The 115,343-nt window shown below is 38.5% G+C and carries 106 protein-coding genes, 1 tRNA gene and 1 pseudogene (1 of these 108 running past the window's edge); 49 read left to right on the forward strand and 59 right to left on the reverse strand.

Annotation, left to right across the window (positions count from 1 at the left end):
• From ABN212_RS10245 to ABN212_RS10280, 8 genes and pseudogenes are all read right to left on the reverse strand, one after another.
• Positions 1-78 (reverse strand): annotated as a pseudogene (locus tag ABN212_RS10245) (GTP-binding protein); the annotation flags it as partial.
• Between the two features lie 68 nt (positions 79-146).
• On the reverse strand, positions 147-2,261 hold the full coding sequence (gene fusA / locus ABN212_RS10250; protein WP_198620034.1) for an elongation factor G: 2,115 nt from the start codon (positions 2,259-2,261) through the stop codon (positions 147-149).
• Positions 2,262-2,339: 78 nt separating this feature from the next.
• Complete coding sequence (rpsG, locus tag ABN212_RS10255) at positions 2,340-2,810, reverse strand: 30S ribosomal protein S7 (RefSeq protein ID WP_004246897.1); 471 nt, start codon at positions 2,808-2,810, stop codon at positions 2,340-2,342.
• A gap of 99 nt (positions 2,811-2,909) precedes the next feature.
• Positions 2,910-3,284 (reverse strand): 30S ribosomal protein S12, encoded by a 375-nt coding sequence (gene rpsL / locus ABN212_RS10260; protein ID WP_004236497.1) that lies wholly within the window; start codon positions 3,282-3,284, stop codon positions 2,910-2,912.
• A 127-nt stretch (positions 3,285-3,411) separates the two neighbouring features.
• Positions 3,412-3,705: a sulfurtransferase complex subunit TusB gene (gene tusB / locus ABN212_RS10265; protein WP_198620035.1), complete on the reverse strand. Its 294-nt coding sequence runs from the start codon at positions 3,703-3,705 to the stop codon at positions 3,412-3,414.
• Between the two features lie 31 nt (positions 3,706-3,736).
• Entirely contained in the window at positions 3,737-4,105 is a 369-nt protein-coding gene (gene tusC / locus ABN212_RS10270; RefSeq protein WP_198620036.1) for a sulfurtransferase complex subunit TusC, read from the reverse strand.
• Positions 4,105-4,500: a sulfurtransferase complex subunit TusD gene (tusD, locus tag ABN212_RS10275; RefSeq protein ID WP_109374252.1), complete on the reverse strand. Its 396-nt coding sequence runs from the start codon at positions 4,498-4,500 to the stop codon at positions 4,105-4,107. Before tusD ends, tusC begins: the two co-directional genes overlap by 1 nt.
• Positions 4,501-4,509: 9 nt before the next feature.
• Positions 4,510-5,214, reverse strand: a complete 705-nt coding sequence (locus tag ABN212_RS10280; protein ID WP_069369616.1) for a helix-turn-helix transcriptional regulator — start codon at positions 5,212-5,214, stop codon at positions 4,510-4,512.
• A gap of 347 nt (positions 5,215-5,561) precedes the next feature.
• On the opposite strand from ABN212_RS10280, the gene ABN212_RS10285 reads away from it, so the two are divergent.
• Together ABN212_RS10285 and ABN212_RS10290 are read left to right on the forward strand one after the other, a co-directional pair.
• A complete protein-coding gene (locus tag ABN212_RS10285; protein WP_198620037.1) occupies positions 5,562-5,720 on the forward strand; it encodes a hypothetical protein in 159 nt (52 codons plus the stop codon).
• Positions 5,721-5,866: 146 nt separating this feature from the next.
• Positions 5,867-6,748 (forward strand): DMT family transporter, encoded by an 882-nt coding sequence (locus tag ABN212_RS10290; protein WP_198626322.1) that lies wholly within the window; start codon positions 5,867-5,869, stop codon positions 6,746-6,748.
• A gap of 112 nt (positions 6,749-6,860) precedes the next feature.
• Here the strand turns inward: ABN212_RS10290 and fkpA are convergent, their stop codons facing one another.
• The gene (gene fkpA / locus ABN212_RS10295; RefSeq protein WP_198626321.1) at positions 6,861-7,613 is read right to left on the reverse strand and encodes an FKBP-type peptidyl-prolyl cis-trans isomerase; all 753 of its coding nucleotides are present in this window, start codon (positions 7,611-7,613) and stop codon (positions 6,861-6,863) included.
• A gap of 333 nt (positions 7,614-7,946) precedes the next feature.
• Between fkpA and ABN212_RS10300 the strand changes: the two genes are divergently transcribed.
• Positions 7,947-8,165, forward strand: coding sequence for a SlyX family protein (locus ABN212_RS10300; protein ID WP_023583298.1), 219 nt, complete (start codon positions 7,947-7,949; stop codon positions 8,163-8,165).
• Positions 8,166-8,245: 80 nt separating this feature from the next.
• On the opposite strand, the gene slyD is transcribed toward ABN212_RS10300, so the two are convergent.
• From slyD to kefG, 4 genes are all read right to left on the reverse strand, one after another.
• The gene (gene slyD, locus ABN212_RS10305) at positions 8,246-8,884 is read right to left on the reverse strand and encodes a peptidylprolyl isomerase (RefSeq protein ID WP_069369613.1); all 639 of its coding nucleotides are present in this window, start codon (positions 8,882-8,884) and stop codon (positions 8,246-8,248) included.
• Between the two features lie 88 nt (positions 8,885-8,972).
• Positions 8,973-9,176, reverse strand: a complete 204-nt coding sequence (locus tag ABN212_RS10310) for a YheV family putative zinc ribbon protein (RefSeq protein ID WP_349443192.1) — start codon at positions 9,174-9,176, stop codon at positions 8,973-8,975.
• A 13-nt stretch (positions 9,177-9,189) separates the two neighbouring features.
• Positions 9,190-11,043: a glutathione-regulated potassium-efflux system protein KefB gene (gene kefB, locus ABN212_RS10315; RefSeq protein ID WP_198620040.1), complete on the reverse strand. Its 1,854-nt coding sequence runs from the start codon at positions 11,041-11,043 to the stop codon at positions 9,190-9,192.
• Positions 11,043-11,594: a glutathione-regulated potassium-efflux system ancillary protein KefG gene (gene kefG / locus ABN212_RS10320; RefSeq protein ID WP_109374247.1), complete on the reverse strand. Its 552-nt coding sequence runs from the start codon at positions 11,592-11,594 to the stop codon at positions 11,043-11,045. Before kefG ends, kefB begins: the two co-directional genes overlap by 1 nt.
• A 121-nt stretch (positions 11,595-11,715) precedes the next feature.
• Between kefG and ABN212_RS10325 the strand changes: the two genes are divergently transcribed.
• The 3 genes from ABN212_RS10325 to ABN212_RS10335 all read left to right on the forward strand — a co-directional run bounded on the left by ABN212_RS10325 (position 11,716) and on the right by ABN212_RS10335 (position 17,956).
• Positions 11,716-13,650: an ABC transporter ATP-binding protein gene (locus ABN212_RS10325; RefSeq protein ID WP_196534030.1), complete on the forward strand. Its 1,935-nt coding sequence runs from the start codon at positions 11,716-11,718 to the stop codon at positions 13,648-13,650.
• 331 nt (positions 13,651-13,981) lie between these two features.
• Positions 13,982-15,670: a methyl-accepting chemotaxis protein gene (locus tag ABN212_RS10330; RefSeq protein WP_198620041.1), complete on the forward strand. Its 1,689-nt coding sequence runs from the start codon at positions 13,982-13,984 to the stop codon at positions 15,668-15,670.
• A 540-nt stretch (positions 15,671-16,210) separates the two neighbouring features.
• The gene (locus ABN212_RS10335; RefSeq protein WP_349443193.1) at positions 16,211-17,956 is read left to right on the forward strand and encodes a methyl-accepting chemotaxis protein; all 1,746 of its coding nucleotides are present in this window, start codon (positions 16,211-16,213) and stop codon (positions 17,954-17,956) included.
• A gap of 99 nt (positions 17,957-18,055) precedes the next feature.
• On the opposite strand, the gene ABN212_RS10340 is transcribed toward ABN212_RS10335, so the two are convergent.
• The 3 genes from ABN212_RS10340 to ABN212_RS10350 form a co-directional block, all read right to left on the reverse strand.
• Positions 18,056-19,600: a methyl-accepting chemotaxis protein gene (locus ABN212_RS10340; protein WP_198620043.1), complete on the reverse strand. Its 1,545-nt coding sequence runs from the start codon at positions 19,598-19,600 to the stop codon at positions 18,056-18,058.
• 149 nt (positions 19,601-19,749) lie between these two features.
• Positions 19,750-20,610, reverse strand: a complete 861-nt coding sequence (locus ABN212_RS10345; RefSeq protein WP_349443194.1) for an SIS domain-containing protein — start codon at positions 20,608-20,610, stop codon at positions 19,750-19,752.
• 725 nt (positions 20,611-21,335) lie between these two features.
• The gene (locus tag ABN212_RS10350; protein ID WP_349443195.1) at positions 21,336-21,941 is read right to left on the reverse strand and encodes a LysE family translocator; all 606 of its coding nucleotides are present in this window, start codon (positions 21,939-21,941) and stop codon (positions 21,336-21,338) included.
• A 99-nt stretch (positions 21,942-22,040) separates the two neighbouring features.
• Between ABN212_RS10350 and ABN212_RS10355 the strand changes: the two genes are divergently transcribed.
• From ABN212_RS10355 to ABN212_RS10365, 3 genes are all read left to right on the forward strand, one after another.
• A complete protein-coding gene (locus ABN212_RS10355) occupies positions 22,041-23,021 on the forward strand; it encodes a hydrolase (protein ID WP_109374240.1) in 981 nt (326 codons plus the stop codon).
• Entirely contained in the window at positions 23,018-23,239 is a 222-nt protein-coding gene (locus tag ABN212_RS10360; RefSeq protein ID WP_023583288.1) for a YheU family protein, read from the forward strand. The genes ABN212_RS10355 and ABN212_RS10360 overlap by 4 nt, the downstream gene beginning before the upstream one ends.
• A gap of 65 nt (positions 23,240-23,304) precedes the next feature.
• The gene (locus ABN212_RS10365; protein ID WP_198620045.1) at positions 23,305-24,174 is read left to right on the forward strand and encodes a phosphoribulokinase; all 870 of its coding nucleotides are present in this window, start codon (positions 23,305-23,307) and stop codon (positions 24,172-24,174) included.
• An 89-nt stretch (positions 24,175-24,263) separates the two neighbouring features.
• Here ABN212_RS10365 and ABN212_RS10370 read toward each other — a convergent pair whose 3' ends face one another.
• Positions 24,264-24,671, reverse strand: a complete 408-nt coding sequence (locus ABN212_RS10370) for an OsmC family protein (RefSeq protein ID WP_023583286.1) — start codon at positions 24,669-24,671, stop codon at positions 24,264-24,266.
• Positions 24,672-24,983: 312 nt separating this feature from the next.
• Here ABN212_RS10370 and crp point away from each other — a divergent pair, with 312 nt between their 5' ends.
• On the forward strand, positions 24,984-25,616 hold the full coding sequence (gene crp, locus ABN212_RS10375; RefSeq protein ID WP_004246872.1) for a cAMP-activated global transcriptional regulator CRP: 633 nt from the start codon (positions 24,984-24,986) through the stop codon (positions 25,614-25,616).
• A gap of 97 nt (positions 25,617-25,713) precedes the next feature.
• Here crp and argD read toward each other — a convergent pair whose 3' ends face one another.
• The 3 genes from argD to ppiA all read right to left on the reverse strand — a co-directional run bounded on the left by argD (position 25,714) and on the right by ppiA (position 28,565).
• Entirely contained in the window at positions 25,714-26,928 is a 1,215-nt protein-coding gene (argD, locus tag ABN212_RS10380) for a bifunctional acetylornithine/succinyldiaminopimelate transaminase (protein ID WP_198620046.1), read from the reverse strand.
• A gap of 117 nt (positions 26,929-27,045) precedes the next feature.
• Positions 27,046-27,621 carry an aminodeoxychorismate synthase component II gene (locus tag ABN212_RS10385; RefSeq protein WP_100159719.1) on the reverse strand — a complete coding sequence of 192 codons (576 nt, stop codon included), beginning with the start codon at positions 27,619-27,621 and terminating at the stop codon, positions 27,046-27,048.
• A gap of 374 nt (positions 27,622-27,995) precedes the next feature.
• Positions 27,996-28,565: a peptidylprolyl isomerase A gene (gene ppiA / locus ABN212_RS10390; protein ID WP_069369599.1), complete on the reverse strand. Its 570-nt coding sequence runs from the start codon at positions 28,563-28,565 to the stop codon at positions 27,996-27,998.
• 270 nt (positions 28,566-28,835) lie between these two features.
• Between ppiA and yihA the strand changes: the two genes are divergently transcribed.
• Both yihA and def read left to right on the forward strand, forming a co-directional pair.
• A complete protein-coding gene (yihA, locus tag ABN212_RS10395) occupies positions 28,836-29,468 on the forward strand; it encodes a ribosome biogenesis GTP-binding protein YihA/YsxC (RefSeq protein WP_099075959.1) in 633 nt (210 codons plus the stop codon).
• Between the two features lie 485 nt (positions 29,469-29,953).
• Positions 29,954-30,472, forward strand: a complete 519-nt coding sequence (gene def / locus ABN212_RS10400) for a peptide deformylase (RefSeq protein ID WP_151436305.1) — start codon at positions 29,954-29,956, stop codon at positions 30,470-30,472.
• 107 nt (positions 30,473-30,579) lie between these two features.
• Here the strand turns inward: def and polA are convergent, their stop codons facing one another.
• From polA to ABN212_RS10420, 4 genes are all read right to left on the reverse strand, one after another.
• Positions 30,580-33,378 carry a DNA polymerase I gene (gene polA, locus ABN212_RS10405; RefSeq protein WP_198632399.1) on the reverse strand — a complete coding sequence of 933 codons (2,799 nt, stop codon included), beginning with the start codon at positions 33,376-33,378 and terminating at the stop codon, positions 30,580-30,582.
• 638 nt (positions 33,379-34,016) lie between these two features.
• Entirely contained in the window at positions 34,017-34,640 is a 624-nt protein-coding gene (gene dsbA / locus ABN212_RS10410; RefSeq protein WP_349443196.1) for a thiol:disulfide interchange protein DsbA, read from the reverse strand.
• Between the two features lie 20 nt (positions 34,641-34,660).
• The gene (locus ABN212_RS10415) at positions 34,661-35,656 is read right to left on the reverse strand and encodes a serine/threonine protein kinase (protein ID WP_198626317.1); all 996 of its coding nucleotides are present in this window, start codon (positions 35,654-35,656) and stop codon (positions 34,661-34,663) included.
• A gap of 14 nt (positions 35,657-35,670) precedes the next feature.
• Entirely contained in the window at positions 35,671-35,940 is a 270-nt protein-coding gene (locus ABN212_RS10420) for a YihD family protein (protein WP_023583277.1), read from the reverse strand.
• A gap of 220 nt (positions 35,941-36,160) precedes the next feature.
• Between ABN212_RS10420 and mobA the strand changes: the two genes are divergently transcribed.
• On the forward strand, positions 36,161-36,745 hold the full coding sequence (mobA, locus tag ABN212_RS10425; protein ID WP_198620050.1) for a molybdenum cofactor guanylyltransferase MobA: 585 nt from the start codon (positions 36,161-36,163) through the stop codon (positions 36,743-36,745).
• Between the two features lie 11 nt (positions 36,746-36,756).
• Complete coding sequence (mobB, locus tag ABN212_RS10430) at positions 36,757-37,275, forward strand: molybdopterin-guanine dinucleotide biosynthesis protein MobB (RefSeq protein ID WP_198620051.1); 519 nt, start codon at positions 36,757-36,759, stop codon at positions 37,273-37,275.
• 49 nt (positions 37,276-37,324) lie between these two features.
• Here the strand turns inward: mobB and ABN212_RS10435 are convergent, their stop codons facing one another.
• Positions 37,325-38,566, reverse strand: a complete 1,242-nt coding sequence (locus ABN212_RS10435; protein ID WP_198620052.1) for a PD-(D/E)XK nuclease family protein — start codon at positions 38,564-38,566, stop codon at positions 37,325-37,327.
• Positions 38,567-38,718: 152 nt separating this feature from the next.
• Positions 38,719-40,377 (reverse strand): alpha-glucosidase, encoded by a 1,659-nt coding sequence (locus tag ABN212_RS10440; protein WP_349443197.1) that lies wholly within the window; start codon positions 40,375-40,377, stop codon positions 38,719-38,721.
• Positions 40,378-40,593: 216 nt separating this feature from the next.
• Between ABN212_RS10440 and ABN212_RS10445 the strand changes: the two genes are divergently transcribed.
• On the forward strand, positions 40,594-41,574 hold the full coding sequence (locus tag ABN212_RS10445; protein ID WP_349443198.1) for a LacI family DNA-binding transcriptional regulator: 981 nt from the start codon (positions 40,594-40,596) through the stop codon (positions 41,572-41,574).
• A 285-nt stretch (positions 41,575-41,859) separates the two neighbouring features.
• Here ABN212_RS10445 and ABN212_RS10450 read toward each other — a convergent pair whose 3' ends face one another.
• The 4 genes from ABN212_RS10450 to ABN212_RS10465 form a co-directional block, all read right to left on the reverse strand.
• A complete protein-coding gene (locus ABN212_RS10450) occupies positions 41,860-42,354 on the reverse strand; it encodes a RidA family protein (protein ID WP_198620055.1) in 495 nt (164 codons plus the stop codon).
• A 45-nt stretch (positions 42,355-42,399) separates the two neighbouring features.
• The gene (locus ABN212_RS10455; protein WP_100159709.1) at positions 42,400-43,821 is read right to left on the reverse strand and encodes an NAD(P)/FAD-dependent oxidoreductase; all 1,422 of its coding nucleotides are present in this window, start codon (positions 43,819-43,821) and stop codon (positions 42,400-42,402) included.
• A gap of 619 nt (positions 43,822-44,440) precedes the next feature.
• Positions 44,441-45,796, reverse strand: a complete 1,356-nt coding sequence (gorA, locus tag ABN212_RS10460; protein WP_099075969.1) for a glutathione-disulfide reductase — start codon at positions 45,794-45,796, stop codon at positions 44,441-44,443.
• Between the two features lie 144 nt (positions 45,797-45,940).
• Positions 45,941-46,783 (reverse strand): 23S rRNA (adenine(2030)-N(6))-methyltransferase RlmJ, encoded by an 843-nt coding sequence (locus tag ABN212_RS10465; RefSeq protein WP_109374314.1) that lies wholly within the window; start codon positions 46,781-46,783, stop codon positions 45,941-45,943.
• Positions 46,784-46,963: 180 nt separating this feature from the next.
• Between ABN212_RS10465 and ABN212_RS10470 the strand changes: the two genes are divergently transcribed.
• The 4 genes from ABN212_RS10470 to ABN212_RS10485 all read left to right on the forward strand — a co-directional run bounded on the left by ABN212_RS10470 (position 46,964) and on the right by ABN212_RS10485 (position 50,072).
• Positions 46,964-47,353, forward strand: a complete 390-nt coding sequence (locus ABN212_RS10470; RefSeq protein ID WP_198620057.1) for a DUF1090 domain-containing protein — start codon at positions 46,964-46,966, stop codon at positions 47,351-47,353.
• 330 nt (positions 47,354-47,683) lie between these two features.
• The gene (gene yhjD / locus ABN212_RS10475; protein WP_196534050.1) at positions 47,684-48,703 is read left to right on the forward strand and encodes an inner membrane protein YhjD; all 1,020 of its coding nucleotides are present in this window, start codon (positions 47,684-47,686) and stop codon (positions 48,701-48,703) included.
• 69 nt (positions 48,704-48,772) lie between these two features.
• Positions 48,773-48,982: a 2-hydroxymuconate tautomerase family protein gene (locus ABN212_RS10480; protein WP_006534633.1), complete on the forward strand. Its 210-nt coding sequence runs from the start codon at positions 48,773-48,775 to the stop codon at positions 48,980-48,982.
• 79 nt (positions 48,983-49,061) lie between these two features.
• Positions 49,062-50,072, forward strand: a complete 1,011-nt coding sequence (locus tag ABN212_RS10485) for a serine hydrolase domain-containing protein (protein WP_198620058.1) — start codon at positions 49,062-49,064, stop codon at positions 50,070-50,072.
• A 113-nt stretch (positions 50,073-50,185) separates the two neighbouring features.
• Here ABN212_RS10485 and ABN212_RS10490 read toward each other — a convergent pair whose 3' ends face one another.
• From ABN212_RS10490 to ABN212_RS10525, 8 genes are all read right to left on the reverse strand, one after another.
• Positions 50,186-51,721 carry an insulinase family protein gene (locus ABN212_RS10490; protein ID WP_232799436.1) on the reverse strand — a complete coding sequence of 512 codons (1,536 nt, stop codon included), beginning with the start codon at positions 51,719-51,721 and terminating at the stop codon, positions 50,186-50,188.
• Between the two features lie 173 nt (positions 51,722-51,894).
• A complete protein-coding gene (locus ABN212_RS10495; protein WP_198620059.1) occupies positions 51,895-52,605 on the reverse strand; it encodes a HAMP domain-containing protein in 711 nt (236 codons plus the stop codon).
• A gap of 518 nt (positions 52,606-53,123) precedes the next feature.
• Positions 53,124-54,125, reverse strand: a complete 1,002-nt coding sequence (gene dppF, locus ABN212_RS10500; RefSeq protein ID WP_196534053.1) for a dipeptide ABC transporter ATP-binding subunit DppF — start codon at positions 54,123-54,125, stop codon at positions 53,124-53,126.
• Positions 54,118-55,101: a dipeptide ABC transporter ATP-binding protein gene (dppD, locus tag ABN212_RS10505; protein WP_196534054.1), complete on the reverse strand. Its 984-nt coding sequence runs from the start codon at positions 55,099-55,101 to the stop codon at positions 54,118-54,120. Before dppD ends, dppF begins: the two co-directional genes overlap by 8 nt.
• 12 nt (positions 55,102-55,113) lie before the next feature.
• Positions 55,114-56,016: a dipeptide ABC transporter permease DppC gene (gene dppC, locus ABN212_RS10510; protein WP_160230778.1), complete on the reverse strand. Its 903-nt coding sequence runs from the start codon at positions 56,014-56,016 to the stop codon at positions 55,114-55,116.
• A 10-nt stretch (positions 56,017-56,026) separates the two neighbouring features.
• Positions 56,027-57,046, reverse strand: a complete 1,020-nt coding sequence (gene dppB / locus ABN212_RS10515; protein WP_349443200.1) for a dipeptide ABC transporter permease DppB — start codon at positions 57,044-57,046, stop codon at positions 56,027-56,029.
• Positions 57,047-57,211: 165 nt separating this feature from the next.
• On the reverse strand, positions 57,212-58,819 hold the full coding sequence (dppA, locus tag ABN212_RS10520; protein ID WP_100159698.1) for a dipeptide ABC transporter periplasmic-binding protein DppA: 1,608 nt from the start codon (positions 58,817-58,819) through the stop codon (positions 57,212-57,214).
• An 862-nt stretch (positions 58,820-59,681) separates the two neighbouring features.
• A tRNA-Pro gene (locus ABN212_RS10525) sits at positions 59,682-59,758 on the reverse strand.
• A gap of 299 nt (positions 59,759-60,057) precedes the next feature.
• Between ABN212_RS10525 and ABN212_RS10530 the strand changes: the two genes are divergently transcribed.
• Positions 60,058-60,363, forward strand: a complete 306-nt coding sequence (locus tag ABN212_RS10530) for a DUF5339 family protein (protein ID WP_198620060.1) — start codon at positions 60,058-60,060, stop codon at positions 60,361-60,363.
• A 62-nt stretch (positions 60,364-60,425) separates the two neighbouring features.
• On the opposite strand, the gene ABN212_RS10535 is transcribed toward ABN212_RS10530, so the two are convergent.
• Positions 60,426-60,749 carry a YceK/YidQ family lipoprotein gene (locus ABN212_RS10535; RefSeq protein ID WP_198630380.1) on the reverse strand — a complete coding sequence of 108 codons (324 nt, stop codon included), beginning with the start codon at positions 60,747-60,749 and terminating at the stop codon, positions 60,426-60,428.
• 402 nt (positions 60,750-61,151) lie between these two features.
• Between ABN212_RS10535 and ABN212_RS10540 the strand changes: the two genes are divergently transcribed.
• Positions 61,152-62,810, forward strand: coding sequence for a putative transporter (locus tag ABN212_RS10540; protein WP_198620062.1), 1,659 nt, complete (start codon positions 61,152-61,154; stop codon positions 62,808-62,810).
• A gap of 265 nt (positions 62,811-63,075) precedes the next feature.
• Here ABN212_RS10540 and ABN212_RS10545 read toward each other — a convergent pair whose 3' ends face one another.
• Both ABN212_RS10545 and ABN212_RS10550 read right to left on the reverse strand, forming a co-directional pair.
• The gene (locus ABN212_RS10545) at positions 63,076-64,335 is read right to left on the reverse strand and encodes a valine--pyruvate transaminase (protein WP_109374327.1); all 1,260 of its coding nucleotides are present in this window, start codon (positions 64,333-64,335) and stop codon (positions 63,076-63,078) included.
• 170 nt (positions 64,336-64,505) lie between these two features.
• A complete protein-coding gene (locus ABN212_RS10550) occupies positions 64,506-65,090 on the reverse strand; it encodes a DNA-3-methyladenine glycosylase I (RefSeq protein WP_198620064.1) in 585 nt (194 codons plus the stop codon).
• A 238-nt stretch (positions 65,091-65,328) separates the two neighbouring features.
• Here ABN212_RS10550 and glyQ point away from each other — a divergent pair, with 238 nt between their 5' ends.
• Positions 65,329-66,234 carry a glycine--tRNA ligase subunit alpha gene (gene glyQ, locus ABN212_RS10555; protein WP_004246832.1) on the forward strand — a complete coding sequence of 302 codons (906 nt, stop codon included), beginning with the start codon at positions 65,329-65,331 and terminating at the stop codon, positions 66,232-66,234.
• 9 nt (positions 66,235-66,243) lie between these two features.
• Positions 66,244-68,316 carry a glycine--tRNA ligase subunit beta gene (gene glyS / locus ABN212_RS10560; RefSeq protein ID WP_349443201.1) on the forward strand — a complete coding sequence of 691 codons (2,073 nt, stop codon included), beginning with the start codon at positions 66,244-66,246 and terminating at the stop codon, positions 68,314-68,316.
• 56 nt (positions 68,317-68,372) lie between these two features.
• On the opposite strand, the gene ABN212_RS10565 is transcribed toward glyS, so the two are convergent.
• The 3 genes from ABN212_RS10565 to ABN212_RS10575 form a co-directional block, all read right to left on the reverse strand.
• The gene (locus ABN212_RS10565; protein WP_349443202.1) at positions 68,373-68,813 is read right to left on the reverse strand and encodes a hypothetical protein; all 441 of its coding nucleotides are present in this window, start codon (positions 68,811-68,813) and stop codon (positions 68,373-68,375) included.
• Positions 68,803-69,690, reverse strand: coding sequence for an endonuclease/exonuclease/phosphatase family protein (locus tag ABN212_RS10570; RefSeq protein WP_198620069.1), 888 nt, complete (start codon positions 69,688-69,690; stop codon positions 68,803-68,805). Before ABN212_RS10570 ends, ABN212_RS10565 begins: the two co-directional genes overlap by 11 nt.
• A 216-nt stretch (positions 69,691-69,906) precedes the next feature.
• Positions 69,907-71,193 (reverse strand): DUF3748 domain-containing protein, encoded by a 1,287-nt coding sequence (locus ABN212_RS10575; RefSeq protein WP_349443203.1) that lies wholly within the window; start codon positions 71,191-71,193, stop codon positions 69,907-69,909.
• Between the two features lie 136 nt (positions 71,194-71,329).
• On the opposite strand from ABN212_RS10575, the gene ABN212_RS10580 reads away from it, so the two are divergent.
• The 6 genes from ABN212_RS10580 (at position 71,330) to recG (ending at position 78,179) form a co-directional block, all read left to right on the forward strand.
• A complete protein-coding gene (locus ABN212_RS10580; protein WP_088494339.1) occupies positions 71,330-71,947 on the forward strand; it encodes a trimeric intracellular cation channel family protein in 618 nt (205 codons plus the stop codon).
• A 305-nt stretch (positions 71,948-72,252) separates the two neighbouring features.
• Complete coding sequence (gene gmk, locus ABN212_RS10585) at positions 72,253-72,876, forward strand: guanylate kinase (RefSeq protein WP_006534608.1); 624 nt, start codon at positions 72,253-72,255, stop codon at positions 72,874-72,876.
• A gap of 54 nt (positions 72,877-72,930) precedes the next feature.
• Positions 72,931-73,206 carry a DNA-directed RNA polymerase subunit omega gene (gene rpoZ, locus ABN212_RS10590; protein ID WP_006534607.1) on the forward strand — a complete coding sequence of 92 codons (276 nt, stop codon included), beginning with the start codon at positions 72,931-72,933 and terminating at the stop codon, positions 73,204-73,206.
• Positions 73,207-73,235: 29 nt separating this feature from the next.
• Positions 73,236-75,362, forward strand: a complete 2,127-nt coding sequence (spoT, locus tag ABN212_RS10595; protein ID WP_196534064.1) for a bifunctional GTP diphosphokinase/guanosine-3',5'-bis pyrophosphate 3'-pyrophosphohydrolase — start codon at positions 73,236-73,238, stop codon at positions 75,360-75,362.
• Between the two features lie 2 nt (positions 75,363-75,364).
• The gene (gene trmH / locus ABN212_RS10600) at positions 75,365-76,087 is read left to right on the forward strand and encodes a tRNA (guanosine(18)-2'-O)-methyltransferase TrmH (RefSeq protein ID WP_198626304.1); all 723 of its coding nucleotides are present in this window, start codon (positions 75,365-75,367) and stop codon (positions 76,085-76,087) included.
• 4 nt (positions 76,088-76,091) lie between these two features.
• Positions 76,092-78,179 (forward strand): ATP-dependent DNA helicase RecG, encoded by a 2,088-nt coding sequence (gene recG / locus ABN212_RS10605; protein WP_349443204.1) that lies wholly within the window; start codon positions 76,092-76,094, stop codon positions 78,177-78,179.
• A 161-nt stretch (positions 78,180-78,340) separates the two neighbouring features.
• Here the strand turns inward: recG and gltS are convergent, their stop codons facing one another.
• The gene (gene gltS / locus ABN212_RS10610; RefSeq protein ID WP_109374336.1) at positions 78,341-79,558 is read right to left on the reverse strand and encodes a sodium/glutamate symporter; all 1,218 of its coding nucleotides are present in this window, start codon (positions 79,556-79,558) and stop codon (positions 78,341-78,343) included.
• A 241-nt stretch (positions 79,559-79,799) separates the two neighbouring features.
• On the opposite strand from gltS, the gene ABN212_RS10615 reads away from it, so the two are divergent.
• The 4 genes from ABN212_RS10615 (at position 79,800) to ABN212_RS10630 (ending at position 84,007) form a co-directional block, all read left to right on the forward strand.
• Positions 79,800-81,191: a uracil-xanthine permease family protein gene (locus ABN212_RS10615; protein WP_349443205.1), complete on the forward strand. Its 1,392-nt coding sequence runs from the start codon at positions 79,800-79,802 to the stop codon at positions 81,189-81,191.
• A gap of 157 nt (positions 81,192-81,348) precedes the next feature.
• Positions 81,349-81,903: a hypothetical protein gene (locus ABN212_RS10620; protein WP_198620074.1), complete on the forward strand. Its 555-nt coding sequence runs from the start codon at positions 81,349-81,351 to the stop codon at positions 81,901-81,903.
• Between the two features lie 100 nt (positions 81,904-82,003).
• Positions 82,004-83,680, forward strand: a complete 1,677-nt coding sequence (locus ABN212_RS10625; RefSeq protein WP_349443206.1) for an AsmA family protein — start codon at positions 82,004-82,006, stop codon at positions 83,678-83,680.
• Between the two features lie 87 nt (positions 83,681-83,767).
• Positions 83,768-84,007, forward strand: coding sequence for a hypothetical protein (locus ABN212_RS10630; protein ID WP_198620076.1), 240 nt, complete (start codon positions 83,768-83,770; stop codon positions 84,005-84,007).
• 88 nt (positions 84,008-84,095) lie between these two features.
• On the opposite strand, the gene rluF is transcribed toward ABN212_RS10630, so the two are convergent.
• From rluF to typA, 7 genes are all read right to left on the reverse strand, one after another.
• Positions 84,096-84,977, reverse strand: coding sequence for a 23S rRNA pseudouridine(2604) synthase RluF (gene rluF / locus ABN212_RS10635; RefSeq protein ID WP_098941675.1), 882 nt, complete (start codon positions 84,975-84,977; stop codon positions 84,096-84,098).
• Positions 84,978-85,160: 183 nt separating this feature from the next.
• Positions 85,161-86,075: a fatty acid biosynthesis protein FabY gene (gene fabY / locus ABN212_RS10640; protein ID WP_100159682.1), complete on the reverse strand. Its 915-nt coding sequence runs from the start codon at positions 86,073-86,075 to the stop codon at positions 85,161-85,163.
• Positions 86,076-86,111: 36 nt separating this feature from the next.
• Positions 86,112-86,549: a D-aminoacyl-tRNA deacylase gene (dtd, locus tag ABN212_RS10645; protein ID WP_072064855.1), complete on the reverse strand. Its 438-nt coding sequence runs from the start codon at positions 86,547-86,549 to the stop codon at positions 86,112-86,114.
• A 67-nt stretch (positions 86,550-86,616) separates the two neighbouring features.
• A complete protein-coding gene (yihX, locus tag ABN212_RS10650; protein ID WP_109373676.1) occupies positions 86,617-87,234 on the reverse strand; it encodes a glucose-1-phosphatase in 618 nt (205 codons plus the stop codon).
• Between the two features lie 210 nt (positions 87,235-87,444).
• The gene (locus tag ABN212_RS10655; RefSeq protein WP_311747435.1) at positions 87,445-88,578 is read right to left on the reverse strand and encodes a type II toxin-antitoxin system HipA family toxin; all 1,134 of its coding nucleotides are present in this window, start codon (positions 88,576-88,578) and stop codon (positions 87,445-87,447) included.
• A 119-nt stretch (positions 88,579-88,697) separates the two neighbouring features.
• Positions 88,698-89,006 carry a helix-turn-helix domain-containing protein gene (locus ABN212_RS10660; RefSeq protein WP_196534072.1) on the reverse strand — a complete coding sequence of 103 codons (309 nt, stop codon included), beginning with the start codon at positions 89,004-89,006 and terminating at the stop codon, positions 88,698-88,700.
• A gap of 384 nt (positions 89,007-89,390) precedes the next feature.
• On the reverse strand, positions 89,391-91,226 hold the full coding sequence (gene typA, locus ABN212_RS10665; protein ID WP_198620077.1) for a ribosome-dependent GTPase TypA: 1,836 nt from the start codon (positions 91,224-91,226) through the stop codon (positions 89,391-89,393).
• Positions 91,227-91,586: 360 nt separating this feature from the next.
• Between typA and glnA the strand changes: the two genes are divergently transcribed.
• The 3 genes from glnA (at position 91,587) to glnG (ending at position 95,660) form a co-directional block, all read left to right on the forward strand.
• On the forward strand, positions 91,587-92,996 hold the full coding sequence (gene glnA, locus ABN212_RS10670; RefSeq protein ID WP_088494326.1) for a glutamate--ammonia ligase: 1,410 nt from the start codon (positions 91,587-91,589) through the stop codon (positions 92,994-92,996).
• A 182-nt stretch (positions 92,997-93,178) separates the two neighbouring features.
• Complete coding sequence (gene glnL / locus ABN212_RS10675; protein ID WP_109373678.1) at positions 93,179-94,225, forward strand: nitrogen regulation protein NR(II); 1,047 nt, start codon at positions 93,179-93,181, stop codon at positions 94,223-94,225.
• Positions 94,226-94,235: 10 nt separating this feature from the next.
• Positions 94,236-95,660: a nitrogen regulation protein NR(I) gene (gene glnG, locus ABN212_RS10680; protein WP_196534075.1), complete on the forward strand. Its 1,425-nt coding sequence runs from the start codon at positions 94,236-94,238 to the stop codon at positions 95,658-95,660.
• Positions 95,661-95,679: 19 nt separating this feature from the next.
• Here the strand turns inward: glnG and hemN are convergent, their stop codons facing one another.
• The 5 genes from hemN to ABN212_RS10705 form a co-directional block, all read right to left on the reverse strand.
• A complete protein-coding gene (hemN, locus tag ABN212_RS10685; protein WP_198626298.1) occupies positions 95,680-97,053 on the reverse strand; it encodes an oxygen-independent coproporphyrinogen III oxidase in 1,374 nt (457 codons plus the stop codon).
• Positions 97,054-97,906: 853 nt separating this feature from the next.
• Positions 97,907-98,563 carry a DUF799 domain-containing protein gene (locus tag ABN212_RS10690; protein ID WP_198620081.1) on the reverse strand — a complete coding sequence of 219 codons (657 nt, stop codon included), beginning with the start codon at positions 98,561-98,563 and terminating at the stop codon, positions 97,907-97,909.
• Positions 98,560-98,913, reverse strand: coding sequence for a DUF4810 domain-containing protein (locus tag ABN212_RS10695; protein ID WP_198620082.1), 354 nt, complete (start codon positions 98,911-98,913; stop codon positions 98,560-98,562). The genes ABN212_RS10690 and ABN212_RS10695 overlap by 4 nt, the downstream gene beginning before the upstream one ends.
• 23 nt (positions 98,914-98,936) lie before the next feature.
• Positions 98,937-99,611, reverse strand: a complete 675-nt coding sequence (locus ABN212_RS10700; protein WP_349443207.1) for a CsgG/HfaB family protein — start codon at positions 99,609-99,611, stop codon at positions 98,937-98,939.
• A gap of 487 nt (positions 99,612-100,098) precedes the next feature.
• Positions 100,099-102,438: a Tex family protein gene (locus ABN212_RS10705; protein WP_198632409.1), complete on the reverse strand. Its 2,340-nt coding sequence runs from the start codon at positions 102,436-102,438 to the stop codon at positions 100,099-100,101.
• Positions 102,439-102,619: 181 nt separating this feature from the next.
• Between ABN212_RS10705 and greB the strand changes: the two genes are divergently transcribed.
• The 13 genes from greB (at position 102,620) to ABN212_RS10770 (ending at position 114,589) form a co-directional block, all read left to right on the forward strand.
• Positions 102,620-103,099 carry a transcription elongation factor GreB gene (greB, locus tag ABN212_RS10710; RefSeq protein ID WP_109373684.1) on the forward strand — a complete coding sequence of 160 codons (480 nt, stop codon included), beginning with the start codon at positions 102,620-102,622 and terminating at the stop codon, positions 103,097-103,099.
• Positions 103,100-103,248: 149 nt separating this feature from the next.
• The gene (gene ompR / locus ABN212_RS10715; protein ID WP_198620084.1) at positions 103,249-103,971 is read left to right on the forward strand and encodes an osmolarity response regulator transcription factor OmpR; all 723 of its coding nucleotides are present in this window, start codon (positions 103,249-103,251) and stop codon (positions 103,969-103,971) included.
• On the forward strand, positions 103,968-105,308 hold the full coding sequence (gene envZ, locus ABN212_RS10720; protein WP_198626295.1) for a two-component system sensor histidine kinase EnvZ: 1,341 nt from the start codon (positions 103,968-103,970) through the stop codon (positions 105,306-105,308). Before ompR ends, envZ begins: the two co-directional genes overlap by 4 nt.
• A gap of 213 nt (positions 105,309-105,521) precedes the next feature.
• Positions 105,522-106,562 carry a phosphate ABC transporter substrate-binding protein PstS gene (gene pstS / locus ABN212_RS10725; protein WP_109373686.1) on the forward strand — a complete coding sequence of 347 codons (1,041 nt, stop codon included), beginning with the start codon at positions 105,522-105,524 and terminating at the stop codon, positions 106,560-106,562.
• A gap of 76 nt (positions 106,563-106,638) precedes the next feature.
• Complete coding sequence (gene pstC, locus ABN212_RS10730; RefSeq protein ID WP_109373687.1) at positions 106,639-107,598, forward strand: phosphate ABC transporter permease PstC; 960 nt, start codon at positions 106,639-106,641, stop codon at positions 107,596-107,598.
• Position 107,599: 1 nt separating this feature from the next.
• On the forward strand, positions 107,600-108,502 hold the full coding sequence (pstA, locus tag ABN212_RS10735; protein WP_109373688.1) for a phosphate ABC transporter permease PstA: 903 nt from the start codon (positions 107,600-107,602) through the stop codon (positions 108,500-108,502).
• A 29-nt stretch (positions 108,503-108,531) separates the two neighbouring features.
• A complete protein-coding gene (pstB, locus tag ABN212_RS10740) occupies positions 108,532-109,308 on the forward strand; it encodes a phosphate ABC transporter ATP-binding protein PstB (RefSeq protein WP_006534565.1) in 777 nt (258 codons plus the stop codon).
• Between the two features lie 14 nt (positions 109,309-109,322).
• Positions 109,323-110,057: a phosphate signaling complex protein PhoU gene (phoU, locus tag ABN212_RS10745; RefSeq protein WP_198620087.1), complete on the forward strand. Its 735-nt coding sequence runs from the start codon at positions 109,323-109,325 to the stop codon at positions 110,055-110,057.
• Positions 110,058-110,271: 214 nt separating this feature from the next.
• On the forward strand, positions 110,272-111,111 hold the full coding sequence (locus tag ABN212_RS10750) for an ABC transporter substrate-binding protein (protein ID WP_198626294.1): 840 nt from the start codon (positions 110,272-110,274) through the stop codon (positions 111,109-111,111).
• A 107-nt stretch (positions 111,112-111,218) separates the two neighbouring features.
• Positions 111,219-111,956: an amino acid ABC transporter permease gene (locus ABN212_RS10755; RefSeq protein ID WP_198620089.1), complete on the forward strand. Its 738-nt coding sequence runs from the start codon at positions 111,219-111,221 to the stop codon at positions 111,954-111,956.
• Positions 111,957-111,958: 2 nt separating this feature from the next.
• A complete protein-coding gene (locus ABN212_RS10760) occupies positions 111,959-112,711 on the forward strand; it encodes an amino acid ABC transporter permease (protein ID WP_349443208.1) in 753 nt (250 codons plus the stop codon).
• 127 nt (positions 112,712-112,838) lie between these two features.
• Entirely contained in the window at positions 112,839-114,197 is a 1,359-nt protein-coding gene (locus ABN212_RS10765) for an NCS2 family permease (RefSeq protein ID WP_196534089.1), read from the forward strand.
• A gap of 80 nt (positions 114,198-114,277) precedes the next feature.
• Positions 114,278-114,589 carry a monooxygenase gene (locus ABN212_RS10770; protein WP_198620091.1) on the forward strand — a complete coding sequence of 104 codons (312 nt, stop codon included), beginning with the start codon at positions 114,278-114,280 and terminating at the stop codon, positions 114,587-114,589.
• Between the two features lie 49 nt (positions 114,590-114,638).
• Here the strand turns inward: ABN212_RS10770 and ABN212_RS10775 are convergent, their stop codons facing one another.
• Both ABN212_RS10775 and ABN212_RS10780 read right to left on the reverse strand, forming a co-directional pair.
• Entirely contained in the window at positions 114,639-115,187 is a 549-nt protein-coding gene (locus ABN212_RS10775; RefSeq protein WP_198620092.1) for a GNAT family N-acetyltransferase, read from the reverse strand.
• 2 nt (positions 115,188-115,189) lie between these two features.
• Positions 115,190-115,343: the end of a glycosyltransferase family 39 protein gene (locus ABN212_RS10780; RefSeq protein WP_198620093.1), read on the reverse strand. 1,319 nt of this gene lie beyond the right edge of the window; the window shows 154 of its 1,473 coding nt (coding positions 1,320-1,473); the start codon falls outside the window, past its right edge — the gene reads right to left on this strand; the stop codon is at positions 115,190-115,192.

Genomic DNA, 115,343 nt, shown 5'->3' on the forward strand with positions numbered 1-115,343 from the left:
TGTTTTACCGTGGTCAACGTGGCCGATAGTACCAACGTTAACGTGCGGTTTTGAACGTTCAAATTTTTCTTTAGACACGACTATATTCCTTAATATCGCTCCCTCAATATAGAGGGAGCGTAAACTAAATTGAACTCGAAAGGATCTTATTTCGCTTTACGAGCTTCGATAATAGCCTGAGCGACGTTGCTAGGCGCTTCGTTGTACTTCAAGAACTCCATAGAGTAAGAAGCACGACCCTGAGTTTGTGAACGCAGGTCAGTTGCATAACCGAACATCTCAGCCAGTGGTACTTGAGCACGGATGATCTTACCGGTAGGCAGATCGTCCATACCTTCAACCATACCACGACGACGGTTTAAGTCACCGATAACGTCGCCCATGTAATCTTCTGGCGTTTCAATCTCAACTTTCATGACTGGCTCAAGCAGAATTGGCTTAGCTTTCATGAAGCCGTCTTTAAATGCCATTGATGCGGCAATTTTAAACGCGATTTCTGAGGAGTCAACATCATGGTAAGAACCATAATGTAAACGAGCCTGAATATCCACAACAGGGTAACCTGCTAATGGACCAGATTTCAGCTGTTCTTGAATACCTTTATCAACAGCTGGGATGAATTCTTTAGGAATTACACCACCAACGATATCGTTGATAAATACGTAGTTCTCTTCACCACCTGCTGGTAATGGAGACAGGTCGATAACAACATGACCATACTGACCACGACCACCAGATTGTTTCGCGTGCTTACCTTCGATATCAGTTACTGTATCACGAATAGTTTCACGGTAAGCAACCTGTGGTTTACCTACGTTCGCTTCAACTTTAAATTCACGACGCATACGGTCAACTAACACGTCTAAGTGCAGTTCACCCATACCAGCAATGATAGTTTGACCAGTTTCTTCGTCGCTTGATACGCGGAAAGATGGATCTTCTTGAGCCAGACGGTTCAGAGCGATACCCATTTTTTCTTGGTCAACTTTAGTCTTAGGTTCGATAGCAACAGAGATCACTGGCTCTGGGAATTCCATACGTTCTAAGATGATTGGTGCATCAATCGCACACAGAGTATCACCAGTAGTTACGTCTTTCAGACCGATAGCAGCAGCGATGTCGCCCGCACGAACTTCTTTAATTTCTTCACGCTTATTAGCATGCATCTGAACAATACGGCCAAAACGTTCTTTTTTGTCTTTAACCGGGTTCAGAACTGTGTCACCTGAGTTAATCACACCAGAGTACACACGGAAGAATGTTAAGTTACCAACAAATGGGTCAGTTGCGATTTTGAATGCCAGAGATGAGAATGGCTCTTCGTCGCTTGAATGACGTTCTGCTGGAGTATCTTTACCGTCTGGTAAGATACCCTTGATTGCAGGTACATCTGTTGGTGCTGGCAGGTATTCAATTACCGCATCCAGCATTGCCTGAACACCTTTGTTCTTAAATGCAGAACCACAGGTAACCAGGATAATTTCGTTATCTAGAACGCGTTTACGCAGAGCAGCTTTAATTTCTGCTTCTGTCAGTTCTTCACCGCCCAGATATTTGTCCATCAGTTCTTCTGATGCTTCAGCAGCAGATTCAACCAGGTTGTTGTGCCATTCTTCAGCTAAATCTTGCAGATTTGCAGGAATGTCTTCGTATTCGAAAGTAACACCTTGGTCTTCTTCATTCCAACGGATTGCTTTCATTTTAATTAAGTCAACAACACCGGTGAAATCTTCTTCAGCGCCTACTGGGATTTGCAGTGGAACTGGGTTTGCTGCCAGACGTGTTTTGATTTGTTCAACAACACGCAGGAAGTTTGCACCCATACGGTCCATTTTGTTAACGAACGCGATACGTGGTACATGATATTTGTTAGCCTGGCGCCATACTGTTTCTGACTGAGGCTGAACACCACCAACTGCACAGTAAACCATAACCGCGCCATCAAGAACACGCATAGAACGTTCTACTTCGATTGTGAAGTCAACGTGACCTGGGGTGTCGATGATGTTTACACGGTGAGGCTCGAACTGTTTAGCCATACCAGACCAGAATGCAGTAGTTGCTGCGGATGTGATAGTAATACCACGTTCCTGCTCCTGCTCCATCCAGTCCATTGTTGCTGAACCTTCGTGAGTTTCACCAATTTTATGGTTTACACCGGTATAAAACAGAATACGTTCACTTGTAGTGGTTTTACCGGCATCGATGTGCGCACTGATACCGATATTACGGTAGCGTGCTATGGGGGTTTGACGAGCCATTTTTTCCTCTCTCGTGGGCGTTCAATTCAGGTAAAGGACAGCAGAGCTGTCCTGAAAAGAGTTGCAATACTCCGTGGATTACCAACGGTAGTGTGCGAACGCCTTGTTTGCATCTGCCATACGGTGAACGTCTTCACGTTTCTTAACAGCAGCGCCTTTGTTTTCAGCCGCATCAGATAATTCATTTGCCAGGCGAAGAGCCATGGATTTATCACCGCGTTTACGAGCAGCTTCAACAATCCAACGCATTGCTAATGCATTACGACGAACTGGGCGTACTTCAACTGGAACTTGGTAAGTTGAACCACCAACACGGCGGGATTTAACTTCCACAGTAGGACGTACGTTATCTAATGCGATTTCGAACGCTTCCAGTTCAGTTTTGCCTGAACGCTGAGCCAGGGTCTCAAGCGCATTATATACGATAGATTCTGCAGTAGATTTTTTACCGTCTACCATCAGAATGTTTACAAATTTAGCCAGCAGTTCTGATCCGAACTTAGGATCTGGCAGAATTTTACGTTGACCAATTACACGACGACGTGGCATGGAAATACTCCGTTTAAAATTCAGGGTTGTCCAAAACTCAATGAGTTTATTTTGACATTATTTGTGAAAAAATGTTTGGCCTTACTTAACGGAGAACCATTAAGCCTTTGGCTTCTTCACACCGTACTTAGAACGAGCTTGTTTACGGTCTTTAACACCAGAACAGTCCAGCGCGCCGCGAACAGTGTGGTAACGCACACCTGGTAAGTCTTTAACACGACCACCACGGATTAAGATTACGGAGTGCTCCTGCAAGTTGTGGCCTTCACCACCGATGTAGGAAGAAACTTCGAAACCGTTAGTCAAACGCACACGGCATACTTTACGCAGTGCTGAGTTTGGTTTTTTTGGAGTGGTAGTATATACACGAGTACATACGCCACGTTTTTGCGGGCAAGCTTCCAGAGCTGGAACGTTGCTTTTAACAACTTTCGAGCTACGAGATTTGCGTACCAGCTGATTAATAGTTGCCATTTAAAAAAAGCTCCTGGTTTTTGCTTCGTAAACACGGATTTGAACTCTGTCTTGTCAACAAGACAAAACATGAGGACGCAGAATTTTATTGCTGACGGGCTCATGTGTCAAGAATTATACAGCAATTCTACGCTCCCCAATGAATTTGTTGGGGGTGTTTTACCGTTAAATCGACAAAATCACTATAATTGATGAGTTTAATATGATGAGATACTTGATCTTTTAAGCCTCTTGCCAAAACATCATCAATTAATGCGTAAACTGAAATTTGCTGTTGAAGACAATGTTTTAATAAGGGATTGTCTTCAAGGACTGCCAGTACACCATCTTGTATTAACAAAACATCATCTTCTTTTGTCAATAAAGATAAAAAAGCCTCTAAATCACTTTGATAAATAGAGACAGAATAAGTATACAACATAACCGTTCAACCTTCCTGACTAACTTCTGTATTAAAAGCGCAATACCACATCATATTCACTCAATTTTTGAGTAATATCTTGTTGGGATATCACCTGTGCATCCAACACAAAAGAAGTTTGAGAGGATAATCCACGATGAGCCATGTCTTTCTGTGATATATAGACGTTTGTCACATCATACAAGGGTAGCACTTTAAATGTTGCAGCATGATGACGTGACAAAATCCCTTCAGGCTGTTGATTTTCAACGAGTTGAAACACACCATCAGAGATAAAAAAAACACCAATATCTTCTGTTAATGCAGAGGTTGCGAGTAATGCATCTAAACCTTCTCGCCCTGCACTATTACCATGAGGTGCTTGAGTAAAAAGGAATGCGATCGAATTCATTTTCTTCATTAAAATTGCACCACTCGGGAACAGGTCAACATCGCTTGAGCCAGTGAACCCAAACCACTTAACTCAAATTCGGGCGCCATGTTATAGCTATCCATTTCCTGCTCTTTGGCCTGCTGCTCATCGATAATTCCTCTACGTAATGCGGCAGCAACACAAACATGCAAGGGGATTTGATGTTTTTTCGCCAAGGTAACCCACGCTTTAGGAAGATCAAATTCATCATTTGCAGGCGATACCAATTTATTGGCGTTCACAACACCTTCCCGATAGAAGAAGATTTGTGCAATCTGATGCCCTTTTTCAATAAGGGCATTGGCGAATAAATAGGCACTTGAAGCTTGTTCAGTTCCGTAATGAGGCCCTGTAACCACTAAACAATATGTCAAGGAACTCATAATGTTGCCTTATTCTCCATTTTTAAACTGGCGAATATAGAGATACACAGTATGTTTTGAGATATTTAAGCGGTCTGCAACCTGATTAATGGCATCTTTAATATCAAAAATACCTTTCTCATAAAGGCTTAACACGACTTGTTTATTCTTGGCATTATTCGCGACTTCACGATCATTATTTACTTCTTCAATCGTGAACTCTAATGTTTGAGCCACTAAATCATCAACAGATGAGGCAAAGTTAACATCCGATGCAACTTCATGTGTTTCTTCAGGAATAAAGGTTTTGATTATTTCAGAGAATGGAACATCAAGGTTCATATTAATACACAATAAACCAATGACACGACGTTCACGATTACGAATGGCAATCGTGATTGACTTCATCAATGCACCACTTTTTGCCCTAGTAAAATAAGCCTTTGAAAAACTTGAATCTTCATCTGTGATGTCATGTAACATTTGTAATGCCAAATCGGTAATTGGAGAACCAATCTTACGACCAGTATGTTCTCCATTCGCGATTTTAACCGCTGAACATTTCAAATCTTCCAGAGAGTGCAATACGATTTCGCAATGATTGCCGATGAGCATTGCCAAACCATCCACGGCAGCTTCATAGGACTTTAGTACTTCGTGATCAGTTTGAGTAAAAGGTCGGCTATCTAGTTTTTCAAACTCGCTGCTGTCACCATTAAATAACGGGCTAGACATTTGATTATATAATCCTTAAAGGCTTTAATTATGATAATGACTTGAGGTTCTATTTTTTATAACGATTCGTCATTGCGGATCAATTCAATATTAAAAAAATTTAAATATAAAAACAGAATTAAGAACAATTCTGACGTTAGATCGCCAGAAGATCTACGTCAAGTGACTTAGAATAAGAGCTTTGTGATAGGTCACAGCTTTTTTCATTTTTCTTTATATTTTGTACTCATTCCCACCTTTTATTTTTGCAAACTTCCCTTCTTAGGTGTGGTTAGGATAAAAATTGACACTATTGAATAGATTACCTATATTCCAAATCATTGTTATTTTAACGAGTGATTAATCCCATGAATATACTGATGATATGCCAATCTCAGCAAACTTCATCAATAATAGGATTAATTTCTGTTGCTTCTATACCTATTGAGATCCTCGCTTCACCACCTCCGCCTGTGAAAGTGGTTGTAGTCAATACAACGGTTGTTGTTGCAACTCACATCGCTTGATTAACTTGCTTAGCTTAAGAACCTACTTAACCAACATCTATATAATGATATGTTATTTACGTTTATTCATTGATACTTTATCAATTCGCTAATAATCATTAAAAATAATCAAGCTCTCTTATTGCTTGTTTTACAGGTATATCATCATGTACTTAGGTCAATATTGGGCAAAATTCGGCCCGACGACATTATTCGTTTTATTATGGAGCAGTGGTGCTATTTTTTCTCGCTGGGGATTAGATAATGGTAGCTCATTTGCTATTTTAACTTGGCGCTTTATTATCGCTTTAGCATTTCTCTCTTTTTTGTGTATTCAACGCCATCGCTTTTTGCCACCAAAAGGAAGTCGTTTAAAAACGGCATGGGTCGGCTTATTGATTATTGGTGGTTATTCCATCTGTTATCTTTTAGCACTCGCTAATAGCATTACACCAGGAATGTTAGCCACAATTATGGGCGTTCAGCCGATTATTACACTATGGATAATAGAACGTAATTTTACCGCGACACGGCTATTAGGGCTTTTAATCGCCCTGGCAGGATTAGTGTTAGTGGTTGCCCAAAGTCTATTTAATACAGCCCTTTCATTAACGGGAATGATTTACGCGTTAGTTGCACTACTTTGTATGAGCTTCGGTGCAATCTCACAGAAAAAACTGCAATTAGCACCAATGGATGCCCTACCGCTACAATATGTTGTTAGCCTTGTATTGTGCTTGTTATTTGTGCCATTCCAGCCTTTTCACGCCTCATTCGACATTGGCTTTGTCATTCCTGTGCTTTGGCTTGCCGTGATTATTTCTGTTGTTGCTCAACTACTACTATACCGCTTACTCACAACAGGTAATTTAGTTAACGTCACGAGCTTATTTTATTTAGTCCCTGGCGTGACAGCATTGATGGATTACATCTTCTTAGGTAATAAAATGTCTTGGCTGAGTTTAGCGGGAATGGGTGCAATCATTGTGGGCTTACTGTTTGTTTTTAAAAAGCCCAAAACCATTATTATAGAAGAGACAGTAGACTAACTCTATGTTCACTATGCGCACTATGCATTAATAAGTGGTGAGCTATACATTAGAAATAAAAATGCTGACATCAATGTCAGCATTTTTTTAGTGATATTTAGAGATAAGTAAATTACTTATCGCTTTCAACACTCAGTAATTCAACTTCAAAGACTAATGTTGAGTTAGCTGGAATACCACTTGTTGCACGTTGTCCGTAGCCTAATTCTGGTGGAATAACTAACTTGATTTTACCGCCTTCTTTGATGTACTTCATACCTTCAGTCCAGCCAGGAATAACGCTTTTCAGGCTAATTGTCAGAGGTTCGTTACGATCATAAGAGCTATCAAATTGTTTACCATCAATCAGCATGCCTTTGTAGTTTACAGTAACGCGATCAGCATCTGTTGGTGTCTTACCTTTACCAGGATTTTCAACTAAATACAGTAAACCTGATTTGGTTTTTACCACACCTTTTTCCGCAGCAAACTCTGTACGGAATTTATCACCCGCAGTTTTATTCTCAGTCGCTTCTTTTTCCATTTTTGCTGTTGCAGCAGTACGGACTTGATCTTCAAAAGCAGCTAACGTTAATTCAATTTCAGAGTCTGATAATTTTGATTTACTATTAAATGCATCCTGAACACCTGCTAACAGTTGTTTAGAATCTAAAGTAATACCAATATTTTTTTGTTCTTGTAATGCAGCTTCCATATAGCGACCCATCGACGCGCCTAACGCATAGGCATTTTGCTCATTTTGAGTTTTAAATGCGCTATTTAGTGTTGGCACTTTAGCAGCTGCTTCTTCAGCGAATGCATGAGGTGCACTGAATGCGAAAGCTAAACTGGTTGCCAGCAACGTCGTTTTTAATAAAGATTTCATCCCATTCTCCAGTATATGTTAGTGAGTCGCTACGTTTTGCAAACGATCATCATAGATCTTCGCCAAAACATTTTGCATCACTTCTTGCTGTCGTTGCGGTATATACTCATCCGCGGGTAGCAATTTTATATGAATTTAAAAAATTTGCCGACACTCTTAACAGTTAATGTTAGGATTTTTGTCAGCACAGAGTGCTATCACATTAGCAAAATAGTCTTTTATCTCAAACCAGATTTATGTCTTCCTGTGTATATATCAGTAAATAAGATTAAATTTTACGAGTTTGTTAATCATATTCGTCGTAATAAGACATTTTAAAGGAGGAAAAACACAATGGATATTAAGGAAGTAGAGCGATTGCTCATTCAATTAGAAAGCAAAGTTGCTTTCCAAGACGCGACTATTGAAGAATTAAATCAGGTGGTCACACAGCAGCAAATTGAAATCAGCCGCTTTAAAGAAGCCTTAAAAATTGTTTCTGAGCGCCTAAAAAATTCTCAAACCTCAATACTTGCTAGACCCGAGGATGAAACGCCCCCACCTCACTATTAAGTCGCCATTCGCTGTTAATATCAAAAATGAAAACAAAAAAGGAGCGCTTAAACGCTCCTTTTGATCTTTTCAAAAAAAGATTAGTGCTGGCAACCACAACCGCCATTGCCGTGACCGTGACCACCGTGACCATGACCGCCACCACCGCAGCATCCACCTTCTTCACCGTGTGAATGACCATGACCGTGACCACCGCCACAGCATCCGCCTTCTTCACCGTGACCGTGGCCACCACAACATTCGTGCTCTTCTTCTTCACCGTGTACGTGACCGTGAGCTAATTCTTCTTCAGTCGCTTCACGAATTGCAACGATTTCAACATGAAACTTCAGGTTTTGACCTGCTAACATGTGGTTACCATCAACGATAACTTCGTCACCTTCAATACCTGTGATTTCTACTGGTACTGGACCTTGATCGGTATCAGCAAGAAAACGCATGCCAACTTCTAACTCATCAACACCCACAAAAACATCTTTCGGTACGCGTTGAACTAAGTTTTCGTCGTATTGACCATATGCATCATCAGAAGCAACTTCTACGTCGAATTTTTCACCGACTTCGCGACCTGTTAATGCATTTTCTAAACCACTGATTAAAGAACCACGGCCATGCAGATAGTCTAACGGTGCGCTCACCGTGGACTCATCAACTAAAACACCGTCTTCTGATCTTACTTGATAAGCCAGACTAACTACCAAGTCGTTTGCTACTTTCATGACATCTCCTACATACCCGTGGGCAAAATTTTCCCGATTGTAACGAAAAATAAATCTTCTGTATCGGGTTATATCAAAAAACCTACAATTATTGTGGTGTAAAGATCCCAATGACTTGTTCATTTTCACGAACAAGTGAGTTAACTTCACCCCCTGTTTGCCGTTGCTGGTGGCCACATTTTGCACATTCCACAATATCCACTTTATCTTCACGCCACATTTTGAGTGTATCTTGAGCTTTACAGTGTGGACACACGGCTCCTGCGATAAAGCGTTTACGGGTTGCAGACATGGGGTCAATTCTCCTATTTATCAATAGATTTTTTTTCTTTATGCATTTGAGGAATATCTTCTGTTAAAGATTCATCCCAAATATCAGGCTGATGGTGCTCTTGACGAATTTCTTCACTAAAGAGCTCCTCAAGTTCTCGTCTCGCTTCTTTCACTCGTGAAACGTTAGAGACTTCTTCAGGAGATTCATCCACCAGCTTTCTCAATAAGTTAATATCCAGACGACGGAAATGCTGTTGTGCCCGATAAGCTTGATGAGGATGCATGCCTAATTCAATTAACGTTTTACGTCCTAATTCTAAGGCGCTAGAAAATGTTTCACGACTAAAATCTGTCACACCCGCTTTGAGCAACTCATGAGCTTCAACACGCCCTCTTGCCCTTGCAATAATATGCAAATTAGGAAAATGGTGTTGGCAAAGATGAACGATTTCCATCGTAGCTTCGGGCTCATTGCAGGTGATAACAATAGTTTTAGCATGCTCAGCACCAGCAGCGCGCAATAGATTGAGATCAGTTGCATCACCGTAATAAACTTTATAGCCATATTTACGCATGGTGCTTATGCTTCCGACATCATGCTCTAATACCGTGACATTAATCTTATTCGCCATTAATAAGCGCCCTACAACCTGCCCCATTCGACCAAATCCAACAAGAATGACCTCTGGGTGGTTATTTTCAACAAAGGGCTGTTCGTCCGTTTTAGCTTCATTATAACGACGAGCAAACACAGCGTCTGTCATTTGCATCACAAGAGGTGTTGTCATCATAGAAAGTGTGACAACAACCAACAATAACGCCATTTGCTGACTATCTAATACGCCCATTGCCATAGATGTTGAGAAAACAACAAACGCAAATTCCCCACCTTGGCTTAACACCGCTGAGAATTGTAAACGCGTGGAAAAGCGCAATCTAGCTAACCAAGCAATACTATAAAGTATCAACGCTTTCACAATAACCAGAACTAAGACGCCCAATAATACTTGTGGAAGATAACGCCATAAGATGCCGATATCTAAAGACATACCAACAGAGATAAAAAATAGTCCTAAAAGTAGACCTTTAAAAGGTTCAATGGAGATCTCTAATTCATGTCGATATTCTGAATCTGCCAATAACACTCCCGCAATAAAGGTTCCCATAGCCATTGAAAAGCCTAGGGTTTCCATAAAAATAGCAGCACCCAATACCACAAGTAACGCAGCAGCTGTAAAAACTTCTCTTACGCCTGATTTCACAACTAAGCGTAAGAATGGGCGTAATAAATAACGACCACAAATCAGTAACCCAGCAAAAGCAGCCACCTTCACGCCAATACGATACCAATCACTGCTTGCCGTTTCTCCGGCTAACAAAGGAATAACGGCAAGGATAGGAATAACCGCCATATCTTGGAAAAGTAAAACAGCAAAACCTAATTGCCCACCTTCATTATGGTTCATTCCTTTCTCGTTCATAAGTTGCAATGCCATCGCAGTAGAAGACATCGCAATACCTAATCCACCAATAACGGCTGCCTGCCACGAGAAAGAAGTGAAAACGAGAATGAGTCCTGAAAAAATAGAGGCGGTTAATACCACCTGCATTGAACCAACACCAAAAATGGCACGCCTCAATTCCCATAATTTGGCTGGATTTAATTCCAAACCAATAAGGAACATTAAAAAGACCACACCTAATTCAGCAAAATGTAAGATGTTATCGACATCTTTAAACAGCCCTAAACCCCAAGGACCAATGGCAATACCAGCAATTAAATAACCGAGTACCGCACCAATTTTAAGGCGCTGTGCAATAGGCACCATAACCACGGCCGCACACAGGAAAAAGAGCACAGCTTTAATCATCCAATTATCTTCCATTAAGCTTGCTCCCCTTCAAGTGGCGCACTTAACCAATGGCGATAAGCTTCACTGATATGAGTCAGTGTTGTTTTAGATTGTTGTCTTGCTGAATACACAATCATTGGTGATAACCAGCGCATACCACACATTTCTGCCATTAATTCAAAGGGGCGTAATAATTCTGTGAGTGTGTAGTGATTTTTCCCATCATGTTGATAAGCCTGCTCAGGCTCTCCCGTTGTAATAACACAACGAAATGACTTACCCTTTAATTGTGCTCTACCTGCTTTGTTAGCAAATGGGCGAGTTAACACTCTATCTTGCCACTCTTTTAATAACGCAGGGCAACTATATGTTTGCAATGGAAATTGAAAAACGATCACTTGATGTTTACACAGCAAAGATTGTTCATGGTGTATATCAATAAAAAAATCAGGATAAATAGCATATAAATCATGGATAGTTATATTCTCTAAATCCCTCACCGCATTTAATAACGCTTTATTGGCGATTGATTGGCGCGGTTCGGGATGAACATACACCAGTAATACATTTGATGCGTTTGACATCATTCCTCCTTACAAAACGTGTCAGAAACCATTTTTTCCGTTACCATGCACGCATTGTGACCAACAGTTACGAACAACTTACTCTATATATTAATTTACATACTCTTAATAGACGATATTTATGATTGTTTTTTCTTCTTTGCAAATTCGCCGTGGTGTCAGAGTGTTACTGGACAATGCCAGTGCAACCATTAATCCAGGGCAAAAAATTGGTCTAGTTGGTAAAAATGGCTGTGGCAAAACCACATTACTTTCTTTATTAAAAGGTGAACTTCAAGCTGAAGCAGGCAATGTCACCTATCCTAGTACATGGTCAATGGCATGGGTTAACCAAGAAACACCTGCACTTGATGTACCAGCTATTGATTATGTTATTGATGGTGATAGAGAATACCGTCAGTTAGAACAACGATTACAAAAAGCTAACGAAATAAACGATGGTCACGCTATTGCACTGATACACGGGCAATTAGATGCAATTAATGCATGGACAATACAATCTCGTGCAGCGACCTTACTGAATGGTTTAGGTTTTAGCCAACAGCAACTTAATGAACCTGTAAAATCATTTTCAGGTGGCTGGAGGATGCGTTTAAACTTAGCACAAGCGCTGATTTGTCGATCTGATTTACTGCTACTCGATGAACCTACCAACCACTTAGATTTAGATGCTGTAATTTGGCTAGAAAAATGGCTAAAAAGCTACACAGGCACACTTATTTTAATTTCCCATGACCGTGATTTTCTTGATCCGATCGTGGATAAAATCTTGCATATTGAGCAAGAAAGAATCTTTGAATATTCAGGTAACTACTCTTCATTTGAAATGCAGCGTGCAACCAAACTCGCGCAACAACAAGCTTTGTTTGAGAATCAACAAGCCAAAATTGCACACTTACAGAGTTTTATAGATAGATTTAAAGCGAAAGCGACAAAAGCAAAACAAGCTCAAAGCCGTGTAAAAATGCTTGAACGAATGGAACGCGTTGCTCCTGCACATTCAGATAACCCATTCCAATTTAGTTTCCGCCAACCTGAAAGCTTACCTAATCCTCTTTTATCAATGGAGAAAGTCAGCGCGGGTTATGGTGAAAAAGTTATTCTTAATGACATCAAACTCAATTTAGTTCCCGGCTCACGCATTGGATTATTAGGGCGCAATGGTGCAGGTAAATCGACACTGATAAAATTACTTGCAGGCGAAATTCAACCGTTACAGGGGAAATTGGCTCTTTCTAAAGGCATTAAACTTGGTTATTTTGCCCAGCATCAATTGGAGTTTTTACGCTCTGATGAATCGGCACTACAGCATTTAGCTCGTTTGGCGCCCAAAGAAACTGAACAAAAACTACGTGATTACTTGGGCGGTTTCGGTTTTCATGGCGATAAAGTCACGGATGCTTGTGGTCAATTTTCTGGCGGTGAAAAGGCACGTTTAGTCTTATCACTCTTAGTTTGGCAACGTCCTAACTTGCTATTAATGGATGAACCAACAAACCACCTTGATTTAGATATGCGCCAAGCACTAACCCAAGCTCTAATTAGCTTTGAAGGGGCAATTGTTGTTGTATCGCATGATAGGCATTTATTACGCTCTACCACTGACGATCTCTATCTTGTACACGATGGTCAAGTTGAACCATTTGATGGCGATCTTGATGATTACCAACAATGGTTAGTTGATCAAAATCGTCAAGAGACACAGGCAAATAAAAGCCAACAAGATAACGACAATACTACGACAACCACCAATTTAAGTGCTCAAGATAAAAAAGAGCAAAAACGTAAAGAAGCTGAGTTTAGACAACAAACCCAGCCTTTACGCAAGAAACTCACAACATTAGAAAGCAAGATGGATAAATTAAGCCAAGAACTTAGTGATATCGAAACTGCTCTTTCTGATAGTGGTATTTATGATACTAGCCGTAAAAATGAGCTTTCTGATTGCTTAAGCCGACAAGGTGTTGCGAAATCTGCACTAGAAGAAGTGGAAATGGAGTGGATGGAGTTACAAGAAACACTGGAAGAAATGACAAACACATTTGAAGCCCAGTAATACAACCCGATTCATTAAAAAAGGAACTATTTTAAGCGAAATAGTTCCTTTCTTTTTGCTCTTCAATTCATTCTGAAAATTTATACAATTCATTTCACTTACAGTATTTATATCATTTTACAATAGCACGATTTACACAAAACATAATCTCACTCTATCTAAAAATAACCCAATCAAAATAATCATCTAACGTTTATTTTCTACCTATTTATATTAAGTAAGGGAAATAAATTCTTTCACGCTAAAGTTTTTAACATTCCAGCCGAATTAATCATTCTGCTAAGTGGACCTCCCACTTACCAACGAAAAGGCAAAGCTAATAGGTAGGGTTATGTTAAAACGAATTAAAATCTCTCAAGGTTTAATGTGTGTCCTGACTCTGTTTTGTATTATTCAGATCATTTCTGGAGTACAAAGCATTCACGATGCCTACCAGACTCAAAATACTCTTAAAAGAATTTCATACAGTTTCGATCAACTACGTACCATGGATAATACCTATGCGGAGTTGAATACATTACGTACTGATATTATTGCACAAGCATTTAGTTATATTTCAAACCCTCAAGCCGAGGATGCGAATATCACTGCATTTATGCAAACTATGCCTGCACGTAAAGCGCAAGTTGATGCATTGATGAATGAATATGTTGAGCTATCTGCGCAAACAGGTTTCGATCAGCAACGTATGGCGCAAATCAAACAGCTCTATCAAAAAAGCCGAGCTGATCTTGATTTACTGGCGCAGTATTTAAGTGAACGTAACACTAACGCGGTTCGTTTAATTTTAAAAAGCCCAGCAAACACTAACTTCACGAATTCCCTGTATGAAGCCACAGACTTTATTACCGATGAAGTTGTTAACCCTTCAGTCATTGAAGCAGAAGATAATTACCACAGCATGTTGTGGGTAGCATCACTCTTTATGGGTATCTTCCTCATCTTTACCACCTTAGTTCTTATTTGGATCCGCAAATACATTATTGTGCGCATTAACCAAATGATCACCTATCAAGAAACGATTGCTAAAGGTGATTTAGTCAGTCGCATTGATAGCGATATTTCAGGTAAGACTGAAATCGATCAGCTCATGCTTGGCTTACAGCAAATGCGTGCTCAATTAAAAGAGATGGTAAGCTCTATTCGCAATACTAGTGCAACTATTTACACTGGCGTACAAGAGATTGCTGCGGGTAATAATGACTTATCAAGCCGAACTGAAGAGCAAGCCAGCGCATTAGAAGAAACGGCATCCAGCATGGAGCAAATGACCGCAACTATTCGTAATAACACGGAAAGCGCTCGTGAAGTAACAGAGCTCGTTATGAGCACTGCTGATATTGCCGTACAAGGCGGTGAGCATAGTAATAAGATGGTTATGACAATGACCGACATTGCCGATCGCTCACAAAAAATTGGTGAAATCACTGCGGTTATTGATGATATTGCTTTCCAAACCAATATATTAGCCCTTAACGCTGCTGTTGAAGCGGCAAGAGCGGGCGAACAAGGTCGTGGTTTCTCTGTTGTTGCCAGTGAAGTTCGTAACTTAGCACAGCGCAGTGCAGAAGCGGCGAAAGAGATCAAAGAGCTTATTGAATCGACAATATTACGTGTTAGACAAGGTAATGATCTCGTCGAACAAGTTAGTTTATCAATGGGGGAGATTGTTACATCTGTTAATCATGTTTCAGGTTCGATGAAGGAAATTTTATCTGCATCAGAAGAGCAAACGCGTGGTATTGCACAAATCAGCCTTGCTGTTAATGAGATGGATAAAGCAACCCAGCAAAATGCGGCGATGGTTGAACAATCAACGGCTGCTTCCGCCACATTAAGTGAACAAGCAAGTATGTTGGATACGATTGTGAATACATTTAAAGTGGAACACGAAAAAGTCGCACCCGCTAAAGCTAAATTGCCCGCATTTTCAGCTAAATCGCAAGACACTGAAACACTTAAAACCCCCACAATCAAAACCAATAATCACGAAACAGACGATAATTGGGAAAGCTTTTAATTATCTTTCTCACCCAACATCGAGAGAGATAGCGGTGTAAAAAATAGTCCAGAACATATAACAAAACCTCACCCCCCCCTACTCCCAGTCATTTTTCTGGGAGTATTTCTGATCTCACCGCACATAAACACAAAAAAACAGATCGTTTTTCATACGAAATAAAAGCATTTTTTAAGAAATATTAAGAGTATTTATGAAAGCGATAATTTTATTGTGCTTATCATAAGACAAAAAGATAAATAAAAATAAAATACTGCTTATTATCATTTTAATGCTTAATAAATCATTATTAATATTTATATTTTAACAATTAACACAAAAAATAAGTAAGTTAATATACTTATAGTCTTTTCTATTAATCATTAGAAAATTTTAGCCATTAGCTGACAATTAAAGCTAAAAAAAGAAATATAAGTCGTTTTTACTATCAAACAGAGTAGAAAAGGTAAAGTTTTTAAACATTGAGCCGAATAAGTTTAATTGATAAATAGTTATCGCTCCTTGCTGTGTGTCCTACAAACCAATTAAATAGGTAAGGCTATGCTGAAACGAATAAAAATATCTAATGGTTTAATGTTTATCTTAATACTGTTTTGCGCCATTCAACTTTTTTCTGGTGCAATGAGTATCCGTGACGCGAGTTTAACAAATAAGCGGATCTCACAATTAACAAATGGCTTTGAACAGATAAAAACGATGGATTATGGTTATGCTGAGTTAAATAAATTACGTGAAGATATGCTAAATGTTATGTTTGACGCTCATCTCACACCCGATATTGCAGAAAATAAGATCTCTGACTTTCTTTCCTCTTATCCAAAAAGAAAACAAGAAGTTATACGTATTATTACCGAGTACTTCACTGCTACTGAAGAAGCTAATTTTGATCCCGAAAAAATAGAGAGTATGAAAAAGCTCTTTAATCGTGTGCTTTACGATCTTGACCAACTTGCATCATGTCTAGAAATACGCGATTACTACGGTTTTCAATCTCTTTATGCACATAATACCAATGAACGCTTCACTCAATCCCTTTATGAAGCAACAGATTACCTCAGTGATAACGTTGTTACTCACGCAATAAAAGCAGCTCAAGGTAATTATGAACGTACCTTGGTGTTAGCTTTTGTCTTTATGTTTGTTTTTATTCTTTTCACTGTCCTTGTTGTACTTTGGATACGTCGAAATATTGTTTTACGTATCAATCAAATTGTCGATTATATGTCGGAAATTTCACAAGGAAATTTATTAGAAAATAAAGATGTCACAGCAAAAGGAAATAATGAAATCGACCAATTAATTACAGGTATTCAATATATGCGTACCGAACTGTCATTAATTGTGAATGCGATCCGAGGAACAAGTCATCATATTTATACTGGTGTTCAAGAGTTATCCGCAGGGAATACCGATCTTTCTTGTCGTACCGAAGAGCAAGCGAGCGCATTAGAAGAAACAGCATCAAGTATGGAACAACTCACAGCAACAGTGAGAAATAATACAGAAAGTGCTCGTGAAGTTTCACACCTTATCAGCCAAACTTCCAATATTGCCAGTAAAGGGGGCGATGTCACCAATAGAATGGTGAAAACGATGACTGACATTGCTGATAGCTCACAAAAAATTGGTGAGATCACTGCTGTTATCAATAGCATCGCTTTTCAAACCAATATCTTATCATTAAATGCTGCGGTTGAAGCCGCCAGAGCAGGTGAACAAGGTCGGGGTTTCTCGGTAGTGGCAACAGAAGTAAGAGAATTAGCACAACGCAGTGCCGAAGCTGCAAAGGAAATTAAAGAGTTAATTGATGCCTCTATTAGCCGTGTTCGTCATGGTAATGATCTTGTTGAGCAAGTCAGTATTTCTATGTGCGAAATACTGACATCCGTAAAACATGTTGAAGATTCAATGACTGAAATTTTATCTGCATCAGAAGAACAAACTCGAGGCATTACTCAAGTCTCTCTTGCAGTCACTGAAATGGATAAGGCAACACAGCAAAATGCGGCGATGGTTGAGCAATCTTCCTCTGTTGCCAGCTTATTGACTGAAGAAGCAGGTAATCTTGAACAAATCGTTGAACAGTTTAAAACGGCTGAAAGTGAACAGTTCAATAAAAAGGCACAACACAAAGTCATAGAAAAACCGTTCTCATCTGAAACATCACTACATACAAAAAATGAGAAGATAAAAAATACAGTCAAAGATGAAGTGAAAGAGAAAAAATCGGCAAAAGGAACCGCAACTGTAAATAACGATGAAGATGATGATTGGACAAGCTTTTAATCCATTGATTTGATCATGATAAAAACGTGATTTAGATAAACACAAAGACACCTATTTTTAGTAGGTGTCTTTTTCTTTTACTTCTTAAATAATGACAAATTAATGGAATACATTGATTGCACTAACTAAGTAGTTAGTTTGTACTTTCATTTCACCTGAAATCATTGAAGCTTTCGAAACATAATTCGCATTTTCATGCGTAATCGATTCCAATTTTTCAACAGCGCGACCAAGCTCTTTTAAACCTGCACTTTGCTCTGTGGATGCGAGACTGATTTCACCAATTAAATCGGTCACATTTTTAACATGTACCACAATATCTTCCATTGTTCCGACAGTTTCATTGACCTGCTTTGAACCAACTTTGATATTGCTACTTGAGGCATTGATCAATGCTTTGATCTCTTTCGCTGCTTCGGCACTACGCTGTGCCAATTCTCTTACTTCTGTTGCAACTACCGAGAAACCTCGACCTTGCTCACCCGCTCTTGCCGCTTCTACAGATGCATTAAGTGCAAGGATATTCGTTTGGAAGGCAATGCTATCAATAACACCAATGATATTACTAATACGATCAGAGCTTTTCGCAATATCATTCATTGTAGTAACGATATTATCCATTGCACTACCTCCTTTTATCGCTGCCTCACAAGTGATATTAGAAAGATTGTTTGCCTGCCCTGCCGTTTCACTATTACTACTTACCGCCGTGGTTAATTCATTCATTGTTGAAGCGGTTGCTTCAACATTGCTGGCGGTTTGCTCTGTTCTCACATACAGATCGCGATTACCTGCGGCTAATTGATCACAAGAGATATCGACTTGATGAATTTGATGACTCACATCACTAACCAGCCAACGGAACATACGTCCTAATTGATTAACTGAACGCTGTGTCATGCCCACTTCATCGATGCGATTTATATATGTAACATTATGTTCATCGCCAGTTGCAACTCGATTCGCTTGCTCATTAAGTAGTCTAATTGGCTTAACAATTTGAAAATAGAGAACGCGTTCATTAACCATCAGTAATATCAGCAAAATCGCGATATGAATAAAAAGCGCATTACCTGATAAGCCTGCAAACCATGCACTTAACAACATAAAAGGTAAGGGTAAGAGGATAAAAAGACGGAGTCGTTTTTTTAATGAAATTGTTTGATTCCATGAGCGCCAACGTTGCCATCCTTTATAAACAAAAGCGCCTTTTAAAAACGTGTGTGAAGGATATTTACCTTGATTAAATGCGGCATAAAGTGCTGAGGCTTGTGCTATTTCCTCTTTTTTTGCCGCCGTCCTTACTGACATAAAACTTTGAATTTTACCCTGACGTATAATAGGAGTGACGTTTGCCCTTACCCAATAGTGATCCCCATTTTTACGCCGATTTTTAACGATCCCAGTCCAAACCTCGCCTTGCTTTAAAGTTCTCCACATATCCTTAAAGACTTCTGGAGGTATATCTGGATGCCGGACAATATTATGGGGTTTCCCCACCAACTCTTCGACTGAAAACCCACTGGCTTCGACGAAATCCTCGTTGGCATAAATAATATTGCCATCAAGATCTGTCGTCGACATCAGTGTTGCGTTTTCAGATACCGGGTATTCTCGCTGTGTCACCGGTTGATTGTTACGCATTAGTTACTCTCCTCGACATTGAAATTAAAATATCTCAACAAAAAAAGACTGCCTAAATAACTATCGTTTCGGCCGTTAGGAGAATAACTTTAGTAATAAGTGTAAATACCTACATTTAAATATTAGTTTTTTGAATCAGTTCAAAATTTTTAATTATCAAGGCTATTAATTAATGCCTGTGAACTCAGCACTAATATCTTCGCGCACTCATCACGTTTCTTTAATAACGCCATAAAAATAAGGTCAGTGATCGTATTTTGTGCTGTACGTGAAGAGATTGAAGCGCTTCGCCACTCACCTTCATCCGCAATTGTTTCTAATATATAATCAGAAATTCTTCCTAATGGAGAGTGTTTTTCTCCTGTAATAGCAATGATTTTTGCTCCCTGTTTTTTAGCCACAGAGGCCGCAACTAACATATCTTTTCTTTTGCCACTATAAGAAATAACTATCTGTAAATCCTTTGAACTTAACATTTGAGCAACAGATATCTGAACATGATGATCTGTTTCAATCAGAGTGGTTATTCCTATTTTCTGTAATTTATAACTTAAGTCTCTTGCGACTAACCCTGAACCACCAATACCAATAATCTGAACGCGCTGAGCTTCATCAATAAGCTGGATCACCTTTTCAAAATGAAGGTAATTAATTTGGCGAGTGGTATCACTGATAGAATTATTCTTCTCTTGAGCAAGTTTTTGAGCTATTACAACTAAGCTATCTTCAGAGCCAATCTGATTATGTAATATGCTAGGATCCTGCCCAGTATTTGCATTTTTTCGCCCAAGATCTTCGCTAATTGCAAGCTTCAAAGAAGGAAAACCTTTGAATCCAATTTTTTGGCTAAATTTAACAATAGCTGATTGACTCACACCCATTGTTTCAGCAAGTTGCTGTGATGAAAGAGTGACCGTTTTTTCTGGGTTCTCTAAAATATAATCCGCTATTTTACGTTGATTTGTCGCTATACCAGGCTTGATCCACGCAATTTTCGTTAATGTTGGCATAATGACAATATCCACTTCGAGTACAATATAGTTATATATGGAATAATTTTGATAAAACGTTTAATACCTAAAGTAATTAAGTTTTTAGAATAAAATCAATTAGAAACAAAATATGAGATACAATAAATCATAAAAAAAGTAATATTATTATCGAAATACTTGTTCTTATAATAACGTTATATTGACTCTTTTTATTCAATCTCTCACACATTAACCTCTATATTTTATAATACTTAATTTAATTTTTTCCAATTTTAAATAATAATTTATTCTTCTTAGTCAACAACACGATATAAACTGAATATACTTATATTCAGCAAAATTGCGTTTTTAAACATAATAATTAACTAAATGACAATATAAAACACATTTTAAAAACATTAACACAATAAAAAACCTTTAATTACAAACAGTAATAAGGAATAAATAATTCCTTCATAGCGGAATTATTTTTATTTTTAATGATATAAAAATAGGTTAAACAACATATTTAAATAAAAAGACGGATATTAAAAAGAGTAAAACCCCAAAACCAATAAGCCTTTTATATGATTGACACTGTAACATACATAATAAAGATGGCAGATGATCGCAGATCTCTCTTTTGATAGATTAATGCTCTTTTTTTGATACACATTCAAAAAGATCATTTCAACCAAACTTAAAAAAACATCACTTTAATCAAGAAAGTTAATTTATCTATTGATTTATAAATGTTTTTTAATTTACCCTATCCAAATCGAAGGTACACAAAGTGCCGTTAATAATCCCATCGAGATATTAAAAATAAACCAAGACTGTCTGCTTTGTAAAAATAGACTAATTAATGTTCCGCCTAATATCCAAACAATACCGGCAACGAAATTAACAATAACCATAACAATACTAATAGCAATAACAGAGCTAAAATAAGCATCGCCCGATAAACTGAAGCTTCCTACTGCACCTAATCCCATCATCCACGCTTTTGGATTTAGAAATTGCAATAATCCGCCTTGAAACCAGCTTACTGCTTGGGGCGTTTTTGCTGGAATATCTAAACGCTGATAAGATGATGTTGCTGTTTTCCAAGCAAGCCAAAGCAGATACGCACTCCCGACTACCTTCAATCCAATATGCAGTGCAGGATAAATTATTAATAATGCGGCAACACCAAATGCAGAACTCAGCAAAACACATTGCATACCTAGCATAATGCCAGCCATCAGCTTTAATGAGCTTTTAAAACCTACATTAGCACCTGATGAAGTAAGCAATAAGTTGTTGGGTCCAGGCGTGATAGCAGCAATAAATAGGAAAATAGCTAACGATGAAATCAGACTAATTGTCATTATAAGTGCTCAAAGATGTGACAGATGTTTTATTTTCACCGAAAATAGCAGTATGTTATTTAGCAAACAAGTGTTAATTCATTTTGATAGACGGAAAATATGTCTCAATACTTTAATCCAATGCGTTGGGCTAAAAATCCACATTTACAAACGCTCTTACCAAGAATTGTACGTAGGACGCCACAACTTACACCACATTGGCAACGACTCAATCTCCCAGACAACGATTTTGTCGATTTAGCCTGGAGTGAAGATCCGACAACGGCACTCAATAAACCGCGCTTAGTCATTTTTCATGGCTTAGAAGGTGGATTTAGTAGCCCTTATGCTCACGGCATGTTGGCCGCAGCAAAAGAGAGAGGCTGGCTAAGCGTTGTGATGCACTTTAGAGGATGTAGTGGTGAACCCAATAGACAAAAGCGCATTTATCACTCAGGTGAAACGGAAGATGCTCGCTACTTCTTAAATTGGTTGAAAAAGGAATTTGGTGAGCAACCAACAGCCGCCGTTGGCTACTCTCTTGGTGGAAATATGCTTGCCTATTATCTCGCAGAAAGCGGTGAAAATGCGGTTGTAGATGCTGCCGTTATTGTCTCTGCACCATTGATGCTAGAACCATGCTCAACAAAAATTGAACATGGCTTTTCTCGTTTTTATCAATGGTATCTGTTAAAAGAGCTGAAAAATAACGCGACACGCAAGCTTATTCGCTATCCTGAATCATTACCAATCAGCTTATTGACGATAAAATCCATTAAAAAACTACGTCAATTTGACGATCTTATCACATCTAAAATTCACGGGTTTAAAGATGCGTTGGATTATTATCGCCAATGCAGTGCATTACCTTTATTAAATAAAATAAAGAAAACAACACTGATTATTCACGCGAAAGATGATCCTTTTATGTCTGCGGATGTTATTCCTGATATCACGACCTTACCAAATAACATTGAATATCAACTCACCGAGTTTGGTGGGCATGTCGGTTTTGTAAGTGGAAAACTGTCTAAACCCGTGATGTGGCTTGAAAGCCGAATACCTGACTGGTTATCCGCTTATTTGGAGAAAACCAAATGATAATTCCTTGGAATGAGCTTTCCACAGAGACACTTGATAATCTTATTGAAAGTTTTGTTTTACGAGAAGGCACTGATTATGGTATCCAAGAGAAAACGCTTGAACAAAAAGTCGCCGACGTAAAAAAACAACTTAAATCCGGTGAAGCCGTATTGGTTTGGTCAGAACTTCATGAGAGCGTCAATATTATGCCGGCATCGCAGTTTCGCTCTGGTTAGTTATTCAAAGCAAGCGATGTATCGCCGTCAATAAGGGCCAACCTTATTTAGCAAAAGGATAACCTATGTCAATCAAGCATCCTATCATCGCAGTGACTGGCTCAAGTGGTGCAGGAACTACCACAACAAGCCAAGCTTTTCGTAAGATATTCCAACAACTCAATGCAAATGCTGCATTGATTGATGGAGATAGTTTCCATCGCTATACCCGTCCTGAAATGGATATGGCGATAAGAAAAGCCAGAGAACAAGGTAGACATATCAGTTATTTTGGCCCTGAAGCAAATGATTTTAGCTTACTGAGTAAGACCTTAAGTCAGTATAGTGATACAGGACAAGGCCAATCTCGCAAGTATCTACACTCTTATGATGAAGCCACTCCCTACAACCAATTACCGGGTACATTTACACCTTGGGAGCCTTTGCCAAATAATACCGATGTTCTCTTTTATGAAGGGTTACACGGGGGCGTTGTCACCAATGAGCACAATGTCGCACAACATGTTGATTTACTAGTGGGTGTTGTCCCTATCGTAAACCTAGAGTGGATACAAAAGCTTATTCGAGACACCACAGAAAGAGGACACTCACAAGAGGCGGTAAGAGATTCGGTTGTACGTTCAATGGATGATTATATTAGCTATATTATTCCTCAATTCTCACGCACTCACATTAACTTCCAACGAGTTCCAACGGTTGATACTTCAAACCCTTTTTCTGCCAAAGCAATCCCCACTCTCGATGAAAGCTTTATTGTTATTCGTTTTCGAGGCTTAACCGATATTGATTTTCCCTATTTGCTTGCGATGTTGCATGGCTCATTTATGTCAACAATAAATACTATTGTTGTACCGGGCGGGAAATTAGGATTAGCGATGGAATTAATTATGGCGCCATTAGTCAAAAAATTATTAAATGGCGAAAAGATAAGTTAACCAAAATAAAATTTATCTCTATAAAAATAATATCCCATTAATTAAGGGATATTATTTTTCGAATTAAACTTTATTTTAAAATATCAAAATTAGTCAGCATCTTTTATTTCAAATGAATGCGTAATATTGGCTGCTTTTCCTAGCATTAAAGAAACAGAACAATATTTTTCTGCGGATAATTGAACAGCTCGTTCTACGATTTTATCCGTTAATTCTTTACCTGAAACAATAAAATGTAAATTAATATCAGTAAATAGACGAGGGGCTTCTTCGCGTCTTTCTGATGTTAATTTCACTTCACAATCAGTCACTTGGTGACGACCTTTACGTAAAATGCTCACAACATCAATAGCGCTACACCCACCCGCAGCAATTAATACCATTTCCATTGGGCTTGGTGCTTTATCACCTGAATTTCCATCCATCATGATTTGATGGCCAGAAGAAGACTCACCGACAAAAGATAAATCTTCTACCCACTTAACTCTCGCTTCCATTTATTTTCCCCTAAAGATGACAGAAACTAAAAGAGTACATTCTCATAATTCAACTAGCAATTAGCAAATAGGTTTATTATGCTGACTGCGTAAAACGAGACTTAATGCACTAATTGTGTTAAAAACAATATCTGCTTGATGATAGTGGTTAAGATCAATGCATTATTTTCTCATTTATTATAATCTACTCCATATTAACTTACCGTGTTCTCAGGAAGTTAATAGGTAAAGATAGGATTTTTAAGCACGCTGTATCAAAAGGGAACCTATCCGTTTTGAAAGGCTGCATTTAACGTACAGAGGATAACGCGAATGGTTCTCGGCAAGCCGCAAACAGACCCGACTCTTGAATGGTTTTTGTCACACTGCCATATTCACAAATATCCATCCAAGAGCACGCTGATCCACCAAGGTGAGAAAGCGGAAACACTTTATTATATTGTTAAAGGTTCCGTGGCTGTTCTTATTAAAGATGAAGAAGGAAAAGAAATGATCCTCTCCTACCTAAATCAGGGGGATTTCATCGGTGAACTTGGATTATTTGAAGAAGATCAAGAACGTAGTGCATGGGTTAGAGCAAAAACAGCCTGTGAAGTAGCAGAAATTTCCTATAAAAAATTCCGTCAATTAATTCAGGTTAACCCTGATATTCTGATGCGCCTTTCTGCTCAAATGGCGAACAGATTACAAACAACATCAGAAAAAGTAGGTAACCTTGCTTTCCTTGATGTTACAGGCCGTATTGCACAAACCTTACTAAACTTAGCAAAACAACCCGATGCCATGACGCATCCTGATGGCATGCAAATTAAAATTACACGTCAGGAAATTGGTCAAATCGTTGGTTGTTCACGCGAAACTGTAGGCCGTATTCTCAAAATGCTAGAAGATCAAAACCTGATCTCAGCACACGGTAAAACTATCGTCGTTTACGGGACTCGCTAAGTTTCCCTATCCCGAACAAACAATAGCCCAATAAAAGGGCTATTGATGATACAATCTGTATAAACCCCATCCTTATAGATGGGGTTTATAGTCCGCACTACCCTTTTACAAATTCCGCAATAGCCGCTTTTAATGCCACCATTCCTTCTTGTAATTCTTCTTGGGTAATAATTAACGATGGTGTAAAACGCATCACATCTGCTCCTGCGTTTAACATCATTAAGCCATGTTTGGCAGCAAGACCGAGTAACTCTTTGGCTTTACCTTTATATTGTGGTGCCAATTGCGCACCGATCAATAAACCTTGTCCACGGATTTGCGAAAAGACATCGTACGTTTGATTAATTGCCACCAGTTCATCCACAATCCATTGATAGCGCTTTTCTACACCCTCAAGTACCTCAGGTGTATTAATTAAATCAAATGCGACATTACCCACTGCACAAGCTAATGGATTGCCACCATAAGTTGTACCATGAGTCCCTACGCCCATTACAGAAGCTATTTCATGTGTTGTTAACATCGCACTGAGTGGAAAACCACCTCCTAGCGCTTTTGCAGTGGTAATAATGTCTGGTGTCACATCATAGTTCATATAGGCGAAAAGCTTGCCTGTACGTCCCATACCTGTTTGTACTTCATCAAAGACAAGCAGAGCTTGATGCTTATCGCACAATTCACGTAACCCTCTCATAAACTCAGGTGTTGCTGCCGTGACACCACCTTCACCTTGCACAGGTTCCAATACGACAGCACAAGTATGGTCGTCAATAACCGCTTTAACCGCCTCTAAATCATTGAAAGGAATATGCACGATATCTGCTGGCTTAGGGCCAAAACCATCTGCATATTTAGGTTGCCCACCAACAGATACTGTAAACAGTGTTCTGCCGTGGAATGCATGGTGAAAAGCAATAATTTTAGTTTTATAAGGACTATGGCGAGTGATGGCATAATGGCGAGCCAACTTAAATGCTGCCTCATTCGCTTCTGCGCCTGAATTGGCAAAAAAGACACGTTCTGCAAATGTGTTATCTATTAATTTTTGTGCTAAACGCAATGCTGGTTCATTAGTAAAAATATTACTAACATGCCAAAGTTGTTCGCTTTGTTCTTTCAAGGCTTGATTAAGAGCAGGATGAGCATGCCCCAGTGCTAAAACAGCAATACCACCAGCAAAATCAATATACGATTTTCCCTGCTGATCCCAAACACGGCTACCCATCCCTTTGACAGGAATAAATTCTGCGGGTGAATAAATTGGCAACATTACTTGATCGTAAGTTGCCCGGTTGATGCTTTGCTTTGTCATTACCCCACCTGATCGTTATTCATATTCAATATGAAAATATAATCACTAAATATGAATAAAAAATCAAATGTGGTTTTGTATAAAAAGGCTTTATTTCGCTATTTAAATGCTATCCATTTAATATTTAAGGAAATTATTTAATAGCTCATGTCCTTGTTCACTTAAAATACTTTCTGGGTGAAATTGAACCCCTTCAATTGGCAGAGTACGATGGCGAATTCCCATAATTTCATCAACATTTCCATCATGTTGGCTCCATGCCGTCACTTCAAAGGGAACCGGTAATGTCGTCGCATCAATCACTAAAGAGTGGTAACGCGTCACATTTAAAGGCCGATTAAGTCCCTTAAAAACACCTTGTTGATTATGATGTATTAATGAATTTTTACCATGCATCACTTCTCGTGCTCTGATAACTGATGCACCAAAAGCTTGTCCTATCGCTTGATGTCCAAGACAAACGCCAAGAATAGGAATTTCACCGGCAAACCGCTGTATAGCCTCAAGAGAGATCCCAGCTTCATCAGGAGTACAAGGTCCTGGCGAGATAACAAGATGTGCTGGCATCATCTTTTCTATCTCTTTAAGTCCGATCTCATCGTTACGCTTAACAACAACCTCAGCACCCAATTCACAGAAATACTGATAGAGGTTGTAGGTAAACGAGTCGTAATTATCAATAAGTAACAGCATATTAGCCTATCCGACTGATTTTCTTATCATTATCTATTTTATTACTATTTTAAAGCGAGTGTAGATTTGCCAAAATAGCTCGTTGTTTAACCGACTTGGGTACAACAAAGCCGATTATCATAGCACAGGTGTAAAATATGAATAGTAAGCAAGAAAACCTGCTGATTTATTGCGCAATAACAAGAATGACGGTAATTGATGATGAATAGAGTGATTAATAGCGTAGTGAATACTTATTGCAGGAGATCACACGAAAAAAGGAAGGATAAAAAAGATTTTTTTGTACTAAAAATCCCCGGAATGAAAATATTCATTCCGGTTTATATGCATTTTATCTTATTAGAATAAGTAAATATCCTATCCTAATAATGCGTTTATTGTTTTACGACTTCCGCAGATAAAATAGTGACCGTTTTTACTGGCACATTTTGGTAAGGTCCAATATTACGAGTTGGAGCTTGTGAAATTTTATCAACTACATCCATTCCTTTCACAACTTTACCAAATACGGCATAGCCAAAATCACGTTGACCGTGATCTAAAAATGCATTGTCAGCCACATTAATAAAGAATTGGCTGGTTGCGCTGTCTTTATCTGATGTGCGAGCCATGGCAATAGAACCTTTTACATTGCGTAATCCATTGTCGGCTTCATTTTTAATTGGCGCTCTGGTTTGTTTTTGCTGTAAATCAGCAGTAAAACCACCGCCTTGAACCATAAAGCCAGGAATAACACGATGAAAAGTGGTGCCGTTATAGTACCCATCTTCGACATACTGAATAAAATTTTTCGTTGTAATTGGGGCTTTTTTATTATCCAGTGATATTTCAATATTGCCTTCAGAGGTGACTAATTTAACGAAGGTTTCTCCCGTTGCCATTGCAAAAGTCGCTGTTGTTAAAGTGCAAGCGGTAACGAAGGTGACAAGAAAACGTTTTAACATGCAGGGATCCTTTACTTTAATAGTCTACAACTTACTTAATATGCAGCGATTCTAATTCGCTGAGGTAAATAGTGCCAATCATTTACCTTTATTTACGCTCAATAAGTCTAATTACGTTATAACAGGGTAAATTTTAATTTTTAAGCACTGTTATAAGTCATTAAATTGCGCCAAAATAGAGCAAATAAATATTTTAGATATTCATTTTCATGCAAAATTGAAATGAGTATGCATGAAAAGCCGCATTATTTCAGAGAGGTTTATACCATAATGACCCAATTTAATTACCAAAAAGCACATTTCATCATCAGTGCACCTGATATCCGTCATTTACCACCAGATACAGGAATTGAAATTGCCTTTGCGGGTCGCTCTAATGCCGGTAAATCCAGTGCTTTAAATGCGTTAACCCAACAAAATGGATTAGCCAGAACCAGTAAAACCCCAGGCCGTACGCAATTAATCAACCTTTTTCAAATTGAAGAAGGCTTACGCTTAGTCGATTTACCAGGCTACGGCTATGCCCAAGTTCCTGAAGAAATGAAGCGTAAATGGCAACGCTCTTTAGGTGAATACCTACAAAAAAGAGAGTGCTTAAAAGGTGTGGTTATTTTAATGGATATTCGTCATCCATTAAAAGATCTCGATATGCAAATGATTGACTGGGCTGTGGGCTCAGAGCTTCCTACTCTCGTTTTACTGACTAAAGCGGATAAACTCGCATCAGGCGCGCGTAAAAAGCAGTTAATGAGCGTACGTGAAGAGCTGGCAAATAAAGTAGGCGATATCCGCGTAGAATACTTTTCATCATTGAAAAAAATTGGCATTGATAAGCTACGTAACACACTTAATGAATGGTTTTCAGGCTCAGAAGAACAGCCTACAAATGATGACAACGCTTAATTATCTTCTTTTTTCTCAACGATAGCGTTCTGATCTTCTATTGATAAAAGGGAAATCACTTTTCCCTTTCACTTCTCGCACAAACCACTTCAGTGAATTTTAGATAAAAAAATGCCCCAGTCGAAATAAAGTCGACTGGGGCAGCTAATATTCAGCTAAATCCGATTACGTGAAGTAAAAGGTCTGAAAGATAGAACATCTTACCTCTGTACCCTACGAGAGATAATGTACTCTATTTTATTGGTTAATAAAAGCCCTTTTGTAATTTTTTTTCACATGCAGACACGATTCAGCTATGTGTTTATGTATTCAAACCATAAATAAATGTAGTTTAATTACATAATTATGAGACTTTAATCACTTACGTGAATATGATTAAAAATAGAACAAATCACACAAAAGGTGCGGTTTATCCTTAATGATTTTGTGATACGCTTATTGCGAGACCGTAGTAAATATGTAATTAGCGATAAAATGAGGTATCCATGGCTGTATTAACGCTCCTGCGTTTTCCAGATGAGCGTCTGCGCAGAGTCGCAGTACCAGTGGAAAAAGTAGATGACGAAATACGCACATTAATCGATGACATGATTGAAACCATGTACGCAGAACGAGGTATTGGCTTAGCAGCACCTCAGGTTAATGTATCTAAACGCATTGTTGTAATTGATGTTTCTGAAAACCGAGATCAACCGATTGCACTTATCAATCCTGAAATTATCAGCACTGAAGATGAAGTGATGGATATGATGGATGGGTGTCTATCTATTCCAGATTCTTTTGCCCCAACAGAGCGTTACCGCTTCTTAAAGGTTAAGGCATTGGATAGAAATGGTGATGAAATTGAATTTGAAGCCGCTGATTTGTTTGCAGGCTGCATTCAGCATGAGTTAGACCATCTTGATGGCAAACTTTTTATTGACCATTTATCTCCGTTAAAACGCCAACGGATTGAGAAAAAACAGAAGAAATTAAGCAAGCTGATAGACTCGCAAGTTGCTTAATTATTCACTTATCTCTTTTTCACATATTGATAAGTTTTGACATAAAAAATAAAGGGCACAATGTATTTCATTGTGCCCTTTTAATATTTAAAAACGATACTTAAAAACTAGTGTGCTTCATCCCAGTTATTACCAATACCTACTTCCACTTTCAACGGAATAGCTAATTCCATACTGCTTTCCATCAATTTATGGATCATGATATTTGCGTTCTCTAGGTAAGACTCTCGCACTTCAAACACTAATTCATCGTGTACTTGCATAATCATATGCACATCAGCAGGACATTCATTGCAAATCCAATTATCCACAGCAATCATAGCTTTTTTGATAATATCCGCAGCGGTACCCTGCATTGGCGCATTAATCGCCTCACGCTCTGAAGCTTTACGACGAATTGCATTCTTTGAATTAATTTCTGGTAAATAGAGGCGACGACCATCTAACGTTTCAACATAGCCTTGTTCAGAAGCTTGTTTACGTGTGCGCTCCATATAGTCCAAGACACCTGGATAACGTTCAAAATATAGATCCATATAACGCTGAGCTTCTCTTCTCTCAACACCAATCTGTTGCGATAAGCCAAATGCGCTCATGCCATAAATAAGACCAAAGTTGATCGCTTTCGCACTACGACGTTGCTCAGAGGTGACGTCTTCTAAAGGTATACCAAACACTTCAGATGCAGTTGCACGGTGAATATCTTTACCTTGAGCAAAGGCATCTAACAAACCTTTATCTTGCGATAAATGTGCCATGATCCGTAATTCAATTTGTGAATAGTCGGCAGCAACAATTTTAAAACCTTCACGCGCAATAAATGCTTGGCGAATTCGACGCCCTTCTTCATTTCTCACTGGAATATTTTGAAGATTCGGATCACGAGAAGATAAACGCCCCGTTGCCGTCACTGCTTGATGATATGAAGTATGTACACGCTTCGTCTTACTATTTACCATCAATGGTAATTTATCAGTATAGGTAGATTTCAGTTTCGCAAGACCACGATGCTCTAAGATTAAGCGAGGCAATTCATGGCTATGTGCTAATTCTTCTAATACTTCTTCATTGGTAGATGGCGCCCCTTTCGGGGTTTTCTTGATAACTGGCAATTGCAATTTATCAAATAAAATTTCTTGTAACTGCTTAGGTGAAGAGAGATTAAACTCTTGTCCAGCTAACGCAAACGTCTCTTTTTCAATTTCAGCCAAACGTTGTGTAATTTCTTGAGATTGAACAGCTAACACTTGAGCATCAATTAATACTCCCTTGCGTTCCATTCTAGAAAGCACAGGAACTAATGGCATTTCGATATCGCGGTAAACATGCTTAAGAGGCTCAATAGCGTCTATTTGAGGATATAGCGCTTGATGGAGTAATAAAGTGATATCGGCATCTTCAGCCGCATATAACGTCGCTTGCTCAACCTCAATTTGGTTAAAGGTGAGTTGACCTTTACCTTTACCCGCGATCTCTTCAAATGTCGTGGTTTTATGGTTTAAATGTTTTTCAGCCAAAGTATCCATATCATGTCGATTACTCACGCTATTTAATACGTAAGACTCCAACATCGTATCAAAATGAATACCGTTTAATTCGATACCTTCATTTTCCATAATGCCACGATCAAACTTCAAGTTTTGCCCAATTTTTAAAATATTTTTATCTTCTAAAATAGGTTTTAATGCCACTAGCACTTCATTAACAGGAAGTTGGTCTGGCGCATCTAAATACTCATGACGTAGTGGAATATAAGCGGCTTTACCCGGCTCAATAGCAAATGATAATCCCACTAAACGAGCATCAATATTATTTAAGCTATCCGTTTCTGTATCGAATGCAAATGCAGGTGCTTTTTTGAGAAGCTCAACCCATCGCGCCAGACTTTCATGCGTTAAGACAGCTTCATAATTCTCTTGTGTAATAACAGGAAAATTAGCTGATACAGGTGCTTCTTTGGGTTTAACAGCTTCTGAGGTGTAAGGCACTGCAACTTTGTGTGTACTGCGTTGTGCTAACCAGCCACCATTTTGAAGATCACTTATCCAGCGTTTAAATTCATAACGCGTGAACATCTCTAATAATTGATCTAAATTTGGCTCATTAACCACTAAATCATCAAACGTTTTATCGAGTTCAACATCAGTTTTAATCGTTGCCAGCTTATAAGAAAGTTTTGCCACTTTCTCATGCTCGGCCATTTTAGCGCCAAGTGTTTTAGCGCCACGGAAACTCAATGTTGCAATATTATCAAGCTGTTGATAGATATCATCTAAACTACCAAGCCCTTGTAGAAGACCTAGTGCGGTTTTTTCACCAACACCGGGGACACCAGGGATGTTATCCGATGAATCGCCCATCAATGCGAGGAAATCAATAATCAGTTCAGGAGGAACGCCATATTTTTCTTTAACTTCATCAGGACCCAAAATAACGTTGGTCATGGTGTTAATCAGCGTGATCTTTGGCGTCACTAATTGCGCCATATCTTTATCGCCGGTGCTTATTAGGACATCACGCCCATCAGCCGCCGCTTTTAGTGCCAATGTTCCAATAACATCATCCGCTTCCACACCTGAAATAGATAACAAGGGTAAACCCATTGCTTGCACCATCTCATGTAAAGGCGCTATTTGTTCACGCAGATCATCTGGCATTGGAGGACGATTAGATTTGTATTCCTCATACAACTCATCACGGAATGTTTTACCTTTAGCGTCAAACACAACCGCAACATGGCTTGGCTTATACTGTATTATCAAGCTACGCAGCATATTCAACACACCATACATCGCACCCGTTGGCTCACCTTGGCTATTGGTTAGCGGTGGAAAGGCATGATAGGCACGATAAAGGTATGAAGAGCCATCTACAAGGATAAAGGGGTTTTCTGCTATCTGGACCATAATCTGTTCATCATTGTTCTGAGGTTCGTTGATATGACTAGAATGCCACATCACAGCCCAATAGACGAATTTTACCTGTTCTTAAATGCAGAAATTCGGCTTAAATACTCAATTATTTATTATTAACCGAACTTAACAGAAAGAATAAGTATGAATGATAACTTAATATTAATTAAAGTACTTTTTTATCAGAAGCCATATCCATTAATCTGATTTCAATTAAAAACAAAGACTAAAAAGTAAACTTACTGTGTAAATTAGAAAGTATTTAAGATAGAGCTATTTATTCATCATAAATATTAACGTTCATATTAGTATCATCTTTTTTTATTAAGGATTTATTTTTTAGACAACACCAGAACAACCTGTGGATAACTCTGTGAGTAGTTTTGTAACTCTCTCTATATTAATAAGTTAGCTTCCTTTTAAATTTATTAACACAATTAAAAAATCAATCACTTAGCGAAATCATTAAGATATTATAAATTAATCTCAATATTTTTTATTAATGTGGATAGTTATATTATGACAAAAATATGAAAGTAAAAAAAATAGCACTCCTATGTCTTGAGTGCTATTTTTCATATAAGAATCTATATACTTTTACTTAGTCTATATAGGAAAAAATTAAGCCTATATTATTTTTTCAGCAATAATTGATTCACAATATCAGAATATGTTTTTGCATACTCTTCTGGTGATTTTGCGCTGATACCATCATTTTTCATTTTATATTTACCACCAATGATCATGGCAGGAACACCATTGATTTGGAAATCAGCGACAGCATTTTGTTGTTGGCTAACTAAAGAATTCACCACAAAGCTATTCATTGCAGCATCATAATCTTCGCCTTTAACGCCAGCCTTAATAAAGGCATTACGGATATCGTCAACAGAGCGAATAGATTGCGTTTCTTGAATACCTTTAAATAAAACTGGAGAAACTTGATCTTCAACACCTAAGGCCATTGCTACAGCCCAAGAACGTGTTAAGTCTTTACCTAAAGGTCCTAAGAAATCAACGTGGTAGCGGACAATATTAGTATTTTCTGGTACATTCTTTTCAACAGTACTATTGACTTTATACACTTCAGAAAATTGATAACAATGTGGGCAATAAAAAGAGAAAAACTCAACAACATCAGGCGCTGATGCAACAGGTTTAGAAAGGCTCGTATACTGTTTTCCTTCAGAAAAATCAGCAGCAGAAACACTGAATGCTAACACCATACTTGCTAACGCCAGCCAAATCTTTTTCATTTCTCATCGTCTCCTAAGAATTAATACATTGGACTAAGTTGTAAAGGAGGCTCATTTAACTGCTCCACTTGTCCCTTGAATAAGGCTAATTGCTTAAACCAAAAATCTTGCTCTTGAAACCAAATAAAAGCACGAGGGAAAGCAGGATCATTCCAGCGTTTTAATACCCACGCGAGATAATGCACCATTCTCATTGCTCTTAGTGGTTCAATTAATGACAATTCACGTAAATCAAAATCTTGGTATTCATAATAAGACTCAAGGATCGTATCTAACTGTATAACCTGCTCTTGCCGTGAGCCATTTAATAACATCCAAAAGTCTTGTACCGCAGGTCCCATTCGGGAATCATCAAAGTCAACCATTACAACTTCATCACGCCACAATATATTACCGGGATGGCAATCACCATGTAGCCGTAATATTTGCCATGCAGAGTCCTCTATTCTAGGACGCACATCATGAATAAGTTTATCTATAACCTCTATAAATTGAGGTTTGAGGTTATTAGGAATTAACGCACTACTTTCAAATTCTAATTTTGGCGCTATCAGATATTCTGCAATAGAAACTGTCGGTCGGTACTCATAACTCTTTTTTCTGCCTATTTGATGAATGCGCCCTAATGTGCGTCCTACTTCTTCTAGCTGAAATAAATTATCAGTTTCATATGCTCTTCCCCCTATGCTAGGGAATATTGCAAAATAAAAGCCATTATCAGAAAAATGAACTGTCTCACTATTAATCATTAAAGGGGCAGCAACGGATACCTCTGCCTCCTTTAATGCTAAAACGAATTCATGTTCTTCTTTTATTTGTTCATACGACCAGCGTTGAGGGCGATAAAATTTCACCACATAACGTTGTCGATGCTCATCCATAAATTGAAAAACACGATTTTCATAGCTATTTAATTCCGTTAACCCTGACTCAGGATAAAAACCGATTTTAACTAACGCGTCCCAAATGTTATCAGGTGAAAGTCCCTGAAAATTAAATGAGGCAGACATTTCCATTTTCTATCCTGAATTTAATCTTTAATCACGCCACGAGCACGTAAAATGGCGGTTTTAAAATCTTCTTCGTAATCTTTTTTCAGTCCTGGTATCACATCTGTTGGCGCTGAACCGCGCATTTTCAGATGGTAAATCAAAATATCATCAGTCAGATCAGATAATTGACCTTTAAAACCCGCTTCATCAGCAAGTTTCTGCAATAATTGAATTAAGTTTAAATCAGAATTTTCTTCCCAAACTGGGTGCAATAATTCCATAACTTCATTAAGACGGTGACATTTCATACAAAAAATCCTTATTATTAATTACAACAACAAAGTACCAATTATTATCCGATAGAAAAAGGAAACCTCTGTCAATATGCGTAAAGATTACGCTTTTTTGATAAAAATTGCTGTCGCTTTACATGAAATCTCACTAAGTCGATATTTTTTATTAGTATATCGTCTTTCCTTGATAAAAATCGTTCGGAAAATTTAGCCAATTTATTCACAAATATTGAATATGAAAATGAAGAATATTACAGGCGGTATACTTGCGGGTGGCCAAGCAACACGAATGGGAGGGGCTGATAAAGGGCTTCAAATTCTACATGGACAGCCTTTATACCGCCATATTGCCCAAAAACTAGCACCGCAAGTTGATAGCATACTGATTAGTGCTAACCGAAATTTAGAACAATATCGCCAAAGCCAATATCCTGTTATTACAGATGAAATAGAAGGATTTTCAGGGCCTTTAGCTGGCATGCTCACGTTATTAAAGCAAGCATCAACACCTTGGGTTGCTTTTGTACCTTGCGATGTCCCCTATTTCCCTCTTAATTTAGTTGAAAAACTCTATGAGCAAAGAGGCGATGCATTAGCCGTTTATGTTGATGATGGTGAAAGAGAACATCCTACCTTAGCACTGCTAAATCGTCGTATTATTCCAATGCTAGAAACTTATTTAGCACAAGGTGATCGAAAATTAATGTTGTTTATGAAACAGATAAATGCGCATTCTGTTTTATTTGCGGATCAAGCAAGTGCTTTTATTAATTTAAATACCCCTGACGATATTGAAAAAGCCAACAAATTAAAAAAATAGGAATGAAAAATATGGCACAAGTAGATTTACCCCTCTTAGGGATCACGGCGTGGAGTGGAACAGGTAAAACGACACTACTAAAACAACTTATTCCAGAATTACGCAAAAGAGAAATTCGTGTAGGCATGATCAAGCACACTCATCATGATATGGATGTGGATAAGCCCGGAAAAGACAGTTACGAACTCAGAAAAGCAGGAGCAGATCAGACATTAGTCGCAAGCCAACAACGTTGGGCATTAATGACAGAGACGCCAGAACTACCAGAATTAGATTTGTATTACCTCGCATCTCGTTTTGATACGAGTAAGCTAGATTTAATCTTAGTCGAAGGCTTTAAAGGCGAAGCTATTCCTAAAATTGCGCTCTATCGCCATATCAACGAACGTAATTTTAATGACTTACTTGATGAGCACGTTATTGCCGTCGCCAGTGATTGTGATTTAAACGTAGATTTCCCACTACTAGATATCAATGCACCCGAGGCTATTGCAGAATTTATTGCAGATTGGCTTAAAAACAATAAATGATCGTTGTGGGCTATTTTTATAGCCCACATAAATGACAGTCTCTTAAATACTATTCTAATAATTCTAAATCAAATTCGTCACTGATTGTTTTAATAATAGTCACCACAGTTTCTGCAAAACTGTCTTCGCCAAAATCTCTCAACATTAGCCAAATATTATCATCAGCATTCCAATTCTGTGGCATATTGAGGCTTTCTTCTGAATATGCATACCAAGGATAATTTTCAGCATTTAGTTGACACTCAACATAATAGTCAGGAAATATTCGTTCAATTTCACTTTGAATTTCAGTGTAGTTCTTTAATTTATTTCTTTTGGGTGCTTCATTTTTTCTTTCAAAGCCCCAATAAAAATCTCTTAAATTTGAACTCTCAAATTTAAACACCAAATAATAAAGGCTATCATCGTTAAAATCGACATAAAATCCAGACTCTTTTTTCCCTTTTCTAAAGTCTTCTTCATCAAAATAAAAATCTATAGAGAGCTCATCTGTTTTATTTATAATATGAGTTATAAACTCATTCATTATTGACAACTTAATATTTTCTATGCTTTTAGAAATTAAAAGAGCAGAGCTAATTGCATCATTATCTTCTAATATTTTTTCTACTATTTCGTCTTGCAATTCCATATTTAACTCGTAATTAATTTCTGAATTAATAAATTTTATAATAGATTCAATAAACATTTTTACCTGAATTGACTCTATTTTATAGGAGCATTCTTCTAACCATTTAATAATTTCATAATAAGTAATATGGTGAATATTATCTTTTATCTCTTTATCTGTATCTTTAGATAAAGAATACTCGCTATATTCGGAATTACTTAAATAAAATAAGATCCATTTTTTTCGACTTCTTCCTGCTCTTTTTTTCAACCAGCAGCCATAATCATATAACTGATTTTCTTCATCTTCAGCCCATGGTTTATTCTCAATACCTATCAATAAATCAGATGTTTCAACAAAAATATCTAAACGGCGATAACTATCGTCTCGCTCAACTGCCTGTTCAAGGCAGACTGATTTTACAGACTGATATTTATTATTTTTAATAAAATGTTTATAGAAATTTTGAGTAAATAATTTACCCTGAGCATGCGTTTCTGTTGGATCAAGTAGAAATGCTAAGCATTTTGAAATTGTGTTTTCATTTATCTTGAATAGAGATAAAGGTGAAAAATCTGGACTTAGCTTTTTATAGTAGCGCTTTTTCGCTTTGTCATAAGATTTTCGTTCTGTCGTAATACGTTGGATTACTTTATGAACAATAGCTGGGGAAATATCCATGTTTTTTCTAGTAATAAAAATAAGGTAATTTAGTTTATGTCTAATGTTGATTTCTAATTTAAACAATATCACCAATAAAATATAGCTAACAGATAGATTAATAAAAATAGGTTCCAATGAAGATCAGAACCTATCCATTAAAGTAATTATTTTCATTCCAAAATAATTGCTTGATAAGGTTGAAGAATAAGACCACCTTGTGCATCTTCCACTATTGGGCTGTTATGCAAATAAATATCTTTAGCTTTAATGGTAAGTGCTTTTTCTTCACCACTAAAATTACAGTAAATATTGACTGAGTTACCATCATAAGTACGCTTAAAAGCAATCACGTTTTCTGGTGAAACCAATGGCGAGAATTCACCATAGACCAAAATATCACTGATCTTTGAATGTCGTCTTAATGCAATTAATTGTTGATAATAAGCGAAAAGAGAATGTTTATCTTGTGTCTCTTGCTCTGCATTAATATCCACATAATTAGGGTTAACTTTTAGCCATGGCTTTCCAGTACTAAAACCACCATTTATTTCACGATCCCATTGAAAAGGTGTTCTTGAATTATCACGGCTACGGTCATTAAAGTATTCAATTATTTGCTCGTCGCTATAACCTAATTTTTTACCCCATTCATATAATTTAAAAACATGCAAATCATCATGTTCTTCTAATGTCATTGGGCAATTAGTCATGCCAATTTCTTGCCCTTGATAAATAAAAGGAGTTCCTCGTTGAGTTAATAAAAATGTCGCTAACATTTTGGCACTAGTTACATTAATCGCCCCTTTAGGAAGAAATTTATTTAATGAACGAGGCTGATCATGATTTTCTAAATAAGGTGCTCCCCAACCTACGCGTTGAGTATCTAGCTGACTTTTAATAAATACAGGTTTTAATCTTTCACCTGTGATTGGATTAATGGTAAATGGTTTCTCATTACGAATATCTAAATCAGCGATACTAAAATCAAATACCATGGAAAAATAACCATTCTCGCCAACATAAGCGCGTAAATCTTTTTCAGGTACATCAATTTCTGCAACCGTCATACTATTTGCAGGCTTAAAAGTATTCTCGACTAATTCAGTTAAAAACTTATCAATACCAGGTTGATTTAATACCCAAGGCACTAAAGACGCTGAACCATCATCTTTATCAGGTTCAAATTGATATTCAGATAAGGCTTCAGGTGATTTTTTTAAATTACCAATCGCATCAATACGAAATCCTGCAACACCTTTTTTGATCCAGACATTTATCATGTTGATAATATCTTTACGTAATTGTGGGTTTTCCCAGTTTAAATCCGGTTGTTCAGGGCCAAAGGAATTGAAATACCAACGATTAGTTTCTCCAACGCGACTCCAAACAGAGCAATCAAAATAAGTGCGTAAATTATTAGGAGGAGTCGGTTTATCCCATTGTTTAAAAATATAATAATCCCTATATGGGCTATTAGGATCTTCAATTGCCGCTTTAAACCAAGGATGCTCATCAGAAGAGTGATTTAATACTAAATCTAATAGAATTTTAATATCACGTTTTTTAGCTTCGCTAATAAGTTTATCTAACGCGTTATTATCGCCAAAGATAGGATCGACAACAGAATAATCAGCAATATCATAACCATTGTCTTTCATTGGTGATTTAAAAATCGGACATAACCAAATAACGTTTGTACCAAGTGACTGAATATAATCTAATTTCTCCGTGATCCCAGCTAAATCGCCGACACCATCCCCGTTACTATCATAATAACTCTTGGGATAAATTTGATAGACCACGGCATCTTTCCACCAAGTATTAGACATATTCACCTCACTAAGGTAATTAGCACATATGGAACTGTTCCATAATTAATATAAGATACTATAGGCACTAAAAGAGAGGGTAAGGTAATTAACATACTAAAATGTGAAATAGCTCATACTAAAAAAACACAATTACCTCAATAAAGATGGGTTTGTCATAATCATATTAAGATATATTAGGTCATCAACTAATTGAAAGGAGCAACAGCATATTCAATGGCCGGGATCCGTGATGTCGCAAAAAAAGCCAATGTCGCAGCAAGCACTGTTTCCAGAGCATTAAATAACAGTGGCTATGTGTCTCAAGCTGCACGAGAAAAAATAAAAAAAGCGGTTGAGGAATTAGATTATATTCCAGATACTTGGCTAAGAAATTTATATCAACAAAAGAGTGCTGTTGTTGGTGTCATTATTAATAGCCTTGAATACCCTTATTTTGCGACAGTGACACGTTTTATTGAAAATAAGCTCGCTGAAAATGGCTATAGCATGATGTTATGTGCAACACAAAATAGCAAAGTACGTGAACGTATATTTTTTGATATGCTTAAACGCGGTCAGATCGACGGTATTATTGCAGAATATCTGTTATTGGATGATAGTGAATATCAGCATATTCAAAGACCGGTGGTAACGCTAGACCGTCATCTCCGTGATATTCCATTAGTGTGTTCCGATCACCATACTGGTGGTCGATTAGCAGCAGAACACCTTATTCAGAAAGGTTGCCAAAAAATCCTCTATATTGAAGATAATTCAAGTTATTTATCATCAACCCCTTCATATCAAAGCTGTTTAGCTTTTAAGGAAACGCTTATTCAGGCAGGTATTAAACCTATTCCTTGTAAAGTAAATTGGAAAGAAGAAGAGAAAGACTATTTTCACTCTTTTGCAACAAAAATACTTTCTTTGCATTCAGAGATCGATGCTATTTTTGCTGCTGATATTCCCGCCATGGCATTATTTAATGAAGCAACAAGACGAAATATTGCCATTCCAGAACAATTAAAAATAGTTGCTTACGATGGCAGTCCTTGGTTAAACCAAACACTGCGCCAATTAACCTGTATTGAACAACCCTTTGAAAAACTGGCTGAAAAAAGCGTAAAAGTGATTAGCGCATTAATTGAAAATAAAGAAACAACAGATAACATCTCTGTTATTCCAGTGAAGTTTATTCAAGGTGAAAGTAGCTAATTATTGATTCAATTCTTATGACAGTTTTGTGTTGAGATATCGCCATAACATGTCGATACCATAAACATGTCACGCTGTTATGTTTATAAAAGCTAGTTTTATCGACATATCGCCATAACATGTCGATACCATAAACATGTCTCGCTATTATGTTTATAAAAACGCATTTTATCGACATATCGCCATAATATGTCGATACTATAAAAAAACGCCAAAGAAAGTTACCTTTCTCTAGCGTTTTATTTGATTATGTTTTACTTCAAAATTGAGTAAAAGCTATCGTTCTTATTTTGCAGGACGAACTGCGATAACTTCAATTTCTACACGCCATGCTGGATTAGCCAGTTTTGCGATTTGGAAAGTTGAACGAGCTGGCAGTTGGTCAGTTTTAGAAGCATCAAAGTACTTAGAATAACCGTTCATAAAGCCTTTAAAGTCCATCTCACCTTTAGTTTCTTCGCCACCAACTAGGAAGACTTGCATTTTCACAACGTCTTTCATATCTAGGCCAAGTTCATTTAAGTGAGTTTTGATTTGTTCTAATACACTGATAGTTTGTTCTTCAGTATTACCATAAGACGCTAATACGCCTTCTGGTGCATCTGCTGATTTCTTAGCTGGTACTTTACCGCTTAAGAAAACAAGGTTGTTACCTGCACTTACTTCAACAGACTCAGAAATAGGCATACCGTTTAATTTATGGTGTACAACACCTTCCGCATTCGCGCTTGCTACACCAAAAATAAAAGGCAGAGCAACAAGTAAACTTTTATAACGCATGAAAACTCCTTAACATGTTTAATTTACAGTAAAACAAGGGGTTATTTACTTCTTAAAGCGATCCATACTAAATGGTGTTGGATCAATAACAGGTTTCTTACCTGTAACGATATCAGCAGTCACTTCACCAGCAGCAGGGCCTTCGGTCATACCCCATACGGTTGCAGTATTGATAACTAGGCCTGGGTATTCTTTGACTTCAGAAATAATAGGTAATTCATCAAATGTTGGACTAACTACTGCGCCCCAACGTTCAACAACTTGTGATTTTTCAAATACTGGGAATTCAGCTTTCATTCTTTGGAATACAGCATCCAAGTGCTCAGTATTTTGCGTTGCTGTTGCAACACGATATTGTTCAAACGGTGTTTTTTCATCTAATTTCCAAGATGTTGCCATCTTGAATGAGTTGAATAAATCTTCACCGATAGAGAATTCTAATGGCAGCTCACCACCACCTAATAGGTGCATGAACTTAGGCCCTAACAAGAAGCTATCTTTCACGATAGAGCTTGTGAAAATACGAGGTGCGACAGCATAAGTACCATCGGCTTGCTCACGGAAATGGATACCGTTTGGTAAATGCACGTTACCACGAGGTGCACCCGGAACACCTGATACACGTTGCTGTGATAAGTAAACATTCAGCGTTGGAATATCAATGCCCATGTTACCCATAAATAAACGTGACCAAATACCACCAGCAAGAACAACGTGAGATGTTCTAATTGCACCTTTTTCTGTTACAACATCAGAAATTTTACCACCAGCAGTTTCGATGCCTCTTACCGCGCAGTTGGTATAGATTTTTACGCCAATTTGTTTAGCGTAGCGTGCTAATGCAGGTGTGCCTGTTTCTGGATCAACAGAACCTGAGTCTTCTTCAAAAGCGGCCACAGTCCATGGTGTTTGAGCACCAACAAGACGGTTTGATAACTCTTCACCTTTAATAATGCGCGTATTTAATGGTGTATCAAATCCAGCCGTTTCTTTTGCTGTTTTGATCCACGCTTGCGCTTTATCAAATGCTTTTTCATCTGCAAGGGCTTCTACTCGACCTTGTGTACGATAACTAGTATCAGCACCAATCTTTTCGTTCATTCCACGCCATAAGATTTTCCCGTAATGGTGTAATGGGAAAATTTCTGGTGATGTTTGATAACTAATAATTTGGCTGTATGCTCGGCCTGATTGTTCACCGCCAATCTCGCCTTTTTCTAAAATAGTGACACTCATGCCACGTTCTGCAAGGTTGATAGCAGTCATGATACCTTGGATACCACCACCAATAATCACTGCATCAGACTCTTTAGGCAGCGCACCCTCTGTACCTTCAACAAATGATGCTCTAGATTTAGCTTCAACGAATTTGCCATCACGGCGAACCATTGGAACTAACGCAGCACCACCGGCTAAAACACCCGCAGCACCAACACCTAAAAGCAGCTTTCTCCTTGAAATTTTCATCTTCTACCTCAGTAATGGATTTACTATTTATATTTATAATGTTGTTCATTTATTTCTTTAAAACTGAATAATACCATAGTTCATTATATTGTTAATAATTATAATTATTTGTTAACCATTTCTTAGAACAACAATATCCATAGATACAATATGGTTACTTTAACCATTTTTTTTCATAGAAATTCATCATTTAATGAGCTAGAGATGAAAACCTTGCGTTTATTATCAATTGATAAATAAGAAGATATTTAGAATTGGATAAATTTTTAATAGAAAAAGCAATTGTTTAAATAATTAACATTTTGATACAAATGACGAGGATGGCTGTAAAATATTGTTTACAAAACAAGCAAAATCTATCGCACAATTGCATAAAATAAAAAGATGATCTGACTATCTAATAGCCTTATTTTTACAAAATAAGTAATTTTACTTAGTAACTGGTTTATGGGTCAGTTAGTAGACGAATATACTTTTTGGAAAATACGTAGAAAAGAGGATATTCGAGTTCGAAATAAAACTGGGGTAAGTACAAATTCTCAATAAAAAAAGCCAGAGGGTTAACTCTAGCTTTTTACATAATAATAAAAATAAGCTTAAGCGATAAAATGAAAATAGCTTATCTCATCGTAACAAATTCTTCTGCTGCAGTTGGGTGGATTGCCACAGTATCATCAAAGTCTTTTTTCGTTGCGCCCATTTTCAGAGCCACAGCAAAACCTTGTAGCATTTCATCCATACCAAACCCAATACCATGAATACCAACAATTTTTTCGTCTGCGCCAACACAAACTAACTTCATACGACACGGTTGGCGATGACGAGTCACAGCACTATACATTGCTGTGAAAGACGATTTGTACACTTTAACTTGATCAGCACCGTACTGCTCAACCGCTTGAGGCTCTGTTAAACCAACAGTACCAATAGCTGGATGACTAAATACCACTGTTGGGATATTTGAATAGTCTAAATGTTCGTTAGGTTTGTTGTTAAATAAACGCTCTGACAAACGACGCCCTGCGGCAACAGCAACAGGCGTTAATTCAACTGCACCTGTATTATCGCCAACAGCATAAATTCCTTTTACATTGGTATTTTGGAATTTATCGACTTTGATATAGCCTTTTTCATTTAACTCGACCCCCGTTACCGCCAGATTCAGGTTATCCGTTGCTGGCTCACGACCAATTGCCCAGATTAATGTATCAACTGTCTGCTCTGTACCGTTTTCCAGTTGTAACGTTAAACTTCCATCCGCATTCTTAATTACAGCTTTAGGAATAGCGTGTGTATGTAATTTAGGCCCTTCGGTTTCCATCACTTCTAACAGTGTTTCAACGATTAATGGGTCAAAATTACGCAGTGGCGCATGTTTACGCACAAATAGGTGCGTTTCACTACCCAAAGCATTTAACACACCGGCAAGTTCAACAGCGATATAACCAGCACCAACAACAGCAACACGTTTTGGTAAGGCTTTTAATTCAAAAAAGCCATCAGAATTAATACCATACTCAGCACCTGGAATATTAGGTTGAACAGGGCGACCGCCTGTTGCAATCAGAATATTATCAGCCGTGATCTTTTCGCCATTAACTTCAATCGTATTGGCATCAACAAAACGAGCAAACCCTTGGATAACATCAACTTTGTTATTACCTAAGACACGGTCATAAGATTGATGAATACGGTCAATATAAGCAGAACGGCTACTAATTAGCGTATCCCAATCAAAACGGTTCACTGTGGTATCAAAACCATAATCAGGACCGTATTGATGAATAGCTTCAGCAATTTGCGCTGCATGCCACATCACTTTTTTAGGTACACAACCCACGTTAACACAAGTGCCACCTAACGCTTTCGCTTCAATTAATGCACATTTTTGGCCATACATTGCCGCTCTATTAATTGATGCAATACCGCCACTACCGCCACCGATGGCGATGTAATCGTAATGTTTGCTCGTCATTTCTCTGATCCATTTATCTGTAGAAAAATAGGTAACTCACAGGCTAAGTCTTTCATATCATGATGTCTATTATGACAAAATTTAAAACATAGCACGTCAGATTTTAGCTTTTACAGTAATAGGCAAAAACAATAATAAAGATGCTTATTCTGGTACAACCCACTCAACTAATGTATGTCCAATACCCTCAGGAACTAAGGTTTTATGTAACCAAGGGAGTATTGATTTCATTTGTGATTCTAATTTCCAAGGTGGATTAATCACAATCATGCCTGATGCAGTCATCCCTAGTTGATCACTATCGGGTTTTACTGCTAATTCAATTTGTAAAATCTTACGGATCCCTGTTGCTTCAAGCTCTTTTAACATGCGTTTGATTTGCTGACGGTGAACAACGGGATACCAAATCGCATAAGTTCCTGTCGCAAAGCGCTTATGGCCTTCAACAACACCTTTAACAACAGCAGAATAGTCTTGTTTGAGTTCATAAGGTGGATCAATTAATGCGAATCCACGACGACTTGGCGGAGGTAACTTAGATTTTAATTGGCCAAAACCATCTTCACGAGAAACTCTAACTCGCTCGTCACGAGAGAATTCGGTACGTAATAAAGGAAAATCCGTTGGATGTAATTCTGTTAGCGCTAAGGAATCTTGTTCTCTTAGTAATTTGCTCGCTAATAGAGGTGATCCCGGATAATAACGCAGTTCCCCACTTGCGTTTAATTCTCCAACCGCTTCAAGGTAAGGCAAAATAAGCTCAGGCACTTCTTCTTGCTGCCATAAGCGTGCGATCCCTTCTAAATATTCGCCAGTGCGAGTCGCATGAGCATTGGTTAATTGATAACGTCCAGCGCCAGCATGAGTATCAAGATAAAGAAAAGGTTTCTCTTTCTCTTTTAAAGACTCAATGATGAGTGTTTGAACAATATGTTTTAAAACATCGGCGTGGTTGCCAGCATGGAAACTATGGCGATAGCTCAGCATTCTTTATCTTCCGTTAGAAATAAGTATAGCTTAGTAATTAATTTACTCAGAAATAGTGATTAAACTCAGTGTATCAGAAAAAGCCGAACTTCTTCATTGAAAGCGAAAGAAACGTTGTGTCTTAGTATTCAGCCGTTATGATAAGCCCATATTTCACTTAAGTTTAAATAGGATAGAAAGATGAAAAAATTACTTTTTACTGCCATAACCTTAAGCTTACTCGCAAGTAATGCTTATGCCGATAGATCAACCAATGGTTGTGAAATAAAAAAACAGAATATCCAAAAGCAGATGGAATATGCAAAAGCACATGGTAATCAATATCGTATCCAAGGCTTGGAGCGAGCATTACAAAATGTTGAACGCTATTGCACACCTGAAAAAGTGGTTGAAAACACACGCCTTGAATTACGTGAAAAACAACTTGACGTTAAAGAGCGTGAGCTCGAATTAAAAGAAGCACAACTTAAAGGTGATGCAGATAAAATTGCTAAACAAGAAAGAAAGCTAGCTGAAGAAAAAGCTGATTTAAAAGCAATTGAAGAAGAATTAAATCTACTGACAAAGTAGTTATCATCAATAATTAATGCCTACTCCTTATTTGACTGTGAAATACAGACTAAAACAATAAGTGAGTAGCCATTCTCTTATTAAACTAAACTTAATTTCAGAATTGCTGTATTGGTTTTTTATCCTTTATTAAGTACAAGATTATCTACACCTTTTAATAGAGCATCATCTACACTTAAGCCAGAACAAACAAATACATCTCCTAAATCAGTGGCTAATTACAATAAGCATAAGGTGTGTAATAGAAATTAAGCTATGATATTTTTGAGTGAAAACTATAGTAGTAACATTAATTTATTGAAAATGGACTGATCTAATTAAAGAGGATATATGTCAGAAGAGCAGCAACAAAAAACAGTAAGTGAAAAAACTCAACTGACTCAGCCACTAAAAAAAGGGCTGGAAAAAGGGCTTCATGGTGGGAAAAAAGCCATTGGAATTGGGATAAAAATCAGTAACTTCATCACCAATATCCCTTTTATTGCACACCTTATTCGTGCAGCAGAACGTTTCACTGACAGAATGGGAAATCAGTTCGGCGCAGCTATTACTTACTTTTCATTTTTATCATTAATCCCAGTATTAATGCTTTCTTTTGCCTGTGCGGGTTTTGTTTTGGCCTCAAATCCAGATTTACTCGCTAAATTAATTACAGGTGTCGCAAATAGCATTGACGATCCAACGCTTGCATCCACAGTTCAACAAAGTATTGATACCGCAGTTCGCCAGCGTACAACCGTTGGTTTAACTGGTTTAGCAATTGCACTTTATTCTGGTGTTAATTGGGTGGGTAATTTACGCCAAGCCATTTTGGCTCAATCACGCCCCGTTTGGGAAAGAAATAAAGAAGAGCAAGAGAAAATCTATTTCCGCTACTTTCGCGACTTTTTAGCGCTAATTGGCTTACTTTTTGCGTTAATTGTCACTATTACGCTAACTTCTGTGGCAGGTTCAGCCCAAAGAATGATTGTTCACACATTGGGATTAGACGGTATTGAATGGCTAACGCCAGCATGGACAACCATCGGCTTAACTATTTCCATTACTGCAAACTATTTACTATTTTTATGGATATTGTGGATCTTACCTCGCCATCAACCAAAACGAATTTCGCTTATTAAAGGCACACTTATCGCTGCCATTGGTTTTGAAATATTGAAATCCGTTATGACATGGATGCTACCCAAAATCGCAAGCTCACCTTCAGGTGCCGCATTTGGTTCAGTGATAGGTTTAATGGCTTTCTTCTACTTTTTTGCCCGATTAACACTCTTTTGTGCCGCGTGGATCGCCACTGATGGCCCAAATATGCGCAAAGAACAGTTGTCTGAAACGCAATCAACATCTTAACTTTATGATAAAACTATATGGTTAATTCCCTGCATTAACCGCCTATAAATAACGTAATAAGGAAAAACAATGCCATACGTTAATATTAAAATTACACGCGAAGGTGCAACCGCAGAGCAAAAAGAGCAGCTCATTGCGGGAGCAACACAACTTTTGGTTGATGTATTAGGCAAAAATCCAGCAACCACGGTTGTGGTAATTGATGAAGTTGAAACAGATAACTGGGGAATAGGTGGTAAAACAGTAACAGAATTACGAGCAGCAACAAAAAGTAAATAAAAAATTTCTGCAATATAATAAAGGGTGCAAAGTACACCCTTTTTGCTGATTTATTTTCCTGACAGATAAGGAAGTAACTATGGTTCAATCAATGACTGATGCTTTTCATGCCTTACCTTCAGCAAGTGCTATCTATATTACAGGTGCAGGCATTCAGTACCCTTTTGGTATGGCGCACGGATTTGCCGATGAAAGTACCCAGAAAAAATTAACTGTAGATACACCTTTTCGAATCGCTAGTAATACAAAAACCTTTCTCGCAGCCGCTTTTTTACGTTTATGGGAACAAGATGCTCTATCCCTTGATGATGATATAACTAAATATTTAAGTGCTCATTATCAACAGACATTATTAGAGCTAGGGTATGATCTTAAAGCCATTACACTACGCCATTTATTAAGCCATAGCAGTGGTTTATTCGATCATGCAAATGAAGCTTATCTTGAAGATGTGATTAAAGATCCCTCTCATAAATGGACACGAGAAGAACAAATAGCGCGCTATGCTCAACAAGGCTTTCCCATTATTCCAGCTGGAAAACGCTTCATTTATTCAGATACAGGATACATCTTGTTAGGTGATATCCTCTCTCAGTTTATGAGAAAAAATATGGCCACCAGCGTTCGTGAATTATTGCATTTCCAAGACTTAGATTTACCACAAACGTGGTGGGAAGATTTAGAACTACAACCTAAGCATCCTAAAGCGCGTGCTAGACAGTTTACAGGTGAGCACGAAGGTACTCATATTGATGCTTCAATGGATGCTTTTGGCGGTGGCGGGCTTGTGATGACAACCCTTGAGTTAGCTAAATTTACAGCTGACCTCTTCGAAGATAGAGTTTACTTGCATCCATCAACCTTAAAAGAGATGAAATGGCAAGGATCACATACAGGTGCTGCAAATTATCGTTTAGGTTTAATGGCCGAAGAAACTGACCTAGGCACACTTTACTATCATCTTGGTTATTGGGGGTCAGTAGCTTATTACTTACCTGAAAAACAAATTGCTATTGCCGGTTTTACAACCCAAAAAAATAACCGTGAAGATCTGATAACCATTGTTAAAGAAGCATTTAAACGCCTTTAAAATCAAAAATCAAAAATCAAAAATCAAAAAGCCAAAAATGTATCAATAACACTTTTGGCTTTTTGTTTATTTTACGGCTGATAAATTTCTAATATCAGCCTATCTCTGTTTTATTACGGTTTCTTCGTCGGTGTTGTGGCTACCGCTGGAGTTGTTACAGCCGGAGTTTCAACTGCTTTATTTGGTGTAGTATTAGTTGCAACAGGCGCAGGTGTATTTGCCGTTTCTGGATGAACTTGCTTTTCAAATTGAATACGCAATTCACCTAAATTTACCGTTGGTGTTTCACCACTTTGCGTTAATACAAAAGTAATATCTTCAGATAAAACTCTTGAAAGCTCCTGATTTAATGTCTCTTTTGTTAAACCAGCTAAAAATGCTTGGCGTAAACGCTGATATTGTTCAGGTGGAATATCAATAATATTGCTTTGTTGTGATAACAGACGCTGATTAATTAAAATTGCCGTACTGGTTTTTGCATAACGGGCAAACAACTGAGTTAATTGAAGTTGTTTTTCTTGTTGAAGCTCTTGGTATAGTTCATCACTAATACCTTGATTACGTAAACGACCTAACTCTTCTCCCACCCATGATGCTAATGCAGGAATATGAGCCGTTGCGGTATCAATATTTAAAGAACAACTTGCACGCTGATATTGTACCCGGCAATCAATGTTAATTTGAGTACTGTCGTTTTCCTTACGTTGTTCAAGGCTACGACCCAAATGCACAAAAATGACTTCACGAGCTAAATCACTTAACCAATATTTATTTAATGTGTCAGAGTCTTTTACTGGCGACCAGTCTAAATCCCAAATTAAAGCAATTTGGTCTTTTGCACGCATAGGCTCTTGCACATATAACGTTTCAGGTTTCATATCGGCAAGAACAGGCACTGGAACAGGTGTTACACGCTTTCCTGATAGAGTTGAAAATGCCTGATTAATACTTTCAGTCAATACTCGATTATCAACATTACCTGCAACATAAAGTGTCATCATATCTGGGGTATACCAACGTTGTTGGTAATCTGACAGCTCTTTAGTATTTACAGATTGATTAACCGGTTTTCCTGGATTGTGGCCTTTTAGATTTGAGCCTTCAAGGCGTGTGCGCCAAATAGGATCTTCAATATTGAGAGGAAATGTTGCAATAGGAAGCGGTGATTGAACCGCATTACGAACCGCATCTTCGGTATATTCAGCAGGTTTAGCAATACCTGCTAATAATGCAAAAGCATCCTTTAATAGCTCAGGCTGGTTGTTCGGTAAACTTAGATTATAAACAGTAAAATCGTATGAAACGATCATTGGAGGTAACGGATAGTCAGGATCTAACGCATTTTTCCATAGATTATCGCGTTTCTCTGGCGTTAAGCCTGTATTTTCCAAAACGTTGAGTTTGGACACTAAGGATGAAAAACCCGTTTCACTGCTTTTTTCTGATAAAGAACCTGTATTGACTAATAAACGGATCTGTATTCTATCATTTGGGCGTTGCGGTGTTTGTAAGATTTGCCACTGAAAACCATTTGCTAGTCGCCCTTCTTGCCAAGCCGGATCAGGCTGCAAAGCTTCCGCTTGAACTTGGCAAATAACAGCGCCGAACATAACGCTTCCCAATAAAATTCGTGTCATTACACCCTGCATGTGAACCTCTGTTGTATTAATCCTTGGTATTAAACCACTTATGAGGTTTAACAATAAGTGCCAAAAGACATGTTAGATGTTGGATGTCTATTTTTTGTATTATCATCTTTATCACCACAGAAACATGAAATGAAATCACTATAGTGATTAGACTCATTATGGCGTAAGAAGGTTCAGACCTTCGGCAATTTTTGATCAGATTTTTGATGATTATATCCTTTAACCAGCAAACCAATCTCATCATCACAATGTGATTTTGGACAAGATAACGCTGAAACTTGGCTATCTTTATTGAGGGTGACGGCGATTTGGCGTAAAGGTTTTACAACAATACGATTAATACACCAGCTAATAGCAACCGTCAGAATAAGCCCCATCAACAGATATGTTGTTAGCATCAAGGCAACAGTATTACTGGCAAAACGATAAAAACGATTTGTGTCAGCCTGTAAAATGAGATGACCACTATAGGACTTATCATCTGTTGAAGTAATACCTAATGGCTGTAAAGGAATAACAGCTTCAACGGGAATACCAAAAAGCCAACTTGAGAATTCAGAGACTTCTTTCTTAGGTGCGAAATCTAAACTCATCACTTGTACATTTTCGGGTTGCATGACAATCGCTTTACCTAAAATACCCGTCGCTTTTAGTGTAACAATCTGTTGTTTAGCATCGTTCAAATCTGATCGTAACAATGCATCAGCGAGTGGTTGCTGGATACTTACACCAGCATTAAAAAGCTGATTTTGATAATCTTCACGGCGTTGTTCTATCAAATAAACAAGTTGAATACTGATAAAAATAGCAATAGTCACCAACGTAACGCCCGCAACAGCGGCCATCTGTTTTATTGTTAATGAATGTTTAAGATGAGGTTTCATCGTTGCTATTTCCAATATACATGTCTGATCAGAGCGATTATACTGTATTTTTGTGATTATGTATCACTCTCAATAAAGAAAATAGCGTTATAAAAAGCGCTTATCCATTAAAATGAAAGTAGATAAATATATAACTATTATTATTTGAGTATAGTTATAAGATAAAAATAGTAAAATAAAAATTAAATATTATTTTTTCTTGGTTATCTACAATAAATCTACTTTATTTTAATAAAAAGATACAATTCACTAAAAAATATAAAATTAAATGCCATTAAAACCTTAACTTCAAGTTAAAGTGCAATGCTAACCGCAGTATATTTCTTAGTAAAAAATATTATTTTCCTTTAATATCATTGAAGTTTATATTTTAAAAAACTCATATAAATATAATATTTGATATCTATAAAATCATTATTAGATTATTTAGTTAAGATTAATTAAATATTATTAATAAAAAAATAAGAACAATATAAATCAGTATATTGTTCTTATTTTATGAGATAAATTTATTTTATTTAAACTATCGCGTTATCTTGCTCCACCGCAAAACAAGCAATAAGCTGACCATTATACTCTTTTAATGTTGGCTGTAATTGACTACATGGCCCAAATGCACGACGGCAACGAGCAGCGAAAGCACAACCCGGTGGCGGATTTAATGGGCTCGGTAATTCTCCCGTTAATTTAATACGCTCTCGTCTTAATTCAGGCGTCAATCTTGGTGTGGCTGATAATAATGCCTGTGTATAAGGATGTTGTGGATTTTCAAAAATTTGAGCTTTTGTTCCTTTTTCTACACAACGCCCTAAATACATTACAATAACTTCATCTGCAATATGCTCAACAACCGAGAGATCATGAGAAATAAAAACATAAGAGAGCCCCATATCTTGTTGTAGATCCATCATCAAATTCAGTACTTGGGCACGAACGGATACATCCAGCGCAGAAACAGGCTCATCGGCTACCACAATGTCTGGATCAAGCATCAAGCCTCGTGCAATAGCAATACGCTGACGTTGACCACCAGAAAACATATGAGGATATCGGCTATAGTGCTCTGTTTTTAACCCCACTTTTGCCATCATTGATAATACTTTTTCTTTACGCTCAGAGGCATTCAGTGTTGTATTAATCAATAAAGGCTCTTCTAAAATTTGCCCTACTTTTTTACGCGGATTCAATGATCCATAAGGATTTTGAAACACAATTTGGATCTTTTGGCGACGTAGCTTCTCAGCCGATTTATCTTTAATTAACAGATTTTGCCCACGATAAGCAAGCTCGCCTGAAGTAGGAACCTCAATCATCGTGAGTAATCGACCTAATGTGGATTTACCGCATCCTGACTCACCAACAACAGCCAAAGTTTTACCACGTTCTAACTCAAAAGAGACACCATCAAGGGCTTTAACTGTTCTCTCTTTTGAAAAAAGCCCGCCTTTTACGCTGTAATACTTCGCTAAATTAACCGCTTTTAATAAAGGAGTTGATACATTTGGATTAACTTCAGCCATGGGTAGGTTCCCCTGCATTATCTAACGGTGTATGACACTTCACACGATGCGTTCCTAATTCTTTTAATTCAGGCTCAACCTTATAACATTCATCATGAGCATATGGGCAACGAGGATTGAGTAAGCAACCTGTTGGTCGATCATAGCGCCCTGGTACAACGCCCGGTAGCGATGCTAATCGCGCTTTATTACTCGCGAACTCAGGGAGTGCTCTTAATAATGCTTGAGTATAAGGATGACGAGGCGCTTTAAAAATTTCTGATGATTTTCCAGATTCCACCACTTGCCCCGCATACATCACAATAATGGTATCTGCGGCTTCTGCCACTAATGCAAGATCATGGGTAATCAACACTAGCGCCATATTTTCTTGTTTTTGTAAATCGAGCAAAAGCTCTATGATTTGAGCCTGAATAGTCACATCCAGTGCTGTGGTAGGTTCATCTGCAATCAATAATTTAGGGCGACAAGCGATCGCCATTGCGATCATCACACGCTGGCTCATTCCCCCTGAAAGCTGGTGTGGATAGACATCTAAACGAGAAGCAGGATCAGGAATACCCACCAGCGTTAAGAGATCGATAGCACGTTGTTTACGTGTTTTACGACTTCCTCCCTGATGGACTTTTAATGCTTCCATGATTTGATAGCCAACCGTAAAACAAGGATTCAAACTTGTCATCGGATCTTGGAAAATCATTGCAACCTCTGCACCCACCAAATTTCGTCGCTCTGATTCAGAGATTTTCATCAGATCTCTGCCATCAAAATAAAGCTCTTGTGCTGTCACTCGTCCTGGAAAATCAATAAGTCCCATAATTGCCAATGAACTGACTGATTTACCAGAGCCAGACTCACCGACAATACCCACAACTTGCCCTTCTTCAACCTGATAGCTTATTCGATCTACCGCTTTAAACGGAGTATCTTCATCACCAAAGTGAACAGATAATTGATTAATATTTAGTAATGCCATGTTCTTACTCCGTTACTGCTTTAATTTCGGATCAAGTGCATCTCGTAAACCATCACCCATTAAGTTAAAGGCTAATACGGTAAACAAAATAGCAAGACCAGGAAACGTCACAACCCACCACGCACTCTGTGTAAACTGCAATACATCAGATAACATGGTTCCCCATTCAGGTGTCGGTGGCTGCGCGCCCATTCCTAAAAAGCCTAATGCTGCCATATCTAAGATGGCATTAGAAAAACCTAAAGAGGCTTGAACAATTAAAGGGGCAAGACAGTTAGGTAAGATATTGATAAACATTTGACGCATTGAGCCCGCCCCCGCAACACGAGAAGCAATAACGTAATCGCGGTTAACTTCAATTAAAACAGCGGCTCGCGTTAATCGAACATAGTGAGGTAAAGCAACAAAGGTCAGTGCGATAGAAGCATTAACAATAGAAGGACCAAAAATAGCTACCAACACTAATGCCAATAATAAACTTGGTAATGCCAACATGATATCGACGACACGCATAATGCCGATATCTACAAGACCACCGAAATAACCCGCGGCCAATCCTAGAATAATTCCTAAGATAAGTGATAGCACGACAACAATACAGCCCACCAATAATGAAAGTCGAGCACCAAACATTAAGCGAGAAAGAATATCGCGACCAACATCATCAGTACCGAGAATAAATTGCCAGCTTCCCCCTTCTTGCCAAACAGGAGGCACTAATAAGAAATCACGAAATTGCTCATTAGGGGCATGAGGTGCAAGAAAGCCCGCCAGTAATGCAATAAGCAACATAATTACAATATAGATTAACCCAACAACAGCACCTTTATTTTGTTTAAAGTAGTGCCAAAATTCTTGGAAGGGCGTCATGGGAGCCGGTGCACTGATGACCGGTGTTACTTTATTTTCAGTCATTATGCATTCCTTATTTTTTATGGCGAATACGAGGATTCACAATGCCATAAAGAACATCAACCAACAGATTGACAAAGATAATCATCGTTGCAATTAAAAGCACACCACCTTGAACAACTGGGTAATCGCGTCGCTGTAAGGCATCAATCAACCAGCGTCCTAATCCCGGCCATGAGAAAATAGTTTCTGTTAAAATTGCACCAGCCAGCATTGTTCCAACTTGTAATCCAATAACGGTGACAACAGGCAACATCGCATTGCGTAATGCGTGGATAAGAATGACGCGAGCACGGCTCAAACCTTTTGCTCTAGCAGTACGAATATAATCTTCGCCTAATACTTCAAGCATCGAAGAACGCGTCATACGCACGATAACAGCTAAAGTAATGGTTCCTAATACAATAGCAGGTAAAATGATGTGGTGAACTGCATCTAAGAAATCCCCTTCCTCCCCCCAAATAAAGGTATCAATCAGCATAAATCCAGTGAGTGGGTTGCTGTCATCTAAAAAGACACTATCAGCCAAGCGCCCAGAGACTGGGGTTAGGTCTAATTTTACAGACACTAGCATGATTAACATGATCCCCCACCAGAAAATTGGCATGGAGTAACCCGCTAATGACACACTAATCGCGGTGTGATCAAAAATAGAACCACGTTTTACCGCAGCCAAAACACCAACAGGGATCCCAACTGAAACCGCAAAAATCATGGCGCAAACGCCAAGTTCTAAAGTAGCTTTAAAGCGAGGTAAAAATTCATCCCATACAGGAATGCGGCTTTTTAATGAGATACCTAAATCACCGTGGAGAATACCATTTAGATAATTGAGATATTGTTGCCATAAAGGCTTATCCAGTCCCAATTCAGCCATTAAATAAGCATGTCGTTCTGGAGAAAGTCCACGCTCACCCGCCATAATCATTACCGGATCACCGGGAATAAGATGAACGAAAATAAACGTCAGTAATGTAATTCCGATAAACGTAGGGATCACAAGTCCCAAACGTTGAAGGATAAATTGCAGCATATCCTAATTCTCTTTTCAAACATCAGCTAAAAGATAGCGCTGATAAATCAGGGGAAAGTCCCCTGCGCCCACAGTGTACTGAATGTATTCGTTATTATTGAATAGCGGTGCCTTTCATAAAGAAAGACACCGTACTTAAGACAACCCAACGATTAGGTATTGCTATTATTTAAGAGAGACATTCTCGAAGTGATGTTTACCTAATGGGTCAACCACGTAGTTTTCTACTTTTTTACTCACAGGCTCATAAACAGTCGAGTGAGCAATAATCAGAGCAGGCGCTTGATCATGCATAACAACTTGAGCTTGTTTGTAGAGTTCAACACGTTTTTCGTGATCGGCGGCTACTCGTGCAGGCTGGATCAGATCTTCAAATGGCTTATAGCACCATTTTGAATAGTTCGATCCTTGCTCTTTTGCCGCACAACTAAATAGCGTAGCGAAGAAGTTATCAGGGTCCCCGTTATCACCAGTCCAACCCATCATGACTGCTTGGTGTTCGCCAGATTTAGCGCGCTTGAGATATTCGCCCCACTCGTAACTTACAATTTTGGTTTTAACGCCAATTTTTTCCCAATCCGCTTGTACCATTTCAGCCATACGGCGGGCATTTGGGTTATAAGGACGCTGTACTGGCATTGCCCATAAATCGATAGTAAAACCATCTGCAAGACCAGCTTCTTTTAGCAATGCTTTCGCTTTTTCAGGGTTATATTCGTAATCAACGATGTCATCGTTATAACCCCACATTGTAGGAGGGATGAGGTTTTTCGCCTTCTGACCTGCACCTTGATAAACCGCTTCAATAATGGCGTCTTTATTCACCGCCATACTTAATGCTTGGCGAACTTTTTGGTTATCCAATGGTTTTTTCTCAACGTTAAAAGAGATATAACCCACGTTTAAGCCTGGTTGTTCTAATAGATTGATATCGCTATTTTGTTTCATCTTCGCAATATCAGCAGGATTTGGGAAAGGCATTGCCTGACACTCACCTTTTTGCAGTTTTGCATATCGTACAGAGGCATCAGGTGTGATAGAGAAGACTAAACGGTCAATATCTGGTTTTTTACCCCAATATTGGTCATTGGCTTTATAAAGAATACGAGAATCTTTTTGATATTGCTGTAATTGAAAAGGCCCTGTACCGATAGGATCTAGATCCACTTTCTCAGGTGTACCTGCTTTCATCATATTATCCGCATATTCAGCAGATAATATGGATGCAAAGTCCATTGCCATATCAGCAATAAAAGGTGCTTCTGAACGAGTTAAAACAAAACGAACGGTATGATCATCAACTTTCTCGATTTTCTCGATCATGTTGTTCATATCCATGCCGGAGAAGTATTCATAACTTCCGCCAGAGACTTTATGGTAAGGATGTTTTGGATCCATTTGACGCATAAACGTGTACATCACGTCATCCGCATTAAATTCACGCGTTGGCTTAAAGGTTTTACTACTATGCCAATTCACGCCTTTACGTAAATGAAAGGTATACACTTTGCCATCATCGCTTACATCCCAGCTTTCAGCTAAGCCCGGAATAATTTCTGTTGTACCCAGTTTAAATTCAACTAAACGGTCATAGATAGGCACTGAACTTGCGTCATAGGTTGTTCCAGAGGTAAATAACTGAGGGTTAAATCCTTCAGGCGAACCTTCAGAGCAATACACCAATGTTTTGGCCTGCACACCCGCAGAAACAGCTAATGCGAGCAATCCAATTGTAGCGGTCAAAATTCCTGTCTGTTTTTTGGAGCTTTTCATCATTACTCTCCGAAATTGTTCTGTTGTGTTTTGGTTTCCTGTTTAAAAACGGAATACCTTTTTATTTTGTCATTGTTCAATTAACCAACTGTATTCCCTTACGTCAATAAGGTGTTAGAAGGTAAAAAGAACCTGTTATAAACACAAATGAAACAAATATCGAACAAACTCAGAATAAAAAAATAAGTCTCTGACTAATATCTAGTCAATAAAACCACACATTAAGAAATCCTTAAGTGAAATGACTATTTTAAAAAAAGCCATAATTTGTGATTAACCGCTTAAATATTGAACGAATATTTTGAAATGAAACAAAGAACTTGGTGCTTTATTCTGTTATGGAAGAAAAATAATCACCTTGCTAGACGATCCTGATTTTAGTTTTAATCAGGCAAATAGAGTGAAAAGTATCAATTTTTGGCTCTTAACAAACCACTTAACTAGATAAGCCGATTAGATTCAGTCTGTTATTAATGATTTTCATGCTTTTATAGTGAAAAATTTATGTTCGTTCAACATTCTCAGACGTTCCATCCTCAATAAAAAGAGAGTTGAACGAAAAACTGAGAGGTTTCTTTAGATTATTAATAGGGCTTTTATAAAATCATTTAAGGATAAAACAACTTTATTGAGCTGGATAAATCCAAAGCTATTTCTAGCCAATATTTCTCTTAATTTGGAAAATATTTCCACGGTTCTCTGCTTCTGAGTAGAATGCGTGTTTGGAATGCAAGATAGAGATGAGATAGAAGTGAGATGATCGAGAGAAAACACCATTTATGGCGAAATCAAAAATAAGAGCAAGGTATTTTGGTAAGACTAAAACGACAAAACCCCGCTTTAAAAGCGGGGTTTCTTAATATGGTCGGCGAGAGAGGATTCGAACCTCCGACCCACTGGTCCCAAACCAGTTGCGCTACCAGGCTGCGCTACTCGCCGAAAACGAGGTGCATCTTACTGCCAGAAACCCACTCCGTCAATACTTTTTTAGTATCTCCTGACTGTTTGTATGGTTTTCAACCAAAACGGTTGATTTTTAACTTTTTTATCATAAAAACGAGGTGAGTTTTAGCTTTATTGTAACAAGCTCACCTTTCTTTCCTCGTTTTACTATGGCTTTCTTTACGTTGTCCATAAAACATGAAAAAAAATAACAAATTTATTCTTAATTATTGTCGTCTAATTAGTGTGCTTTTTATATAATTACCTTATGTCAAATAAGGTAGGTAGTTTAGAGAATGAAACAATGTTGGTGGGGTGTCGCACTACTTTTATTGTCAACCACACTTCCAGCTCAAGCATCTACAGCTCATGCTTGCCGAGTGTACTTTAAAGAAGCGGATAAATTTATTCAGTACATTTCTCAAAGAGAAGATCTAAAACATAATATACCGGAGATTAAGGCTAACTTCGAGCAAAGCAAAAAGCAGATAATGACAGCGCCTTTGGCAAACCAAAAAGTAATATGTGACAAGGAAATGCAAGAGCTTAATAGTTTGAATAAGATGTTTGGCCCTAAAGAAGAAACAGTGCTAAATAAATAATTAAATAAACAGATAATGACTAAATATAACTACTTATTTATTATTTAGTCATTAACTTGATATTAATTCTTATTTTCATGACTATTATTCACAGTTGTGCTTTCCAATCTTTTTATGCGCTCTTTAGGTGAATTATCACTTTTATCATCACCCTGAGTATAATAATCATAAGGTAATAATAAAGTATCTAATACGGCACTAAAAGGGAGATCGAGAATAACCAATGGTTTCATTGCCCATCCAGTTTCATCATCTTTTAGCATTGTCATGTTATTTTTTGTCCCTGAATAAAGTTCTTTATTCGGGCCTGCATGAGTCATAACACTTGAGCAACCTGTCAGTAATGTCGTCAAAAATGTGACTAATGTTAAATTTTTACTTGTCATTCTGAATATCATAGGGCACCTATAAAACGAGATTTGTAGTCAACGCTTTTTATCATATAGTTAAACCTGTTTTCTCTTATAGGACAAGAGAAAGATGATATAAAAAAGCTTAATTTTTCAGTCATTAAATAAATAATTCTAGTATAAGAAAGTTTCACTTTATCCAATAAAAAAAAGCATAATAATATTATTAATTATTATGTTTCGATGATATTAAAATTCAACCTTCATTATTTTAAATAAATACTTTCACTCTATATTTATCTTTCTTGTTTTTTTGATCTCTATATATGTTGAATCTGTGCGATAAGACACAGCGACTTTCATCGTTTTTTGCCAAAATAGGTTTATCGTTTTAGCTCAAATTTTCTCATTTTTGTTTTTGGGTACAGGATCTTTTTTATGAGTGATATTGCATTAACAATGGTGATGTTGTCATTAGCAGGCGCTCTAGGTCTTTGGATTGGCAATATCAAAATTTATCGGGTCAGCCTAGGGATAGGTGGTGTTCTTTTCGGTGGAATTATTATTGGCCACTTTGCTCAACACTATAACTTATCTCTTAATGCACAGACCCTTCATTTTATTCAAGAATTTGGGCTTATTCTTTTCGTTTATACTATTGGTATCCAAGTCGGCCCTGGTTTTTTTTCCTCACTACGTGTTTCGGGCTTAAAACTAAACGCCTTTGCCATATTAATTATTCTTCTTGGCTCAATCATAACCGCGTCTATTTATCGTCTATTTGACGTTCCTTTGCCTATTATTTTGGGTATTTTCTCGGGCGCTGTTACCAACACCCCTTCTTTAGGTGCAGGACAACAAATACTGACAGATCTACATGTTGACCCAACATCTGTGGGGCAAATGGGGATGGGCTATGCCATGGCTTATCCTATGGGGATCTGTGGCATTCTGCTAGTAATGTGGCTTATTCGTGTGTTCTTTAAAATCAACATTGATGAAGAAGCAAAAGCTTTTAGCAACCAACAACACAGCACTAAAGATGCACTACATACCATTAATATTGCGATTAAAAACCCCAATTTAGATGGCTTATTAATGCAAGATATTCCTCTGCTCAATGAAGACGCCATCGTCTGCTCCCGTTTAAAGCGTGGAGATAACATTATGGTACCTATGCCATCAACGATTATTCAGTTGGGAGATTTACTGCATATTGTGGGTTCAAAAGAAGATCTCAATAAAGTACGCCTAGTACTTGGTGAAGAGGTCGATGCTTCACTTTCAACATCAACAAATTTACTGCAATCAGTGCGGGTCGTTGTAACGAATGATTCTGTACTCAGTAAGCGTTTAAAAGATCTGGATCTGAAAAGAAAATACGATGTTGTAGTGACTCGATTGAACCGCGCAGGTATCGAACTTATTCCAAGCAATAATAGTATGTTGCAATTCGGGGATATTCTTAATGTCGTTGGACGTCCTGAATCTATTGAAGCTATTACAGTCCTGTTAGGTAACGCTCGTCAGAAATTAGAACAAGTTCAAATGCTCCCTGTCTTTATTGGTATCGGCTTAGGGGTTTTACTTGGCTCTATTCCTATTTTTATTCCCGGCATTCCTGTGGCGCTTAAACTGGGATTAGCTGGTGGTCCCCTTGTTGTTGCCTTAATTTTAGGGCGTATTGGTACATTTGGTAAGCTCTATTGGTTTATGCCTCCAAGTGCAAACTTGGCATTGCGAGAACTGGGTATTGTCATGTTTCTTGCGGTGGTAGGGCTAAACTCTGGCGGTGAATTTGTTGAAACGTTAATTAATGGTCAAGGCTTGAGTTGGATTGGCTACGGTATTTTGATTACGTTATTACCGTTATTAATTGTTGGTGTGCTCGCCAGAGTCTTCTTTAAGCTTAATTATTTAAGTCTCTGCGGAATGTTAGCAGGCTCAATGACCGATCCCCCTGCATTAGCCTTCGCAAACTCAATTCATAGCTCAAGTGGAGCTGCCGCGCTTTCCTATGCCACAGTTTACCCTTTAGCCATGTTTTTACGCATCATAACACCACAATTGATGGCACTTATCATATGGACTTTGTAGTAAAAATAATAAATATATTAAATAGTTGAGCCAAGTTTGTTATCAAAATCCACATTTAGCTTAGCAGAGGGATAATTAAGGCAATGAATGGCTCTTATTTAAGCCATAGATTTTATAAATATCTGTTTTAATAGTTCTCGTGCTAAGAAATTTAGATTGAGACGGATTGCTAAATTTTTAGTAATCAATTTCTTTCCGTCAAACTTATGCTCAAAAGTCCTCGTTATTGTCTTTGCCCCTTCTTCTCGCTGAAGGGGCATTTTTATTAGATATTCACTGGCTGATAGATATTCTCGATTTCTTCAGCCAGAATTTTTATTCCTTTCTCAATCAATTCAGGCTCAGGTACGTAATTCATTCGCATACATTGATGAGCGTGATCCCATGAATCTTCTAATCCCGGAAAGAAGTAATGTCCCGGCACCATTAATACGCCACGTTTTTTCAAACGACGATAAAGCTCTTCACAAGAAACAGGTAAGTCTTTAAACCAAAGCCATAAAAAGATTGCACCTTCAGGCTTATGAATAAGACAACGTTCTTCAGGTAAATAGCGGCGAATAATATGAATAGTTTCAAGTACTCGTTGATGATAGAAAGGCCCTATCACGTCTTGGGATAACCGCATTAAATCATCGCGTTTTAGCATTTCTAATGCCATTGCAGGCCCAATTCCACCGGGTGCGAGGCTAATAATGCCGTTAACATTTGTAATGGCTGAAATCAGCTCTTCACTGGCAATAATAATGCCACAACGCGCTCCTGGTAAGCCTAACTTAGATAGACTCATACAAAGGATAGTGTTGTCATTCCAACGAGGTGTTGCTTGAGTAAAAATAATACCTGGAAAAGGAACACCATAAGCATTATCTATAATCAGAGGGATATTGTGCCGTTTAGCTAAAGCCTCTAGCTTTTCAACTTCGTCATCTGTAATAACATTACCCGTTGGGTTTGTTGGTCTCGAAACACAAATAGCCGCAATATCATCACTGATTTCAAGATGAGCAAAATCAACATGATATTTAAATTGCCCATTCGGCAACATTTCTATTGTTGGCTTATTCGCAACAAACAGATCTTCCTCTAATCCAGAATCAGTATAACCAATGTATTCAGGGGCGATTGGGAAAAGAATTTTACGTTTTTTCCCATCCTTGGTTGTGCCACCTAATAAATTAAACAGATAGAAAAAAGCACTTTGGCTACCATTAGTTAGTGCAATATTTTTCGCCGAAATATTCCAGCCTAGCTTCTCTTTTAAACATGCCGCCAGCGCTTGTAACATGGCATCTTTACCTTGCGGGCCATCATAGTTACAAACCGCATCACTTAATGAGCCATTTTCTGTCATCTCTTTAAGTAATTGACGAAAATAATTATCCATTTCAGGAATATGAGCAGGATTTCCCCCCCCGAGCATCACTGCGCCAGGTGTGCGAATACCTTCATTTAAGTCTTGCATCAAGCGAGCAATGCCTGAATGCTGGGCAAACTTTTGCCCAAATTGTGATAGTTGAGTCATCTTTGCAGGTATCTTCTATGTTGTTTTCTCGTTAAGAAACACCATACCGCGAGCTTTAATCTGCATCAATAGTTATAATCAAAATCATAAAACAACAATATTAATACAGATGAAAATATTGAAATATAAATCCAATTACATCTCAAATTAAAGATAACTCAACTCATATTTTACTTTTTATTGGTGTTTTTATTCTCTTCTTGGCGACAAAAACAAGAGAGAATATGGTCATTTACCATACCAACGGCTTGCATAAAAGCGTAGCAAGTTGTTGTGCCAACAAATTTGAAGCCTTTTTTCTTTAAGGCTTTAGCCATTTTATCTGAGATGTCAGTTGATGCGGGTACCTGAGAAATATCGTTCCACTGATTAATAATGGGTTTATTATCAATAAATTGCCAAATAAACTGACTAAAGTCTTCACCTTGTTCTTCCATTGCCATAAAAATACGTGCGTTGTTAATAATGGCGTTAATTTTTCCTTGATGACGAATAATTGCGGGATTTTGTAATAAGGTCTCAACATCCTTATCTGTCATTTTGGCAATTTTTTCAGGCGAAAAATCAAAAAAACAACGACGAAAACCTTCTCTTTTCTTAAGCACGGTATACCAAGATAGCCCTGCTTGTTGACCTTCAAGGCAGATCATTTCAAAAAGCTTGTACTTATCTCGTTCAGGTTTACCCCATTCTTCGTCATGATATGCCAAATATTCAGGATCACTGGTTACCCAATCGCAACGCCGCTTATTCATTTTTTCATTCCTTGTTACCAATAACTTTTAATAGTACCATTTTATATACTGTATAAATATACATGTAAATAGGTGAAAAAAAATTCAATCTAATTCTTTGAGCATAGTCATAAACTCAATTAAGGGATTATTTTTTTGATCGAGGGAAAATTGCCCGCATTCCTTGCTGTATATCTTTCGTCTAGAAGGTATACTGAAACCTTTCTTTTTATTCTATGTATCGCCATGCGGATATAACATGCAAAAGTTTGATACCAAAACCTTTCAAGGTCTTATCCTGACACTGCAGGATTACTGGGCTCGCCAGGGCTGTACCATTGTCCAACCATTAGATATGGAAGTGGGCGCAGGCACATCGCACCCAATGACTTGTTTACGAGCATTAGGTCCAGAGCCTATCGCTGCGGCTTATGTACAGCCTTCTCGTCGTCCAACAGATGGACGTTACGGTGAAAACCCTAACCGCTTACAGCACTATTACCAATTCCAAGTTATCATTAAGCCATCACCTGATAATATTCAGGAACTTTATCTTGGCTCATTAAGAGAATTAGGTTTAGACCCAACAATTCATGATATTCGTTTTGTTGAAGATAACTGGGAAAACCCAACTTTAGGTGCTTGGGGCTTAGGCTGGGAAGTTTGGCTCAACGGCATGGAAGTGACGCAGTTTACCTATTTCCAACAAGTTGGTGGATTAGAGTGCAAACCTGTTACGGGTGAAATCACTTACGGTTTAGAACGTCTTGCCATGTATATTCAAGGTGTTGATAGCGTTTATGACTTAGTTTGGTGTGATGGCCCATTAGGTAAAACCACCTATGGTGATATCTATCATCAAAACGAAGTTGAGCAATCAACCTATAACTTTGAATACGCAGACGTAGACTTCCTGTTCTCTTGCTTTGAGCAATATGAAAAAGAAGCTCGTGAGTTGTTAGAGTTAGAAAAACCTCTGCCTTTACCTGCCTATGAACGTATTTTAAAAGCAGGACACACCTTTAACCTATTGGATGCACGTAAAGCTATCTCTGTGACAGAGCGCCAGCGTTATATTTTACGTATCCGTACTTTAACCAAAGCAGTTGCTGAAGCATATTATGCTTCTCGTGAAGCGCTTGGTTTCCCTATGTGTAAAAAGTAAGAGGCTATCATGACAACTGAGACTTTCCTCGTGGAAATCGGCACAGAAGAATTACCGCCGAAAGCGCTTCGTTCTTTAGCCGAATCTTTTGCTGCTAATTTTACTGCTGAACTGGATAACGCAAATATCACTCATGGTGATGTATCTTGGTTTGCAGCTCCTCGCCGTTTAGCCATTAAAGTGGCCAATATGGCAAAATCACAAGCAGATAGAACCATTGAAAAACGTGGTCCTGCGATTGCTCAAGCATTTGATGCTGATGGTAAACCAACAAAAGCAGCTGAAGGTTGGGCAAGAGGTAATGGCATTACTGTTGATCAAGCAGAGCGCTTATCAACAGATAAAGGCGAATGGTTATTTTATCGTGCAGAAGTAAAAGGTGAAGCAGTCAACCAATTACTGATTGGCATGGTAAGCAATGCGTTATCAAAATTACCAATTCCAAAATTAATGCGCTGGGGCGATAAAGAAACTCACTTTGTACGCCCTGTTCATACTGTCACCTTATTATTAGGTGATACTGTTATTGATGGTGAAATTTTAGGTATCCAAAGCGATCGCGTTATTCGTGGTCACCGCTTTATGGGTGAAGCTGAATTCACTATTGATAATGCGGATCAATATCCTGAAATTCTGTATGAGCGCGGAAAAGTGATTGCTGATTACGAAACGCGTAAATCAATTATTCTTCATGACGCTCGCCTTGCGGCTGAAAAACTTGGCGGTATTGCAGATTTAAGCGATAGCTTAGTCGAAGAAGTCACTTCATTGGTTGAATGGCCGGTTGTGTTAACAGCAAAATTTGAGGAAAAATTCCTTGAAGTTCCTGCTGAAGCACTGGTTTATACCATGAAAGGTGACCAAAAATACTTCCCTGTTTATGACAAACAAGGTGGATTATTACCAAACTTTATTTTCGTCACTAATATTGAATCTTCTGATCCACAGCAGATCATTAGCGGTAACGAAAAAGTGGTACGTCCTCGCTTAGCTGATGCCGAGTTCTTCTTTAAAACTGACCGTAAACAACGTTTAGAAGATAACTTACCACGCCTTGAAACCGTATTATTCCAAAAAGATTTAGGCACACTGCGTGATAAAACTGACCGTATTCAAGCATTAGCTGGCTTTATTGCGGGCAAAATGGGTGCTGATGTTAATAAAGCAACCCGTGCAGGTTTACTGTCAAAATGTGACTTAATGACCAATATGGTGTTCGAATTCACAGATACCCAAGGTGTTATGGGTATGCATTATGCGCGTCATGATGGTGAAGCCGAAGAAGTCGCAGTTGCATTGAAAGAACAATATCAGCCTCGTTTCGCGGGTGATAAATTACCTTCTAATCCTGTTGCTAGCGCCCTCGCTATTGCAGAAAAGATGGATACACTTGCGGGTATTTTCGGTATTGGTCAACATCCTAAAGGGGATAAAGACCCATTTGCTCTACGTCGTGCATCACTGGGTGTTTTACGTATTATCGTTGAGCAAGATTTACCGTTAGATATTGAAGAGCTGACTCAAGAAGCGGTTCGCCTTTACGGTGACAAACTGACTAATAAAAATGTGGTCAGTGATGTGGTCGAATTTATGTTAGGTCGTTTCCGTTCTTGGTATCAAGAACTGGGTTACAGCATTGACACTATTCAAGCTGTATTGGCACGTCGTCCAACACAGCCAGCTGACTTCAATGCTCGCGTTAAAGCAGTAACTTATTTCCGCACATTAGAGGAAGCCTCTGCATTAGCAGAAGCCAATAAACGTGTTTCCAATATCTTAGCTAAATCAGCTGATGTAAAACTAAATGACACCGTTTTAGCTTCCGTCTTAAAAGCACCAGAAGAAGTTCAATTAGCGGCTAATCTTTCTGTATTACAAGATAAATTGGCACCTTTATTTGCAGAACGCCAATATCAAGAAGCATTAGTTGAACTGGCCTCATTACGTGATGTGGTCAATAACTTCTTTGATAAAGTCATGGTAATGGATGAAGACGAGGCTGTTCGTATCAACCGTTTAACCATGTTAAGTCAATTGCGTGAACTGTTCTTAAAAGTCGCAGATATTTCTGTTTTACAATAAGTTGTAAAGCTCAGAAAGTGTAAACCGGCATTGTGAAAACAATGCCGGCTTTTTTATCAAATATCATTATTTTTACTTGAGTTATCTTTGAGCGGATGATGAACAAGCTCCATAATTCTTATCGATTCTCTATCAATGATATTCACAATAGTATGTAATAAATCATCGATATCTTCCGCATGAAAAGATTCCATTTCAGTTTCTATTTCAATAGGAAAACCATTAATTTTACTAAAACTATAACCAAATAGTATAAATCCAAACTCATCACTTACATTTACTTTATCGATATAAATAAGCCTTTCACTATTAATAAATTTAGGGCAATAATGATGATTATCTTTAAATAATATTTTAATTTTATTATTAGTGATCATTTCTAGTTTTTCGATAACTATGCTTATTTTATTTTCTATTTGTTTTTTTATATCAATGATAGATGATGCTCTATCCAATGAAGCCTTTATCTTTTCAAAAAAATTATTTTCATCGTTCATGTGAAATCCTACAAAATATTGGATAATGATCAAATTTTTTAAAGAAAATATCATCAAGGCAGTGATTGTCATCATTGAGTATCCGATAAAAATCAATCTGCTCGAGATCTAACTTAAAACAATCTTCTTTTCCATATAAAAATGATGAAGAGAAGATCATTTGATCAAAAACATACCATCGACTCATTGAAGCTGAATTATAATAATACGTACCTAAATTATTTGTTTTCTTATCAGACAAAAGATACCAAAATGGATTAAATAATAACTCTCTTTTCTTTTTTATTATGTGGTAATCTCTCGTTGCATATAATGTATTAATCATCGAATCAGAATAAGGCTCTGTATTATAATCTCCCATACAAATAATTTGAGCATCTTTTCCTTGGTTTTCAAATAGCTTATCAATACTATTCCTCAACTCTTGGGCGGCTATACGCCTGATTTTATCATCAGCACTAAGTACTGATGGCCAGTGAGATAAAAAGAATGTGATTATTTTTTGATTTTCAATCTCTTTAAATACAACACTTACACCTACTCTTATTGTTCTATTATCAGGTTGAAGCTTAGTTAAAAATTTACTTGAGATAAACTCTAATTTACTCATCTTATACATTATAGATATATCAATAAATATACGCCCTATTCTTCCTGATAAATCAATGTATTCCATATTTAATTCACAAGCTAATTGTTTAAAATCTAGGTTTTCTTTTTTAGAAATCTCACAAAGTGCAACTATATCCAGTGCTCTTTTTTTTATCATTTTTCCAAGGTATTGTTTTGCTAATCCAATATCTTCTATATTTATTTTCTTACTTGATCTTATTGGTGGAGATAATCCCATATTCCACCAGCATAAATTCAATTCCATTTTATATATCATTCCATTAATAATAAATTACTTTTAAATATTACTAGTTATTATCTCACTAAAGTTTATTAACTTAGCACAATAAATAAAAATAGGAAAAACAATAAAATAAATCAAAACAAATAAATATTTTAATTCATGTTTAAATTATTAGTTTTTTATTAAATACGAAGGTATCTTATTATTTAAGATACCTTCTCAATATATTGTAAAGTTTTACAACCCAGTCTCTACTGTAAATATCTGACGATAACCATCAACATCACGCATAAATGCAATATATTGGTCATTTGGAGAGAATACGACAGCATCACTACTCGGTGCTTGTGCTGTTTTTTCTGTTAATCGAGTTAACTCACCCGTTTTCGCATTACATAGCATCACGCTATTATCACAAATAAAAGTGAGATATTGTCCGTTACTATTCCACGTAAAGGCAGACTGAATATCCCATGGTTGTGAGGTGATTTGTTTCACTTCCTTGGTACTTGGCGAAACAGTATATAACTGCACAATACCGTTATCATCTTTCATTAAAAAAGCAATCGCATCGCCTTGTGGCGAGCTTCTTAACCAGTGACGAGGCTGATTTAAAACACCTGCATATTTTCTATTTGCGGTATTTGTTAGGCGAACTTGGTAAATATCTTTAGCCACTGCTGGCATTGTTGTGTCGGTTCCTGCTAGTGGTTTATCACCTTCAATACTAAAAGCATGATTATCATCGGGTAAATCCACTAAGAAAATATCAGAAACTTTATCACCATTTTCACTCACGGTATCGCCGATAAATGCAATAGCCCAACGTTGTTGTGAACCATCCGCTTTTGTATAACCTTGAGTACCAATCCAACACTCTTCATAAGCTTTATTAATTTCGTCGCTTCCCTTTTGTGGATGCGCCACGGTTTGGCTTATCACTGTACAGAAGTATTCACCATCATATTCACGAGGGTGTTTCTTAATGACGTTAACCGCTTTGAGAGGCACAGCGACAGCTACATTACGTTGATCATATTCACTACCAAGTTCATGCATAATATGATCATTGTAAGTAAAACTTAAACGAGTGCCATCAGGGCTAAAAACATGAACATGCGTACCGCCACGCAATGCACCCGCTTGATAAGGTGAAGTCAATGAACACGCATCAATATTAAATGCACGATTATTTTCTGACTCATCAACAATCACACCACGACGATGATGGAAGTCATAATGCCATTCATTATCTGGATTTTCTGGCCCATGAATAAAGGCATAACGTACGGGCTCTGTTGGGCTTACTGTCGCAACCCCTGCATGTGCCCCTTGTGTTGCTGTGTAAATGATCTGTTGCTGTTTTGTTTTCGCATGAATTTTTTCTATGGTTAGACCTGTAAAAGATCCCCCATTGGGACGTACATCATAGGCTAACCACTGGCTATCTGGCGTCCAAACATTTATATTAGTTAGCTGATGGTGACGGCTATCAAACGTAATCTGGTGTTCCTGAAAAGACATATTTATCCTTATCGGGAAATAAATTTCCACATTATAAAAACTAATTAATTTTACCTGGCACTAAAAAAATTCAGTCGAGACTTTTTCGCAAGGTAATTATTCTATCCTCACTAAATAGTCAGAAAATTAGAAAATCATGTTACTTAGTGTTCTCTATATTATTGGTATTACAGCAGAAGCCATGACGGGTGCACTCGCTGCTGGTCGTCGTAAAATGGATGTTTTTGGCGTAATTATTATCGCCTCTGCAACTGCCATTGGTGGTGGATCTGTCAGAGACATTCTACTCGGCCATTACCCGCTGGGTTGGGTAAAACACCCCGAATATATCGTCACTGTTGCATGTGCTGCTGTTATCACCATGTGGGTTGCACCTATGATGAAACACTTACAGCGACTCTTTCTTATCTTAGATGCCATTGGCCTAATGGTTTTCTCTATTATCGGCGCACAAATCGCACTCGATATGGACTATGGCCCAATTATTGCTGCTATTGCTGCGGTGATTACGGGTGCTTTTGGTGGTGTATTAAGAGATATGCTTTGTAATACCATTCCTCTGGTTTTCCAAAAAGAGATTTATGCCGGTATCGCTTTTGGTGCTGCGTGGCTTTATATGGGATTACTGTTTTATACACCGTTACCAAGAGACGTCATTATCATCATTACCCTAATTGCTGGGTTAACAGCTCGACTTCTCGCTATTCGTTATAAATTGGGCTTACCTGTCTTTAATTACGAGAATCAAGATTAACGAATCGCTGTTTTAACGACAGCGGTTCTTTTTGATTCTGTGGGGTATCTCAAAATATAATCTCTTTTCGCTATTGTGATAAAAGGTAATTCCTATCACTGAGCCTTTAATTGTATGTTAATATTGACATAGTTTAATTTTTCTCTTGTTTCTATATTAAGAAAATAGAATGTAATAAGAAAAAAATGGCTCTGTATTAAACATGGGCACTGTATGTCATTCATTGTATGTGTATACTATATGGGGGATTTGCTCCCTAAACATGTATTTATACTTAATTCTCCAGTCAAATTCAGAAAGTCATCATGATCCAAGGAACACTTTATATTGTTTCCGCTCCAAGCGGTGCGGGTAAATCAAGTCTTATTCAAGCGCTGTTAAAAACACAGCCTTTATATGACACGCAGGTTTCTGTCTCTCATACAACCCGCCCAATGCGACCGGGAGAGAGCCATGGTGAACATTACTTCTTTGTTACTGAAGAAGAATTTAAAAGCATGATAGACAGCGGGGATTTCCTCGAACATGCTTGTGTTTTTGGTAATTATTACGGAACTTCCGGCAAAGTTATCAAAGAAATCTTAGCCAGTGGTGTCGATGTCTTTTTAGATATTGACTGGCAAGGCGCACAGCAAGTGCGTAAAGCGATGCCTGAAGCTCGCAGTATTTTTATTCTGCCACCGTCAAAAGAAGAGCTTTACCGCCGACTTCGTGGACGTGGGCAAGATAGCGAAGAAGTGATTACAAAACGTATGTCACAAGCTGTATCGGAAATGGAACATTTTAATGAGTATGATTATTTGCTGATTAATGATGATTTCAATACCGCGCTTGCTGATTTACAATCAATTATTCGTTCAGAAAAATTACGCCTTGATCGTCAAACGCTACGACATGGTGATTTAATCAGCAAATTATTGGCAGACTGAGTTAACTTTCAGTATTATGCCCAGTCATTTCGTTAATGGTGGAGTAACACAAATATGGCACGCGTAACCGTTCAAGACGCTGTAGAGAAAATTGGTAACCGTTTTGACCTCGTTCTGGTCGCAGCACGTCGTGCGCGTCAGTTACAAGTTGGCGCTAAAGATCCTTTAGTTCCAGAAGAAAATGATAAAATGACTGTTGTCGCGCTACGTGAAATCGAAGAAGGCCTGATTAACGGTAAAATTCTTGATGCTCGTGAACGTCAAGAGCAGCAAGAGCAAGAAGCAGCAGAATTACAAGCTGTTTCAGCGATTGCGGAAGGTCGTCGTTAATCGTTTTATAAAATAGGGGTAGGTCTGCCTTGTACCTGTTTGAAAGCCTGAATCAAATCGTTCAAAAATACTTGCCATCGGAGCAAGTCGAACAACTTAAAAAAGCCTTTATCGTCGCCCGAAATGCCCACGAGGGGCAAACTCGTTCAAGTGGTGAGCCTTATATTACTCACCCTGTTGCGGTTGCGTGTATTCTTGCAGATATGCGATTAGACCACCAAACGCTGATGGCGGCGCTGTTGCATGATGTTATCGAAGATACACCTGCAACCTTCCAAGATATCGAAAGCCTCTTTGGTAGTACGGTCGCCGATCTTGTTGAAGGAGTCTCTAAACTTGATAAATTGAAGTTTAGAGATAAAAAAGAGGCTCAGGCTGAAAACTTCCGTAAGATGATTATGGCGATGGTAAAAGATATCCGCGTCATTTTGATCAAGCTGGCAGACCGAACTCACAATATGCGCACACTGGGATCATTACGCCCAGATAAACGTCGCCGTATTGCTCGAGAAACACTCGAAATTTACAGTCCTCTTGCACACCGTTTAGGTATACACCATATCAAAACAGAGCTTGAAGAGCTGGGTTTCGAGGCGCTACATCCTAATCGCTACCGTGTAATCAAAGAAGTCGTTAAAGCAGCTCGAGGTAACCGTAAAGAGATGATTAATAAAATCCTCTCTGAAATTGAAGGTCGCCTGACAGAAGCGCATATCGAATGCAAAGTTAACGGTCGCGAAAAACACCTTTACTCTATCTATCGGAAAATGTTGTTAAAAGAGCAACGTTTTCACTCGATCATGGATATTTACGCCTTTCGCGTTATCGTGAAAGAAGTCGATACCTGTTATCGCGTTTTAGGTCAAATGCACAGTCTTTATAAGCCTCGTCCCGGTCGAGTTAAAGACTATATTGCAATCCCAAAAGCCAACGGCTATCAATCTCTTCATACCTCACTAATTGGCCCTCATGGAGTGCCAGTTGAAGTACAAATTCGTACTGAAGATATGGATCAAATGGCAGAAATGGGGGTTGCAGCACATTGGGCTTATAAAGAGCAAGGTGAACAACCGGGCACAACTGCACAAGTTAGAGCCCAACGCTGGATGCAAAGTTTACTTGAATTGCAACAAAGCGCAGGTAGCTCATTTGAATTTATTGAGAACGTAAAATCAGATCTCTTTCCTGATGAAATCTACGTTTTCACGCCAGAAGGTCGCATTGTTGAATTACCAACAAGTGCAACCCCTGTCGATTTTGCTTATGCCGTACACACAGATATCGGTCATGCCTGTGTGGGTGCTAGGGTTGATAGACAACCTTATCCACTTTCACAATCGCTACGTACTGGACAAACGGTTGAAATTATTACTGCTCCGGGTGCAAGACCGAATGCAGCTTGGCTAAACTTTGTCGTCAGTTCAAGAGCTCGCTCTAAAATCCGACAACTTCTAAAAAACCTAAAACGTGAAGACTCTATTAATTTAGGTCGTCGTTTACTCAATCACGCATTAGGTGAGCACAAGCTTGCTGATATTTCAGCTGAAAATATTGAGCGCGAGTTGAAGCGTATGAAGCTTCATTCAATCGACGACTTAATGGCTGAAATTGGTTTAGGTAATACTATGAGCGTTGTTGTTGCGCGTAATTTATTGATTGATAGTCAAAATCAAGATGAGAACGCACCAACAGAAACATCTAATGATGAAACACCTAAACTCCCAATTAAAGGTGCTGATGGTGTATTGATCTCCTTCGCTAAATGTTGTCGCCCTATTCCGGGTGATCCTATCATTGCACATATTAGCCCAGGTAAAGGTTTGGTTATTCACCATGAATCTTGTCGTAATATACGTGGTTACCAAAAAGAGCCTGAAAAATTCATGCCTGTCGAGTGGGATAAAGAGATCAACAGTGATTTCATCACTGAAATTAAAGTTGATATGATTAACCACCAAGGCGCTTTAGCAAACTTAACCGCAGCTATTAATGATGCAAACTCGAGTATTCAAAGTATGAATACCGAAGAAAAAGATGGTCGCGTGTATTGTGCTTTTATTCGCTTAACCGCGAAAGACAGAATTCAATTAGCCAATATCATGCGTAAACTTCGCATCATGCCAGACGTTCTGCGCGTTAGCCGTAATAAAAACTAGTCATGAATTCAATTCGATATGCCCGCATCTGCCAAATGATGGCGATGCGGCAGCCTGATCTTACCGTTTGCCTTGAAGAAGTGCATAAATCCCATAATGTTGCTGCGGTTATAAGAACAGCTGATGCTGTGGGTATTCCTAAAATTCATGCTATTTGGCCTGAAGAAAAAATGCGGATGTTAGTTTCACCTGCGGCTGGGAGTAACAGTTGGGTCAATGTAGAAACTCATCCTACGATTACAGATGCAGTTAGCGCCTTTCGCACCCAAGGTATGCAAGTTCTTGCGACTCATCTCTCAGATAAAGCGGTTGATTTCCGTGAGATTGATTACACACGCCCGACTTGTATTATTATGGGGCAAGAAAAAACGGGTATCTCACAAGATGCTATCGCGCTTGCAGATCAAGATATTATTGTGCCGATGATGGGAATGGTACAATCCCTAAATGTTTCTGTCGCCAGTGCACTAATTTTATATGAAGCACAACGCCAACGTCAGGCTGCGGGTATGTATAATCGAACAGAAAGCACCTTAACGGAAGAAGAACAACAAATTCTTCTCTTTGAAGGCGGATACCCAGTATTGGCAGAAGTTTCTCGTCGAAAAGGACTGCCTCGCCCTTATATTAATGGTAACGGTGAGATTGAAGCACCTGAGTCATGGTGGGCAGAAATGCAAATGACGCAAAAACAACTTAGGAAATTAAAAAAGACGGAGTATTGATCCCATGAAAGGAAAACTGCTTGATGCAATCCCCTTAACCACTCTTCACGGCGTAGGTGCAAGTCAGGCAGACAAGCTGGCAAAAATAGGGCTTGTGACTATTGAGGATTTGTTACTCCACCTTCCTTTGCGTTATGAAGATCAAACACACCTCTATGCTATCAGCGATCTGCTTCCCGGCATTCCGGCCACTGTTTCAGGTGAAATTCTAAGAACCGAAGTCACTTTTGGTCGACGAAAAATGATGACCTGCCAAATTTCTGATGGCTCTGGCATTTTAACCCTTCGCTTTTTTAACTTTACTGCCGCAATGAAAAATAACCTTGCTCAAGGTAAACAAGTCACTGCTTATGGCGAAGTTAAACGGGGAAGCCGTGGACCAGAAATTATTCACCCTGAATACAAAATCAAAGTTGCAGGTTCGGAAGTTAAACTACAAGAAACGCTCACGCCCATCTATTCAACAACAGAAGGCTTACGCCAAACATCACTACGCAAATTAATAGAGCAAGCCTTAGAATTACTCGATACCTGTGCTATTAACGAATTATTGCCCGAACAATTTATTCATGGTTTACCTCCGTTAGCCACGGCATTACGCACTCTGCATAATCCTCCACCTGATATCGCTTTTACGGAGCTTGAGAAAGGACAGCACCCTGCGCAAAAAAGGCTAATTATTGAAGAATTACTCGCCCACAATCTAGGTATGCTCAATGCAAGAGCTGGCGCACAATCTTATCGTGCAGAGCCATTGTTTATGCCAAGTACCTCTACGTTACGCCAACAATTTCTATCATCACTCCCCTTTACCCCTACGAATGCACAACAACGTGTCGTCCATGAAATAGAAATAGATTTAGAAAAAGACTATCCGATGATGCGGTTGATCCAAGGGGATGTAGGTTCAGGTAAGACTTTAGTTGCAGCACTAAGTGCATTGCGTGCTGTTGCTAATGGCAAACAAGTGGCTTTAATGGCACCAACAGAATTGTTGGCAGAGCAACACGCATTAACCTTTAAAAAATGGTTTGAGCCTTTTGGTATTCAAGTGGGTTGGTTAGCGGGAAAACAGAAAGGAAAAGCGCGTGAAACACAGCAAAATGCCATTGCTAATGGTGACGTTTCCATCATTATTGGAACGCATGCTATATTCCAAGAACAAGTTAAGTTTCACTCTCTAGCCTTAGTGATTATTGATGAGCAACACCGCTTTGGCGTACATCAACGTCTCGCGTTGTGGAAAAAAGGCGAAGAGCAAGGCTTTCATCCCCATCAATTAGTGATGACGGCAACGCCGATCCCTCGAACATTAGCGATGACAGCCTACGCTGATATGGACACGTCTATCATCGACGAATTACCACCAGGGCGCACACCTGTTACTACTGTCGCTATCCCTGATACTCGCCGTAATGACATTATTGAACGCATCAAGCTGTCTTGCACAGAAGAAAAGCGACAAGCCTATTGGGTATGTACCTTAATTGAAGATTCTGATGTTCTTGAAGCGCAAGCAGCCCAAGTTATCTATGATGAGCTTACAATTGCACTCCCTGAAATCAAAGTGGGATTGGTACACGGGCGAATGAAACCCGCAGAGAAACAAGCTGTAATGGCCGCATTTAAAGAAAATGAGCTTCAACTTTTAGTCGCGACAACAGTGATTGAAGTCGGTGTTGACGTACCTAATGCAAGTTTAATGATCATTGATAACCCAGAACGACTGGGACTCGCACAATTACACCAATTACGTGGACGTGTAGGCCGAGGCGCTATCGCCTCTCATTGTGTCTTGTTATATAAAACACCACTCACTCAAACAGCACGTTTGCGATTGCAAGTATTAAGAGATAGCAATGATGGTTTTGTGATTGCACAAAAAGATCTCGAAATTCGTGGTCCTGGTGAGCTTTTAGGCACTAAGCAAACGGGTAATGCACAATTTAAAGTCGCTGACTTGTTACGCGACCAAGGACTTGTTCCTGAAGTTCAACGTATCGCTCGTTACCTGCATCAACACTACCCTAAGCATTCTCAAGCCTTAATCGAACGCTGGCTGCCTGCCAAGACACAATATAGCCAAGCTTAAGGTTACTTTTTTGCATGGCTTAGCGTGCGTTTCATCTCGCTTTGGGTTGATCTTGAAATATTCGTAAGTTAAATACACATAGAAAAACACCTCAATGTCGATATTCAACATTGAGGTGCTCTTTAACGTTTTTGAAACTCTTTTAATTTATAGCAACCAAACTACCCTGCAACTATAGGCGTAAAAAACGGTAGCATCAGATACAGTTTAATCACTATTGCATTCACAATATCAATAAAGAATGCACCGACCATAGGTACGACCAAGAACGCAAGATGAGACGGTCCAAAACGATCTGTTACAGCTTGCATATTTGCAATCGCCGTTGGTGTAGCACCTAAACCAAAACCACAGTGACCTGCTGCTAAAATCGCGGCATCGTAGTTTTTTCCCATGACACGGAAAGTTACAAAAATGGCATACAGTGCCATTACACCTGCTTGAACACCAAGGATAACCAGCATTGGTATCGCCAGTGACGCAAGCTCCCATAATTTCAAGCTCATTAATGCCATCGCTAAGAATAACGATAAACTCACGTTACCTAAGACTGATACCGCTCTATCAAAAACACGGTAGAACCCAAGCATTGAAAGGCTATTACTTAAAATAACACCAATAAACAGAACGCACACAAAGGTCGGTAATGAGAATGCTGTACCTTCTAACAGTTGAGAAAGGAACGTACCTGCCATTAAACAGATAGAGATCATCGCAATAGTTTCTAATAAAACCATTGAAGTGATCATTCGGCCTGTTGTCGGCTTCTCAAACGCTGTTGGCATTTCATGGTCGTCAGCACCTAATCCTGGCGTTGGGATATTTTTGATTAAGTAGCGTGCAACTGGGCCACCAATCAATCCACCTAACACTAAACCAAAAGTAGCACAAGCCATCGCCACTTCAGACGCGCTCATAAAACCATAATTTTCAACAAAGGTTTTACCCCAAGCAGCCCCTGTACCATGACCACCCGATAATGTAATCGAGCCAGCAAGTAATCCCATTAATGGATCAAGACCTAACATTTCTGCTAATGCAATACCGACTGTGTTTTGTACTAACAACAGTCCAACAACAACAAAGATGAAAATAAAAAGCGCTTTTCCTCCCGCTTTTAAGCTTGCGAGGTTTGCGTTTAAACCAATTGTTGCAAAGAATGCCAGCATTAATGGATCTTTTAATGAGAGGTCAAAACTCACTTCCCAGTCCATAAAAGATTTGAATGCTAATAGAAGAACAGCAACAAGTAGCCCACCTGCAACGGGTTCTGGGATCGTATACCGTTCTAAAAAAGGAACAGATTTCACTAACTTACGTCCGATCAAGAGAACCAAAGTGGCCGCAACCAGCGTGCCATAAACATCAAGATGATACATTTATGTACCCCGTCTTATTTGTTAATTTTATATAAAAATACTACGACGCTAAGTTCATCCATAAACAACGCCAAAAGCAGGTATCCCCGATTAGAAAAAAAAACGGAGACAAACACAAGTTAAAACATATAAAAATGTGAGCACCTCTTATGCATTTTGATAACATCATTTTTACGCAAACGATTGCTTTTGTGGCGCAGATCATTAAAATACAGTTTTTGTCGAATAAGAAATTCACACCATGGTTACTTCAGAAAATCAAAATTTGCCTAAAAATAGTGACGTTTCAGTTAAAAAAAATAGCGAACTTCTTTTTGCTTTAGAAGAGAAACCGCCATTACCACAAACACTTTTTGCTGCTTGCCAACATCTCTTAGCCATGTTTGTTGCGGTTATCACACCTGCGATCCTCATTTGCCAAGCATTAGGATTACCTGCACATGATACTCAACGCATTATCAGCATGTCTTTATTTGCATCAGGCATTGCCTCTCTTATTCAAATTCGGGCATGGGGACCGATAGGTTCAGGATTGTTATCAATTCAAGGTACTAGCTTTAATTTTGTCGCACCTTTGATTATGGGCGGATTAGCGCTAAAAAATGGAGGGGCGGATATTCCAACAATGATGGCGGCACTTTTTGGTACATTAATGGTTGCCTCATTAACCGAAATCGTCCTTTCTCGCGTCCTTCATTTAGCAAGACGCATCATTACACCGTTAGTTTCAGGTGTCGTAGTGATGATAATCGGTCTCTCTTTAATTCAAGTTGGATTAACCTCTATTGGTGGTGGTTATGCAGCCATTGAAAATAATACCTTCGGTTCACCACAAAACCTGTTATTAGCAGGCTCTGTACTTATTGTTATTATTTTACTTAATCGACAAAAAAATCCTTATTTACGCGTTGCTTCTTTGGTCATTGCAATGGCTGTGGGTTATGTTCTTGCTTGGGCTTTAGATATGTTGCCCACACCAGCAGAACATCAAGAAACACCTTTCATGACTATTCCTGAACCCTTTTATTATGGGTTGTCATTTGATTGGCATTTGCTTATTCCTTTAATGCTGGTGTTTATGATCACATCACTAGAAACCATTGGGGATATTACAGCAACTTCAGATGTTTCAGAGCAACCCGTTAGTGGTCCTTTGTATATGAAACGTATTAAAGGGGGCGTATTGGCTAATGGAATTAACTCTATGGTTTCGGCATTTTTCAATACCTTCCCAAATTCTTGTTTTGGTCAAAATAATGGCGTTATTCAATTAACAGGCGTTGCAAGTCGCTATGTAGGTTATGTTGTTGCCGCAATGCTCGTTATCTTAGGCTTATTTCCATTCGTTGCAGAATTTGTGCAAAGAATTCCTGAACCCGTATTAGGTGGAGCCACATTAGTTATGTTCGGTACGATAGCTGCATCTGGTGTACGTATTGTTTCCAAAGAAGCACTAAACCGCCGAGCCATCATGATCCTTGCGATTTCACTTGCAGTAGGATTGGGCGTTTCACAGCAGCCTCAAATCTTGCAGTTTGCACCTGATTGGCTAAAAACATTGCTGTCCTCAGGTATTGCTGCTGGTGGTTTAACTGCCATTATTTTAAATCTTATTTTTCCACCAGAAAAATAATCATTAATTAGCAACATAATAATAAAGCGCTATCTTCATAATAAAAAATAGCGCTTTATTTATTACTTTTAGGCTAATGGCATTTTTATAAAAGCCTTTTCCTTTTAATTACAGTAATTAATATTCATCTTCTTACTAAAATTCAAAGGAAAATAAGATGCCAATACCTCTTACCCCAATGACAAACACTGCACTTGAATACTTAAAAAATCACCCATCTACTAAAGATTTTCATATACAAACTATTGGGCAATTTTTTACTTATCTCAAAGATTCCATTCTTTCATTGTTTAATAGTGACCATAAATTTGCTTATTTAGGAAATAAGTCTGTTGCTGAATTTAACTTAAAGCATATCAACATAGATTTACACACGTTTTTAATAAATCCATGCCTGAATAATCCTGCCAATAAAGACAAAGCAGATGCCCTTCAATATTCATTTAATTACTTACAAAATCAATCCAGTACTACACCTAATCTCTACGATGTTTATCGCTCCGGAAATATCGAGCCTAATGAGTTAATATCTCAACTTATTAATTACGGTAATAAGTTACATCAAAGAAAATTAACCGTCGAAGAAACCCAGTACTCTCAATCCGTTATAGAAATACTTAAAGAAGTGAATAAGTGTTTAGAAAAATTACCTAAGCCGTCACCACATACACAAAGCTTGATCACGAGGATATCCGAGATAACTAATAAGTAGGCAAAATCTCTTTGATTTATCCGATGATGACTTGAGCATCGCTCAGTTTTCAGGCATAACTGTATACTGTTTTGATGGAGTATAAAACAGGAGAAAGGTTATGCGCTGGCTGATGAAAAGTTTGGTATCTCTGATACTTATCGTTATTTTATTTATTATTATAATTTACGCTTTTATTCAGACTCAGTGGGGCGCACAAAAAACCAGTGAATGGCTGACACAATACACTGACTATGATATTCGCTTCTCAGGTATTGAGCATGATCTTATGCAACCCGAACAAGTCATTGTTCATGATCTCCTCGTTAATCCTAAACAAGATAAAGCCACAGTATCGGCAAAATCAGCGCAAATTAGATTGAATTGGCAATTTTTTACCACACCATCTCATCTACAAAAAATCACCTTAGAAAACGGTTCAATTAAGCTCACTGGTAAATCGCCAGCCATGCCACTAAGTGCTGATATTTTGCAATTTAAAAATATGGCATTGAGCAACAATACTGTGGATATCACGTTTAATGCTGACAAAATAACAGGTGGTATTACACCTTGGAAACCAACATTAAATGATGTTATTGGTGCGGGTCATTTCCAATTTTCGATTGCAGAAGGCTCAATAAACAACAATCATTTTAGTAACTTTATTATTTCAGGTGAATACCAACCCGATAATATTCAAATAGAGAAACTAGGCACCCGCTTACTCAGTGGTTCACTTTCATTAAGTGGTCAATATCAAGATAATCAATGGAAATTTGATGAAGTTTATATGAATGGCTTGCGCTGGCAATCCTCGCAAACCTTTAACGAATTAATTCAGTCTCTCTCTGAATATCCCCGTATTAGCATAAGAGCACTCAATATTGTTGATTTTACTGCTGAAGGAAAACAGTGGGCAATCAGTGGTTTTGATGGGCAATTTTCTCAGTTTAGTTGGGATAACGCTCTTTCATTTACAACTGGTGAACTCAATACAAATGACGTTGTTTTTCAAGATGAACACTTCACTGATCTTATCGCAAAACTCAACCAGCAAAACAATCAACTTAATCTAGATAACCTCAGTCTACGCTATGAAAAAGGCTTAATTAAGCTTGCTGGTCATTGGAATAAAGACAATAAAACCATCACTATCCAAGACGCCACACTATCAGGCATTTTATATACGCTACCTGAAAATTGGCTCAACTTTTTAGCTAAACCAATAGATAACAAGAGTAATATTCAAAATATCACTATCGAACAGTTATCTATCAATCAATCTATCTTGATTGATATCACACCAGAATTTCCATTCCAATTCACCAACTTAACAGGAAAACTGCGAAATTTAGTGGTTGCAAAAGAAGGTGAATGGGGATTATGGCAAGGTTCAGCCATATTAAATGCCGATAGTGGTACGTTAAATCGCATTGAATTACGTCGCCCTGATTTAAAAATTGTCACTCAACAAGATAACGCTATTGTTGAGCAATATTCAGCATTTATTGGTGATGGCATTGTTCGAGGTTCAGCCGGTTTAGTGCAATCTAACCAACAGCGCCAATTTTCACTTATTGCTAATGGCCTAAATGTACCTTTATCAACGCCTTATACATTAGGTTTAAAAACAACCTACTCTGATGAAATAGGCCAGTTCACACTAAAATTGAAAGGTGATTTACGTTCAAACCCAGTGGTATCAACACTTAATGGCACATTAACGGGAAGTAAAGATGAACAACAAATACTCAACTCAGTGATACAAAATGGCGAGATAATTAATCACCTATAATATTGATCTTTCGCAGGAGCACGGATTGCTCCCTTTATAAAAAGCGTTACAATGCGCTAATGCCCTTTTCTTTATTGTGGAGTTTTCATGTCTGACGAAGATTTTTCCCCTGAAAAAATATCTTTAAATATGTTTCAACAATCTCCTTTAACTGCACTTGAAGACAACAGCACACTGCTTGTGTGTGATGACAATAAAACTCCGTTGTTCTATTGCCTTTCTAAAGAAGACTATGATGTATTAATTGAGCGAGTTATGGATGCAGAGCTTGCAGCGATCGTACTTGAACGTCGCCAAAATAAATTAAATGAGCTTAATTTAGACTAATTTTATCGATGCAATAATTTGTCTTAAATAGAACAAACAAAAAAACACCCTTTCAGGTGTTTTTTTTATCGCATTTTCACAGATAAAATTAACGTTTTTTCTTTTTACGACCAGGCTGAACAAAACGCTTACGGGAATTATTTTCCGTTTCTTTGGTTTTTGTTTGAGGAATATGAATACCCAATGCTTTCGCATTACTACTAATTTGTTTTTTCGGCTTATTTTGCTTTGGTTTTGGTGGCGCTTCAGAAGTCGATTTTTCAATCGCTTCAAATAAGGTAATGAGTTCATCATCGGTCAGATCACGCCATTCGCCAACAGGTAATCCCGATAAGCTTACATTCATAATGCGAATGCGTTCAAGCTTAGTGACTTCATAACCAAAATATTCACACATACGGCGAATTTGGCGATTTAATCCTTGAACTAAGGTAATACGAAACACCATCGGCGCTTCTTTCTTGACCTTACATTTCTTGGTTTTTTGTCCCATGATAGGAACACCCGCACCCATTCCATGAATAAATTCATCTGTGATCGGCTTATTCACTGTCACAAGGTACTCTTTTTCGTGATCATTACCTGCACGTAGGATTTTATTGACTAAATCACCGTGGTTGGTCAGAAAAATCAATCCTTGTGAATCTTTATCTAAACGCCCAATTGGGAAAATACGGGTACTGTGGTTAACATAGTCAACAATATTATCTTTTTCGCCATCATCTGTGGTACTCACAATACCCACAGGCTTATTCAGCGCAATCAAAACCAGCTCAGAGTTATCCTGTGCTTCAATCAATCGACCATTGACTTTGACTTCATCGCCAGCAAATACTTGATCGCCAATACCAGCGCGTTTGCCATTAATAAGGACAAGTCCTTGCTCAATATAACGGTCAGCCTCACGACGTGAGCAGATCCCGCTTTCACTGATATATTTATTAAGACGAGTAGATAAATTGGTGTCCATGCTTCCCTCCGTAAACTGCGAAATATACATCAATTGGATAGCGATAGAAACTCTATAACACCAGCATTCAAGAATAGATTTTTTATACTCTGTTTTTTTAATAAAAAACGCAGAAAATAGAAAAGGTAACCCAAAAGAAAATAGTGATTTCCCTTTAAGTTACTCTAAAGATAGATAGCTGAATTAGCACTGCTTATTTTGTGAAGGTAAAACAATATAAGTGCCGCTAAAAACAGCACCGACACCTTCATCACCACAAATATCGACGTCCAACTTAATACGTGCCTTGCTTCCCTTCGCTAGTCGCCCTAAATCCCCACTTAAATTTTCCATATCAGCAACGGCAGCAGGACGCCCTGATACAGGTTTGCGGTAACGAATATGTGCATCCACCAGCACAATATCACCTTGCAACTTATGTTCTTGCATTAATAGCCAAATCAATCCCCAACCTGTTAATGTTGCGAGTGAAAATTGGCTACCTGCAAAAATAGTGTGATGAGGATTTTGATTTCCTGCTTCAGGGATAGTGGTATAAAAACGGGTTCCTGTGTATTGAGTAATACGTAATCCCATTTTTTCACTTAAAGGAATATGTTGATGCCATTGTTTTTGTAATTCTGCACACCAATCTGGTCGATGAAGAATATCATCCAAAGACTCAATACTTTTTTTCATAAAAAAGTGCTTAATGGGTGTCGTTTGAGGACCTGTCACTAAACCACAATTTTCATAACCTAACTTTTCAAAGAAGCTTACAGACTCTTCTCGTGCACTACACACGATCCGTTTTATACCTTCTTGGCGAGCAAGCGACTCTAGCGCCATAGCCACTAATGTGCCTAAACCTTTACCTTGTGCATCTGTACGCACCGCCATAAAGCGAATAGCACCTTCATTGTCGGCATTAATATAGAGTCGCCCAATCGCAACGGGTTGTCCTGTTTCATCAACAACCATTTGATGATGAGCAAGAGTGTCATAACCGTCTTTTTCAGAGCCTTCAGGTTGATGTAGAGGTTTACGAAGCATTTCCCAGCGAAAAGCATAATAGGCATCAAATTCTGCCTCTGTCTTTGGGGTCCGTAAATGGTACATATCTGAGCTCCTTTTAACACGACTGTACGTTTGACGTTATACTTGCAGCCAAAAGGTGACTGGGCCGTCATTAGTCAGTGTGATTTGCATATCAGCAGCAAATTGACCTGTTTGCGTTTCTAAGCCTTGTTGCTGACATTGTTCAATAAAGTAGTGATAGAGATTTTTCGCTAATTCTGGGGGCGCACCGTTCGAAAACCCTGGACGCATTCCTTTTTGTGTTTCCGCGGCAAGTGTGAATTGAGATACAACTAATAGACTACCACCTGCTTGTTGCACATTTAGGTTCATTTTGTCGTTTTCATCACTAAATATACGATAGCCGCATACTTTCTCACATAATCTTTTGGCTTTCTGTTCGTTGTCGTCTTTCTCTACACCTAATAAAACCAATAAACCTTGATTAATAGCGCCGACAGTTTCACCTGCAATATCCACTTTTGCCTGTGTCACTCGTTGAATTAACGCGATCATTCTCTCTCCAAAATAAATCAATAAAAAAGGATAACAAATTCAATCTATTGTTATCCTTACAATAGCATTATTCTTCTACTGGGAGAGAAAAATCATAATCTTTGAAGTAGTCAATGATGGTCTGTTTATCAATGACATGTACACCCTTTATACCCACAGCAATAGCAGCATCAACATTGGCTTTTACATCATCAAAGAAAACGGCATCTTGTGCTTCAACATCTTCAGATTCTAAAACATACTTAAAGAGTTCAGGATCAGGTTTTCTCATGCCAAGATCTTGCGACAAGTAGAGAAAATCAGCAGAAGCCGCGATTTCAGGATAGTGTTCTGGCCAGTAATCTTGGTGTAAACGATTAGTATTTGATAACACCACAACCCGATGTCCTTGTTCTCTTAATTTGTTCATTATATCAATGACTTCAGGTCTTACTGCGATAAAAATAGCCTGCCATCCTTCAGCGAATTGCTCAAAGCTTAAGCTCATGCCAAGTTCTGAGTTAATTTCTTCAGCAAATTCGATATCTGTAATATTACCGCGCTCATGTAATTTAAAAACTTCACCGGCGGTGAAATCCTTTTTTATGCTTGCTAATGGAACACCACTCAGCTTACTCCATACTGCGAATACTCGGTTAAAATCGATATCAATAATCACATTACCCATATCAAAGATATAAAGCATAAATCCTCTCCATAATAGAAAACTCATTTTACTTTAATCATAAATCGCTTTACTGAACAGGCTTAAACACCAAAAAAGTACAATAATCACACTTAATTTTTTTGTAAAACAGAAAACCAGAAGAGGGAGAACGGAAAAATGAGACTAGAAGCATCATTATCTAGAATGGAATTATGAGGTGATGATAAAACGTTCTCTCCTCGTTTATGTTTATACAATTTTAAAATCATCATGCAACTGCGCCCAATGTAATGATAATTTTTCTTTATGCTCATCAAGCATTGGAAGCTGTTGTAATAATGAAGGCCATTGCGTTCTTGCTGTTATAACAACATCAAGTAAATGAGGCTTAATAGCGACCCAAGGTAAATCGGCTTTTTCAGCCCAACGCTCAAAATGCCCCATTGATATATCAAACCAGTGCTTTGTTCCGGCCATATTCAAAGCTAGTTTATCCTCTTTGATATAGGGTTCTGTAAATACAACATCATATAAAGGTGATAACTGAGGTGAAATGCGATTGTGATAGATTAATGTCCAGTTTTTTAAATGAGCATCACCATTACCCAATAAAATATTAATGAGTAATCTTCTAGCCATTTGCTGAATATCTTTTAAACGTTCCGAGCTTGTTTCATAAATAACTTTGCCTATTTGCTCATAATTAATTTTTTGATATTTATCTGACGGAAATAACCCGAATACTTGAGCAAAATCTTCTGTATGAATACGCCCTTCTCCACTACGGTCAAAACGTTTAATGCCATAGGCATATGGCTCATTTGGTAATTGAATATCAGGTAAGTTTTTTAACTGATTTAATTCAATAAGCCTTATTTCAGGGATATCAGCACCGACACTTTCCGCTAATTTCATACAAGTATATTCATTAACAGGAACACCTTTATGAATGGTAGGCGGTGTTTTTATAATCCACATATCTTGTAAAGTATCTTCATCAATATGGTATCGACCTTTAATGAAAGATGAAGAGAATTTAACCTGTACTCCCGCTAATGAAAATTTTTTATCAACATGTTTAATATCGATTTGTAGAGGTTCTGTCGATAAACGATGCTCAAGTGCCCAATCAGGCACACCACCTGCTTTTATAGGAGTTACTAAAATGGCTCCTGGTAAATTTGCACCTAAATAAGCAAGAATAGCAAACTCATTATCAACGTGGCATTTTAATGCATTCGCGGTGTATTCCCTTAATACACCTTCAGGTAACAAATTAGATAGTACAGGCGAGATTTTTTGTGTTCGAATTTGAGGCTTATTTAAATAATCAGGATCAGATAGCTGCCTTAATGTGAAAGTCGGTCGAGTTTCTTTTGGCATCCTGACAAAATGGGGATTAAATGTCAGTATATTTTTACATAATGAGCAATAACCGCAACATCAATTCCATACAGCTGAATCTTAAGACCTTCCACTTTCTCTATCTGCTTATTCATACCTTATTCCTTTGTTTTAAACCAAAAGTCGAGATCATCCTCATCATCTTTCAAATCAATTTCGCTTTTATTCGCTATTGCAGTACTTGCAATCATAGGGTTTACATGAGAATTTTTAGTTCTGATTGATAACTCTAAATCTAGTCCTTCTAATACTCTTAGTAAGGTTGATAGTTTTAAATCACTTCCTGATTCTATACGTTGGTATTGCTGCTGTTTCATACCGATACGTAAATACATATCTTTTTGTTCAATACCTAATTTTTTACGTTGCTCTGTAATTAAATTAGCAATTTCATTAATAGTTTTCATGATTAGCTCTAAACCATTTTAGTGATTACATTGGCAATGTATACAACACTCTAGTTGTATGACAACCAAAAAACAACTCATAAATTGTATGTAGCAAAAAAAACAATTTTAAAGTTGTATTTAAGGCAATAAACAATACTTAAGTTGTAAATAAAAAGAGTGGGATACAAAGGGGAAATAAAGGCGTGATTAAGAGAAAACTTATGCGGTGGCAAATTTCCCACCGCATTCGTCTGATAGTACAACTAGTACCACATACTCTAAATAATTTAAGTTACAGATAGGCGACTAGTTGAACGCAGTCAACCCTGTAACTTAAAGTATGACGAGTATAAACTCAGGGCGCTAAACGCGCCCTAAGAATTATGTTATCAGAATAACGAATTAGTCTTTGCTACGGTAAGCACGACGACGATCGTTTTCTGACAGATAACGCTTACGCAGACGAATAGACTGCGGAGTTACTTCAACTAACTCATCGTCATCAATAAATTCTAATGCTTGTTCTAATGTTTGTTTCAGGTGTGGAGTCAGCGTTGTCGCCTCATCTGTACCAGAAGCACGCATGTTAGTCAGCTTTTTACCCGTTAAACAGTTTACTGTTAAGTCATTAGAGCGAGTATGAATACCAATCACTTGGCCTTCGTAAACTTCTGCACCATGAGTCACAAATAATTTACCGCGGTCTTGTAAGCTATACAGTGCGTAAGCAACGGCTTTACCTTGGCCATTAGAGATCATAACACCGTTATTACGGCGACCGATTTCACCTGGACGAACATCATCATAGTGACTGAATGTTGCATACAGTAAACCAGTACCTGATGTCATGGTCATAAATTCAGTACGGAAACCAATCAGACCACGGCTAGGGATAATGTAGTCTAAACGTACACGTCCTTTACCATCTGGTTGCATATCACGCATTTCGCCTTTACGTTCACCCATCGCTTGCATCACATCACCTTGGTGCTGTTCTTCAATATCGATAGTGACTTGTTCGAAAGGCTCTTGTTTACGGCCGTCAATATCACGGAAGATAACTTTAGGACGAGATACACCTAATTCGTAACCTTCACGACGCATATTTTCGATCAGAACTGACAGGTGAAGCTCACCACGACCTGATACACGGAATGCATCTGGATCTTCAGTTTCTTCTACACGTAATGCTACGTTATGGACTAACTCTTTTTTCAGACGATCTAAAATCTGACGAGAAGTCACAAACTTACCTTCACGACCACAGAAAGGTGAAGTATTAACACAGAAATACATGCTAACAGTTGGTTCATCAACGGCTAATGCAGGTAATGCTTCAACAGCACCTGTTTCGCAGATCGTATCAGAAATATTCAGTTCGCCTAAACCTGTGATTGCGATGATATCGCCAGCTTCTGCGACTTCAACTTCAATACGTTCTAAGCCTAAGTGACCTAACACTTTACCGACTTTACCGTTACGAGTTTTACCTTCACTATCGATGATAGTCACTTGCTGGTTAGGTTTAACCTTACCACGCTTAATACGACCGATACCGATAACACCTAGGTAGTTGTTGTAGTCCAACTGAGAAATTTGCATCTGGAATGTGCCGTCCAGATCAACTTTTGGTGGCTCTACATATTTGACAATAGCTTCATATAACGGAGTCATATCTTCAGCCATGTCATTGTAATCTGTTCCCGCAATACCGTTTAATGCAGATGCATAGATAATTGGGAAATCAAGTTGTTCGTCAGTTGCGCCTAAGTTTACGAACAGGTCAAATACCTGATCAACAACCCAGTCTGGACGCGCACCAGGGCGGTCAACTTTATTGATAACAACAATTGGTTTTAAGTTGTTAGCAAACGCTTTTTGTGTCACAAAACGAGTTTGTGGCATTGGGCCATCCATCGCGTCAACCAGCAATAGAACACTGTCTACCATAGACATAACGCGTTCTACCTCACCACCGAAGTCGGCGTGTCCTGGGGTATCTACGATATTGATACGATAGTCATTCCATTTAATCGCTGTATTTTTCGCAAGAATAGTAATTCCGCGCTCTCTTTCGAGATCATTTGAGTCCATCACGCGCTCAGCAACGGTTTCACGTTCGCCGAACGTACCAGATTGCTGTAGTAATTTATCGACGATAGTTGTTTTACCATGGTCAACGTGGGCGATGATGGCGATATTACGCAAGTTTTCGATCACAAAATTTGCCTCAGGCATTGTAGAAATAAGCGCAGTATTGTACACGCTTTAGACGAGAGACTAAACAAGATCACAATAATGATTGCTTAACAATATGCAATTAATTGAATTGTGATCCTTTTCACGCCTCAGAATTTAGTAGTATCCGTTCGCTTGCACCAAAACAGTGCAATTAATTAGGCTTAATTTGCACCAACTTTGTGCAATAATTAAAAAATCACAGGAGATATTCTACACTAAACTTCATCAATACAGTATATATCCCTTTTTAGATAAGTTGGCATGCTTTTCGCAATAGAATTTAGGTGAGCAAAAAATTCACCGAAAAAATGTGTAAGGCCACTGCACTCAATAAAACCATTCGCCAGGAGAGTTCCTATGTCCCTTGAACATGTATTATCCATGATTGAAGAACATAAAGTTAGATATATTGACTTACGTTTCACTGATACCCGCGGTAAAGAACAACATCTTACTATTCCGGCTCATCAGGTTAACGATGATTTCTTTGAAGAAGGAAAAATGTTCGATGGCTCTTCTATTGGTGGCTGGAAAGGCATTAACGAATCAGATATGGTGCTGATGCCAGATGCAACAACCGCAATGCTTGATCCATTTTTCCAAGATCCAACCCTGATTATTCGTTGTGACGTTTTAGAACCAGGCACAATGCAAGGTTATGATCGCGACCCACGCTCTATCTCAAAACGTGCTGAAGACTATTTAAAATCAAGTGGTATCGCAGACACAGTACTGTTTGGACCTGAGCCAGAGTTCTTCCTATTTGATGATATTCGTTTCAAAAACGATATTTCTGGCGCATCTTACGCTATCAACGATATTGAAGCGGCATGGAACACCAATACCAAATATGAAGACGGCAACAAAGGTCACCGCCCGATGGTTAAAGGTGGTTACTTCCCATTGCCACCCGTCGATTCATCACAAGATATTCGTTCTACTATGTGTAACATCATGGAAGAAATGGGCTTAGTCGTTGAAGCTCATCACCATGAAGTCGCAACTGCGGGTCAAAATGAAGTGGCTACTCGCTTTAATACCATGACCAAAAAAGCAGATGAAACCCAAATTTATAAATACGTGGTACAAAACGTAGCTCACGTATTTGGCAAAACAGCGACCTTTATGCCAAAACCATTAGTGGGTGATAACGGCTCAGGTATGCACTGCCATATGTCACTGTCTAAAAACGGTGTAAACCTATTTGCAGGTGACAAATACGGCGGATTATCTGAAATGGCGCTGTATTACATCGGCGGTATTATCAAACACGCTCGTGCGCTAAATGCATTTACTAACCCAACGACTAACTCTTACAAACGTTTAGTCCCAGGTTTTGAAGCACCTGTAATGCTTGCTTACTCTGCACGTAACCGCTCAGCGTCAATTCGTATTCCTGTGGTTGCCAGCATGAAAGCGCGCCGTATAGAAGTCCGTTTCCCAGATCCTTTAGCAAACCCTTATTTAGCGTTTGCGGCTCAGTTAATGGCTGGTCTTGATGGCATTATCAATAAAATTCACCCAGGTGATGCTATGGATAAAAACCTCTATGACTTACCGCCAGAAGAAGCAAAAGAGATCCCAACTGTCGCAGGTTCATTAGAAGAAGCATTAAATACATTAAATGCAGATCGTGAATTCTTAACCCGCGGTGGTGTATTTACTGATGATGCTATTGATGCTTATTTAGAATTATTACGTGCTGATGTTCAACGTGTACGTATGGCTCCGCATCCTCTTGAATTTGAAATGTATTACAGCGCTTAAGACCTTTTATTGATAAAAACTTAAGCCTAGATGTAAAACTGTTTTTTTGCCGTGAAGCTATTTTGCCCATCTTCGGATGGGCACTTTTCTCCCCTTTAAGGAGTCAGTCTTTTCACTTACGCATTGGTTCATTAATGTAATAAAGGTAAGATGCACTAAAATGGTGCAACGGGGTATTGAATATGGAAACGGCAGACTTACCTGACAACACATTAATTTTAGACTCATTGATACACTCTGTATTGGTTATCAACAAAGAGTTTATTATTTGCTACGCAAATCATTCTGCGTTACAGGTTTTAGCACAAAGCCGTCGAAAATTATTTGAAACGCCTTTCACTGCCCTTTTCAGCTATTACTCTTTTGATGCTGATTTAATGCGTGAAACATTAGCGAATGGACAAAGCTTTACCGACAATGAAGTGATATTGGTTGTAAATAACCAATCACACACAATGTCGCTCAGTGCCCAACCTATTTCCGAGCAACACATTTTGCTGGAGCTGGCGCCTATGGATAGTCAACGCCGGTTAAGCCAAGAGCAGATACAACAAGCACAGCAAATGGCAGCGAGGGAATTGGTTAGGGGGCTGGCACATGAAATTAAAAATCCGTTGGGAGGATTACGGGGCGCGGCTCAATTGCTAGCAAAATCCTTACCTGATCCAGCTTTAACGGAATATACACAAGTCATTATTGAACAAGCTGATCGCCTACGTGTGCTGGTAGACAGATTACTCGGTCCCCAACATCCAGGGACAAAAATACATCAGAGTATTCACCATGTTGTTGAGCGTGTTGCTCAGCTTATTTCGCTCGAATGCCCTGAAAATGTCACCTTACTAAAAGACTACGATCCCAGCTTACCTGAGTTATCACATTACCCAGATCAAATAGAACAAGTACTCCTAAATATTACACGCAACGCCTTACAAGCCGTCGAAAAAACAGGGGGAACGATTATTTTGCGTACCCGTACGGCTTTTCAAATCACACTTCATGGCGAACGTCACCGCCTTGCTGCGCGTATAGATGTGATTGATACCGGTGATGGCATTCCTCCTCATCTACAAGATACGCTTTTTTACCCCATGGTTAGTGGTAGAGAAGGTGGTAATGGATTAGGGCTCTCTATTGCGCGTAATTTAGTGGATCAACATGCAGGTAAAATTGAATTTACCAGTTGGCCCGGAAATACTGAATTTTCTATTTATTTACCAATTAAGTAGGAGATAACCAATGCAAAAAGGAAATGTATGGGTTGTTGATGATGACAGCTCCATTCGCTGGGTACTTGAACGTGCCATTTCTCGTGAAGGTATGTCTTGTAAAGCCTTTGAACATGCGAATGATGTGCTTAATGCACTCAATACAGAACAACCTGATGTATTGTTATCAGACATTCGTATGCCTGATATCGACGGTTTATCTCTTTTAAAAATAATTAAAGAACAATATCCAACTCTGCCCGTTATTATTATGACGGCACATTCTGATCTCGACGCTGCCGTTAATGCCTATCAACAAGGGGCATTTGATTACTTACCAAAACCGTTCGATATCGACGAAACATTGGCATTAATTGACCGCGCCATTACTCATTATCGCGAACAAAAACAACCGAATACCGATGAAACATTGCTACAATCAGTTACAGATATGATTGGTGAAGCACCTGCAATGCAAGAGGTTTACCGTATTATTGGTCGGCTTTCTCGCTCCTCAATTAGTGTACTTATTAATGGAGAATCGGGTACAGGCAAAGAGTTAGTGGCACATGCATTACATCGCCACAGTCCAAGAGCGTCCTCTCCTTTTATCGCGCTAAATATGGCGGCAATTCCTAAAGACTTGATTGAATCAGAGCTTTTTGGTCACGAAAAAGGGGCATTTACAGGCGCCTCTCAAGTACGCCAAGGTCGATTTGAACAAGCAAATGGCGGTTCACTGTTTCTTGATGAAATTGGTGATATGCCTCTTGATATTCAAACACGTTTACTGCGAGTCCTTGCTGAAGGGCAATTTTATCGAGTAGGCGGTTATGCCCCAGTAAAAGTCGATGTACGTATTATTGCCGCAACTCATCAAGACTTAGAAAGGCGAGTTCAAGCCGGTGATTTTCGTGAAGATCTCTATCATCGCCTCAATGTCATACGCATTCAGTTACCACCATTACGCGATAGAACCGAAGATATTCCTAGCTTAGCACGCTATTTTCTGCAAAAAACAGCAAAAGAATTGGGTGTCGAAGCCAAAGTTCTTCATCAGCAAAGTTTACAAATAATGATGGAATACAACTGGTCAGGTAACGTCAGGCAATTAGAAAATGTGTGTCGCTGGTTAACGGTAATGACGGCAAGCCAAGAGATTATGCCTCAAGATTTACCACAAGAAATTCGCCAACCTGATGAGAAAGCAAAAAATATCAGTCGAATTGCTGCTTCTCAACATTGGTCACAGCATCTTTCATTATGGGCAGATGAAGCATTAGGAGAAGGGAAAGAAAACATCTTAACAGATGCATTACCTCAATTTGAACGTACTCTTTTACTAAGCGCCTTAGCATATACGCAAGGGCATAAACAAGATGCAGCACGATTATTAGGTTGGGGCAGAAATACATTAACCCGTAAATTAAAAGAGTTAGGGATAGAGGAATATTGATCCCCTAACCCTTCATCAATTAAATTACACGCGAGAATTGACGTTGGCGCATTTGATTTCGTAAATACGTATCGAAACACATACAAATATTACGAATAAGCAGGCGCCCTCTTGGTGTTACTTGAATACCATCTTTTGTTATTTCAACTAAACCGTCATTCTTCATTGGCACAAGTAATTCTAAATCTTCTTTAAAATAGTCATGGAAGACAATATTGTGCATTTTTTCAATATCAGAAAAACGCAGACTAAAATTACAAATTAAGGTTTTAATCACATCGCGGCGAATACAATCATCATTAGTCAGAGATAAACCTCGCCATAGTGCATTTCCTTCACTATTAACGCGCGCATAATACTCTTTCAATACTTTTTCATTTTGCGCATAGTTATCACCTAACATACTTATTGCAGAAACTCCCATGCCTAATAAATCACACTCTTCATGAGTGGTATAGCCTTGGAAATTACGGTGTAAAATACCTTTACGCTGAGCAACCGCTAATTCATCATCCGGTTTAGCAAAGTGATCCATACCAATAAACTGATAGCCGTTTGTTGTCAGCGTAGAAATTGTCTCTTGTAATATTTCTAACTTCTCTTCTGCTAAAGGGAGATCTTCATCTTTAATTTTACGCTGAGCCGCGAATAAATTAGGTAAGTGCGCATAATTGAAAACACTCAATCTATCTGGTGATAGTTCAATAACGCGTTTTAATGTAAAGGCAAAACTCTCTTTGGTTTGCTTAGGTAAGCCGTAAATTAAGTCAATGCTGGTGGAGTGAAAACCCACTTCACGCGCACGCTCTACCAATGCAAAAATAAATGCTTCGTCTTGCTCACGATTTACTTTTTGTTGCACTTCTTTATTGAAATCTTGCACCCCCATACTCAGGCGATTAAATCCTTCATAACGTAGATGGTCGATAACATCTAGCTCAATTTCACGAGGATCAATCTCAATAGAGAGTTCTGCATTATCAACAAAATGAAAATGGTGACGTAATAGCGAAACCAATCGACTAATCTGTTGCTTATCCAGAAAAGTAGGTGTACCCCCGCCCCAATGCATTTGAGTCACTTTTCTGTCTTTAAAATAGCGTGCTCTGTTAATAATTTCTTTTTCTAAAACATCAAGATATTCATCTGCTTTATGTTTATGGCGCGTAATAATTTTATTACAGCCGCAGAAATAGCACAGCTTATGGCAGAAAGGAATATGAACATAAAGCGATAAAGGGCGCTCATGATAGCGTTGAGTCGCTTTGATAAAATCATCATCGCCATATTGCTGATTAAACTCTAATGCTGTTGGGTATGATGTATAGCGAGGACCTGAATAGTTATACTTATGGATCAGGTCAAGATCCCAAATAATTGTTTGTTCTGACATGCCTCTACCTTCCAAAAGTGAACCGCTGATATCTCATACCAGCAAACAGACATTATGAATATCTGAAAGAATAGTGTAACCAATAAATCGGGAACTGAATATGATCGAAAGAGGTATCGAATAAATCCCTATCTTCTTATTGATAGGCAATAACACTCAAATATATGACGTGATGCAAATCACATTATGTAAAAATAGTCTTATCCATTAAAGATATTCATAAATAAATTAAGTTTATTCAATATGTTAGTGGTTTTAATTCATCGTGAAATATCAGAGGAGAACTTTTACGCCGAGTTTAAAACGATATATTACTCAAAATACGATTTAAATTAATTAAATATCTCGTTATATTAGTTTTATTATTCTTTTATTCCCTCTTAATTCGATGATTATAATAATAGTAACAATTATATCTTTACCTAAATTATAATATTACATATCCTAGAGACAAACATTGATTAATATCCAACTAGGTCGTGTTTTGATTTAAATTTGAGGACTATTTAAAGAATAAAGGTCGCTATATTACAAGGAAAGATAGCATCCCCCATACCTTATCTTATTCTCTTTGACGTTTCTCTTATTTAATCAGTCTCTTTTATATACCCGAATTATGGATTATTAACCACGGAAGGAAACGGACTGGCAACCAAGGATGGTTTATCCTTTCAATGACAACTCCTCTTTTTTATTTACTCTCTATTTCATACTTATTCTGTGATAAATATAGGTAGTATTACCCAACATCAAATAAGAATAATTATTATTTCGCAAATAAAATAAGGCTCTGCTTATTTTAAATTAATTAAACAGAGCCTTTTCATTCTTATGCTTATTTTATTGCATTTGCTTATTCTGCTTCTTTACCATAACTAGGAGAGCGAGGACCATATAGAATACCGTTCGCATTTCCTGCTGAAAGTAAACGTACACTTGTTATACCTGCAATTTGGTAGCTTTTGTCTGATACTGTATTCACAATTTGATTCACAACAGCTGAGACCAACATCCCTACTAAACTACCTGATGAACCGTCTGTTTCCGTACTTGATGCCGTTGCAGAACTACTCCACAACACACCACCATTACGAAGGTCAACAAGCTTAGCAGTAACGGTAACTCGCGTATCACTAGAAATAATTTGATATGTCGTTCCGAACTCTGTGATATCTAAGTATAAAACAGCATCAGCACCAAAGATTTCACGTAGTTTATTAGGACTTACTGCATGAATATCCCCAGCCATGGATAAACCATTTTGCTTAAATGTCTCTTCAACGACAGCAACAGGGAAAACATAATATCCCGCTTCTGCCAAAGGATATGTTACTTGAGATAAGAAACTGTGCCCCGCTCCAACTTCCGTTGTATGGTTTTGAGGTACTAATACAAGAATACTTTTTGGCTTACTCTGTTTAAAGGCAGTGTAATCTGTTTTGATAGGTTGGGCGCAACCCGTTAATACCAACGCAAAAGCCAAGCATATTAAAGCGAATAAGCGACTCATTTTTGCATTCCTTTGTTTTTCATCAGACGATCCATAAATTCCGCTGATTCAGGGTAAAGTACTTTTTCTTCATTAAATTCGGCCATTGCTAAATCTAATGCACCCGTCGCACCATATAACATCCCTAAATGTGCATGTAATCCTGGCGGAATACCCAATGATTTAGCACGAGAAAGCTCAATACTTTTCTTCAATGCATCAATTTGCGCTTGAGGATCACTTTCACTTTGTTGGTAGTGCTGATATACCACTTGTTGATAACTGTCCCAGTTATAAAGTGGTTTAGGGCCACTTGCACAGCCCGTCAGTAATAAAGCCCCAAAAATAAGGCCTATTAATGATTTAGACATCGTTATATCCTTATAAAAGCGTATTATTTTGAAGGCTGCCAAGCATTGCTCTCAATACCTGCAACTAAGTTATTAACTGCTTCACGAATAGCTAAATCAAGCACTTTACCGTTCAGTGTTGAGTCATAGCTTGCTGTTCCACCAAACCCAATGATTTCACGGTTAGAAAGCTCGTATTCACCCGCACCTTGAGATGAGAACACGACTTCTGATGTATTCACATTCACAACGTTTAAATTCACTTTTGCGTAAGCAACCTGTGTTTTACCGCGACCTAAAATACCGAATAATTGACGATCACCGACTTCTTTACGACCAAATTCTGTCACATCGCCAGTGATCACATAAGTAGCGCCTTTCAATTGTTGGCTTTGCCCTTTAATGCCGGCTTCTTCTTTTAATTCAGATAAATTGGCTCGGTCTAATACATTAAAACGCCCTGTTTGTTGTAAGTGCGTCATTAAAATAGTTTTGGATTGATTTCCTAATCTATCAACTCCATCAGAGAAGATCCCATTCATATAACTAGAACGGTTATCAAACTTACCGATAGAAATCGCGCTTTTTGCACCTGTGTAAGTCGTGTTATAGGTTGCTACTTTAGCCACTTCTAAAGAGCGTGAAGATTCTGATGTACACCCTGCTAGTAATGAAGCAGAAATCATGATCAAACCAAACGATAATTTATTTAAATTCATATTAATAACCCAATAAAGGTGAAATAAACCCATAGATATTCATTCTATTAATTGAAGTGGAGTTGATATAAACGGAAATAATACTTTTCAGTTTTAGCTCAAGGAGTCACCCTTAAAAACCTCAGTAATAATAAGGTTAAAAGGTTATCAACCCTTATTTGATAATATAAAGGCAATCAGCGATGGGGAGAATAGAAGATGGATGATAAAAATAATAACAAATAAATATAGAGATAAAACAGAGAATGCTTTATCTATTATTTTTTCAATATCCCTTAAGTCAGTTTAAAATTAAACCTATAAAAAAATGGAAGAGAATTTATATTACTTTGCTATTTAATTAGTTCTTATAAATATTTTCATCTAAAGAAAACATCTAAATCATATGTAATAAAAAACGCGATATAACCAATATTGATTATATCACGCTCATTATTTTCGTTCTTTTTACTCACTAATGCGATAGCAATAAATGCACTATTAGCGATTAGCGTTTTTTCCCAAAAGCTGCTGCTAAAGCATCACCCATTGCGCTATTTCCTGCATTATTACCATTATTCATTGGCTGACGGTTATTACGAGCTGGTTTTTGCCCTTTGTTATTTCTAACAGAATTCGTGGTATTTGATGATGATGGTTTTTTATCACTATCACCCGCGACTTCATCTAAACGCATAGTCAGTGCGATGCGCTTACGAGCTAAATCAACCTCAAGAACTTTAACTTTAACAATATCTCCAGTTTTCACCACAGTATGTGGATCTTCAATAAATCGATCTGCTAAAGAAGAGATATGAACCAAGCCATCTTGGTGTACACCGATATCAACGAATGCACCGAAATTAGTCACGTTGGTCACAGTCCCTTCAAGGATCATGCCACTAACTAAGTCATTCATCGTTTCGACACCTTCAGCGAAAGTCGCCGTTTTAAACTCTGGACGTGGGTCGCGCCCTGGTTTTGCTAACTCTTTTAAAATATCATTAATCGTTGGCAGACCAAACTGCTCTGTAATAAATGCTCTTGCATCTATTTGTGAAATTAAAGCGCTATTACCCATTAAATCATCAATTTTCTGATGGGTAGATTGCAGAATATTTTCAACAATAGGATACGCTTCAGGGTGAACCGTTGAAGCATCAAGCGGGTTTTTACCATCTCGAATACGTAGGAAACCGGCACATTGTTCAAAGGCTTTCGGCCCTAAACGTGCCACTTTGAGTAACTGTTTTCTATCAACAAAACGACCGTTTTCATCGCGCCAGCTAATAATATTTTGAGCAATAGATTGGCTAAGCCCTGCAACACGCGTTAGTAACGGTACTGATGCTGTATTTAAGTCAACACCAACACCATTCACACAGTCTTCAACGACAGTATCAAGTTTTCTCGCTAATAATGTTTGGCTAACATCATGCTGATATTGACCCACACCAATTGACTTAGGATCAATTTTTACAAGTTCAGCCAGAGGATCTTGTAAGCGACGCGCGATAGAAACCGCACCACGGATAGAAACATCTAAATCAGGGAATTCATTAGCAGCAAGCTCTGACGCTGAATATACCGATGCGCCCGCTTCACTAACAATCACTTTTTGCGCTTTCACTTCTGGATAGCGTTTTACTGTTTCAGCAAAAAATCGCTCTGTTTCACGAGACGCCGTACCATTACCAATCGCCACTAATTCAACATTATGCTTAATACATAACGCAGCTACACTTGCCGCCGCTTTATCCGCTTGTCCTGTATGTGGATAAATTGTATCTGTAGCAATTAATTTGCCGGTGCTATCAACAACTGCAACTTTAACACCTGTACGTAAACCTGGATCAAGCCCCATTGTGGCACGCATGCCAGCAGGCGCTGCCATCAACAAATCATTAAGATTACGTGCAAAAACATTAATTGCTTCTTCTTCCGCTTTTTCGCGTAGTTGGCTCATTAATTCGGTTTCAATATGCATTAAAACTTTTATACGCCAAGTCCAGCTTACGACAGCTTTACGCCAACTATCCGCAGGTTGATTATTTAAACGTAACCCTAAATGCTCTGTAACCAGTTGTTCACCGTAGCTCTCTTTGGGTGCTTCTTCAAATTGCGGATCTGGATTAAGTGATAATTGAAGAATACCTTCGTTACGACCACGAAACATAGCTAATGCGCGGTGAGAGGGAACATTAGCGATAGGCTCATGGTGATCAAAATAATCACTAAACTTCGCCCCTTCAGCTTCTTTACCCTCAATCACTTTGGCAACAAGATGCGCATTTTTCCATAAATATTGGCGAACTTTTGCTAATAATCCCGCATCTTCTGAAAAACGTTCCATCAAAATATAACGTGCGCCATCTAAAGCGGCTTTGGTGTCATCAATACCTTTTTCTGCGTTGATATAAGCGGTTGCCGCTTCTTCTGGATTATTTTGTGGTTCATTCCACAGTAAATCCGCTAAGGGTTCTAATCCATTTTCAATCGCTATCTGACCACGAGTACGGCGCTTAGGCTTATAAGGAAGATAGAGATCTTCCAGTTCTGTTTTACTTTGAGTTTCATTAATTGAAGAGCGCAGTTCTGGTGTCAGTTTTCCTTGTTCTTCAATTGATTTTAAAATTGTTTGGCGGCGATCGTTGAGTTCCCGTAAGTAACTGAGGCGAGTTTCTAATTGACGTAATTGCGTATCATCTAATCCGCCTGTGACCTCTTTACGATAACGGGCAACAAATGGCACCGTATTCCCTTCATCCAGTAACGTTATAGCCGAAAGGACTTGCTGGGGCTTAACAGAGAGCTCATCTGCAATAATTCGGCTTAATGATTCATTCATAAAATATTTACCTACCGAGAGGAATAGTTAAAAAAGATGGCTATTATACACGCAGAGCATTAAAAAAATTTGGCAAATTTCCTATCTAGCTCGACAATTATGAGGAAATTAACAGATTATTTTAACATTCACGCTATAGTACCTTTATGAAATTCAATGTTGATGATAGTTTTTATTCGTAATGGCAAAAAGTAACTATATTACTCGTGATGGCTGGTATGCCTTAGATAAAGAGCTAAAATATCTTTGGAAAGAAGAGCGCCCGCGTGTCACACAATCGGTTTCAGAAGCAGCGGCACAAGGTGACCGTTCAGAAAATGCTGAATATATTTATGGAAAGAAGCGATTACGTGAAATTGATAGGCGTGTTCGTTTTTTATCAAAGCGTCTTGATGAACTAAAAATTGTTGACCCAGATCCTCGCCAAGAAGGAAAAGTCTATTTCGGTGCTTGGGTCACGCTTGAAGATAATGACGAAAATGTCAAAACCTTTAGGCTTGTGGGCCCCGATGAATTTGATCCAGCAAAACAGTGGATTTCTATTGATTCCCCTGTTGCCAGAGCGCTTATTGGTAAGCAAGTTGATGATGAAATTAGCGTGCAGACACCAGGTGGTGAAGTTAATTACTGCGTATTATCTATCAAATATCATTCAGAATAAGATAAATAAATAGTTTTATCCCCTTTACTAGAGCTAATGAACAAGTTTTATCTATAAATTATTAACATTTATTCTTTGGTTTTGGTTTAATATTCTTATCAATGATAGAATTCGCTAATAAAAGCATTTGCACTTCGGGAGCTTAAAAAATGCAAGAAAGTTATAAAGTGCTAATCGTGGATGATGATTTACGTCTGCGTTCACTCTTAGAGCGCTATTTGACAGAGCAGGGTTTTCAAATCCGTACTGCTGCAAACGCCGATCAGATGGATCGTCTGCTCACTCGCGAATCTATCCATCTTATTGTGCTCGATTTAATGCTTCCTGGTGAAGATGGCCTATCTATTTGCCGCCGCTTAAGAAGCCAAAACAACCCTATTCCTATTATTATGGTTACTGCGAAAGGGGAAGAGGTTGATAGAATTGTTGGACTTGAAATCGGTGCTGATGATTACATCTCAAAACCCTTTAATCCAAGAGAACTACTAGCACGTATTCGCGCAGTTCTTCGTCGTCAAGCAAATGAATTGCCTGGCGCACCTTCACAAGATAACACCATTATCTCTTTTGGTAAGTTCAAGCTAAACCTTGGTACGCGTGAAATGTTCCACGAAGAAGAGCATATGCCTCTGACAAGTGGTGAATTCGCCGTATTGAAAGTACTGGTATCTCACCCTCGTGAACCACTTTCTCGTGATAAATTAATGAGCCTTGCGCGTGGTCGTGAATACAGTGCGATGGAGCGTTCAATCGATGTCCAAATTTCACGTTTACGTCGCATGATTGAAGAGGACCCAACACATCCTCGCTATATTCAAACAGTTTGGGGACTCGGCTACGTCTTCGTTCCTGATGGAACCAGCGTTCAATGAGAAGGCTGAGGCTTTCACCCCACAATAAACTGACACGCTCGTTATTTCTGGTTATCTCGCTACTTTTTTTTAGCTTGATAGCCAGTTATATCGTTGTGCAACACCTTATTGTTGGGCCAAGCCTTCAGCAATTTAATAAAGTTTTAGCGTATGAAATACGCACTTTAATGCCTGAAGAACTGATCCTAGTAGACGGCACCCCGCTAAAAATCTCCCCTGCTTTACGCAATAAAATCTATACCGAACTCGGTATCTCTTTTTTTGATAAAGAAGCCGCGCTTGAGGAAGGACTCTATTGGGCCAAAATCAATGATGAATTAAGTGAACAGATGTCTGAATATCTGGGAGGAAAAACAGAGATCTGGGTTGAAAACACGCTAGAATACCCTGTGCTATGGGTTAATACGCATATGTCCCCCTCACTTTGGATCCGTGTTCCACTCACTGAATTAGGGCAAAACTTCTTACTGCCTGTTTACCGACAAGCGATTATTTTCATTATTATCGTTGTCGCTTTTTTCTGGCTTTATAATCGTTTTCAAAATCGCCCACTTAATGAAGTAGAGTACGCTGCGCGTCGTATCGGAAAAGGCGTTATTCCTCCTCCTATTCCTGAATCTGGCTCTTCTGAAATGCGCTCAATTATTCGTGCTTTTAACCAGATGTCATCAGGTATTCGCTCGCTGGATAATGATAGAACGCTTGTTATGGCAGGTGTTAGCCATGACTTACGTACACCACTGACTCGAATTCGTCTAGCAACTGAAATGATGAGTCCCGAAGATAGTTACCTCGCAGACTCTATCAATAAAGATATCGAAGATTGTGATGCCATTATTGGGCAATTCTTAGACTATATGCGCACAGGTAAAGAGATGTCTTTAGAACTGTGTGATATGAATAATCTATTACAAGAAGTCATTTCAGCTGAATCTAATTTAGGAAAAATCAGTGAAGAACATCTTCATCCTGAACCCATTAATATCACCGCCAACCCTATTGCAGTAAAACGCGCCCTTGCCAATATGATTGTCAATGCCAATCGCTATGGTAATGGTTGGGTCAGTGTTTCGAGTGGGAAAAATGAAGAATATGCATGGTTTCAAGTAGAAGATGATGGCCCAGGTATTCCACAAGAAGATAGACAACGTCTTTTCCAACCTTTTGTTCAGGGCGAACAAGCTCGAAGCTCAACGGGTGCGGGTTTAGGATTATCCATTATTCGCCGTATCATGGATGCCCACGGTGGCTATGTTGAACTTGATGATAGCGTTAAAGGCGGATTATTAATTCGAGCTAACTTCCCATTAAAAGAACGTGAAGACGAGAATGATTAGCCCACTCTATTTCAAATATTGAAGTGCATTTTATTACACCATTTCTATTCTCATTTCTCTCCTCCTATAAATATTTCATCATTTTTTCGCTTTGTCATAAAACTGTCACAATTAAGACATTTAATTGTCATCAAACTGACCTATTGTCTGTGCGTACCGTAACCGAAGTTGATAGATGTCGAAAATTATTCTACCTATCCCACAGGAGGGATTATGAAACTGATGCGTACCACCCTGACTAGTGTCATTGCCGCTGCGTTTTCAATGACCGCTCTTTCTGCACAGGCAACGACCTCACTGACTGGTGCTGGCGCAACGTTCCCTGCCCCAGTTTATGCTAAATGGGCAGATTCCTATCAGAAAGAAACGGGTAACAAAATTAACTACCAAGGCATTGGCTCCTCTGGTGGTGTTAAACAAATCATTGCAAATACTGTTGATTTTGGTGCTTCTGATGCGCCATTAGCAGACGACAAATTACAAGCTGACGGTTTATTCCAATTCCCTACCGTGATTGGTGGCGTTGTTATGGCAGTCAATATTCCTGGTATCAAATCAGGTGAACTGACCTTAGATGGCGACACTATTGGTAATATCTATCTAGGTAAGATCCAGAAATGGAATGACCCTGCCATTACAAAACTCAATCCAGGCGTAAAATTACCAGACCAAAATATCGCGGTTATTCGCCGTGCTGATGGTTCAGGTACATCATTCGTTTTCACTAGCTACTTATCAAAAGTAAATAGTGCATGGAAAGATGAAGTAGGCGCAGGCTCTACCGTAAAATGGCCGACAGGCTTAGGTGGAAAAGGGAATGATGGTATCGCGGCATTCGTTCAACGTGTACCAGGTTCAATTGGTTATGTTGAATATGCTTACGCGAAACAAAACAATCTTGCTTATACTAAATTAGTCACAGCTGATGGCGAGGCAATCGCACCAACAGCTGACAGTTTTAGTGCCGCAGCAAGAAAAATTGATTGGAGCAAAAGCTTTGCACAAGACCTGACTAACCAGAAAGGTGAAAACGCATGGCCGATTACTTCAACCACCTTTATCTTAGTGCATCAAACACAAAAAGATGCCGTAAAAGGTAAAGAAGTACTGAATTTCTTCAACTGGGCTTACGACAAAGGTAATCAGGAAGCGAAAAACCTAGATTACGCAGTATTGCCAACCGAAGTTGTAGAGCAAATTCGTGCAGCATGGAAAACAAGTATCAAAGACAGTAATGGTAAACCGATTTACTAATAAAACGGCAACCATTAAGAGATAAGTTAACGTTCACCCCCTGACAAACAGGGGGTAATAAATTAAAAGAGGCTTTATGGCCGAGCACACAACGGTAATAAAGGCCCCTAGTAAACGAGGGGACGTTATTTTCAGCGCACTAGTTCGCCTAGCTGCGTTGATTACGCTTTTGCTTTTAACAGGTATCATTGTTTCACTGATTTTCGCCTCATGGCCAAGTATTCAACAATTCGGCCTTTCATTCTTATGGTCGAAAGAGTGGGATCCTCCTGCACAGGAATTTGGTGCATTAGTGCCTATTTACGGCACCATTGTGACCTCGATAATCGCATTGGTTATTGCGGTGCCTGTCAGTTTTGGTATCGCCCTTTTCTTAACCGAATTAGCGCCTAACTGGTTAAAACGCCCATTAGGTATTGCTATCGAGTTACTCGCCGCTATTCCTAGTATTGTTTATGGTATGTGGGGGCTGTTTGTCTTCGCACCACTCTTTGCAACCTATTTCCAAGAGCCTGTAGGTAATGTGATGTCCTCCATTCCTATCGTTGGCGAGCTTTTCTCTGGCCCTGCTTTTGGTATTGGTATCTTAGCTGCAGGTGTTATCCTCGCTATCATGATCATTCCTTATATTGCTTCTGTGATGCGTGATGTGTTTGAACAGACTCCCGTTATGATGAAAGAATCTGCCTACGGCATTGGCTGTACAACATGGGAAGTGATTTGGAATATCGTTCTGCCTTATACCCGTAATGGGGTGATTGGTGGTGTTATGTTGGGATTAGGTCGCGCCTTAGGTGAAACCATGGCGGTAACCTTTATCATCGGTAATACCTACCAATTAGATTCAGCCTCACTGTTTATGCCAGGTAACAGTATTACCTCTGCATTAGCCAACGAATTTGCGGAAGCCGAAACGGGGTTACATACTGCGGCATTGATGGAATTAGGGCTTATCTTGTTTGTCATTACCTTTATCGTCCTTGCGATTTCTAAGTTTATGACATTACGTTTATCTAAGAATGAAGGAGCGCGTTAATATGTCCAAAACATCCTCTTCTTCATTACAAGTTCAAACAGAAAGTGAATTGCGTGTACGCCATAAACGCCAACTTTGGCGCCGTCAAAAAAACCGTATCGCGCTGTTTTTATCAGTCTCTACCATGGCATTTGGTCTTTTTTGGTTAACGTGGATTTTATTCTCTACGTTCACAAAAGGCTTTGATGGCATGTCGTTAGCCCTTTTTACTGAAATGACGCCTCCGCCAAATACTGATGGTGGTGGATTGGCGAACGCCATTGTCGGTAGTGGATTACTAATTTTATGGGCGACAGTTATTGGAACACCGTTAGGTATTCTTGCAGGGATTTATCTTGCTGAATATGGTCGTCGTTCATGGCTTGCTGAAACTACCCGTTTTATTAACGATATTTTGCTGTCAGCACCATCAATCGTTGTCGGACTCTTTGTCTACACCATTGTTGTTGCACAGATGCAGCACTTTTCAGGATGGGCTGGAATTATCGCATTAGCGTTACTGCAAATTCCTATTGTTATTCGTACCACTGAAAATATGTTGAAGTTAGTGCCAGATAGCTTGCGTGAAGCCGCTTACGCATTAGGCACACCAAAGTGGAAGATGATCTCTAAAATCACCTTAAAAGCCTCGGTATCAGGCATTATCACAGGTGTGTTATTAGCGATTGCACGTATTGCAGGTGAAACTGCCCCACTGTTATTTACTTCACTATCAAATCAATTCTGGAGCACAGACTTAAACGAACCGATAGCTAACTTACCTGTGACTATCTTTAAGTTCGCCATGAGTCCTTTTGCACAATGGCAAGAGCTTGCTTGGGCTGGCGTATTACTTATCACCCTCTGTGTTCTATTTATCAATATTATTGCGCGCGTGCTGTTTGCTAAACGCAAGCACGGTTAACGCAGAAAGTTAAGCAAGAGAGACGTTGAATGATTATGGCTAATGATAACGCAGGAAATAAAATTCAAGTTCGTGATTTGAACTTCTACTACGGTAAATTCCATGCGCTGAAAAATATCTCTTTAGATATTGCCAAAAATAAGGTGACGGCATTTATCGGCCCTTCTGGCTGTGGTAAATCGACCTTACTGCGTACTTTTAATAAAATGTATGAGCTTTATGGTGAACAACGTGCTGAAGGTGAAATTCTGTTAGATGGCAACAATATCCTGACAGATAAGCAAGATATCGCACTATTACGCGCCAAAGTTGGGATGGTATTCCAAAAGCCAACACCATTCCCAATGTCTATTTATGACAATATTGCCTTTGGTGTCCGCTTATTTGAAAAGCTCTCTCGTGCTGATATGGATGAGCGCGTTCAATGGGCGTTGACCAAAGCCGCATTATGGAACGAAACCAAAGATAAATTACATCAGAGTGGATATAGTCTCTCTGGTGGTCAGCAACAGCGTTTATGCATCGCTCGTGGTATCGCAATCCGTCCTGAAGTTTTATTACTGGATGAACCTTGTTCTGCTCTCGACCCTATCTCTACTGGTCGTATAGAGGAGCTGATTAGTGAACTCAAATCAGAATATACCGTGGTTATCGTGACACATAACATGCAACAAGCCGCACGTTGTTCTGATTACACTGCATTTATGTATTTAGGCGAATTAATCGAGTTTAGCGATACGGATACGTTATTTACGCGTCCTGCGAAAAAACAAACTGAAGATTACATCACTGGGCGTTATGGCTGATAACGAGGCAATTAATGGATAATTTAAATCACAATAAGCATATTTCTGGTCAATTTAATGCTGAGTTAGAGCATATCCGCACTGAGCTTATGGTTATGGGGGGGCTTGTTGAAGAGCAACTGAAAAAAGCCATTATGGCAATGCATAACCAAGACCAAGCCTTGGCAAATGAAGTGATCCAAGGTGACCATAACGTTAATATGATGGAAGTCGCCATTGATGATGCGTGTATGCGAATTATTGCTAAGCGTCAACCAACAGCGAGTGACTTACGTTTAATTATGGCAATATCAAAAACGATCGCTGAATTAGAACGTATTGGTGATGTTGCTGAAAAAATCTGTAAAACTGCGCTTGAAAAGTTTTCACACCAGCATCAACCTCTGCTTGTGAGCTTAGAATCGTTAGGTCAACACGCCATACAAATGCTGCACGATGTTCTTGATGCTTTTGCCCGTATGGATGTCGATGAAGCAGTGCGTATCTATCGTGAAGATGAAAAAATTGATAATGAGTATGAAGGTATCGTCCGCCAGTTAATGACTTATATGATGGAAGATCCTCGCACCATTCCAAGTGTGCTAACCGCTTTATTTTGTGCTCGTTCTATTGAACGTATTGGCGATCGTTGCCAGAACATTTGTGAATTTATTTTCTATTACGTGAAAGGTCATGATTTCCGCCATCTTGGTGGTGATCAAGTAGAAAGAATGCTGACAAAAAACGACGACAACAACACCTCTAAATAAATTTCTCCCTCTTTTTCTTCTCTTCAAAACAGCGACGTTTATGTCGCTGTTTTTTTATTCTCTCATAAATTAATACCGTTCTAGCTCAACGCTTTTTCTCACCTTATTCCTTAAAAGCATATCGATATCAATTTTTATTATTTTATGAACTTAGATCAACTTGATAGCGTGATATCCAACATAACGATGATAATTCTTTTTCTTTGGGGTGAATATGAAATTACGTGTTTTGGTAACCGCATTAATTGCAGGCTCTGTGCTTTTCTCTGGTATTGCAAAAGCAGATAAACTCGATGATATAAAAAAAGCAGGTGTAGTACGTATCGCGATTTTTGATAGCAATCCTCCTTTTGGCTTTATTGATCCTCAAACCAAAAAACTCGCAGGTTATGATGCGGATATCGCCAACGAGATCGCCAAAGATTTAGGTGTAAAACTGGAACTACGTCCAACTAATCCAGCAAACCGTATTCCACTGTTAAGCTCAAAAAAAGTCGATTTGATCGCGGCTAACTTCACCATCACGGATGAACGCGCTAAACAAGTCGATTTCTCTGTACCTTACTTTGCAACAGGGCAAAAATTCATTGCACGCAAAGGTGTTTTAACCAAACCTGAACAAATCCACTCACTGCGTATTGGTGCTGATAAAGGTACCGTACAAGAAATCACTTTACGTGAACGCTATCCTGACACCAAAGTTATCTCTTATGACGATACACCACTCGCTTTCGCTGCATTACGCAATGGTAACGTACAAGCTATCACGCAAGATGATGCAAAACTCGTGGGTTTATTAGCAAATTTACCTGATGCTGTAAAAACTGACTTTGAAATCTCACCGTTTAGCATTACGCGTGAATACCAAGCGGTAGCCGCCGCTAAAGGCGAAGATCGCTTAATCAACGAAATCAACAACACGCTATTAAGATTAGAAAAAGAAGGCAAAGCAGGCGAAATCTACAATCGTTGGTTTGGCCCTGAAACAAAATCAGCGCAACCTCGTGGCGATTTCAAATTTGCTCCATTATCAGAGCAAACACCACAATCTTGATCCTTAAAGCGTAATAACTTTCTTCTCTCATTAAAAACAAAGTTATTCCTTTATTAAAACACCTACCCCGCTTCTGCGGGGTTTGGTGTCTGCAATAGGTTTATTATATGTTTGAGCAATTTCTTTCACATTACCTTCTTGAGCCACACTATTTAAGCTGGCTTTGGAACGGTTTTCTAATCACCTTGCTTATCTCTTTTTGGACTATTGTCATTGCAACATTAATGAGCTTTGCCCTCAGTGCTGCAAGAGATAGCGCTTTTGTACCATTACGCTGGTTAGCCACTGCTTATACTTCACTGTTCCGTAATACACCACTGTTAGTGCAGTTGTTCTTCTGGTATTTCGCATCAGGAGAAATTCTGCCGCAAAGTGCCATGATGTGGCTAAATACGCCTCATGAAATTTCCTTTCTAGGATTAACGCTTGCTTGGCCTTCTTTTGAGTTTTTAGCTGGCATTGTAGGTCTGACATTTTACTCAACCCCATTTATTGCCGAAGAGCTAAGAGCCGGTATTCAAGGTGTTAAACAAGGGCAAAAATATGCCTCTTTAGCACTAGGGTTAACACAGTGGCAATCTATGCGTTATGTGATTTTACCTCAAGCCTTTCGTATTGCTCTGCCTCCTTTGCTGGGTCAATACATGAATGTGATAAAAAACTCATCACTGACTATGGCTATTGGTGTTGCGGAGCTTTCTTACGCATCAAGACAAGTTGAAACCGAATCATTACGTACCTTTGAAGCCTTTGGTGTCGCAACCATTCTTTATATTGCAGCAATAGCCTTGATGGAAGCGTGGGGACAATGGCATCAGCAACGTAAATTAGCACAAGGGTATTAAATATGGACTTTACTGTTATTGCTGATAACTGGCAGTACCTACTCTTCGGCGCTTATCCTGACGGGCCTTTAGAAGGCGCAGCGCTGACCGTCTTTATCAGTATCATTGCGGGTATTGCATCTATTATTTTGGGTACATTGGGTGGTATTGCACTGGCTATGCTCAGAGGTGTATGGGTTAACCTTTTTGCGGCTTTTTTAGGCTTTTTCCGTGCTATTCCTGTGATTATGTTGATATTTTGGGTCTATTTTCTATTGCCCGTTGTATTGGGAATGGAAATTCCTGAAATCACGACCGTGATTTGTGCTCTCGCGTTGATTACATCGTCTTATATTGCGCACGGTGTCAAAGCGGGTATTTTGGCAATAGGGAAAGGGCAATGGCAGGCAGGATTATCTTTAGGATTTAATCGTTGGCAAGTCCTATGGCATATCGTATTACCGCAAGCATTGCGAATGATGGTGCCTTCATTTATAAATCAGTGGATAGCCTTAATTAAAGATACTTCATTAGCCTATGTGGTGGGTGTAGGTGAACTTTCTTTCTTAGCAACACAAGTTAATAATCGCAGCATGGTTTATCCAATGGAAGTCTTTCTATTTGTGGCCTTCATCTATTTTGTTCTCTGTTTCTCATTAGAAATTATTGCCAATAGAGTAGCTAAATTATTTTCAACACAAAAAGAGAAACGTCCTTTTTGGCAAATAATCTTTCCTGTTAAAAAACAGAAATTCATTGAGAAACGTTTAGGTTAATCACTCAAAAGCACTCATTTTCTAGATTTCATCCCTTACAGACGCAATCGATTACTTTTTTAGGTGCGGTTCTGGTTTTATTTGTGTAGGATAAAGCGAAAAACATTTTTTTTGGGATCTTTTGTCTATGAGCATGTCATCACCAAATTCTGGTTCACAGGGTTTGCTCCAACGTGTGTTTAAGCTACAAGAACACGGTACAAACGCTCGCACTGAACTAATTGCGGGTATCACGACTTTCTTAACGATGGTTTATATTATCTTCGTTAACCCTCAAATCCTCGCTGCTGCGAATATGGATATCAAAGCCGTCTTCGTGACGACCTGCTTAATTGCAGCTTTCGGCAGTATTTTAATGGGACTCGTTGCAAATTTACCTATTGCGGTTGCCCCTGCAATGGGTCTAAACGCCTTCTTTGCCTTTGTCGTCGTTGGCGCAATGGGCTATTCATGGGAAGTCGCGATGGGTGCGATTTTCTGGGGTGCAGTAGGACTATTTTTACTGACCCTCTTTCGTATTCGTTATTGGATAATTGCCCATATCCCATTGAGTTTACGTGTTGGTATTACGAGCGGTATCGGGCTGTTTATCGCCATGATGGGGCTAAAAAACTCGGGTATTATTATTCCGAATAATGACACCATCGTCACTATTGGTAACTTTGCCTCTCATAACGTGTTATTAGGTGCCTTAGGCTTTTTTATTATCGCCATTCTTGCCGCACGTAATATTCACGCCGCAATTCTTATCTCAATTGTTATCACCACTGTTATTGGTCTTCTCTTAGGGGATGTTCAATATCAAGGCATCTTTGCTATGCCGCCTTCTATCACCACTGTTGTTGGCAAAGTGGATATTGTCGGTGCTTTAGATATTGGTCTTTCTGGTGTTATTTTTGCCTTTATGTTGGTTAACTTATTTGACTCATCAGGCACATTAATTGGTGTAACAGATAAAGCGGGTCTAACCGATGACAAAGGCAAATTTCCACGCATGAAACAAGCGTTATACGTCGATAGCTTAAGTTCTGTTGCAGGCTCTGCAATGGGTACATCTTCTGTCACTGCCTTTATCGAAAGCACTTCAGGGGTTTCTGTTGGTGGCCGTACAGGCTTAACCGCGGTTGTTGTTGGTATTCTTTTCCTACTCGCTATCTTCCTATCACCACTTGCAGGCATGGTGCCAAGCTACGCAACGGCTGGTGCATTGATTTATGTGGGTGTGTTAATGACATCAAGTTTAACGCGCGTGAAATGGGATGACTTAACAGAATCAGTTCCTGCCTTTATCACTGCGGTAATGATGCCATTTAGCTTCTCAATCACCGAAGGTATTGCGCTTGGTTTTATTGCCTATTGTGTGATGAAAATAGGGACTTTCCGCTGGAAAGAAATTAACCTGTGTGTTGTGATTGTTTCACTACTGTTTATTTTAAAAATATTACTGATTGATACTCATGTTATTGATTTGAATAATTTATTCTAATACTCAATAAATTAAGATCATTATGATACAGACAAAACGGCACCAATAACGTGCCGTTTTTTATAAGAAAAGAGGTGATTATGCACGTGCTTCTACAAGTAGATTTCCCGTATCATGGCCCTTTCGGTGATGAAATGACACAAGCCATGGATACATTATCTGCATCAATCAACCAAGAGCCTGGCTTTATTTGGAAAATTTGGACTGAAAATAAAGAAACACAAAAAGCGGGAGGTATTTATCTTTTTGATTCAAAAGAAAACGCTCAAGCTTATTTAGATAAACACAGTGCTCGATTAAAATCTTTTGGTATTCCAGAAGTACGTGGTGATATTTTTTCAGTAAATCAGGCGTTAAGCTTAAAAAATCAAGCCTCTTTTTTGGCTAAGTAGCGACAAGCACAAGTGTTATATCTCACTTGTGCCTTTCTATTTTCTGCAATTACTCTACTTTGGTGGGCAATAACAACCCAAAAATAGCAGAATCAGACACTTCATCACCCACAATCCAACGCTGTTTAAGATACCCTTCTTGTTCAAAACCTAATTTCGCTAACAACGCAGCTGATGCTTTATTATCTGGGTGGATATCCGCTTCTAAACGGCGAACAGATAGATGTGTATGGAGATACTCAATAAACGCCACCATAGCTTCTTTCATCATGCCTTTTCCTTGATAAATTGTATCAAGGCAATACCCTATTTCGCCACGTCGTGAATTAGGATAATGGTTAAAGAAAACACACATTCCCATTAATGTATGTGTTGCCTTATCAATTACCGCTAAGCGCAGATACTCTTTTCTTTCCATATGAGTGATATCTTGAATAATATCTTCCTGCGCTTCTTGCAGTGATTGCCAAGGGAGATGGCTCCAGTAGCGCGTCACTTCAGGTGAACTCATGATCTTAAACCAATCTTCAGCATCCCCCATTTCAAAGGGACGCAATATCAATCTTTCTGTTTCGACCCGAATATCAGCGTAACGCATCTCTACTTTTCCTTATGTGTTTTTGGAGCCACAAAAGCAATACAAACAGGCTCAGTAATGGCATCTGGTTCAGCACGGAACATTATCTCTTGAGTATCGGCTATTTTTAAACTCGGCCAGTGCTTTAATCCTTCATCAAAATGTGCTTTTTCACAG

This window comes from Proteus genomosp. 6, from assembly GCF_040139785.1.
GTDB lineage: Bacteria > Pseudomonadota > Gammaproteobacteria > Enterobacterales > Enterobacteriaceae > Proteus.

Coding starts and splice junctions, on each gene's coding strand:
- glyS (WP_349443201.1), top strand. CDS start 66,244: ATGACAACTGAGACTTTCCTCGTGGAAATCGGCACAGAAGAATTACCG.
- recG (WP_349443204.1), top strand. CDS start 76,092: ATGAAAGGAAAACTGCTTGATGCAATCCCCTTAACCACTCTTCACGGC.
- ABN212_RS10760 (WP_349443208.1), top strand. CDS start 111,959: ATGGACTTTACTGTTATTGCTGATAACTGGCAGTACCTACTCTTCGGC.
- gltS (WP_109374336.1), bottom strand. CDS start 79,558: ATGTATCATCTTGATGTTTATGGCACGCTGGTTGCGGCCACTTTGGTT.
- gmk (WP_006534608.1), top strand. CDS start 72,253: ATGATCCAAGGAACACTTTATATTGTTTCCGCTCCAAGCGGTGCGGGT.
- rpsG (WP_004246897.1), bottom strand. CDS start 2,810: ATGCCACGTCGTCGTGTAATTGGTCAACGTAAAATTCTGCCAGATCCT.
- ABN212_RS10630 (WP_198620076.1), top strand. CDS start 83,768: ATGTCTGACGAAGATTTTTCCCCTGAAAAAATATCTTTAAATATGTTT.
- glnG (WP_196534075.1), top strand. CDS start 94,236: ATGCAAAAAGGAAATGTATGGGTTGTTGATGATGACAGCTCCATTCGC.
- ABN212_RS10615 (WP_349443205.1), top strand. CDS start 79,800: ATGGTTACTTCAGAAAATCAAAATTTGCCTAAAAATAGTGACGTTTCA.
- ABN212_RS10325 (WP_196534030.1), top strand. CDS start 11,716: ATGATTGTTTTTTCTTCTTTGCAAATTCGCCGTGGTGTCAGAGTGTTA.
- ppiA (WP_069369599.1), bottom strand. CDS start 28,565: ATGTTAAAACGTTTTCTTGTCACCTTCGTTACCGCTTGCACTTTAACA.
- ABN212_RS10775 (WP_198620092.1), bottom strand. CDS start 115,187: ATGCGTTACGCTGATATTCGGGTCGAAACAGAAAGATTGATATTGCGT.
- slyD (WP_069369613.1), bottom strand. CDS start 8,884: ATGAAAGTAGCAAACGACTTGGTAGTTAGTCTGGCTTATCAAGTAAGA.
- pstB (WP_006534565.1), top strand. CDS start 108,532: ATGATTATGGCTAATGATAACGCAGGAAATAAAATTCAAGTTCGTGAT.
- ABN212_RS10415 (WP_198626317.1), bottom strand. CDS start 35,656: ATGGAAATGTCTGCCTCATTTAATTTTCAGGGACTTTCACCTGATAAC.
- ABN212_RS10660 (WP_196534072.1), bottom strand. CDS start 89,006: ATGAAAACTATTAATGAAATTGCTAATTTAATTACAGAGCAACGTAAA.
- ABN212_RS10535 (WP_198630380.1), bottom strand. CDS start 60,749: ATGACAAGTAAAAATTTAACATTAGTCACATTTTTGACGACATTACTG.
- ABN212_RS10445 (WP_349443198.1), top strand. CDS start 40,594: ATGGCCGGGATCCGTGATGTCGCAAAAAAAGCCAATGTCGCAGCAAGC.
- typA (WP_198620077.1), bottom strand. CDS start 91,226: ATGCCTGAGGCAAATTTTGTGATCGAAAACTTGCGTAATATCGCCATC.
- tusD (WP_109374252.1), bottom strand. CDS start 4,500: ATGAGTTCCTTGACATATTGTTTAGTGGTTACAGGGCCTCATTACGGA.
- ABN212_RS10545 (WP_109374327.1), bottom strand. CDS start 64,335: ATGACTCAACTATCACAATTTGGGCAAAAGTTTGCCCAGCATTCAGGC.
- dppF (WP_196534053.1), bottom strand. CDS start 54,125: ATGGCTGAAGTTAATCCAAATGTATCAACTCCTTTATTAAAAGCGGTT.
- ABN212_RS10705 (WP_198632409.1), bottom strand. CDS start 102,438: ATGAATGAATCATTAAGCCGAATTATTGCAGATGAGCTCTCTGTTAAG.
- ABN212_RS10765 (WP_196534089.1), top strand. CDS start 112,839: ATGAGCATGTCATCACCAAATTCTGGTTCACAGGGTTTGCTCCAACGT.
- ABN212_RS10695 (WP_198620082.1), bottom strand. CDS start 98,913: ATGTCTAAATCATTAATAGGCCTTATTTTTGGGGCTTTATTACTGACG.
- fusA (WP_198620034.1), bottom strand. CDS start 2,261: ATGGCTCGTCAAACCCCCATAGCACGCTACCGTAATATCGGTATCAGT.
- ABN212_RS10655 (WP_311747435.1), bottom strand. CDS start 88,578: ATGCCAAAAGAAACTCGACCGACTTTCACATTAAGGCAGCTATCTGAT.
- ABN212_RS10440 (WP_349443197.1), bottom strand. CDS start 40,377: ATGTCTAATACTTGGTGGAAAGATGCCGTGGTCTATCAAATTTATCCC.
- greB (WP_109373684.1), top strand. CDS start 102,620: ATGGCAAAAAGTAACTATATTACTCGTGATGGCTGGTATGCCTTAGAT.
- dtd (WP_072064855.1), bottom strand. CDS start 86,549: ATGATCGCGTTAATTCAACGAGTGACACAGGCAAAAGTGGATATTGCA.
- hemN (WP_198626298.1), bottom strand. CDS start 97,053: ATGTCAGAACAAACAATTATTTGGGATCTTGACCTGATCCATAAGTAT.
- yhjD (WP_196534050.1), top strand. CDS start 47,684: ATGTCAGAAGAGCAGCAACAAAAAACAGTAAGTGAAAAAACTCAACTG.
- dppB (WP_349443200.1), bottom strand. CDS start 57,046: ATGCTGCAATTTATCCTTCAACGTTTGGGACTTGTGATCCCTACGTTT.
- gorA (WP_099075969.1), bottom strand. CDS start 45,796: ATGACGAGCAAACATTACGATTACATCGCCATCGGTGGCGGTAGTGGC.
- ABN212_RS10310 (WP_349443192.1), bottom strand. CDS start 9,176: ATGTCTGCAACCCGTAAACGCTTTATCGCAGGAGCCGTGTGTCCACAC.
- phoU (WP_198620087.1), top strand. CDS start 109,323: ATGGATAATTTAAATCACAATAAGCATATTTCTGGTCAATTTAATGCT.
- ABN212_RS10350 (WP_349443195.1), bottom strand. CDS start 21,941: ATGACAATTAGTCTGATTTCATCGTTAGCTATTTTCCTATTTATTGCT.
- yihA (WP_099075959.1), top strand. CDS start 28,836: ATGACCCAATTTAATTACCAAAAAGCACATTTCATCATCAGTGCACCT.
- ABN212_RS10345 (WP_349443194.1), bottom strand. CDS start 20,610: ATGCCAACATTAACGAAAATTGCGTGGATCAAGCCTGGTATAGCGACA.
- ABN212_RS10465 (WP_109374314.1), bottom strand. CDS start 46,783: ATGCTGAGCTATCGCCATAGTTTCCATGCTGGCAACCACGCCGATGTT.
- ABN212_RS10565 (WP_349443202.1), bottom strand. CDS start 68,813: ATGAACGATGAAAATAATTTTTTTGAAAAGATAAAGGCTTCATTGGAT.
- ABN212_RS10570 (WP_198620069.1), bottom strand. CDS start 69,690: ATGGAATTGAATTTATGCTGGTGGAATATGGGATTATCTCCACCAATA.
- ABN212_RS10580 (WP_088494339.1), top strand. CDS start 71,330: ATGTTACTTAGTGTTCTCTATATTATTGGTATTACAGCAGAAGCCATG.
- ABN212_RS10335 (WP_349443193.1), top strand. CDS start 16,211: ATGCTGAAACGAATAAAAATATCTAATGGTTTAATGTTTATCTTAATA.
- ABN212_RS10365 (WP_198620045.1), top strand. CDS start 23,305: ATGTCAATCAAGCATCCTATCATCGCAGTGACTGGCTCAAGTGGTGCA.
- ABN212_RS10330 (WP_198620041.1), top strand. CDS start 13,982: ATGTTAAAACGAATTAAAATCTCTCAAGGTTTAATGTGTGTCCTGACT.
- dppC (WP_160230778.1), bottom strand. CDS start 56,016: ATGACTGAAAATAAAGTAACACCGGTCATCAGTGCACCGGCTCCCATG.
- ABN212_RS10285 (WP_198620037.1), top strand. CDS start 5,562: ATGAATATACTGATGATATGCCAATCTCAGCAAACTTCATCAATAATA.
- trmH (WP_198626304.1), top strand. CDS start 75,365: ATGAATTCAATTCGATATGCCCGCATCTGCCAAATGATGGCGATGCGG.
- kefB (WP_198620040.1), bottom strand. CDS start 11,043: ATGGAAGATAATTGGATGATTAAAGCTGTGCTCTTTTTCCTGTGTGCG.
- glnL (WP_109373678.1), top strand. CDS start 93,179: ATGGAAACGGCAGACTTACCTGACAACACATTAATTTTAGACTCATTG.
- ABN212_RS10360 (WP_023583288.1), top strand. CDS start 23,018: ATGATAATTCCTTGGAATGAGCTTTCCACAGAGACACTTGATAATCTT.
- ABN212_RS10480 (WP_006534633.1), top strand. CDS start 48,773: ATGCCATACGTTAATATTAAAATTACACGCGAAGGTGCAACCGCAGAG.
- ABN212_RS10450 (WP_198620055.1), bottom strand. CDS start 42,354: ATGCGTTATAAAAGTTTACTTGTTGCTCTGCCTTTTATTTTTGGTGTA.
- tusC (WP_198620036.1), bottom strand. CDS start 4,105: ATGAAGAAAATGAATTCGATCGCATTCCTTTTTACTCAAGCACCTCAT.
- ABN212_RS10755 (WP_198620089.1), top strand. CDS start 111,219: ATGTTTGAGCAATTTCTTTCACATTACCTTCTTGAGCCACACTATTTA.
- argD (WP_198620046.1), bottom strand. CDS start 26,928: ATGACAAAGCAAAGCATCAACCGGGCAACTTACGATCAAGTAATGTTG.
- mobA (WP_198620050.1), top strand. CDS start 36,161: ATGAAAATGAAGAATATTACAGGCGGTATACTTGCGGGTGGCCAAGCA.
- ABN212_RS10370 (WP_023583286.1), bottom strand. CDS start 24,671: ATGGAAGCGAGAGTTAAGTGGGTAGAAGATTTATCTTTTGTCGGTGAG.
- dppD (WP_196534054.1), bottom strand. CDS start 55,101: ATGGCATTACTAAATATTAATCAATTATCTGTTCACTTTGGTGATGAA.
- ABN212_RS10490 (WP_232799436.1), bottom strand. CDS start 51,721: ATGCAGGGTGTAATGACACGAATTTTATTGGGAAGCGTTATGTTCGGC.
- ABN212_RS10355 (WP_109374240.1), top strand. CDS start 22,041: ATGTCTCAATACTTTAATCCAATGCGTTGGGCTAAAAATCCACATTTA.
- ABN212_RS10300 (WP_023583298.1), top strand. CDS start 7,947: ATGGATATTAAGGAAGTAGAGCGATTGCTCATTCAATTAGAAAGCAAA.
- ABN212_RS10485 (WP_198620058.1), top strand. CDS start 49,062: ATGGTTCAATCAATGACTGATGCTTTTCATGCCTTACCTTCAGCAAGT.
- ABN212_RS10770 (WP_198620091.1), top strand. CDS start 114,278: ATGCACGTGCTTCTACAAGTAGATTTCCCGTATCATGGCCCTTTCGGT.
- ABN212_RS10340 (WP_198620043.1), bottom strand. CDS start 19,600: ATGCGTAACAATCAACCGGTGACACAGCGAGAATACCCGGTATCTGAA.
- rpoZ (WP_006534607.1), top strand. CDS start 72,931: ATGGCACGCGTAACCGTTCAAGACGCTGTAGAGAAAATTGGTAACCGT.
- ABN212_RS10495 (WP_198620059.1), bottom strand. CDS start 52,605: ATGAAACCTCATCTTAAACATTCATTAACAATAAAACAGATGGCCGCT.
- ABN212_RS10385 (WP_100159719.1), bottom strand. CDS start 27,621: ATGCTGTTACTTATTGATAATTACGACTCGTTTACCTACAACCTCTAT.
- ABN212_RS10550 (WP_198620064.1), bottom strand. CDS start 65,090: ATGAATAAGCGGCGTTGCGATTGGGTAACCAGTGATCCTGAATATTTG.
- ABN212_RS10530 (WP_198620060.1), top strand. CDS start 60,058: ATGAAACAATGTTGGTGGGGTGTCGCACTACTTTTATTGTCAACCACA.
- pstC (WP_109373687.1), top strand. CDS start 106,639: ATGGCCGAGCACACAACGGTAATAAAGGCCCCTAGTAAACGAGGGGAC.
- envZ (WP_198626295.1), top strand. CDS start 103,968: ATGAGAAGGCTGAGGCTTTCACCCCACAATAAACTGACACGCTCGTTA.
- yihX (WP_109373676.1), bottom strand. CDS start 87,234: ATGCTTTATATCTTTGATATGGGTAATGTGATTATTGATATCGATTTT.
- dppA (WP_100159698.1), bottom strand. CDS start 58,819: ATGAAAAGCTCCAAAAAACAGACAGGAATTTTGACCGCTACAATTGGA.
- kefG (WP_109374247.1), bottom strand. CDS start 11,594: ATGTCAAACGCATCAAATGTATTACTGGTGTATGTTCATCCCGAACCG.
- ABN212_RS10420 (WP_023583277.1), bottom strand. CDS start 35,940: ATGAAATGTCACCGTCTTAATGAAGTTATGGAATTATTGCACCCAGTT.
- ABN212_RS10690 (WP_198620081.1), bottom strand. CDS start 98,563: ATGAGTCGCTTATTCGCTTTAATATGCTTGGCTTTTGCGTTGGTATTA.
- glyQ (WP_004246832.1), top strand. CDS start 65,329: ATGCAAAAGTTTGATACCAAAACCTTTCAAGGTCTTATCCTGACACTG.
- glnA (WP_088494326.1), top strand. CDS start 91,587: ATGTCCCTTGAACATGTATTATCCATGATTGAAGAACATAAAGTTAGA.
- fkpA (WP_198626321.1), bottom strand. CDS start 7,613: ATGAAATCTTTATTAAAAACGACGTTGCTGGCAACCAGTTTAGCTTTC.
- ABN212_RS10290 (WP_198626322.1), top strand. CDS start 5,867: ATGTACTTAGGTCAATATTGGGCAAAATTCGGCCCGACGACATTATTC.
- tusB (WP_198620035.1), bottom strand. CDS start 3,705: ATGTTGTATACTTATTCTGTCTCTATTTATCAAAGTGATTTAGAGGCT.
- ABN212_RS10540 (WP_198620062.1), top strand. CDS start 61,152: ATGAGTGATATTGCATTAACAATGGTGATGTTGTCATTAGCAGGCGCT.
- rluF (WP_098941675.1), bottom strand. CDS start 84,977: ATGGACACCAATTTATCTACTCGTCTTAATAAATATATCAGTGAAAGC.
- pstA (WP_109373688.1), top strand. CDS start 107,600: ATGTCCAAAACATCCTCTTCTTCATTACAAGTTCAAACAGAAAGTGAA.
- ABN212_RS10455 (WP_100159709.1), bottom strand. CDS start 43,821: ATGAAAATTTCAAGGAGAAAGCTGCTTTTAGGTGTTGGTGCTGCGGGT.
- polA (WP_198632399.1), bottom strand. CDS start 33,378: ATGGTCCAGATAGCAGAAAACCCCTTTATCCTTGTAGATGGCTCTTCA.
- crp (WP_004246872.1), top strand. CDS start 24,984: ATGGTTCTCGGCAAGCCGCAAACAGACCCGACTCTTGAATGGTTTTTG.
- dsbA (WP_349443196.1), bottom strand. CDS start 34,640: ATGAAAAAGATTTGGCTGGCGTTAGCAAGTATGGTGTTAGCATTCAGT.
- ABN212_RS10700 (WP_349443207.1), bottom strand. CDS start 99,611: ATGAATTTAAATAAATTATCGTTTGGTTTGATCATGATTTCTGCTTCA.
- pstS (WP_109373686.1), top strand. CDS start 105,522: ATGAAACTGATGCGTACCACCCTGACTAGTGTCATTGCCGCTGCGTTT.
- mobB (WP_198620051.1), top strand. CDS start 36,757: ATGGCACAAGTAGATTTACCCCTCTTAGGGATCACGGCGTGGAGTGGA.
- ompR (WP_198620084.1), top strand. CDS start 103,249: ATGCAAGAAAGTTATAAAGTGCTAATCGTGGATGATGATTTACGTCTG.
- rpsL (WP_004236497.1), bottom strand. CDS start 3,284: ATGGCAACTATTAATCAGCTGGTACGCAAATCTCGTAGCTCGAAAGTT.
- ABN212_RS10435 (WP_198620052.1), bottom strand. CDS start 38,566: ATGGATATTTCCCCAGCTATTGTTCATAAAGTAATCCAACGTATTACG.
- ABN212_RS10470 (WP_198620057.1), top strand. CDS start 46,964: ATGAAAAAATTACTTTTTACTGCCATAACCTTAAGCTTACTCGCAAGT.
- ABN212_RS10280 (WP_069369616.1), bottom strand. CDS start 5,214: ATGTCTAGCCCGTTATTTAATGGTGACAGCAGCGAGTTTGAAAAACTA.
- ABN212_RS10620 (WP_198620074.1), top strand. CDS start 81,349: ATGCCAATACCTCTTACCCCAATGACAAACACTGCACTTGAATACTTA.
- ABN212_RS10750 (WP_198626294.1), top strand. CDS start 110,272: ATGAAATTACGTGTTTTGGTAACCGCATTAATTGCAGGCTCTGTGCTT.
- def (WP_151436305.1), top strand. CDS start 29,954: ATGGCTGTATTAACGCTCCTGCGTTTTCCAGATGAGCGTCTGCGCAGA.
- ABN212_RS10625 (WP_349443206.1), top strand. CDS start 82,004: ATGCGCTGGCTGATGAAAAGTTTGGTATCTCTGATACTTATCGTTATT.
- fabY (WP_100159682.1), bottom strand. CDS start 86,075: ATGTACCATTTACGGACCCCAAAGACAGAGGCAGAATTTGATGCCTAT.
- ABN212_RS10575 (WP_349443203.1), bottom strand. CDS start 71,193: ATGTCTTTTCAGGAACACCAGATTACGTTTGATAGCCGTCACCATCAG.